This window comes from Amycolatopsis sp. NBRC 101858 (genome assembly GCF_030269325.1).
GTDB lineage: Bacteria > Actinomycetota > Actinomycetes > Mycobacteriales > Pseudonocardiaceae > Amycolatopsis > Amycolatopsis ponsaeliensis.
In genome coordinates, this window is the sequence record NZ_BSTD01000002.1 from 1,641,751 (window position 1) to 1,752,307 (window position 110,557).

The 110,557-nt window shown below is 72.5% G+C and carries 113 protein-coding genes and 5 pseudogenes (2 of these 118 running past the window's edge); 53 read left to right on the top strand and 65 right to left on the bottom strand.

Annotated features, from left to right (window positions below):
* The 3 genes in view from QSK39_RS20545 to QSK39_RS20555 are tightly spaced (at most 12 nt apart) and all read left to right on the top strand, a layout consistent with a single transcriptional unit that may run on beyond the window.
* Positions 1-757 carry the 3' portion of a non-ribosomal peptide synthetase gene (locus tag QSK39_RS20545; RefSeq protein ID WP_285479373.1) on the top strand. Its footprint begins 6,392 nt before the window's first position, so the window shows 757 of its 7,149 coding nt (coding positions 6,393-7,149); the start codon falls outside the window, past its left edge; the stop codon is at positions 755-757.
* Entirely contained in the window at positions 754-1,977 is a 1,224-nt protein-coding gene (locus QSK39_RS20550; protein WP_285479374.1) for a cytochrome P450, read from the top strand. Before QSK39_RS20545 ends, QSK39_RS20550 begins: the two co-directional genes overlap by 4 nt.
* 12 nt (positions 1,978-1,989) lie before the next feature.
* Positions 1,990-3,228, top strand: a complete 1,239-nt coding sequence (locus tag QSK39_RS20555) for an MFS transporter (protein WP_285479375.1) — start codon at positions 1,990-1,992, stop codon at positions 3,226-3,228.
* Positions 3,229-3,267: 39 nt separating this feature from the next.
* Here QSK39_RS20555 and QSK39_RS20560 read toward each other — a convergent pair whose 3' ends face one another.
* Together QSK39_RS20560 and QSK39_RS20565 are read right to left on the bottom strand one after the other, a co-directional pair.
* Positions 3,268-4,374 (bottom strand): methyltransferase domain-containing protein, encoded by a 1,107-nt coding sequence (locus QSK39_RS20560; protein ID WP_285479376.1) that lies wholly within the window; start codon positions 4,372-4,374, stop codon positions 3,268-3,270.
* Positions 4,375-4,378: 4 nt separating this feature from the next.
* Positions 4,379-4,609, bottom strand: coding sequence for an MbtH family protein (locus QSK39_RS20565; protein ID WP_285479377.1), 231 nt, complete (start codon positions 4,607-4,609; stop codon positions 4,379-4,381).
* Between the two features lie 168 nt (positions 4,610-4,777).
* Between QSK39_RS20565 and QSK39_RS20570 the strand changes: the two genes are divergently transcribed.
* From QSK39_RS20570 to QSK39_RS20590, 5 genes are read left to right on the top strand one after another with little or no spacing between them, the layout of a single operon-like run.
* A complete protein-coding gene (locus QSK39_RS20570; RefSeq protein ID WP_285479378.1) occupies positions 4,778-7,072 on the top strand; it encodes a lantibiotic dehydratase in 2,295 nt (764 codons plus the stop codon).
* Complete coding sequence (locus QSK39_RS20575; RefSeq protein ID WP_285479379.1) at positions 7,069-8,526, top strand: amino acid adenylation domain-containing protein; 1,458 nt, start codon at positions 7,069-7,071, stop codon at positions 8,524-8,526. Before QSK39_RS20570 ends, QSK39_RS20575 begins: the two co-directional genes overlap by 4 nt.
* Entirely contained in the window at positions 8,523-9,434 is a 912-nt protein-coding gene (locus tag QSK39_RS20580; RefSeq protein WP_285479380.1) for a threonine ammonia-lyase, read from the top strand. The genes QSK39_RS20575 and QSK39_RS20580 overlap by 4 nt, the downstream gene beginning before the upstream one ends.
* Positions 9,431-9,667, top strand: a complete 237-nt coding sequence (locus QSK39_RS20585) for an acyl carrier protein (RefSeq protein WP_285479381.1) — start codon at positions 9,431-9,433, stop codon at positions 9,665-9,667. The genes QSK39_RS20580 and QSK39_RS20585 overlap by 4 nt, the downstream gene beginning before the upstream one ends.
* Positions 9,664-11,925, top strand: coding sequence for a lantibiotic dehydratase (locus tag QSK39_RS20590; RefSeq protein WP_285479382.1), 2,262 nt, complete (start codon positions 9,664-9,666; stop codon positions 11,923-11,925). The genes QSK39_RS20585 and QSK39_RS20590 overlap by 4 nt, the downstream gene beginning before the upstream one ends.
* A gap of 399 nt (positions 11,926-12,324) precedes the next feature.
* On the opposite strand, the gene QSK39_RS20595 is transcribed toward QSK39_RS20590, so the two are convergent.
* Positions 12,325-12,936, bottom strand: a complete 612-nt coding sequence (locus QSK39_RS20595) for a DUF3159 domain-containing protein (RefSeq protein WP_285479383.1) — start codon at positions 12,934-12,936, stop codon at positions 12,325-12,327.
* A 64-nt stretch (positions 12,937-13,000) separates the two neighbouring features.
* Here QSK39_RS20595 and QSK39_RS20600 point away from each other — a divergent pair, with 64 nt between their 5' ends.
* The 3 genes and pseudogenes from QSK39_RS20600 to QSK39_RS53010 all read left to right on the top strand — a co-directional run.
* On the top strand, positions 13,001-13,462 hold the full coding sequence (locus QSK39_RS20600) for a MarR family winged helix-turn-helix transcriptional regulator (protein ID WP_285479384.1): 462 nt from the start codon (positions 13,001-13,003) through the stop codon (positions 13,460-13,462).
* Between the two features lie 37 nt (positions 13,463-13,499).
* Positions 13,500-14,681, top strand: a complete 1,182-nt coding sequence (locus QSK39_RS20605; protein ID WP_285479385.1) for an FAD-dependent oxidoreductase — start codon at positions 13,500-13,502, stop codon at positions 14,679-14,681.
* A gap of 18 nt (positions 14,682-14,699) precedes the next feature.
* A pseudogene (locus QSK39_RS53010) lies at positions 14,700-14,855 on the top strand (antibiotic biosynthesis monooxygenase family protein); the annotation flags it as partial.
* 81 nt (positions 14,856-14,936) lie between these two features.
* Here QSK39_RS53010 and QSK39_RS20610 read toward each other — a convergent pair.
* Together QSK39_RS20610 and QSK39_RS20615 are read right to left on the bottom strand one after the other, a co-directional pair.
* Entirely contained in the window at positions 14,937-15,326 is a 390-nt protein-coding gene (locus tag QSK39_RS20610; RefSeq protein ID WP_285479386.1) for a RidA family protein, read from the bottom strand.
* A 7-nt stretch (positions 15,327-15,333) separates the two neighbouring features.
* Positions 15,334-16,140, bottom strand: a complete 807-nt coding sequence (locus tag QSK39_RS20615) for an SAM-dependent methyltransferase (RefSeq protein WP_285479387.1) — start codon at positions 16,138-16,140, stop codon at positions 15,334-15,336.
* Between the two features lie 106 nt (positions 16,141-16,246).
* Between QSK39_RS20615 and wrbA the strand changes: the two genes are divergently transcribed.
* On the top strand, positions 16,247-16,873 hold the full coding sequence (gene wrbA / locus QSK39_RS20620; RefSeq protein WP_285479388.1) for an NAD(P)H:quinone oxidoreductase: 627 nt from the start codon (positions 16,247-16,249) through the stop codon (positions 16,871-16,873).
* 5 nt (positions 16,874-16,878) lie between these two features.
* On the opposite strand, the gene QSK39_RS20625 is transcribed toward wrbA, so the two are convergent.
* Complete coding sequence (locus QSK39_RS20625; protein WP_285479389.1) at positions 16,879-17,349, bottom strand: MarR family winged helix-turn-helix transcriptional regulator; 471 nt, start codon at positions 17,347-17,349, stop codon at positions 16,879-16,881.
* A gap of 68 nt (positions 17,350-17,417) precedes the next feature.
* Between QSK39_RS20625 and QSK39_RS20630 the strand changes: the two genes are divergently transcribed.
* Both QSK39_RS20630 and QSK39_RS20635 read left to right on the top strand, forming a co-directional pair.
* A complete protein-coding gene (locus tag QSK39_RS20630) occupies positions 17,418-17,957 on the top strand; it encodes a hypothetical protein (RefSeq protein ID WP_285479390.1) in 540 nt (179 codons plus the stop codon).
* Between the two features lie 120 nt (positions 17,958-18,077).
* Positions 18,078-18,590 carry a VOC family protein gene (locus QSK39_RS20635; protein WP_285479391.1) on the top strand — a complete coding sequence of 171 codons (513 nt, stop codon included), beginning with the start codon at positions 18,078-18,080 and terminating at the stop codon, positions 18,588-18,590.
* A gap of 112 nt (positions 18,591-18,702) precedes the next feature.
* On the opposite strand, the gene QSK39_RS20640 is transcribed toward QSK39_RS20635, so the two are convergent.
* Positions 18,703-19,308, bottom strand: a complete 606-nt coding sequence (locus QSK39_RS20640; protein ID WP_285479392.1) for a response regulator transcription factor — start codon at positions 19,306-19,308, stop codon at positions 18,703-18,705.
* A complete protein-coding gene (locus tag QSK39_RS20645; RefSeq protein WP_285479393.1) occupies positions 19,305-20,447 on the bottom strand; it encodes a sensor histidine kinase in 1,143 nt (380 codons plus the stop codon). Before QSK39_RS20645 ends, QSK39_RS20640 begins: the two co-directional genes overlap by 4 nt.
* Before the next feature lie 94 nt (positions 20,448-20,541).
* Between QSK39_RS20645 and QSK39_RS20650 the strand changes: the two genes are divergently transcribed.
* Positions 20,542-21,978, top strand: a complete 1,437-nt coding sequence (locus QSK39_RS20650; RefSeq protein WP_285479394.1) for an alpha/beta hydrolase — start codon at positions 20,542-20,544, stop codon at positions 21,976-21,978.
* Positions 21,979-22,090: 112 nt separating this feature from the next.
* Here the strand turns inward: QSK39_RS20650 and QSK39_RS20655 are convergent, their stop codons facing one another.
* The 5 genes and pseudogenes from QSK39_RS20655 to QSK39_RS20670 all read right to left on the bottom strand — a co-directional run bounded on the left by QSK39_RS20655 (position 22,091) and on the right by QSK39_RS20670 (position 25,102).
* Positions 22,091-22,486 (bottom strand): Imm7 family immunity protein, encoded by a 396-nt coding sequence (locus QSK39_RS20655; protein WP_285479395.1) that lies wholly within the window; start codon positions 22,484-22,486, stop codon positions 22,091-22,093.
* A gap of 209 nt (positions 22,487-22,695) precedes the next feature.
* A pseudogene (locus QSK39_RS53015) lies at positions 22,696-23,046 on the bottom strand (alpha/beta hydrolase); the annotation flags it as partial.
* A gap of 158 nt (positions 23,047-23,204) precedes the next feature.
* Positions 23,205-23,744, bottom strand: a pseudogene (locus QSK39_RS53020) (alpha/beta hydrolase); the annotation flags it as partial.
* 178 nt (positions 23,745-23,922) lie between these two features.
* Positions 23,923-24,711, bottom strand: a complete 789-nt coding sequence (locus tag QSK39_RS20665; RefSeq protein ID WP_285479396.1) for an SDR family oxidoreductase — start codon at positions 24,709-24,711, stop codon at positions 23,923-23,925.
* 28 nt (positions 24,712-24,739) lie between these two features.
* Positions 24,740-25,102: a nuclear transport factor 2 family protein gene (locus tag QSK39_RS20670; protein WP_285479397.1), complete on the bottom strand. Its 363-nt coding sequence runs from the start codon at positions 25,100-25,102 to the stop codon at positions 24,740-24,742.
* Between the two features lie 78 nt (positions 25,103-25,180).
* Between QSK39_RS20670 and QSK39_RS20675 the strand changes: the two genes are divergently transcribed.
* Positions 25,181-26,074 (top strand): MerR family transcriptional regulator, encoded by an 894-nt coding sequence (locus QSK39_RS20675; RefSeq protein ID WP_285479398.1) that lies wholly within the window; start codon positions 25,181-25,183, stop codon positions 26,072-26,074.
* 477 nt (positions 26,075-26,551) lie between these two features.
* Positions 26,552-26,710: a hypothetical protein gene (locus QSK39_RS20680; RefSeq protein WP_285479399.1), complete on the top strand. Its 159-nt coding sequence runs from the start codon at positions 26,552-26,554 to the stop codon at positions 26,708-26,710.
* Positions 26,711-26,750: 40 nt separating this feature from the next.
* On the opposite strand, the gene QSK39_RS20685 is transcribed toward QSK39_RS20680, so the two are convergent.
* A complete protein-coding gene (locus tag QSK39_RS20685; protein WP_285479400.1) occupies positions 26,751-27,308 on the bottom strand; it encodes a hypothetical protein in 558 nt (185 codons plus the stop codon).
* Positions 27,309-27,330: 22 nt separating this feature from the next.
* Positions 27,331-27,483, bottom strand: coding sequence for a hypothetical protein (locus QSK39_RS20690; RefSeq protein WP_285479401.1), 153 nt, complete (start codon positions 27,481-27,483; stop codon positions 27,331-27,333).
* 27 nt (positions 27,484-27,510) lie between these two features.
* Between QSK39_RS20690 and QSK39_RS20695 the strand changes: the two genes are divergently transcribed.
* Positions 27,511-27,984 (top strand): efflux permease Rv1217c-related protein, encoded by a 474-nt coding sequence (locus QSK39_RS20695; protein WP_502873299.1) that lies wholly within the window; start codon positions 27,511-27,513, stop codon positions 27,982-27,984.
* A 15-nt stretch (positions 27,985-27,999) separates the two neighbouring features.
* Here QSK39_RS20695 and QSK39_RS20700 read toward each other — a convergent pair whose 3' ends face one another.
* Entirely contained in the window at positions 28,000-28,626 is a 627-nt protein-coding gene (locus QSK39_RS20700) for a TetR/AcrR family transcriptional regulator (protein WP_285479403.1), read from the bottom strand.
* A gap of 89 nt (positions 28,627-28,715) precedes the next feature.
* Here QSK39_RS20700 and QSK39_RS20705 point away from each other — a divergent pair, with 89 nt between their 5' ends.
* The 3 genes from QSK39_RS20705 to QSK39_RS20715 are packed head-to-tail and all read left to right on the top strand — an operon-like array spanning position 28,716 to position 31,281.
* Positions 28,716-29,453, top strand: a complete 738-nt coding sequence (locus tag QSK39_RS20705) for an SDR family NAD(P)-dependent oxidoreductase (RefSeq protein WP_285479404.1) — start codon at positions 28,716-28,718, stop codon at positions 29,451-29,453.
* Positions 29,454-29,473: 20 nt separating this feature from the next.
* Positions 29,474-30,382, top strand: a complete 909-nt coding sequence (locus QSK39_RS20710) for an alpha/beta fold hydrolase (RefSeq protein ID WP_285479405.1) — start codon at positions 29,474-29,476, stop codon at positions 30,380-30,382.
* Positions 30,379-31,281 carry an NAD-dependent epimerase/dehydratase family protein gene (locus QSK39_RS20715; protein ID WP_285479406.1) on the top strand — a complete coding sequence of 301 codons (903 nt, stop codon included), beginning with the start codon at positions 30,379-30,381 and terminating at the stop codon, positions 31,279-31,281. The genes QSK39_RS20710 and QSK39_RS20715 overlap by 4 nt, the downstream gene beginning before the upstream one ends.
* On the opposite strand, the gene QSK39_RS20720 is transcribed toward QSK39_RS20715, so the two are convergent.
* The 4 genes from QSK39_RS20720 to QSK39_RS20735 all read right to left on the bottom strand — a co-directional run bounded on the left by QSK39_RS20720 (position 31,235) and on the right by QSK39_RS20735 (position 33,680).
* Positions 31,235-31,447, bottom strand: a complete 213-nt coding sequence (locus QSK39_RS20720) for a hypothetical protein (RefSeq protein WP_285479407.1) — start codon at positions 31,445-31,447, stop codon at positions 31,235-31,237. The two genes, QSK39_RS20715 and QSK39_RS20720, sit on opposite strands and share 47 nt — an antisense overlap.
* Before the next feature lie 33 nt (positions 31,448-31,480).
* Positions 31,481-31,696 (bottom strand): hypothetical protein, encoded by a 216-nt coding sequence (locus QSK39_RS20725; protein ID WP_285479408.1) that lies wholly within the window; start codon positions 31,694-31,696, stop codon positions 31,481-31,483.
* 293 nt (positions 31,697-31,989) lie between these two features.
* The gene (adhP, locus tag QSK39_RS20730; RefSeq protein ID WP_285479409.1) at positions 31,990-33,000 is read right to left on the bottom strand and encodes an alcohol dehydrogenase AdhP; all 1,011 of its coding nucleotides are present in this window, start codon (positions 32,998-33,000) and stop codon (positions 31,990-31,992) included.
* Between the two features lie 68 nt (positions 33,001-33,068).
* Positions 33,069-33,680 (bottom strand): Rv1733c family protein, encoded by a 612-nt coding sequence (locus QSK39_RS20735; protein ID WP_285479410.1) that lies wholly within the window; start codon positions 33,678-33,680, stop codon positions 33,069-33,071.
* Positions 33,681-33,804: 124 nt separating this feature from the next.
* Here QSK39_RS20735 and QSK39_RS20740 point away from each other — a divergent pair, with 124 nt between their 5' ends.
* Genes QSK39_RS20740 through QSK39_RS20760 form a run of 5 tightly spaced genes read left to right on the top strand, consistent with a single transcriptional unit; the run spans position 33,805 to position 38,683 of the window.
* Positions 33,805-35,355, top strand: coding sequence for a bifunctional aminoglycoside phosphotransferase/ATP-binding protein (locus tag QSK39_RS20740; RefSeq protein ID WP_285479411.1), 1,551 nt, complete (start codon positions 33,805-33,807; stop codon positions 35,353-35,355).
* Entirely contained in the window at positions 35,355-36,365 is a 1,011-nt protein-coding gene (locus tag QSK39_RS20745) for an Acg family FMN-binding oxidoreductase (RefSeq protein WP_285479412.1), read from the top strand. The genes QSK39_RS20740 and QSK39_RS20745 overlap by 1 nt, the downstream gene beginning before the upstream one ends.
* Before the next feature lie 14 nt (positions 36,366-36,379).
* On the top strand, positions 36,380-36,628 hold the full coding sequence (locus QSK39_RS20750; RefSeq protein ID WP_285479413.1) for an SHOCT domain-containing protein: 249 nt from the start codon (positions 36,380-36,382) through the stop codon (positions 36,626-36,628).
* Between the two features lie 2 nt (positions 36,629-36,630).
* Complete coding sequence (locus tag QSK39_RS20755) at positions 36,631-37,269, top strand: AMIN-like domain-containing (lipo)protein (RefSeq protein ID WP_285479414.1); 639 nt, start codon at positions 36,631-36,633, stop codon at positions 37,267-37,269.
* A 52-nt stretch (positions 37,270-37,321) separates the two neighbouring features.
* Positions 37,322-38,683, top strand: coding sequence for a wax ester/triacylglycerol synthase family O-acyltransferase (locus tag QSK39_RS20760; protein ID WP_285479415.1), 1,362 nt, complete (start codon positions 37,322-37,324; stop codon positions 38,681-38,683).
* Here QSK39_RS20760 and QSK39_RS20765 read toward each other — a convergent pair whose 3' ends face one another.
* Positions 38,684-40,159, bottom strand: a complete 1,476-nt coding sequence (locus QSK39_RS20765; protein WP_285479416.1) for a WS/DGAT domain-containing protein — start codon at positions 40,157-40,159, stop codon at positions 38,684-38,686.
* Between the two features lie 195 nt (positions 40,160-40,354).
* Here QSK39_RS20765 and gap point away from each other — a divergent pair, with 195 nt between their 5' ends.
* On the top strand, positions 40,355-41,368 hold the full coding sequence (gene gap, locus QSK39_RS20770; protein WP_285479417.1) for a type I glyceraldehyde-3-phosphate dehydrogenase: 1,014 nt from the start codon (positions 40,355-40,357) through the stop codon (positions 41,366-41,368).
* Between the two features lie 92 nt (positions 41,369-41,460).
* Complete coding sequence (locus QSK39_RS20775; protein ID WP_285479418.1) at positions 41,461-41,697, top strand: PLD nuclease N-terminal domain-containing protein; 237 nt, start codon at positions 41,461-41,463, stop codon at positions 41,695-41,697.
* Here QSK39_RS20775 and QSK39_RS53025 read toward each other — a convergent pair.
* Together QSK39_RS53025 and QSK39_RS53030 are read right to left on the bottom strand one after the other, a co-directional pair.
* A complete protein-coding gene (locus QSK39_RS53025) occupies positions 41,652-41,849 on the bottom strand; it encodes a universal stress protein (RefSeq protein WP_353051061.1) in 198 nt (65 codons plus the stop codon). The two genes, QSK39_RS20775 and QSK39_RS53025, sit on opposite strands and share 46 nt — an antisense overlap.
* Before the next feature lie 112 nt (positions 41,850-41,961).
* Positions 41,962-42,492, bottom strand: a pseudogene (locus tag QSK39_RS53030) (universal stress protein); the annotation flags it as partial.
* Positions 42,493-42,701: 209 nt separating this feature from the next.
* On the opposite strand from QSK39_RS53030, the gene QSK39_RS20785 reads away from it, so the two are divergent.
* Positions 42,702-43,298 (top strand): DoxX family membrane protein, encoded by a 597-nt coding sequence (locus tag QSK39_RS20785; protein ID WP_285479419.1) that lies wholly within the window; start codon positions 42,702-42,704, stop codon positions 43,296-43,298.
* Positions 43,299-43,371: 73 nt separating this feature from the next.
* Positions 43,372-44,409, top strand: a complete 1,038-nt coding sequence (locus tag QSK39_RS20790; RefSeq protein WP_285479420.1) for a zinc-dependent alcohol dehydrogenase family protein — start codon at positions 43,372-43,374, stop codon at positions 44,407-44,409.
* Positions 44,410-44,466: 57 nt separating this feature from the next.
* Here QSK39_RS20790 and QSK39_RS20795 read toward each other — a convergent pair whose 3' ends face one another.
* Genes QSK39_RS20795 through QSK39_RS20805 form a run of 3 tightly spaced genes read right to left on the bottom strand, consistent with a single transcriptional unit; the run spans position 44,467 to position 46,312 of the window.
* Positions 44,467-45,165 carry a CBS domain-containing protein gene (locus tag QSK39_RS20795; RefSeq protein WP_285479421.1) on the bottom strand — a complete coding sequence of 233 codons (699 nt, stop codon included), beginning with the start codon at positions 45,163-45,165 and terminating at the stop codon, positions 44,467-44,469.
* A gap of 11 nt (positions 45,166-45,176) precedes the next feature.
* Positions 45,177-45,689, bottom strand: a complete 513-nt coding sequence (locus QSK39_RS20800; protein ID WP_285479422.1) for a universal stress protein — start codon at positions 45,687-45,689, stop codon at positions 45,177-45,179.
* 23 nt (positions 45,690-45,712) lie between these two features.
* A complete protein-coding gene (locus tag QSK39_RS20805) occupies positions 45,713-46,312 on the bottom strand; it encodes an Rv1733c family protein (RefSeq protein WP_285479423.1) in 600 nt (199 codons plus the stop codon).
* Between the two features lie 184 nt (positions 46,313-46,496).
* On the opposite strand from QSK39_RS20805, the gene QSK39_RS20810 reads away from it, so the two are divergent.
* Positions 46,497-46,892, top strand: a complete 396-nt coding sequence (locus QSK39_RS20810) for a CBS domain-containing protein (RefSeq protein WP_285479424.1) — start codon at positions 46,497-46,499, stop codon at positions 46,890-46,892.
* Between the two features lie 4 nt (positions 46,893-46,896).
* Here QSK39_RS20810 and QSK39_RS20815 read toward each other — a convergent pair whose 3' ends face one another.
* A complete protein-coding gene (locus QSK39_RS20815) occupies positions 46,897-47,883 on the bottom strand; it encodes an Acg family FMN-binding oxidoreductase (protein WP_285479425.1) in 987 nt (328 codons plus the stop codon).
* A gap of 176 nt (positions 47,884-48,059) precedes the next feature.
* Between QSK39_RS20815 and QSK39_RS20820 the strand changes: the two genes are divergently transcribed.
* A complete protein-coding gene (locus QSK39_RS20820; RefSeq protein WP_285479426.1) occupies positions 48,060-48,572 on the top strand; it encodes a DinB family protein in 513 nt (170 codons plus the stop codon).
* 4 nt (positions 48,573-48,576) lie between these two features.
* Here QSK39_RS20820 and QSK39_RS20825 read toward each other — a convergent pair whose 3' ends face one another.
* Genes QSK39_RS20825 through QSK39_RS20845 form a run of 5 tightly spaced genes read right to left on the bottom strand, consistent with a single transcriptional unit; the run spans position 48,577 to position 55,695 of the window.
* Positions 48,577-49,977, bottom strand: coding sequence for an MBL fold metallo-hydrolase (locus QSK39_RS20825; RefSeq protein ID WP_285479427.1), 1,401 nt, complete (start codon positions 49,975-49,977; stop codon positions 48,577-48,579).
* An 18-nt stretch (positions 49,978-49,995) separates the two neighbouring features.
* Positions 49,996-51,588 carry an ABC transporter permease gene (locus tag QSK39_RS20830; RefSeq protein WP_285479428.1) on the bottom strand — a complete coding sequence of 531 codons (1,593 nt, stop codon included), beginning with the start codon at positions 51,586-51,588 and terminating at the stop codon, positions 49,996-49,998.
* The gene (locus QSK39_RS20835) at positions 51,585-52,493 is read right to left on the bottom strand and encodes an ABC transporter ATP-binding protein (protein WP_285479429.1); all 909 of its coding nucleotides are present in this window, start codon (positions 52,491-52,493) and stop codon (positions 51,585-51,587) included. The genes QSK39_RS20830 and QSK39_RS20835 overlap by 4 nt, the downstream gene beginning before the upstream one ends.
* Positions 52,490-54,736, bottom strand: a complete 2,247-nt coding sequence (gene ppsA / locus QSK39_RS20840) for a phosphoenolpyruvate synthase (RefSeq protein ID WP_285479430.1) — start codon at positions 54,734-54,736, stop codon at positions 52,490-52,492. Before ppsA ends, QSK39_RS20835 begins: the two co-directional genes overlap by 4 nt.
* Complete coding sequence (locus QSK39_RS20845) at positions 54,733-55,695, bottom strand: Acg family FMN-binding oxidoreductase (protein ID WP_285479431.1); 963 nt, start codon at positions 55,693-55,695, stop codon at positions 54,733-54,735. Before QSK39_RS20845 ends, ppsA begins: the two co-directional genes overlap by 4 nt.
* Before the next feature lie 173 nt (positions 55,696-55,868).
* Here QSK39_RS20845 and QSK39_RS20850 point away from each other — a divergent pair, with 173 nt between their 5' ends.
* On the top strand, positions 55,869-56,318 hold the full coding sequence (locus QSK39_RS20850; protein WP_285479432.1) for a universal stress protein: 450 nt from the start codon (positions 55,869-55,871) through the stop codon (positions 56,316-56,318).
* Positions 56,319-56,345: 27 nt separating this feature from the next.
* Here QSK39_RS20850 and QSK39_RS20855 read toward each other — a convergent pair whose 3' ends face one another.
* From QSK39_RS20855 to QSK39_RS20885, 7 genes are all read right to left on the bottom strand, one after another.
* Entirely contained in the window at positions 56,346-57,167 is an 822-nt protein-coding gene (locus tag QSK39_RS20855; RefSeq protein WP_285479433.1) for a DUF3800 domain-containing protein, read from the bottom strand.
* Between the two features lie 91 nt (positions 57,168-57,258).
* Positions 57,259-59,871, bottom strand: coding sequence for a cation-translocating P-type ATPase (locus tag QSK39_RS20860; RefSeq protein ID WP_285479434.1), 2,613 nt, complete (start codon positions 59,869-59,871; stop codon positions 57,259-57,261).
* A gap of 5 nt (positions 59,872-59,876) precedes the next feature.
* On the bottom strand, positions 59,877-60,599 hold the full coding sequence (locus QSK39_RS20865; protein ID WP_285479435.1) for a hypothetical protein: 723 nt from the start codon (positions 60,597-60,599) through the stop codon (positions 59,877-59,879).
* On the bottom strand, positions 60,596-60,991 hold the full coding sequence (locus tag QSK39_RS20870) for a hypothetical protein (RefSeq protein ID WP_285479436.1): 396 nt from the start codon (positions 60,989-60,991) through the stop codon (positions 60,596-60,598). The genes QSK39_RS20865 and QSK39_RS20870 overlap by 4 nt, the downstream gene beginning before the upstream one ends.
* Before the next feature lie 3 nt (positions 60,992-60,994).
* Positions 60,995-62,080 carry an acetate/propionate family kinase gene (locus QSK39_RS20875; RefSeq protein WP_285479437.1) on the bottom strand — a complete coding sequence of 362 codons (1,086 nt, stop codon included), beginning with the start codon at positions 62,078-62,080 and terminating at the stop codon, positions 60,995-60,997.
* Positions 62,081-62,095: 15 nt separating this feature from the next.
* Positions 62,096-64,726, bottom strand: coding sequence for a bifunctional acetate--CoA ligase family protein/GNAT family N-acetyltransferase (locus tag QSK39_RS20880; protein WP_285479438.1), 2,631 nt, complete (start codon positions 64,724-64,726; stop codon positions 62,096-62,098).
* A 68-nt stretch (positions 64,727-64,794) separates the two neighbouring features.
* Positions 64,795-65,202 carry an Hsp20/alpha crystallin family protein gene (locus tag QSK39_RS20885; RefSeq protein ID WP_285479439.1) on the bottom strand — a complete coding sequence of 136 codons (408 nt, stop codon included), beginning with the start codon at positions 65,200-65,202 and terminating at the stop codon, positions 64,795-64,797.
* A 190-nt stretch (positions 65,203-65,392) separates the two neighbouring features.
* Here QSK39_RS20885 and QSK39_RS20890 point away from each other — a divergent pair, with 190 nt between their 5' ends.
* Entirely contained in the window at positions 65,393-65,647 is a 255-nt protein-coding gene (locus tag QSK39_RS20890) for a dsRBD fold-containing protein (RefSeq protein ID WP_285479440.1), read from the top strand.
* Positions 65,648-65,651: 4 nt separating this feature from the next.
* Here QSK39_RS20890 and QSK39_RS20895 read toward each other — a convergent pair whose 3' ends face one another.
* Positions 65,652-67,346 (bottom strand): GAF domain-containing sensor histidine kinase, encoded by a 1,695-nt coding sequence (locus QSK39_RS20895; protein ID WP_285479441.1) that lies wholly within the window; start codon positions 67,344-67,346, stop codon positions 65,652-65,654.
* Between the two features lie 146 nt (positions 67,347-67,492).
* On the opposite strand from QSK39_RS20895, the gene QSK39_RS20900 reads away from it, so the two are divergent.
* Entirely contained in the window at positions 67,493-68,482 is a 990-nt protein-coding gene (locus QSK39_RS20900; protein ID WP_285479442.1) for an Acg family FMN-binding oxidoreductase, read from the top strand.
* A 1-nt stretch (position 68,483) separates the two neighbouring features.
* Here QSK39_RS20900 and QSK39_RS20905 read toward each other — a convergent pair whose 3' ends face one another.
* On the bottom strand, positions 68,484-69,122 hold the full coding sequence (locus QSK39_RS20905) for a response regulator transcription factor (RefSeq protein ID WP_285479443.1): 639 nt from the start codon (positions 69,120-69,122) through the stop codon (positions 68,484-68,486).
* Positions 69,123-69,287: 165 nt separating this feature from the next.
* Between QSK39_RS20905 and QSK39_RS20910 the strand changes: the two genes are divergently transcribed.
* Genes QSK39_RS20910 through cydD form a run of 3 tightly spaced genes read left to right on the top strand, consistent with a single transcriptional unit; the run spans position 69,288 to position 75,094 of the window.
* On the top strand, positions 69,288-70,688 hold the full coding sequence (locus QSK39_RS20910) for a cytochrome ubiquinol oxidase subunit I (protein WP_285479444.1): 1,401 nt from the start codon (positions 69,288-69,290) through the stop codon (positions 70,686-70,688).
* A gap of 15 nt (positions 70,689-70,703) precedes the next feature.
* On the top strand, positions 70,704-71,723 hold the full coding sequence (gene cydB / locus QSK39_RS20915; RefSeq protein ID WP_285479445.1) for a cytochrome d ubiquinol oxidase subunit II: 1,020 nt from the start codon (positions 70,704-70,706) through the stop codon (positions 71,721-71,723).
* The gene (cydD, locus tag QSK39_RS20920; protein WP_285479446.1) at positions 71,720-75,094 is read left to right on the top strand and encodes a thiol reductant ABC exporter subunit CydD; all 3,375 of its coding nucleotides are present in this window, start codon (positions 71,720-71,722) and stop codon (positions 75,092-75,094) included. The genes cydB and cydD overlap by 4 nt, the downstream gene beginning before the upstream one ends.
* Positions 75,095-75,104: 10 nt before the next feature.
* Here cydD and QSK39_RS20925 read toward each other — a convergent pair whose 3' ends face one another.
* Positions 75,105-76,034 carry an SDR family NAD(P)-dependent oxidoreductase gene (locus tag QSK39_RS20925; protein ID WP_285479447.1) on the bottom strand — a complete coding sequence of 310 codons (930 nt, stop codon included), beginning with the start codon at positions 76,032-76,034 and terminating at the stop codon, positions 75,105-75,107.
* Positions 76,035-76,122: 88 nt separating this feature from the next.
* Between QSK39_RS20925 and QSK39_RS20930 the strand changes: the two genes are divergently transcribed.
* Positions 76,123-76,320 (top strand): ATP-binding protein, encoded by a 198-nt coding sequence (locus tag QSK39_RS20930; RefSeq protein ID WP_285479448.1) that lies wholly within the window; start codon positions 76,123-76,125, stop codon positions 76,318-76,320.
* Positions 76,321-76,404: 84 nt separating this feature from the next.
* On the opposite strand, the gene QSK39_RS20935 is transcribed toward QSK39_RS20930, so the two are convergent.
* The 13 genes from QSK39_RS20935 to QSK39_RS20995 form a co-directional block, all read right to left on the bottom strand.
* On the bottom strand, positions 76,405-78,093 hold the full coding sequence (locus QSK39_RS20935) for a sensor histidine kinase (RefSeq protein ID WP_285479449.1): 1,689 nt from the start codon (positions 78,091-78,093) through the stop codon (positions 76,405-76,407).
* 80 nt (positions 78,094-78,173) lie between these two features.
* A complete protein-coding gene (locus tag QSK39_RS20940) occupies positions 78,174-78,758 on the bottom strand; it encodes an inorganic phosphate transporter (RefSeq protein ID WP_353051070.1) in 585 nt (194 codons plus the stop codon).
* Between the two features lie 151 nt (positions 78,759-78,909).
* Positions 78,910-81,255 carry a phosphoketolase family protein gene (locus QSK39_RS20945; protein WP_285479450.1) on the bottom strand — a complete coding sequence of 782 codons (2,346 nt, stop codon included), beginning with the start codon at positions 81,253-81,255 and terminating at the stop codon, positions 78,910-78,912.
* On the bottom strand, positions 81,252-82,157 hold the full coding sequence (locus QSK39_RS20950) for a universal stress protein (RefSeq protein ID WP_285479451.1): 906 nt from the start codon (positions 82,155-82,157) through the stop codon (positions 81,252-81,254). Before QSK39_RS20950 ends, QSK39_RS20945 begins: the two co-directional genes overlap by 4 nt.
* Complete coding sequence (locus QSK39_RS20955) at positions 82,154-82,762, bottom strand: CBS domain-containing protein (protein ID WP_285479452.1); 609 nt, start codon at positions 82,760-82,762, stop codon at positions 82,154-82,156. Before QSK39_RS20955 ends, QSK39_RS20950 begins: the two co-directional genes overlap by 4 nt.
* Positions 82,763-82,861: 99 nt before the next feature.
* On the bottom strand, positions 82,862-83,959 hold the full coding sequence (locus QSK39_RS20960) for a CHAD domain-containing protein (protein WP_285479453.1): 1,098 nt from the start codon (positions 83,957-83,959) through the stop codon (positions 82,862-82,864).
* Positions 83,956-84,360, bottom strand: a complete 405-nt coding sequence (locus tag QSK39_RS20965) for a hypothetical protein (RefSeq protein ID WP_285479454.1) — start codon at positions 84,358-84,360, stop codon at positions 83,956-83,958. Before QSK39_RS20965 ends, QSK39_RS20960 begins: the two co-directional genes overlap by 4 nt.
* Positions 84,357-85,262 (bottom strand): universal stress protein, encoded by a 906-nt coding sequence (locus tag QSK39_RS20970; RefSeq protein ID WP_285479455.1) that lies wholly within the window; start codon positions 85,260-85,262, stop codon positions 84,357-84,359. The genes QSK39_RS20965 and QSK39_RS20970 overlap by 4 nt, the downstream gene beginning before the upstream one ends.
* On the bottom strand, positions 85,246-85,524 hold the full coding sequence (locus tag QSK39_RS20975; RefSeq protein ID WP_285479456.1) for a DUF1918 domain-containing protein: 279 nt from the start codon (positions 85,522-85,524) through the stop codon (positions 85,246-85,248). Before QSK39_RS20975 ends, QSK39_RS20970 begins: the two co-directional genes overlap by 17 nt.
* Positions 85,525-85,537: 13 nt before the next feature.
* Positions 85,538-86,917: a DUF4389 domain-containing protein gene (locus QSK39_RS20980; RefSeq protein WP_285479457.1), complete on the bottom strand. Its 1,380-nt coding sequence runs from the start codon at positions 86,915-86,917 to the stop codon at positions 85,538-85,540.
* Positions 86,914-87,438 carry a flavodoxin domain-containing protein gene (locus QSK39_RS20985; protein ID WP_285479458.1) on the bottom strand — a complete coding sequence of 175 codons (525 nt, stop codon included), beginning with the start codon at positions 87,436-87,438 and terminating at the stop codon, positions 86,914-86,916. Before QSK39_RS20985 ends, QSK39_RS20980 begins: the two co-directional genes overlap by 4 nt.
* Positions 87,435-88,022 (bottom strand): CBS domain-containing protein, encoded by a 588-nt coding sequence (locus tag QSK39_RS20990; protein WP_285479459.1) that lies wholly within the window; start codon positions 88,020-88,022, stop codon positions 87,435-87,437. The genes QSK39_RS20985 and QSK39_RS20990 overlap by 4 nt, the downstream gene beginning before the upstream one ends.
* Positions 88,023-88,033: 11 nt before the next feature.
* A complete protein-coding gene (locus tag QSK39_RS20995) occupies positions 88,034-88,840 on the bottom strand; it encodes a universal stress protein (protein ID WP_285479460.1) in 807 nt (268 codons plus the stop codon).
* 126 nt (positions 88,841-88,966) lie between these two features.
* Here QSK39_RS20995 and QSK39_RS21000 point away from each other — a divergent pair, with 126 nt between their 5' ends.
* Complete coding sequence (locus tag QSK39_RS21000) at positions 88,967-89,584, top strand: hypothetical protein (RefSeq protein ID WP_285479461.1); 618 nt, start codon at positions 88,967-88,969, stop codon at positions 89,582-89,584.
* Here the strand turns inward: QSK39_RS21000 and QSK39_RS21005 are convergent.
* Together QSK39_RS21005 and ppk2 are read right to left on the bottom strand one after the other, a co-directional pair.
* Positions 89,575-89,766, bottom strand: a complete 192-nt coding sequence (locus tag QSK39_RS21005) for a hypothetical protein (protein ID WP_285479462.1) — start codon at positions 89,764-89,766, stop codon at positions 89,575-89,577. The genes QSK39_RS21000 and QSK39_RS21005 overlap by 10 nt on opposite strands.
* Before the next feature lie 17 nt (positions 89,767-89,783).
* The gene (gene ppk2 / locus QSK39_RS21010; protein ID WP_285479463.1) at positions 89,784-90,596 is read right to left on the bottom strand and encodes a polyphosphate kinase 2; all 813 of its coding nucleotides are present in this window, start codon (positions 90,594-90,596) and stop codon (positions 89,784-89,786) included.
* 149 nt (positions 90,597-90,745) lie between these two features.
* Here ppk2 and QSK39_RS21015 point away from each other — a divergent pair, with 149 nt between their 5' ends.
* Together QSK39_RS21015 and QSK39_RS21020 are read left to right on the top strand one after the other, a co-directional pair.
* Positions 90,746-91,762: an Acg family FMN-binding oxidoreductase gene (locus QSK39_RS21015; protein WP_285479464.1), complete on the top strand. Its 1,017-nt coding sequence runs from the start codon at positions 90,746-90,748 to the stop codon at positions 91,760-91,762.
* Between the two features lie 46 nt (positions 91,763-91,808).
* Positions 91,809-91,967 (top strand): annotated as a pseudogene (locus tag QSK39_RS21020) (DUF2188 domain-containing protein); the annotation flags it as partial.
* Between the two features lie 90 nt (positions 91,968-92,057).
* Here QSK39_RS21020 and QSK39_RS21025 read toward each other — a convergent pair.
* From QSK39_RS21025 to QSK39_RS21040, 4 genes are all read right to left on the bottom strand, one after another.
* Positions 92,058-92,687: a CBS domain-containing protein gene (locus tag QSK39_RS21025; protein ID WP_285479465.1), complete on the bottom strand. Its 630-nt coding sequence runs from the start codon at positions 92,685-92,687 to the stop codon at positions 92,058-92,060.
* Positions 92,688-92,699: 12 nt separating this feature from the next.
* On the bottom strand, positions 92,700-93,581 hold the full coding sequence (locus QSK39_RS21030) for a universal stress protein (protein ID WP_285479466.1): 882 nt from the start codon (positions 93,579-93,581) through the stop codon (positions 92,700-92,702).
* Between the two features lie 233 nt (positions 93,582-93,814).
* Positions 93,815-94,465: a response regulator transcription factor gene (locus QSK39_RS21035; RefSeq protein ID WP_285479467.1), complete on the bottom strand. Its 651-nt coding sequence runs from the start codon at positions 94,463-94,465 to the stop codon at positions 93,815-93,817.
* Positions 94,453-95,694 carry a sensor histidine kinase gene (locus tag QSK39_RS21040; RefSeq protein WP_285479468.1) on the bottom strand — a complete coding sequence of 414 codons (1,242 nt, stop codon included), beginning with the start codon at positions 95,692-95,694 and terminating at the stop codon, positions 94,453-94,455. The genes QSK39_RS21035 and QSK39_RS21040 overlap by 13 nt, the downstream gene beginning before the upstream one ends.
* A 321-nt stretch (positions 95,695-96,015) precedes the next feature.
* Between QSK39_RS21040 and QSK39_RS21045 the strand changes: the two genes are divergently transcribed.
* Complete coding sequence (locus QSK39_RS21045) at positions 96,016-96,438, top strand: hypothetical protein (protein ID WP_285479469.1); 423 nt, start codon at positions 96,016-96,018, stop codon at positions 96,436-96,438.
* A gap of 253 nt (positions 96,439-96,691) precedes the next feature.
* Complete coding sequence (locus QSK39_RS21050) at positions 96,692-97,333, top strand: hypothetical protein (RefSeq protein WP_285479470.1); 642 nt, start codon at positions 96,692-96,694, stop codon at positions 97,331-97,333.
* A gap of 303 nt (positions 97,334-97,636) precedes the next feature.
* Here QSK39_RS21050 and QSK39_RS21055 read toward each other — a convergent pair whose 3' ends face one another.
* On the bottom strand, positions 97,637-98,815 hold the full coding sequence (locus QSK39_RS21055; protein WP_353051062.1) for a serine hydrolase domain-containing protein: 1,179 nt from the start codon (positions 98,813-98,815) through the stop codon (positions 97,637-97,639).
* Between the two features lie 253 nt (positions 98,816-99,068).
* Between QSK39_RS21055 and QSK39_RS21060 the strand changes: the two genes are divergently transcribed.
* The 4 genes from QSK39_RS21060 (at position 99,069) to QSK39_RS21075 (ending at position 102,584) form a co-directional block, all read left to right on the top strand.
* Positions 99,069-99,944 carry a universal stress protein gene (locus QSK39_RS21060; protein WP_285479472.1) on the top strand — a complete coding sequence of 292 codons (876 nt, stop codon included), beginning with the start codon at positions 99,069-99,071 and terminating at the stop codon, positions 99,942-99,944.
* 140 nt (positions 99,945-100,084) lie between these two features.
* A complete protein-coding gene (locus QSK39_RS21065; RefSeq protein WP_285479473.1) occupies positions 100,085-100,525 on the top strand; it encodes a hypothetical protein in 441 nt (146 codons plus the stop codon).
* Between the two features lie 4 nt (positions 100,526-100,529).
* Positions 100,530-101,483: a magnesium transporter CorA family protein gene (locus QSK39_RS21070; protein ID WP_285479474.1), complete on the top strand. Its 954-nt coding sequence runs from the start codon at positions 100,530-100,532 to the stop codon at positions 101,481-101,483.
* Positions 101,484-101,549: 66 nt separating this feature from the next.
* On the top strand, positions 101,550-102,584 hold the full coding sequence (locus QSK39_RS21075) for a hypothetical protein (RefSeq protein ID WP_285479475.1): 1,035 nt from the start codon (positions 101,550-101,552) through the stop codon (positions 102,582-102,584).
* On the opposite strand, the gene QSK39_RS21080 is transcribed toward QSK39_RS21075, so the two are convergent.
* From QSK39_RS21080 to QSK39_RS21090, 3 genes are all read right to left on the bottom strand, one after another.
* Positions 102,544-105,129: a cation-translocating P-type ATPase gene (locus tag QSK39_RS21080; protein ID WP_285479476.1), complete on the bottom strand. Its 2,586-nt coding sequence runs from the start codon at positions 105,127-105,129 to the stop codon at positions 102,544-102,546. The two genes, QSK39_RS21075 and QSK39_RS21080, sit on opposite strands and share 41 nt — an antisense overlap.
* 67 nt (positions 105,130-105,196) lie before the next feature.
* Positions 105,197-105,352 carry a hypothetical protein gene (locus QSK39_RS21085; protein WP_285479477.1) on the bottom strand — a complete coding sequence of 52 codons (156 nt, stop codon included), beginning with the start codon at positions 105,350-105,352 and terminating at the stop codon, positions 105,197-105,199.
* Between the two features lie 46 nt (positions 105,353-105,398).
* Positions 105,399-105,908 (bottom strand): flavodoxin family protein, encoded by a 510-nt coding sequence (locus tag QSK39_RS21090; RefSeq protein ID WP_285479478.1) that lies wholly within the window; start codon positions 105,906-105,908, stop codon positions 105,399-105,401.
* A gap of 152 nt (positions 105,909-106,060) precedes the next feature.
* On the opposite strand from QSK39_RS21090, the gene QSK39_RS21095 reads away from it, so the two are divergent.
* The 5 genes in view from QSK39_RS21095 to QSK39_RS21115 are tightly spaced (at most 48 nt apart) and all read left to right on the top strand, a layout consistent with a single transcriptional unit that may run on beyond the window.
* Positions 106,061-106,753, top strand: a complete 693-nt coding sequence (locus QSK39_RS21095) for a response regulator transcription factor (RefSeq protein WP_285479939.1) — start codon at positions 106,061-106,063, stop codon at positions 106,751-106,753.
* A complete protein-coding gene (locus QSK39_RS21100; RefSeq protein WP_285479479.1) occupies positions 106,750-108,129 on the top strand; it encodes a HAMP domain-containing sensor histidine kinase in 1,380 nt (459 codons plus the stop codon). Before QSK39_RS21095 ends, QSK39_RS21100 begins: the two co-directional genes overlap by 4 nt.
* A 48-nt stretch (positions 108,130-108,177) precedes the next feature.
* Positions 108,178-109,560: a ferredoxin reductase family protein gene (locus tag QSK39_RS21105; protein ID WP_285479480.1), complete on the top strand. Its 1,383-nt coding sequence runs from the start codon at positions 108,178-108,180 to the stop codon at positions 109,558-109,560.
* Positions 109,561-109,573: 13 nt separating this feature from the next.
* Positions 109,574-110,017: an FMN-binding protein gene (locus QSK39_RS21110; RefSeq protein WP_285479481.1), complete on the top strand. Its 444-nt coding sequence runs from the start codon at positions 109,574-109,576 to the stop codon at positions 110,015-110,017.
* On the top strand, positions 110,014-110,557 hold the 5' portion of the coding sequence (locus QSK39_RS21115) for an FAD:protein FMN transferase (protein WP_285479482.1). The gene runs 191 nt beyond the window's last position; only the first 544 of its 735 coding nucleotides appear in the window; its start codon is at positions 110,014-110,016; its stop codon lies beyond the right edge, outside the window. Before QSK39_RS21110 ends, QSK39_RS21115 begins: the two co-directional genes overlap by 4 nt.

Below are 110,557 nucleotides of genomic sequence, written 5' to 3' on the forward strand. Positions count from 1 at the left end.
CCCCTCGGGCGGCAGCGCCACGTGGTACGTGCCGCTGGCCCGGGCGCTGGACCGCGGCCCGGTGCGCGGGTTCCAGGCCCGGGGCCTGCTCGGCGGGGTCGACCCGGTCACCGTGCCCGGCATCGCCGCGAACTACGTCGCCGAGATCCTCGAGCACGACGAACCCGGCCCGCACGCCGTGCTGGGCTGGTCGCTCGGCGGCAACCTGGTGCTGGAGATGGCTTCCCAGCTGCGGGCGCAGGGCCGGGACGTCGACCCGCTGATCCTGATCGAGCCCTACCTGCCCAACCCGGAAGCCGCGCGCCGGCTGGCCCGGCTGGGCCGGGACATGCTCGACGCGCTGCCGCTGCGCGACCAGGTGCGGGCGATGGCGCCGTCGCCGCGGCGAGACGCCCTGCGAGCCGAGCTGACCGCGTTGCTGCTGGGCGCCGGCATGCGGGCCGACGAGGCCGAACTGGTCGAGAACGCGCCCATCGAGGTCTGGCACTCGCTGCTGACGGCGATGGCCGACTACCGCGTCCAGCCGTACCCGGGGGCGATCCACCTGGTCGTCGGCCAGGACGCCGCCGACGCCCCGGACGGCGAGCCCATGCCCGGCCTGGACATGGACTACCGCAGCTACCTCGGCCGCTGGCGCGAGCTGGCCGGCGGCGGCCTGACCGTGCACGTCGTGCCGGGCAGCCACATGTCGATGCTCACCGAGCCGAACGTCCACGAAGTGGCCTCGCTGCTCGACAAGCTCCGGGAGACACGATGACCAGCACGCTCACCTTCACCGAGCGGTACCTCCTGGAACCCGGGATCAACGCCGACCCCTACGGCTACCTCGCCGCGCTGCGCGAGCACGACCCGGTGCACTGGAGCCCGATGCACCGTGCGTGGCTGATCACCGGGCACGCGCCGCTGACCCGCTGCCTGCGCGAACCCGCGATCACCGCCGACCGGGTGCGGCCGCTGATGGACGCCGTCCCGGCCGGTGCGCGCGACGACGCCGAACGCGCGTTCGCGATCCTGTCCCGCTGGATGGTGTTCACCGACCCGCCCGCGCACCGGCGGCTGCGCAAGGTGTTCCAGGAGCAGTTCTCCGCCCGCGTGGTCGGCCGGTACGGGGACATGGTGGCCCGCGCGACCCGGGCGCTGCTGGCCCGCCGCGCCGAGCCCGGCCGGGTCGGCGACCTCCTGGCCGACGTCGCGAAACCGTTGCCCGCCTTGGTGTTCGCCCGCTGGCTGGGCGTGCCGCAGCGGGACGGCGCGTCGTTCTGGTATTGGAACGCCCGGGTCGGCGACCTCGTCCTCGGGGCGGCGCAGGAGGAGCGCGAGTACCGGACGTCGTTGCAGTCGCTGGTCAACCTGGACGACTACCTGGCCGAGCTGGTCCGGGCCCGGCGCGCCGAGCCCGCGGACGACCTGATCAGCTCGGTGCTCGCGGGGGGCGAGATCGGGAAGTCGGTCAGCGAGGAGGAGTTCGTCGGGATGCTCACCCAGCTGGCCTTCGCCGGCGGGGAAACGACGAGCAACCTGATCGCCAACGGCGTCCGCGCGTTGCTGCAGCACCCCGGGGAACTGGCCGCGGTGCGCTCGGAGCCGGACCTGCTGCCGGCGAGCGTCGAGGAGGCGCTGCGGTTCGACGGACCGTCCAAGATGTCCATCCGGGCCGCCGCCCGCGACTTCGACCTCGACGGCCACGACGTCCACGCGGGCGACCGGATCTTCCTGGTCACCGCGGCGGCCAACCGCGACCCGGCCCGGTTCCCCGAACCCGAGCGGTTTTCGGTGCACCGCGCGGATTCGACGCACCTGGGCTTCGGGCACGGCGCGCACTTCTGCATCGGGGCCGCCCTCGCCCGGCTGGTGGCCCGAGCCGTGCTGGAGGTGCTCGTGCACGACTACCCCGGGCTGGCACTGGCCGGGGAAGACCACGAATGGCAGCTGTCACTGCTCAACCGCAGCCTGACGGCGTTGCCGGTGCGGTACTGAAAGGAGGCCGCCGTGCCGAAGACGGTGAGCCGGGCGGGGACGCGGCTGTGGGCTCCGGCCCGGCTGCCCTCGTTCCGGCTGCTCTGGCTGGGCCAGTCGCTGTCGTTGCTGGGCGACGGGTTCAGCTACGTCGCGTTCTCCTGGATCACGTTGAGCCTGACCGGCTCGACGCTCGCACTCGGGTGGGTGCTGGCGCTGCAGGCCATCCCCCGCGCCCTGCTGACGCTGGTCGGCGGCTCGCTGGCGGACAAGTGGTCGCCACGCCGGATCATGGTCCTCTCCAGCTGGGCCCGGACCGCGGTGATGGCGTCGGTCGGCGTGACCGGGCTGACCGGCACGCTGAGCATCGGGCTGCTCTGCGTCGCGGCGGCGGCGTTCGGCGCGGTGGACGCGTTCTTCCAGCCGGCCCGCATGACCATCCTGCCCTCGGTGGTGGACAAGGAAACCCTGGCGCCCGCCAACGCCCTGCTCGGCACGGGCGCGCGGATCGCCGCCATGGTCGGCCCGGCCCTGGGCGGCGTGGTCGTGGCCGTGTCCGACGCCGACGTCGCCTTCCTCGTCGACGCGGTCTGTTTCGCCCTGTGCGGGCTGTGCGTCGTGGGCGTGCGCATCCGCCACGACCACACCCCGGCGAAGACCGCCGAACCCGACGGCATGCTCGTCCGCATCCGCGCCGGGCTGCGGTACGCGTGGGCCGACCCGCGCCTGCGCACGATCCTCGCCATCGACGCGGCCGTGACGTTCTGCTACGCGGGCGCGTTCACCGTCGGTTTCGCCGACCTGGCCCGTTTCGAACTGGACGGCGGCCCGGCCACGCTGGGCTTCCTCAACGGCGCCTTGGCCGCCGGGGCCGTCCTGGGTGGCCTGACCGGCGGCCTGGTCGACGGCCGGCCCCGGATCGGGCTGTTGATCGCCGGGCTGGCGGGCTGGCTGGCCGTGGGCACGGCGGTGCTCGGCGTGCTGCACAACACCGTGGCCGCGGTCGCGACGGTGCTCGCGATGGGCTTTGCCATCGGGTTCCAAGGCGTCTTCGGCCTCAGCTGGATCCAGCGCACCATCGACGAATCGGTGCTGAGCCGCGTGCTCTCGCTCGACATGGTGGTGGGCTACGCCGTCGCGCCGGTCTCGCTCGTCCTCTGCGGCGCGCTGGCCCGCGTCCACACCGCGCTGATGTTCGGCGGCACGGCGGTGGTCCTCGCCGTCACCGCGCTCGGTGTCCTCGCTTCGGCGCGGGTACGCGCGGCGCGCTGAAAGGGGCCGGTGTTTCCCACCGGCCCCTTTACCGTCTGTTCAGGACAGTCCGAACGTGACGGCCTCCTGGAGCACCGGGTGGGCGGCGGTGCGCCGGAACTGCACGAGCTGGTTGTAGAAGCCGTCCACCGCCACGGTGTCGCTCTCGAGCAGCGCCCGCAACTCGGCCAGCCGCGGCTCCGCGTCGTCGCCGCCGACCTCCTGGCGCAGCAGGTCGAGCACGCCGTCCACGCTGTCGAACACCGGATCGACGTACGCGCCCACCGCGCACCCGTGCTCGGCCAGCCGGGCCGCGATCGCGTCCAGCTGGTAGGTCCGGCCCGCGTGCCCGGCCGAGCGCCAGGTCGCCACGACCCCGCGCGCGGCGTCGGCCAAGTGCGGCGGCAGGTCGGCCAGCAGCGGCCACAGCAGGCAGTTGCCGATCTCGGCCACGGTGGACGGACGACGCGCCGGGTCGAGCGCGGGCGCGTAGGGCAGGTTGGCCACCACGAAGTCGAACCGCTCCCCGGGCTCCAGCGCGGCGAGCAGGTCGGAGCGGCGGAACCGGACCCGGTCGGTGAGCCCGTTGAGCACGGCGTTGGCGCGCGCGATCGTGACGGCGGACTCGGTCAGCTCCAGGCCGACGACCTCCCGCGCACCGCGCGCGGCGCACAGCAGGGCCTGGACCCCGGTGCCCGAGCAGACGTCGAGCACCCGGCAGCCGGCCAGCGACGCGGGCAGCGCGGCGGCCACGAACGACGTCGAGAAGTCGAACACGGCCTTCGGCGACCGCACGGCGGTCGGGTACCCGGCGGGAACGCCGGTGATCAGCAGCATCCGCTGGGCGGGCACCACGAGCAGGTCGGCGGAGCGCCAGCCATCCGGTACCCGCTCGACCAGCTCACCGGTGTGCAGCGCCTCGGCCACCTCGGCCGGGAACGCCTGCCGGAACGCCGGGTCGTCGACGGTCTCGCCGAGCCGGAACAGCCGGAACAGCGTGCGCTGCGCCGGGGCCAGCCGGCCCACGATCCGGCGCAGCGCCTCGAACTTCGGGAACCCGGTCGCGCTCGGCCGCAGCTCCAGGGACATCCGGTGGTCCAGCAGCGGGTACATCGACCGGTCGAAGTGATCGCGGACGACGGCCAGGGCCGCGGTGTCGATCCGCATCGGCTCAGCCGGCCGTGTCCATTGCCCGGCCGCGGCCGGCCGTGTCCATCGCCCGGCGCAGGCTCAGCGGACGCATGTCCACCCACACCTCGTCGATGTGCGCGAGGCACTCCGGCCGGGTCCCGGTGAACCCCTCGGCGTGCCAGCCGCGGGGTACGACCTGTTCGGCGGCCCAGATCGAGTACTGCTCCTCGTCGTTGCGCACGACGCGGTAGGTGCGATCGGTGTCCTCCACGGCGGTCCCTTTCGTCGTCGGTCACACGGACCTCCGACGCTGCCCGCCGCGCCCGGGTGCGGACCAGGGACAAACCTGCAACGGCGGCCGCGATCCGGCACTGCCGCCGATTCCCTGGAGCCGGCTCCCCGGCGGCGGCACCGTGAGGAGGGAACGAGGAGGTGCCTGATGGCGGAAGACCTGCTGCTGCCCGGCGGCGAATGGCGGTTGTGGCCCCAGTTCGCCCTGCGCGGCCCGGGATTCCCCGCCGCCGGGGTGCTCGCGCTGGCCCCGCCCGGCCTCGCGGAGGAGGCGGACAAGTTCGACGACGGCGCCGCGTTGTCCGGTCCGGAGTGGACGGAGTTCACCGGCCGGTTCGCCACCGCCGCCGCCGAGTCGACCCGCGCGCTGCAGGGGTTCGCCGCGAGCCCGGCGTTCCGCACGGCCGTCGCCTGGCAGAACCCGGCCGTCCTGGGCCGCGGGGTCGGCCTGTTCCTCGGCTGGGACGTGGCCGCCGAGGGCCGCACCAGCAAACGCCGGGAGCGTGAGGAACTGGTCGCGCACTACTGGCAGCGGTTCTGCGTCAAGAACGACACCATCGGCTTCTTCGGCCCGGTCGGCTGGGGCCGGTGGGACCCCGCCCGGAAAGGGCTGGCCGTCGACCCCGGTACGGGTCTGGTCTGCGCCACCGAAGTCTTCTTCGCCAGCTGGGCGATCGACGCCCTCGCCCGGACCGTCGACGCGGATCCCGCGGTGCGACCGTGGGTCCCGCCGCGCCGCGTGCCGTTCGTCCGCCCGGACGGCGAGTTCGTCCGGGTGCCCGGGCGGCCACCGCAGGAAGCCACCGCGCGGGAGCGCGAGCTGCTGCGGCTGTGCGACGGAACCCGGGACCTGGCCGCCCTCACCGCGGCGGTGTCCGCCCCCGCCGCGGAAGTACGGGCCACGCTGGAGACGATGGTGACCCGGCGCTGGCTCGTCTGGCGCCTCGAAGTCCCGCTCGACGCCCACCCGGAGCGGTACCTGCGCACGGCGCTGGCCCGGATCGGCGACGAACCCGCCCGCGATCGCGCGCTGACCATGCTCGGCTCGTTGGAACGGGCCCGGGACCGCGTCGCCGCGGCCGGGCTGGACGCCGACGAGCTGTCCGCGGCCATGACGGCCCTCGAAACCGAGTTCGCGGCGCTGACCCAGGTCGCGGCGCAGCGCGCCAAGAGTGCCCGCACGGCGCCGGGCCGGGCGCTCGTCTACGCCGACTGCCGGCGGTCGGCCACAGCCGATGTCGGCACCGCGGTCCTGGACGAACTGGCCCCGCTGAGCCTGTGCCTGACCGCGGCGCGCTGGATGACCGGGCAGTTCGCCGAAGCGGCCGACGCCCGGCTCCACCAGGCGTACGAACGGATCCGGGCCCGGCAGGGCTCGGCCGACCTGGGCTCGCTGTGGCTGGAGTGCCTGCCCGCCCCCTACGGCGAGTCGGTCGCCGACATCACCGGGATCCAGGCCGAGCTGCGCCGTCGCTGGGCCGGCGTCCTCGACCTGCCCGGCGACGCCCGCCGCGTCCACCGCACCAGCGCCGAGCTCGCCGAGCGCGTGCGCACGGCGTTCCCCCGCGGCGAGAAGAGCTGGTCACTGTCCCGCTACGCGAGCCCCGATCTGCTCGTCGTCGCCGACGACGCGGACGCGGTCGAGCGCGGCGAGTTCGACCTGGTGCTCGGCGAGCTGCACGTGGCCATGAACACCGTGGGCCACTCGCTGTTCGTCCGGCAGCACCCCGACCCGGCGCGGCTGCACGCCGAGAACGCCCGCGACTACCCCGGGCCACGGCTGATCCCGATGCTGCCCAAGGCCGCCCCGCCGCGGATCTCCGCCCGCGGCCAGCACGCCCTGGTCCGGCCGGAGGACTACCACGTCGCCCTGGTCGACTACACCGGCGACCCGCACCGGCCGCGCACGGTGGCGGGCGCCGACGTCGCCGTCGAGGACCGCGACGGCCGGCTGGTGGCCGTCGTGCCCGACGGCACCGAGTTCGACGCCCTCGACGGCTTCTGCAGCGCCCTGACCAACCGCGTGATCGACCGCTTCGCCCTCGTCCCGGACGGCCCGCACACCCCGCGCATCACGATCGACCGGCTGATCGTCGCCCGCGAGACGTGGCGTCGCCCGGCCGCCGACCTGGAGTTCGCCACCGACACCGACGAGGCCCGCCGCTTCGTCCGCGCCCGCCAGTGGCGCAACGAACTCGAACTCCCCCGGTTCGTGTTCGTGGTGTCCCCCACCGAACCCCGGCCGTTCTACGTCGACTTCGACAGCCCGGTCTACGTCAACATCCTCGCCAAAGCAGTCCGCCGCCTGGCCCGCAAGGACCCCTCGGGACGCCTGACCATCACGGAGATGCTGCCCACCCCGGACCGCACCTGGCTCACCGACGACCAGGGCGCGACCTACACCGCCGAGCTGCGGCTCATCGTCGTGGACGGTGCGCGGTGAGCGGCTGGTTCCTCGACGAGATCCGCGCCCACGCCCCGGACGCGCCCGCGGTGCAGACGCCGGAAACCGTGCTCTCGTACGGGGAGCTCGCCACCCGCGTCGATCGGCTGGCCGGCGCGCTGGCGGAGGCGGGCGTCGGTCCCGAGCGGGTGTGCGCGATCGGCGTCGAGTCCACAGTGGACGCCGTGGTCGCCATGGCGGCGGTTTTGCACGCGGGCGGCGCGTTCCTCACGCTGGACCTGGCGCAGCCGGCCGCGCGGCTGGCCCGGATGGTCGACAGCGCGGGTGCCACTTTCCTGGTCGGCGCCGGGGTGTCCGTGCCGGGGCCGGCGATCCGGCCGGACGCACGTCCCGCGTCGCCGTTCGCCGCCGAGCCGCCCGGTCCCCGCGCACTGGCGTACGTGAGCCACACGTCGGGCTCGACCGGCACCCCGAACCCGGTGCTGATCGAGCGCGGCCACCTGGACGCGTACCTGCGGTTCGTGGTGCACGACGGTGCGCTGGACGCCACCACCGTCACCTTGCAGCTGGCGCCGCTGGGCTACGACGCGTCGATCCGGGACGTGTTCGCCACGCTGCTGGCGGGTGGCCGGCTGGTCCTGGCGCCCCGGGCGACGCTGCTGCGCGCGGACGGGTTCGCCACGGCCGTCGCCGCCTACGGCGTCAACACCGTCCTCAGCATCACCCCGTCCCTGCTGACGTTCCTGAGCCGGCACGACGGCGCGGCCCGCGCGCTGCGGTCGTTGCGGCTGACGCTGTCCAGCGGCGAGTCGCTGCGCCCGTTCCTCGCCGCGGGCGGCCGCGGCCTCCTGGACGGCCGGTTGCTAAACCACTACGGCCCGACCGAAGCCACGATGACGTCGACCCGGCTGGACGTCCCCGGCGAGCCCGACCCCGCGGCGGACGTCATCGGCACGCCGCGCACCGGGGTGTCGGTCCGGCTGCTGGACGCCGACCTGCGCCCGGTGCCCGAGGGCGAGATCCACCTCGGTGGGGCGGGCGTGGCCCGCGGTTACCGCGGCCGGCCGGGCCTGACCGCCGACCGGTTCCGCCCCGACCCCGCCGGGCCACCCGGCGCCCGGGCCTACCGCACCGGCGACCTGGCCCGCAGCCGCCCGGACGGCACCCTGGAGTACCTCGGCCGCCTCGACCGCCAGCTGAAGATCCGCGGCTACCGCGTGGACCCCGCGGAGATCGAGGGCCACCTGCTGACGCATTCGGCGGTCCACGGCGCGGTGGTCACGGCCGCCACCGACGACCGCGGCCGTCCCCACCTGGTGGCCCACGTCGCGGGCCCGACCGCCGCGGTCACCGACGCGGCCCTGCGCCGGCACCTGGCCGAGGCGCTGCCCCCGCACCTGCTGCCCCGCCGGTTCCGGAGGGTGGACCGGCTGCCGAGCACCCGCACGGGCAAGACCGATCGTGGCCGCCTGAGCCGGGGAGAGCGCCCATGAGCCCCACGACGACCGGCACCGACCTGCGCGCCGTGGCGGCCCGGATCGCCGGATACGTCCGGCCCACCCCCCTCCTGCGGATCGACGGACTGCCCGGCATCGTCTTCAAAGCCGAGCACCTGCAACGCGGCGGCTCGTTCAAGAGCCGCGGCGCGGCCAACGCCCTCCTCGGCCTCGGCGGCGGGGACGTCGTCGCCGGCTCGTCGGGCAACCACGGCATCGCCGTCGCCCTGCTCGGCCGCGCCCTCGGCGTCGGCGTCACCGTCGTGATGGCCGAAGGAGCCAGCTCGGCCAAGGAAGCCGCCATCCGCGGCCTCGGTGCCCACGTCCGCCACGCCGCCGGCGGCGTGGCGGAGCGCGACCGCCTGGCCCGCGAACACGCGCGGCGCACCGGTGGCCGGGTCGTGCCCTCCTCCGACCACGAACTGGTGGTGGCGGGGCAGGCCACGGTCACCCTGGAAGTCCTCGACGACGCTCCCGACACCGACGTCGTGTACGTCCCCACCGGCGGTGGCGGGCTGCTGGCCGGGGCGTGCCTGGCCGCCGAGCAGCACGACCGGCCGGTGCGGGTGGTCGGGGTCGAGCCCGCGGCCGCCCGGCGGTACGCCCGGTCACTGGCCGCGGACCGGCCGGTGCGGATCCCGCCCCCGGACACGATCGCCGACGGCCTGCGCGCCCAGCACCCGGGCGAAGTGCCGTTCCCCATCATCCGCCGGCGCGTCGACGACCTGGTCGGCGTCACCGACGAAGAGATCACCCACGCCATGCGGCTGTTGCACGGCGCGGGCATCGAGGCCGAGCCCAGCGGCAGCGTCGCACTGGCCGGAGCGCTGCGCCACGGCTTCCCCGGCCGCGCCGCCGTCGTCGTCTCCGGCGGCAACAACCACACCAGGAAGGCAACCCCATGACCACGACCCAGCTCGACCTCCCGGAACTGATCGCGGCGGGGTACCGCGAGGCCCTCGACGACACCACCCTGGACACCGAAAGCGACTTCTTCGAGGCGGGCGGCGACTCGCTGGCCGCGTTCCAGATCGCCGCGAAGATCCAGGACGCCCTCGAGACGGACGTCCCCGTGGCGCTGGTCTTCGCCTACCCGACTCCCGCCGAGCTGGCCGTCGTCGTCGGAGGCCTGGCATGACCGAGGTACGGCTGGGCGAGCGCTGGCGGCTCTGGTCCCAGTTCGCCCTGCGCGGCCCGGGGTTCCCGGCCGCCGGGGTCCTGGCCCTGGCCCCCACCGGACTGGCCCGGATCGCCGACAAGTTCCCCGAAGGCACCGCCCTGTCCGGGCCGGACTGGGACGCGTTCGCGGCCGAGTTCGCCGACACCGCGCTGGACACCTCGGCCGAGCTCCAGCGCATCGCGGCCCAGCCGGCGTTCCGGGCCGCCGTCGCGTGGCAGAACCGGCCGGTCCTCGACACCGGCGTGGACCCGTTCATCGCGTGGACCCCGGCCGACGGCCGGACGAGCCGGCACCGCGACCGGGAGGGCCTGGTCGCCCACTACTGGGAACGCTTCTGCGTCAAGAACGACAGCATCGGCTTCTTCGGCCCGGTCGGCTGGGGCGCCTGGGACCCGGCGGCGCACGGGATCGAGGTCGATCCCGGCACCGGGCTGATCACCACGGCCAACCTGTACTTCTCGAGCTGGGCCGTCGACACCCTGGCCAAGACGCTGGCCGAGGACGACGCGCTGCGGGCGTGGACAGCGCCCCGGCGAGTCCCGTTCGTGCGCGTCGAAGGCGACACCGTGCTGGTCCCCGGCCGCCCGCCACAGCCGCTTTCCCCGGCCGCGCGCCGGGTCCTGGAGAGGTGCGACGGCGTTCGCCCGGCCCGGGAGTTCGGCCCCGAAGCCCAGGCCGAGCTGGCGGAACTGGCCCGCCGGCGGTGGATCGTCTGGCGCCTGGAGGTCCCCGCCGACGCCCGCCCCGAGCGGTACCTGCGGGCCTGGCTGGACCAGGTCGGCGACCCCGCGGCGCGAGAGCGCGGCCTGGCCGGTCTGGACCTGCTCGAACGCGGCCGGGAGCGGATCCGCGCCGCGGGAGCCGACGCCGACGCGTTGTCCGCCGCGATGTCGGCCCTGGAACAAGACTTCACCGCGCTGACCGACACCGCCGGGACGCGGGCGAAGGCCTCGAAGACGGCGCCCTGCCGCGCGCTGGTCTACTCCGACTGCGTGCGCTCCGCGCGGGCGCGCCTCGGCCCGGACGTGCTCGACGCGTTCGCCCCGCTGGAGCAGCTGCTGACGAGCGCGGCCTGGATGACGTCGGCCCTCGGCCGCCGGGTGCTGGACCGGGTCCGCCCCGTGTTCGACCGCCTGGCCGAGGCGGGCCCGGTGGACCTGGCCGCGCTCTGGTTCGCCTGCATGCCCATCCTGCACGGCGACGCGGTCACCGACGCGAAATCGATCCAGCACGAGTTCCAGCGCCGCTGGCACGAAATCCTCGCCGTCCCACCGGGCACGAGCCGGATCCGCCGGCGCAGCGAGGACGTCGCAAACGCGCTCGAGAAGGCGTTCGCCGCCCCGCGCACGGGGTGGGGCACGGCCCGCTACCTGAGCCCGGACCTGCTCATCGCGGGCGACGCGGAAGCCTTGTCCCGCAACGACTTCGACGTCGTCCTCGGCGAGCTGCACCTGGCGGCCAACACGATCAGCTTCTCGGTGTTCGTCAACCAGCACCCCGCCCCGGCCGAGCTCGTCGCCGAAACGGACCGCGACCACCCGGGACCGCGGCTGCTGCCGCTGCTGGCCAAGGAGCACAAGGCCCGCCTGTCCGCCCGGATCCGCCAGGCGCTCGTGCGCGACCAGGACTACTACGTAGGCCTGGTGGACCACACGGTCGACCCGGCGCGCCCCCGCACGGTGCTGGGCGCGGACGTGGCGGTGGAGGACCACGGGGGCCGGCTGGAGGTCGTCCTGCCCGACGGAGCGCGGTTCCCGCTCATCGAGGTCTTCGCGCACGTGCTGACAACGCTGGCGATGGACCTGTTCCGCCTGCTGCCGGAGGAGGCCGAGCACTCCCCCCGGGTGACGATCGACCGCATGGTCGTGTCCCGCGAGACCTGGCGCCGCCCGGCATCCGACCTGACGTTCGCGACCGACAAGGACGAGGCCCGCCGTTTCGTCCGCGCCCGCCAGTGGCGCGACGAACTCGAACTCCCCCGGTTCGTGTTCGTGGTCTCCCCCACCGAACCCCGGCCGTTCTACGTCGACTTCGACAGCCCGGTCTACGTCAACATCCTCGCCAAGGCAGTCCGCCGCCTGGCCCGCAAGGACCCCTCGGGACGCCTAATCATCACGGAAATGCTGCCAACACCGGACCAGACGTGGCTGACCGACGACGCAGGCCGGAGGTACACGGCCGAACTCCGGCTCGTGGCGGTCGACCAGGCCCGGTAACCGAAAACGGAGACCACCTGACCGGAAACGAGCGCCGGACGCCGACGACGCATCCCCCTGGCCGCAGAGCAACCCTTGCCTTACGTCGGTTCCGGGCCAGCGGGCGACTTCGCGGAGCCAGTTCTGCTTCGCCTCCGCCAAGGTGTGCTGTCGACCGCGCCTCCGCGCACCTCACCGGCCGGGGCCGGCCCCGGAGCCGCACGTGCGCCCGCGACGCGTCGAGGTGCGCCCCTGTCAAAGCGTTCAGCTCGATCCCCGTACGTCCCCGTTGGATACGAGACCGCCGGAGGGCAGCACTGGCGGGCGTGGCCGCGATCGAAATCCTGCACTTCCGTGCTGCCGCCGTGGCGAGCTGTCGGCCGGTCATAACGACTTCCGCCCGCCATCCTGGATGACAGGTCAGGGACGCCGGGCGCGGCGGACGCAGGCGATCGTCACCGCAACGATGACAGCGAAAACCGGGCCCGTCGCGATGTGCACCGCGCCCAGGACCAGGGGCTGGTTGCCCCGGTAGTAGATCACCTGGAGCGCGCCGTTGACGACGTTGACCGCCGCGCAGGTGAGCGTCGAGACCGTGTAGATCCGCCGCAGCCGGGGCACCGAGCGCCAGTTGGCGGGTCCGCCGGCTACGCGATTGAGGATGAGACCGGTCAGCGGGCGTCCGATGAGGACGGTCGTCACGCAGACGGCGATGACCGCGAACGGGATCAGCGCGGGGATGAGGAAGAACCCGCGTGCCTCACCGGTGACGGCGGCCACCACCGCGCACGCCGCGACCAGCAGCAGGCCCAGCACGGCCTGGCGCAGCGGCTGACGTCGGTACAGCCGCCAGCCGAACGCGGCGACCGCGGTCACGGCGGCAGTCACGAGACCGGCGGTGAGATCACCGACGGCGTTGGCGGCCACGAAAGCCACCGTCGGCGCGGCGGTCACGACGGCGGTCTCCCAGCGGTTCTTGCGCAGCGGGGTCGCGGGTTCGGACAGGACGCGGACTTCCTGGTTCGTGTTCACACCAGAGAACGTCTCACATGAAACTTTCTTGCGCAAGTCTGTATCGCCTGATACGTTCTCGGTCATGACGATGCAGCTGAGCACGGCGCGAGCGACGGACGGACCGGGCGACGAATCCCCGTTCGCCCTCGGCCTGCTGCTGCGGCGCGCCCACGACCGCGTCGCCGCGGAACTGCTGGGCGTCCTGCGGCCGCTGGGGCTGGAGTTCCGGCACTTCATCGTGCTCGTCGCGCTCCACCGCAGCGGGCCGATGAGCCAGCGGGCGCTCGTCGGCGCCGTCGGCAGCGACAAGGCCACGATGGTCCGCGTCGTCGATGACCTCGAACGCGCCGGGCTCGTCACCCGCGACCCTCGACCCGGCGACCGGCGCGTGCACACGATCACCCCGACGCCTGCCGGTACGGCCGTGTTCGACACCGCCCACCGGCACGCCGAACCCGTCGCCGCACACCTGCGTGAAGGCCTCGGCGACGTCCGGCTCCTGCTGGACCTGCTCACCCGGCTCGCCTTTCCCGGCGAAGCCTGATCCACCGATCCCTGATTCACCGACGAGGAGAACCTTCATGCGAGTCGTCATCGCCGGCGCCGGGCTCGGCGGCCTGTGCCTGGCCCACGGACTGCGCCGCGACGGCGTGGACGTCGTCGTGCTCGAACGCCACCCGACCCCGGACGCCCGGCCCGCCGGCTACGGCATCCACCTCAACGCCGACGGCCTGCGCGCCCTGCACGCCTGTCTCCCCGGGGAGAACCGGGCGCAGCTGGTCGCAACGTCGACCCTGGCGCCGGACATCGTCCGCTTCCACGACCAGGACCTGCGGGTGCTCGCCGAACGCGACCACACCGGCACCCCGGCCAACACCGATCCCGTCACGCGCCGGCGGGCGGTGAACCGCGACGCGCTGCGTGACGCCCTGCTCCTCGGCTGCGACGACGTGGTCCGCTGGGGCACCGCGTTCGACCGCTTCGAGTACACCGGCGACGGCGTCCGCGTGCACAGCGCCGACGGCCGCGCGATCGAAGCGGACCTGCTCGTCGGGGCCGACGGCGCGAACTCTCGCGTCCGCGAGCAACGGCTGCCCGACCTCCGACGTCAGGACCTGGGCATCGTCAACGTCGCCGGCCGCGTCCGGCTCACCCCCGAGCTCGTGAGTGCGCTGCCGGCGTCGCTGATCGACGGCGCCGTCAACAACATCGTCCCCGCCCGGCCCGGCTGGATGTTCCTGTCCACCTGGGACGCCGGCGCCGAGGCGCGGTACGTGGTGTGGGCGTGGGCCGCGGACCGCTCGACCTACCCGGGCGACCTCGGCACCACCGACCTGCTCGAGCTGGTCCTGGACCGGACCGCGACCTGGGCATCCCCGCTCCGGCGGGTCATCGCCGAGACCGAGCCGGCGACCGTCGCGGCGATCCCGCTCAAGACCATGCCGGAACTGCCGCACTGGGCGCCCACGGCCGTCACCCTGCTGGGCGACGCGATCCACAACATGACCCCGATGGCCGGGATCGGCGCCAACACCGCGTTGCGCGACGCTGACACGCTGCGCCGACACTTGGCCGGCGACGGCGGCGTGCTGGGCTACGAAGACGAAATGCGGGCCTACGCCAACGCGGCGCTGGCGCTGTCGACCCGCAACGCCCGCGGCGCGGCGACGACGTCCCGGCTGCCGCGGCACGCCTTCCGGACGGTGCTGCGCCTCGCCGAAGCGCTGCCGCCGGTCAAGCAGCGCATGTTCCCGGTCAGCTGAGGAGTAGACGTGCTCGTGGTGATCTCGACTTTCACGGTCCCGCCCGGAAAGCAGCGGGAACTCCTGGATCTGTTGCACGCCAACGCGGAGGAGGTGCTGAGGCATCAGCCCGGCTTCGTGACGGCGAACCTGCTGGCGACCCCCGATGGCACCACGGTCCTCAACCACGCCCGGTGGTGCAGCAGTTCACGGTGTCGTCGAGCCACCGGCCAGCGGGATGAGCGGTGCCGGGGCACCTCCCCCGGCACCGCCCTCTCAGCGCGGCAGCACCGCGACCGCGTCCACCTCGAACAGCAGTCCCGGCATGGCGAACGCCTTCACCGCGTGCAGGGTGCTCGCCGGGCGGTGGGCGAGGTACTTCGCCGCGATCGGGAGGTACTTGCGGACGTCGGCGGTCTCGGCCACCAGGACGTTCACCTTCACCACGTCGGCCAGCCCGGCGCCGCACGCGCCGAGCACCACCTTCAGGTTCTCGAACGCCTGCTTCGCCTGGCCTTCGAAGCCGTCCAGCAGCAGGCCGTCCGGGCTCATGCCGACCTGGCCCGAGGTGTGCACCAGGCCGCCGGCGACGACCGCGTGCGAGAACGCGTTGCCCGGCGGCTGGTGCACGCCGTCGGGGTGGGTGACGAACTTCGTGGTGCTCATGGGCCGATCACCTTTCTTGTCCGAGTAACACGGCCTGACCCAGCCACGCCCGTGCCGTGCCACCGGCCGCCGGGTCGTAGGCCGGGTGGATCCGCCGCCCGTACTTCGCGGCGATGTCGGCGAGTTCGCTCACGTCCGGCTCCCAGCCGTGCCGGGTCAGCCACCGCGCCGGCTCGACCGGCCCCGGCCGCCACAGCCGGGCGAGGTCCGGGCCGATCGCCGCGTACAGGGCGGCACTGGCCTCGACGTGGTCGAACGCGAGCGTGCTGCCCGCCGCACTGAGCCCGGTGATCGTCGCCAGCAGCCCGTCCGCGGCGGCCTCGTCCAGTGCGTAGAGCAGGCCCTCGGTCAGCCACGCCGTGGGCCGGCCGGGCCGGAACCCGGCCGCCCGCAACGACCCGGTCCAGTCCGAACGCAGGTCGGCGACCACGGGACGCCGGACGCACCGAGCCGTCAAGGAGGACGCGGCGGTGTCCTTGAACCGCAACACCGGGGCCTGGTCGATCTCGAAGACCTCGGTGCCGTAAGGCCAGTCGAGCCGCCACGGCCGTCCGTCCATTCCGGACGCCACGAGCACGACCTGCCGAACTCCGCCGGACAGCAGGGCGTCGTCGAGGAACCGCGTCCGCACGGCGACCTGCGGTCCCATCAGCGCGGTGAAGTCGGGCTTCTCTTCGGTGATCCCGGCGGCCTCCAGGAACAGCCGCGCGCACGGATCGGCGAACAGCCGGTCCGGGCGTCGGTCCTCGGCCGCGCGCAACAGCGCCACCTCGAACGCGGTCCGCCCGATCGCGTCGATCCCGTCCAGGTCCATACGCCTCCTCTCGACACAGTCATTTGGTTGCGTTCGCGACGGTATCATGTGATACGTTCAGTCGTGAAGGATTCACCGAGTGATGAATCACCGAGGAGATACGGTCATGTCCGAGCCGACCTGTCACGTCGCCGTCGTCTACTACTCCGCGACCGGCACGATCTTCACCCTCGCCGACGCCGTGCGCGCCGGCGCCGCCGACGCCGGGGCGGAGGTGCGGCTACGGCGGGTCGAGGAGATCGCACCCGTCCAGGCGATCGCCCGCAACGGCGCCTGGGTCGAGCACCTGGCCGGCACCGGGCACATCCCGGTGGCCACCCACGACGACCTGCTCTGGGCCGACGCGATCGTGTTCGGCACCCCGGCGCGGTTCGGGAACGTCGCGAGCCAGCTCAAGCAGTTCCTGGACACCCTGTCCGGGCTCTGGATGCGGGATCTGCTCGCAGACAAGGTCTACAGTGGATTCACTTCGACGGCGTCCGCGCACGGCGGCCAGGAATCGACACTGCTGGCGCTCTACAACTCCGTTTACCACTTCGGCGGCGTCATCGTCCCACCCGGGTACAAGGGCCACCACGACGACTCCGGCGGAAACCCCTATGGGGCAAGCCATGTCACCGGCGACGATGGATCGATCGCCATTGACGACACGGCATCGACGGCGGCACGCTCGCAAGGTCACCGGGTCGCGACGATGGCCGCCGCCCTCAAGCACGGACTCGCCGCGGCATGACCGGCCTACGCCTCGTCGACGGGCGGATAGGTGAACCTGGTCAGCAGGTCCATCAGCTTCGCCGGCTCGCCGGCGCCCAGATGCGACACCAATTCCCGGGCCGGGGCGAGCGCCTCCTCGTGCGCGGCGTCGAACGCCTTCAGGCCGGCCGGAGTGATCTCGATCTCGCGCACCCGCCGGTCTCCCGGCACGGCATTGCGGACCGCGAACCCCTTCGCCTCCAGATCGTCGACGACCCGCATGACCCCGGCCTTGTCCGAACCCGTCGCCTCGACCAAGTCCCGCTGCATCGTCGGCCCGCGGTCGGCGAGGACGATCAACACGGCGAAGTGCCGCAGCTCCAGGCCGTGCGGGCGCATCGCGGCGGCCATCGCGCCGGCCGCGCGTGCGTGCGCCCGGCGCAGCAGCAAGCCCAGCGCGAACGGGGACACGTCCCCCGGGCGGTCGGTGGCACGAGTCCTGGGCTTGGCGGTCATGCGAGCACCCTACCCCAAAGGGCGTCAGGTGATACGGTTTCATCCGATACGGACTGGTGGTGGTCATGATGCCCGGCCTCGGAACAGCACCCCGCGCGGACGAGATCACCGCTCCCCTGCCCGGCGACGACCTCGTCCCCCGCCCGGACGTCGTGTTGGACCGCGGGTTCACGCTGGACGCGTCGCCCGGGCAGGTCTGGCCGTGGTTCGCCCAGCTCGGCAAGAACCGCGCGGGCTGGTACCTGCCCAGGTGGATCGAAGCGCTCCTCCCCCGGCCCCGCCGCGCCTTGCGCCGGCTCGACCCCGCGCTGCAGCACCTCGAGCCGGGCGACGTCATCGACGACTGGGGCGGCCGCGACGCGACCTTCGAGATCGTCACCCACGACCCGCCGCACGCCCTGGTCCACCGCTCCACCCGCGGCCACCTCGAAATCAGCTGGGCGATCCACCTCACGGACGACGGCGACGGCACCACCCGGGTCCACCTCCGCTTCCGGCTCGGCGGCGCACGCCGGCCGCGGCTGGTCGAGCACGGCGGCGGGCTGGTCGATCTGCTGACCGTCGCCGGGCTCGCAGCCGGTCTGCGCGACCGGCTGCGCCGCGCCTGACCCGGTACCCGCCGTGAAAGTGCCGCCAGTCACATCGGGCGACGACCGATAACGGTCACTACCTGACCGCTATCTCGGACAAAGTCGGGTCAACTGCTCGCACGAACCGCAGGAGGACCCGTGGCAGTCAGCACACTCACCCACCTCAACTTCACCGGCAACGCCCGGGCGGCACTGGAGTTCTACCAATCCGTGTTCGGCGGCCACCTCATGATCATGGAGCACGGCACCCAGCTCGAAAGCCAGACCGAAGGTCGCGACACCGGCTACGTACCGATGGCCGCGGACCACCCCGACGCCGACCGCGTCGCCTTCGGCATGGTGGTAGCCGAAAACGGGTTCCGCATCGCCGCCTACGACGTCCTCGGCACCACCGGCACCACCCAAGCCGGAGGCATCGCCGCACCGCCGGGCCCGGCCGCGCCGCGCGCTCGCGGGGTCACCCACACCGAGCCGTTCTTCGTGCTGCTCAACGGCGACTCCCTCGACGAGCTGACCCCGCCGTGGAACGGCCTGTCCCAGGACGGCACCGTGATCGCCGACCTCGGCCCCGCACCGTTCGCGCCGATCTACGGCATGGTCACCGACCGGTTCGGCATCACCTGGGTCTTCGGCCTCACCCAGGGTGGCTGATCCGGGTCCGGCACGGTCCCGCGGCACCGTCCCGGCCGACGCGCCGAGCTGCGGTTCGCCCGGCTGAACGGGGAGTACCGGCGACTCGCGCCGGAGAGGTCGCGGTGAAGGCTCAGAGCCACCCGTTGGTTTCGGCGAGGCGGGCGGCTTCGGCACGAGTGCGGGCCTCGGTCTTGCCAATGGCCGAAGACAAGTGGTTGCGAACCGTTCCCGGGGTGAGGCCGAGCGCCCGCGCGATATCGGCGACCGTGCCGCCCTCGGCGGTCGCACGGAGCACGTCCGCTTCGCGGTCGGTCAGCGGGCTGGCGGCGGTGGCGAGGGACTCGGCCGCCAGGGCCGGGTCGATGAACCGCAGGCCCGCATGGACCCGGCGGATCGCGTTGAGCAGCTGCTCGGGCCGGGAGTCCTTGACCACGAACCCGGCCGCGCCCGCGGACATCGCGCGGGCGAGGTAACCGGGACGGCTGAACGTCGTGCAGATCAGCACGCGGCAGGCCGGCATCGCGTGCCGCAGCTCAGCGGTGACCGCGAGCCCGTCGCGGCCGGGCATCTGCACGTCGAGCAGCGCCACGTCGGGACTCGTCCGCCGGGCCGCCGGACCGACGTCGAGACCTGAACCGACCTCGGCCACGACGTCGATGTCGGGTTCGAGACGCAGCATCGACGCCAACGCGCCGCGCACGAGGGCCTGGTCGTCGGCCAGCAGCACGCGGATCACGCCGGGACCGCCTCGGCGCGCGCGAACACGCGGTAGCCGCCGCGCGGGCCGCGGCCGTGCTCGAGCAGGCCGCGGACCTCGGCGAGGCGTTCGGCCAGGCCGCTGAGACCGTGCCCGGCCGCCGGATCGGAGGTGACCGTGCCGTCGTCGGTCACCTCGACCCAGCCGGGACCGACGCGGATCCGGCACTGGCCCGCGTCGGAGTGCCGGAGCACGTTGGTCACCGCTTCCCGGACCACGTACCCGAATACCCCGCGCAGCTCCGGTTCGACCTCGTCCACCGAAGCCGGGAGCTCGGCCTGCACCCCCGCGGCGCGAAGCGCCAGCCGGGCCCCCGAAAGCTCGGTGGCCAGCGACACCTCCCGGTACCCCGAGACGGTGGCGCGGACGTCGGCAAGAGACTGGTGGCAGAGGGTTTCCAGGTCGCGGACCTCGGTGAGGGCGGGGCCGGTGTCCGCGGCCGACTCCAGGATGCGCCGGGCGAGCCCGAGCTTGACGGCCATCGTGGAGAGGTTGTGGCCGAGGATGTCGTGCAGCTCACGGGCGACCCGTTCGCGTTCGGAGTCCACGGCCATCCGCCGGATCTGCTCGCGAGCGGCCTTCAGGTGCCCGGTCGTGAAGGTCAGCGCGAAGACGGTCCCCACTGCCGCCGTGACCCCGCCGAGCGTGGCGACCTGGGACCAGCTCACCTGCCCGGACACGGCCAGCATCCACGCGAGCTGGGCGGCCGCCGTGGCGAACCCGAGCGGAACGGAGTAGCACAGCGGCAGCAGCATCAAGCCGATCGCGATGGCGAAGGTCAGGTCGGTCAGGTAGCCCGGTGAGCCGAAGACCAGCGCCGGCGTGACACCGAAGGCGAACAGCGCCGCCACGATGACCGCCCGCTGCCGCCGGGGCGCCGACGGCGCGAACCACAACGCGAAGAGGTAGCCGGCGACGTAGAGGCCGATGGCCACGAGCGCGACGGCTGTCCGTGGCACGCCGTGGCCACCGTCGCTGACCATGGTGACCCGCGGCAGCAGCACCAGCAGCGCGAGGCCGTTGACGACCACGGACCCCACCCGGCGCCGCCGGTCCGCCCAGAAGCTCCAGTCCGGCCATTGCCGGGCGGAGAACCGGCCGGGATCGCGCTCGCTCACCGGCCCACCCTAAGCACCGGGTCCGCGAGCCGCCCCATGACAGATGGCACGGGGCGGCCCGGCCGGGCAGTGGTGCGGTGAAGCCATGGAACCGATGAAGAGGATCTTGCCGGCGGCGCTCGCCGCGGTCGCGGTGGTGTCGGGGGTGTCCGCGGCGGGCGCGGCCGAAGGGACGTCGATCGCCTGGGGGCCGTGCCCGGCCGACGTCGCCAAGCCCGGCTTGCAGTGCTCGACGCTCGAGGTGCCGCTCGACTACCGCCACCCGGACGGGCGGAAGATCGAGGTCGCGCTGTCGCGGCTGGCGAGTGCGAAGCCGGCGCAACGCCGCGGCGTCCTGCTGGTCAACCAGGGCGGCCCAGGCCTGACCGGCCTGGACTTCCCGGCGTCGCTGGTCGACGCGGGGCTGCCGCAGCGGGTGCGGGACACCTACGACGTGATCGGTTTCGACCCGCGCGGGGTCGGCCACAGCACGCCGGTGACCTGCGACATGACGCCGGAGCAGACCGTGGAGAGCGTGAACCCGCCCTTCCCGTACCGCGCGGCGGACGTGACGAAGGCGGCCGAGGCCGCGAAGACCGTCGCGCAGCAGTGCCTGACGTCGAAGACGGCGTCGATGCTGCCGTTCGTCACCACCGCGAACACCGCACGCGACATGGACCGGATCCGGACGGCGCTGGGCGAGCCGAAGCTGTCGTACTACGGCGACTCCTACGGGACCTACCTGGGCGCGGTGTACACGTCGCTGTACCCGCAGCGCAGCGACCGGGTCGTCCTGGACAGCAGCCTCGGGCCGGAGGGCTACGACGCCGAAGCGCTGCGAAGCCAAGGGCTGGGGTTCGAAACCCGGTTCCCCGACTTCGCGAAGCTCGTTGCGGCCGATCCGGCGCAGTACGGCCTGGGCGCGACTCCCGCGGCGGTGCGCGCGAAGTACTTCGAACTGGCCGAGCGCCTGGACCGGACACCGGCGCAGGGCTACGACGGCACGACGTTCCGCACGATCACCGCGGCCCTTCTCCGCGCGGACGCCGCCTTGCCGGCTCTGGCGAAGCTGTGGCACCAGCTTGACGTGAACGAGCCAGCGCACTCAGCCATGGGCGGCAGCGTGGGTACCGACAACTTCGCGGCGAGCTACCTCGCCGTGGTCTGCGGCGATTCGCGGTGGCCGGAAGCGGTGGGGACCTACCAGCGCAACGTCGCGATCGACCGCGTCCGCCACCCGATGTACGGCCCTTATGCGGCCAACATCCGGCCGTGCGCGTTCTGGCCGGCTCCCGCTGAGCCGCGGGTGCCCATCACCGACGATGGCCCGGAAAACGTGCTGATGCTGCAGAACCTCCGCGACCCGGCCACCCCGATGCCCGGAGCCCTCCGGCTACGCGCGGCATTCGGCGCCCGCGCCCGGCTGGTGACGGCCGATCAGGGTGGTCACGTGGCTTACCTCAACGGTGGGAACGAGTGCGGGAACAACGCCGTGAGCGACTACTTGACGATGGGAAAGCGGCCGCCACTCGACGCTGTCTGCCGGGCTTGAGCGACCCGCATCGCCATTCGACCACGGCCGGCCGCCTTCGTCGCACCGAGGGACGGCCCGCCTTACCGCGGCATCCGCTCATGCCGACGAGCGGACGCGTGATTCTCAACGGTCAGCTCGTCTCCGCGTCTTCCAACGTGGGGATCACAGGTGACAAGAGGTCGTCGGTGTGCTCGGTGACTCTCCCTCTAGCCAGTCGAAAGACACGGAAGCTCAGCCTGTGCTCGGGATGTTCGTCGTCGTGGACGTAGAGCAGCCCGTATGACCCCGGAGCGAGCTGGCCGACCTTGGCAAACAAGTCGATCACCTCTGCCCCGTGCTGCCCGCGGCGATTCGGGCTGCCGCCCAGGTGGATGTAGTCCGTGCCATTCATCGGCTGCAGATCCATCAACGCGTAGTCAGCGAGCCCGTCGACCAGGGCTCGGATTTCGTCGAGGCGAAGGGGTGATTCGTCGTCGAGCGCTTCGGCGGTTGCACGAAGCGTTATCCAGCCGTGGTACTCGAACATGACGAGAGTCTAGGAGGTCAGTCAGCCGGGTCGCCGCACATCCGCACATGCCGCAGGTCGTGCGTTCGAGTCCGCTCAGGCACCCGGACTGGGTCGGCGTCAATCCAGGAGAACGGCTGGTCGCGAGGCGCAGCCGCCGAGCCGAGAATCTGGCGCTTCGATCCTTAGCCCGATGAAGAGACCGGGTTCAGGGAGGCCGCTCGCGTCCGTCAGATCGCCCTGGGTACTGGCCAGCGACCCACACCGCTGCTCGGATCCTCGACTCCCTTGCCGCCTACTGGCGACGAATCAACGACTCTGGACACCAGCTGACGGCGCAGCCATGCCACTCGAGCAGCGATAGCGCCCTGCGAGAGCACCGCATGAGGGACCACGACGTCAAACCCGTGGAACCCGCCGGGCCAGACGTGCAGCTCGACGTGGCAGCCCGCCTGCCACATGCGGCTTGCGTAGGCAACGTCCTCGTCCCGGAACGTTTCTGCCGACCCGACGTCGATGAACACGGACGGCAGGCCAGAAAGGTCCTCGGCGCGGGAAGGCGCAGCGTACGGAGACACGTCCGGTCCGCCGCGAACGTCATCGCCGAGGAGCGCGTTCCACCCGGTCTCGTTCGAGGAGCTGTCCCCCGGATACCGAGGCCGCGCATCTGCCGGGCGGAGAGCGAGTCGTTGCGGTCGCGTGCCATCAGGGTGACACCTGCCGCGAGGCCGCCGCCGGCGCTCGCACCGCCGATGACGATGCGCTCAGGGTCGATGTTGAGCTCGTGGGCGTGATCCCACACCCACACCAGGCCCGCGTAGCAATCTTCGACGGGACCTGGGTGGGGTGTCTCGGGTGCGAGCCGGTACTCGACCGAGACCACGGCCATACCCATCGGTTCGGCCAGGTCCACCATCTCGGCCAAGCCGAACCGGTTGTCTCCGACGATCATGCCGCCTCCGTGGATGTGGTAGATCGCCGGTGTCCGGCCCGCCGCGTGCTTCGGGAGACAGATCAGCAGCGACACATCCGGTTCCCCGTCCGACCCTGGCACCGTCCGCTCCTCCACGCTGTAGGCGCCACCGCGCGAGAGGACCTCGTCGGTCGGGGTCTCCACCCCGGGGACGGGCTTGCGCATCTCACCGATGTTGTCCGAACGGTACGCATCGGGAGGGCGCAGGCTGGTCAGCATCTCGACGACGGGAGCGAGCTCTGGATCGAAGGGGGGCGGCGGTCCGACCGGCTGGGCGGAGGACCGATCCGTGACGTGCGTAGTCATGCACGAACTGGTGCGCGTCGGTCGAAATACGCGCGACGCGCACCCGATCACCAGGGAAGCGCGCCGACGACGTCGTCGACGCGCTTCCCGGCGTTGCCGAGCAGCAGCTGGAAATTCTGCTTGCGCAGGAGGAGTTCGGTAGCCGGATCGCGGGTGGCCGCGAGGAACCACTCCTGACTCAGACGGTCGGAACAGTCCCGCCGTCGATCACGTACTCGGCGCCCACGATCGCCGAGGCGCGGTCCGAGACCAGAAACCCGGCCAAGTCCGCGATCTCCCCGGTGTTCGCGAACCGTCCCAGCGGTACTCCGCCCAGGGAGTCGTAGATGGTCTGCTTGGCTGCTTCACGGGTGAGTCCGTTGCCCTCGGCGATCCGGTCGACGAATCGTTCGTAGGCTTCGGTCTCGATCCCGCCGGGGCTGATCGCGTTGACCCGTACGCCGCGCGGCGCGAGCTCGTTGGCCAGCCCCTTGCTGTACGTGCGCAGAGCGGCCTTCGCGGCCGCGTACGCCAGGGACGCGTCGTACTGGGGTAGTTCACGCTGGATCGAGGTGAAGTGCAGCACCACGCCCGCCCCGGACTCGATCATCGCCGGGAGAAGAGCCCGATCGAGCCGCACCGCACCCAGGAAGTTGAGGTTCAGCTCGGTGAGCCACTGATCATCGGTGATGACCGCGAACCCACCAGCCGGCGTCGACGCACCTCCGACGACGTGCACCAGGATGTCGAGTGCGCCGCCGGCCTCGGCGATGCGAGCGGCCACCGCGCTGGTGCCCTCGACCGTCGTCACGTCCGCTTCGATGAATCGGTCGGGGTGCTCGTACCCGTCGGGCATCGTTCGCGCCGTCACATACACGTCGGCGCCCATCTCTCGGAGCCTCTCCGCGACGGCCTTGCCCGAGCCCTTCGAGCCGCCGGTGACCAGCGCCCGGCGGCCGTCGAGACGATCGCGATCCGAACTGGACATTTCCTTCTCCACTGAAAATCGACGCAATTCAGGCTGCGTGGTTGGCGATGACGAGTTCGGCGATGAGGTCGTCCCGCACCGCGAACCGGTAGTCGAGCTCGGCGACGCCACCCGGGAAGGTGCCCTCGAGCCGCACGGTCACCACCCAGTGGGCGTCATCGACGCGGCGAGCGCCGATCTGCTCGGTCGTGTACTCGAACTCGGCCCCGGCGTCCCGCAGGAACGCGTGGGCCTTCTCCCGGCCGCGGAAGGTTTCGCCCTGGTCGACGAGCACCGCGTCCTCGGTGAGGAACGACGCGGCGGTGTCGGCGTCGTTGACGACATGGGCGGCGAAGAACTCGCGCACGGTGGTCGGGAGCAGATCGGACGGGAGATCGGTGTGCTGTGTCATGAGCCCATCGTGTGACCTCGTGGTGTGGGAGGGTCAAGCCGTGGACTCTCCCCCGGGGAGAGAGTCCAGAATGGAGCCATGCTGAGCATCGGGGAGTTTTCGCGGCTGACCCACTTGAGCGTGCGGACCCTGCGTCGGTATCACGAGGCGGCCCTGCTGGAACCCGCCGTGGTGGACGAGACCACCGGTTACCGCTACTACGGACTCGACCAGATCCCGATCGCGCAGGTCATCCACCGGCTCCGCGAACTCGACGTCCCCCTGAGCGACGTGCAGCGCATCCTGCGGACCCCCGACCCCGGTGTCCGGGCGGCCCTGGTCGCGGACCACCTGCAACGCCTCGAGGCCGTGCTCGACCGCACCCGGGCCGCGGTCGTGTCCCTGCGACGCTTGCTCCAGCCGGACCCCGCGCCGATCGACGTCGCATTGCGTGCGGAGCCCGCACGGACGGTCGCGGCGGTGGAGGCCGTAGTCGGGCATGGCGACGTCGAGAGCTGGTTCGCCGGCGCGATGGCCGAATTGGAGGCGGCCGTCGGCGACGCCGTGACCGGACCGCCGGGCGGCTGCTACGACAACGCCCTTTTCGAACAGGAGCGCGGTCGGGCGCTCGTCTACCTGCCGACCGCCGCGCCACCTCGCACCGGACGCGTGCACCCCGCAGTTCTTCCGGCCGTCGAACTCGCCGTCACCACCCACGTCGGCGAGCACGACGGCATCGAGGTCACGTACGGCGAACTCGGGACCTGGGTGGTGGAGAACGCGATGTCGGTGGCCGGGCCGGTGCGGGAGGTCTACGCTGTCGGCCCTCGTGACGCAAGCGATCCCGCTGCGTGGCGCACCGAGATCGGCTGGCCGGTCTTTCGCGTCACCTTAAACGGTCAGTGCGGAACGAAGTCTTGGAACAGCGAGGCTGCCGGGGGTCCGGCGTGTATCCGTTCGGCTCACACCCTTGATCGGATCTGCCAGTCGTAATCACCGTCGATTGTCCACCGTGGATCCGCCCCGATAGTGCCCGCGATCAGCAACGCGAAGTCGTCCCCGTCGCGTTTCAGTACTACTTGCAACCGCACTGCAACGCCTCGATTCTTCCCCCGGGACCGCCGGTCTCCTCCGCAAGGGTGGTCTGGCTACCCGCCTGGGTAGATCGCGATGATCCGCCCGCTCCGCGAACCGCGACGGCGTGGCAAGGCAACGAAAGTGGCGGACCAGCCCGCCTCGCGCCAGGTATACCGCCTCCTCCGGCTTCGTGTAGTGCTCGATGGTGTGCGCGGCGACGACGGGCACCTCGGCAGATCGCCGAAGTCCATCTGTCGGCGCACTGGCGGGCGGGCTGGTGTCTAGGGCGTCGATCAAAGACCCTGGCTCGCCGATGACGCGCAGTCGGGCACACGGCGGCGTCCGTGTCTTAGCCCAGGCCTACGCCGACGCCGCGTAGCCCGAAGACCTTCGATGACCAGCCGAACGAAAGGCACGGGCAACGCCAGGACCACCACGCTGCCGTCCTCGGCCGACGAGCCGACCATGCCGCTGTCCCGCGCATTTGCGACGGCGGGGGTGGCGACCGAACGCGTGCACGGCGTCGAGCGCGGCCCCACGGCTGCCGGCTGATCGACATCAGGCCGCACGTCGACCCCGACGCAACCGCGCCCTAACGGACCAGCGCCGTCAAGGCTTGGCGGAGGTCCGCCGGATGGCGGATCCAGAAGTCCACCGCAGTGCCCTCGTGGCAGGTAAGCGTCAGGCAGCCCTGGTCTCCCGGGCCCCAGAGCGGGATGACCTCCGCTGTCCACGACCGGTCGAACGTCAGCGAGCCAACGCCACGGTTGCGGTCTGCTTTTCCCAGCTCCCAGCACAGTTCGCCGTCTCGGAGGGACAGGCGGCCCAGCAGCTCGCCCACCTCGTCGGCACGGCGGGCGTGGCGGCCGGGTGCCTTGGCGCCGAGGAGCTGGGCGACATGCACTGGCAGCTGAGCCGACCATGACGGCCGCTGCCCCGCGGCGCGTCGTCGGCGCTCCGCGCGGGTGTCCCGCCACGCGATCAGCGAGAACACCACGTACACCAGCGCGAGGAGGCCGAGCAGGCTGGCCACCGCCGGGACCCAGCCTGTCTTGAGGCCCAGCAGAGCCGTCAACGCCGTGAGGTAGCCGACGCCGAGCAACGTGCGGGTGCGCCGCCTGCGTTCCCGGTCCCGGCCGTATCCGGTCATGCACACGTCCGATCGGTTCGTGTCAGCAGACGATCGCCCGCCCGCCATAGGGAGAATACGTCCGCGGCGCGGGCGCGGCGGTGCCGCCACCGCCGCTACCGCCGCCGGCGGTCTCGTTCAATCCCCAGACCGTGCCCCCGATGCCCGAGGTGAGCGAGTTCAGGTTGGCGAACATGCCCCACGAACCGGGCGCGAAGCCCCGATCAGCGGTCCGACCGACCACGTTCTCGCCGCGGGAACCCGCCGCTGGATTCCCTTGGCGGCGCAATCGACGGTGACCGCGGGTGGCAGCCTGCTCATCTTCGCCGCCACCGGCGCACTTGGCGCGCTCGTCGCACCGGCGGTCATCGACGGCCCCGACGTCGCTGTGCACGCCTTCACCTACATGATCGGCCAATGGCCGGCGACGCTGGCGGTGACCGGGTGGACAGCGCTCTTGGTCGGCCTCCGGCTGCGCCTCGGCTGGCTCGCCTGGGTGCCGCTCTTCGTCGGCGCGACGTTCGCGCTGCTCGGCATCCCCCAGCACGGCCGGGACTTCGGCGTCTTCCAGCACATGCCCGACGTCGTCGCCCCGAACCCGGACTTCCGCGCACAGCTCGTGCTCATCGCCTTCGCGGGAGGCGCCCTCCTGATCGACCTGGCAGGGGCCTCCCGGCGTGACGCCACCGCCGGTTGACGCCCCTGGTCCTCATCAACCAGGATCCGCCGCGTACGAGTGCACGTAGGCCAGTGCGGCGTTCATGGCGGCTTCCAGCGGCTGGACGTGCCGGATCGTCCGGGACAACAGCACCCCACCCTGCAGCGCGGCGAGCAGCGCGAACGCGAGCTCGTCGAGGTCGGCGTCCGCGCGCAGCTCCTGCCGGTCGCGCATCGCGCGAAGCCCGTTGAGGAGCAGGTCGCGCCAGCGCATGAAGCCGTTGGCGAGGTCCTCGCGGGATTCTTCGTCGTTGGTAGCGCTGAGTTCACCCGCCAGTGAGCCCAGGTCGCACTCCCGGTAGTCGTTCTCGCGCTGCCGTTCGATCGCGGCGTCGGCCCAGGCTCGCAGGGCTTCGAATCCGTCGAGCGCCTCGATGCGGGGACTGCCGGGCTCGAGCACGGAGTCGGCCTGCCGGGTGATGACGGCCCGGATCAGCGCTTGCTTGCTGTCGAAGTAGTGGTAGAGCTGGGATCCGCTCACCCCGGCCGCCGCCCGGACGTCCTCGATGCCGGTGCCGGCCACGCCGTGCCGGGCGATGAGGCCGGTCGCGGCGTCGATGATCCGGTTCCGGGTGGCCTGCCCCTTCGGAGTCAGGCGTCGCGTCTTCGTCGGCTCGGTCATGATCCCCACTCTACGCCGGACTGGGTTGCGCAATCCATTTTTCGAGTCTAGCTTTTTGGACAGAACAACCCAGAAAGTGAGGTCGACCCATGACACACCCCCGAACCGCCCTGGTCACCGGCGCGACCGCTGGGATCGGGCGGGCCGTCGCCCGTCAGCTCGCCGCCGACGGCATCGAAGTGATCGCCCACGGCCGGGACGCCGAGCGCGGCGCCCAGCTCGTCAAGGAGATCGAGGCCGAAGGCGGTGCCGCCCGGTTCCTGACCGCCGACCTGACCGACTCCGCGGACGTCCTGGCCCTCGCCGAGGCGGCGGGCGAGGTGGACGTCCTGGTGAACAACGCCGGGATCTACGCCTTCACCGGCACCCCGGACACCACGCCGGCGGACTTCGACCGGCAGTTCGCGATCAACACCCGCGCCCCGTTCCTGCTCGTCGGCGCGCTCGCCCCCGCCATGGCCGGGCGCGGGCACGGCGTCGTCGTCAACATCACCTCGACCGCGGCCACCTCACCGGCGCCCATCGGGGCCGCCTACGGCGCTTCGAAAGCCGCCGTCGAACTGCTGACCCGCTCCTGGGCCACGGAGTTCGGGCCCCACGGCGTTCGCGTCGTCGGCGTCTCCCCCGGCCCGGTCCGCACCGCGGGCACCACGGCCATGCTCGGCGACAACGTCGAAATGCTCGGCCGGGCCAACCTCCGGGAACGCATCGGCGAACCCGAGGAGATCGCCCACGTCGTCCGGTTCCTCGTCGACTCCGCCAGCGGCTACATCAACGGCACCGTCATCGTCGTCAACGGCGGCGAGCCCAGCTCCCTGTCCGCCTGACCACGAAACCGGAGAAACCCATGTCCGAACCCACCACCTCGACTCCCGCCTGGCTGCCCGACGGCTTCGAGATCCGGACCGCCGACACCAACGGCGTCCGGCTTTCCGCCGCCCTGGGCGGCCACGGCCCCCTCCTGGTCCTGCTGCACGGCTGGCCGCAGACCGGCCGCGCCTGGGCCAAGGTCATGCCGGCCCTCGCCGAGCACCACACCGTGCTCGTCCCCGACCTGCGCGGCACCGGGGCCAGCGACCGCCCCGAAGACGGCTACACGAAACGCAACCAGGTCGACGACCTGCGCGGCCTGATCGACGCACTCGGCCTGACCGGACCGGCGATCGTGGCCGGGCACGACATCGGCAGCATGATCGCCTTCTCCTGGGCCGTCCACCACCCCGAGGACCTGGCCGCCGCCGTGCTCGTCGACGCCTTCCAGCCCGGTGTCGACCTCGAAGAATCGATGAACGTCGTCACCGGCGGCAGCTGGCACTTCGGGTTCTTCATGTCACCCCACTTCCCCGAAATGCTCTTCGACGGCCACGAGTTCGAGTTCTTCAAGGCGACGTTCACGGCCTTGAGCGCGGAACCGGTCTTCACCGACGAGCAACTGGCGTTCTACGCGGAGTCCTACGGAGGTCGCGACCGCCTTCGGGGCGGTTTCGGTCATTACCGGACCCTCCTGGAGGACGGCCGGGAGAACCGGGCGGCCCTCGCCACCGGGCCGGTCACCGTCCCCGTGCTGTCCATCGGCGGCCGGGAGTCGGTGGGCGCCCAAACCACGGAAGCCTTGAAGCCAGACGTCGAGCGGCTCACCGGTCTGGTCGCCCCCACCGGCCACTTCGTCGCCGAGGAAGCGCCGGACTGGTTCGTCCGGAACCTGCGCGAGTTCCTCGCCGCCACGACGGAACCCGCCGGCGCGGGTCGCTCGTGAAACTCTTGGTGATCGGCGCCACCGGCTTCGTCGGCGGCGCCGTCGCCCGCCACTTCCGCGGAGCGGGGCACGACGTCACCGGCCTGGCCCGCTCCGACCGCGCGGCCACCCGGCTCACCACGCAGGACATCACGCCGCTGCGCGCCGATCCGGACTCCGGCCTCGCACCGATCGTCACCGCGGCGGCCTCGGCCGAAGTCGTCGTGGTCGCAGCACAACTGACGCCCGAGACGGAGACGACCATGGTCTCCGCCTTGCTGGACGCGCTCACCGGCAGCGGGAAGACCTTCGTGTTCACCTCCGGCAGCGGCGTCCTCATGCAGCGCACCGCCGGCGCCTGGAGCGAAGACGTCTTCACCGAAGATGATCCGTTCACCGTCGAACCGCTTGCCACCGAACGACTCGCGGTGGAGCGGCTGGTGCGCACCGCGGCCGGCCGCGAGATCCGCGGCATGGTCGTCCGGCCCGGACTGATCTGGGGGCCGGAGGACCACGGCCACGTACCGATGATCTACCGGTCGGTGGCGCGCACCGGCGCCGCCTGCTACATCGGCGAAGGACTCAACACCTACAGCCACGTGCACATCGACGACGTCGCCAGGCTGTTCGAGCTCGTCATCGCCCGGGGCACCGGTGGCGCGCTCTACCACGCCGTCGCCGGCGAGACGCCCAACCGCTGGATCGCCGAGGCCGTCGGCCGCGACCTCGGCCGTCCCGTCCGCAGCCTCTCCCCCGCCGAAGCGGCGGAAGTCTGGGGCGAGTTCGGCGCGCTCATCATGGGTGCCTCCAGCCGGATCCGCGCCCCGCGCGCCCGCACGGACCTCGGCTGGGTTCCCCGTGAGACCGACATGCTCACGATGCTCGGAGAGCCCCGGCTTCGTGCCCTCGCCCGGGAATGACGCGGCGGCCGACGAACGCGAGCACGAGGTTCGATCCCACCTCCGCGCCGAGGATCGCGAAGGCCGGCAGCACCAAACAAGTTTCGGCCAGCGAAGCGAGCCAGCCGCTGGCCATCACACCGGCGACCGTCATCCGGTGACAACCAAGATCGACGAATTCGCTCAACGCCTCACTGCCGGTCGGCGGATGCAAGCAGCGTCACCAGCTGATCGCGTCGTCCAGGGCGGTGACGATGCCGCGGTCCTGGATCCGGCCGGAGGCGTCCAGCAGGGCGGTGGAGAATCGCCGCTGCCCGTCGGTGGCTAGGTCCGGCAGCGCCGGTATCGGCAGCGGGGCGAAGGCTCCGGCTCGTACAGGAGCGGGTTCGGGGCCGCCGGTGCGAGGTGGGAGCGCGAGCGGCGCGATGCCGGTCATGACGCACCTCCCCGACAACGGTCGCGCAGGGAGGGCACGGTCAAGATCAGCGTAGCCGAGACGGTCTGGGGCTGAACGCCAGAAAGACCCGCCGTAGCGGGCCTGTTACTCTGCGGTGCGGGAGATATCCCGTGTTTTTGTGTCCGAGGACCGAGTTGATCTATAACCCCACTCTCAAGTTCGCCACCGACCTGCAGCTTCCTTAAACGGCTATCGCATAACTCGCGGGCTCCCGGTCGAACCTCATCCGGCCGCCGCGGGATCGTGCCCGTGGCGGCCGGATGGCGGGGTGGCTAGAACTCGATCACCAGACGGGCCGGGACGCGGTTGCCCAGGACCTCCTCGAACGCCTCATTGACGTCTTCCAGCTTGCGCGCCTCGACGGTCACCGTCGTGCGGCCGGCCGCGTGCAGGGCGAACACCTCCGCCAGGTCCTTGCGGGTGCCCACGATCGAGCCGATCACCGAGATGCCCTTGATCACCGCTTCGAAGATCGGCACCGGCAGGACCCCGCCCGCCGGGATGCCGACGCACACCAGGCGGCCGCCGCGGCGCAGGGAGTGCAGGGCCTGCTCGAACGCGCTCGGGGCCGCGGCCAGCACGATTGCCACGTCGGCGCCGCCCTGGGCCTGGATCGCTTCCGCCGGGTCGCCGGTACTCGCGTCGACGACGGAGTCCGCCCCGAGCTCGCGGGCCAAGGCCAGCTTCTCCGGCTCGATGTCGACCGCCGTGACGAAGCCGCCCGCGATGCGCGCGTACTGGATCGCCAGGTGGCCCAGGCCGCCGACACCGAACACCGCGACCCGGTCCGCCGACCGCACGTTGCCGACCTTGACCGCCTTGTACGTCGTGACCCCGGCGCACGTCAGGGGTGACGCCTCGATCGACGGGACGCCGTCCGGGACGGGCACCGCGTAGCGAGCGTCCGCGACGGCGTACTCGGCGTAGCCGCCGTCGATCGAGTAGCCGGTGTTCTGCTGCGACTCGCAGAGCGTTTCCCAGCCGGAGACGCAGAAACCGCACTCGCCGCAGGCCGAGCCGAGCCACGGCAGCGCGACCCGCTGTCCGATCCGGTTCTCCGGAACGCCCTCTCCGACGCGCTCGACGATGCCGACGCCTTCGTGGCCGGGGATCAGGGGCAGCGCCGGCTTGACCGGCCAGTCCCCGTGGGCGGCGTGGATGTCGGTGTGGCAGATCCCGCACGTCTCCAGCCGGACCAGCAGCTGCCGCGGTCCCGGTTCGGGGACCGGCACCTCACGCAGCTCGAGCGGGGACGAGAAATCCGTGACGACGGCAGCCTTCATGTTCACTCCTCAGTGGACGGTGGGTTCGACGATCGCCGACCCACCGGGCCGGCGGCTGTGGCCGTCGGTCACGAACCGGCGGGACTTTGGTCGTCGCGCCGGGTCTGCAGGGCGAACCACTCTCGCTGCCACGCGGCGAAGCGGAACCGGTCCAGCACGTAGGCGAACCCGCGGTAGGCCAAGGCGAGCACGCACGCGACGGCCGTCCACAGAACGGTGGCAGCGAGCGGTGCGCCGATGATCGCCGCCGCCGGAGTCAGCGGCCGGCCGACCGGGGTTCCGGTCTCGTCGAGCCAGGCCGTCGCTTCTTGCCCGGCGACGGCTCCCGCCGCGACCTCGACGTCTCCGACGCGCTGTTCCCCTTCCCTCGTCCACCACGTCGCGCGGGCGGGGCCGGTCGTGAAGGGCGTCCCGCCGCGCCCCGCCTCGGCGGGTCGTGGACCGTCGGCCAGCAGAACCGCGGTCACGGTGTACCTGGTTGCCGTCTGTTCACGGGACTTCGCCAGTTCGGCCGCGTAGACGCCGATGCCCAGCAGCACGGCCCCGACCGCGGCCACGAAGGAAAGCAGGAGAACGCACGCCAAGACCTTCGCCTGCAGCCGGTCCGACGGCCGGGCCGGCGATTCATGCCCGGGCCGGAGGCTGTGCCATAGCCGCGTCAACCGGATCCTCGTGTACATCGGTCCGCCTTTCCTCGTCTCGCAGTGTGTCGACGGCGGCCGGACGGGACAGGTGGCCGGGGTCCCCGGCACCGGTGACTTTCGTCCCCGGTGCGCGGCCCCCGCCGGGGCTGATGCTCGGGGCATGAACGGATCCTGGGCCGATGTGCACGAGACACACATCGGCGTGGTCTTCCTCGTCGGAGACCTCGCCTACAAGCTCAAGAAGCCGGTCGACCTCGGCTTCCTCGACTTTTCCGCGCGGGAGACCCGCGAGCGGGTGTGCCACCGGGAGGTGGAGCTGAACCGGCGGCTGGCGCCGGACGTCTACCTCGGCGTCGCCGACGTCACCGGCCCGGACGGCGCGGTCCGCGACCACCTGGTCGTGATGCGCCGGATGCCCGAAGACCGGCGACTGTCCACTTTGGTCCGCGAGCGGGCTCCCCTGCACCTGGCGACCCGGCGGCTGGCCCGGCAGCTCGCCGCCTTCCACGCACGGGCCGAACGCGGGCCGGAGATCGACGCCGACGAGACCCGCGACGCCGTCCGCGGCCGGTGGCGGGACAGCTTCGAGCAGGTCCGGCCGTTCCACGACGACGTCCTCGACGCGGCCACCGCACTCGAGATCGAAGCCCTCGCCGAGGAGTTCCTGGCCGGCCGCAAGCCGCTGTTCGACCGCCGGATCGCCGAAGGACACGTCGTCGACGGGCACGGCGACCTGCTCGCCGACGACGTCTTCTGCCTCGACGACGGTCCCCGCGTGCTGGACTGCCTGGAGTTCGACGACCACCTCCGGCACGTCGACGTCCTCGACGACATCGCCTTTCTCGCCATGGATCTCGAGCGGCTCGACGCTCCCGAGCTGGGCGAGCAGCTCCTGCTCGACTACCGCGAGTTCTCCGGCGATCCCACTCCCCCGACGCTGGTGCACCACTACCTGGCCTACCGCGCGTTCGTCCGGGTCAAGGTGGCCTGCCTGCGCCACGCCCAGGGCGATACCGGCGCCGCCCCGCTGGCGCGCGAGTACGCCGATCTCGCGCTGTGGCACCTGCGGCTGGGCCGGGTGCGCCTGGTCCTCGTCGGCGGGGAGCCCGGCACGGGCAAGTCGACGATCGCCGGCGGGCTCGCCGACCGGCTCGGTGCCACGCTGCTGCAGTCGGACCGGATACGCAAGGAGCTGGCCGGGCTCACGCCGGCCCGGCGGCCTCCAGAGGGCTATCGGCAGGGCCTCTACGACGCCCGCCACACCGACGCGACCTACGCGGAGCTCGTGCGCCGCGCCGGGGAGCTGCTGGCCCTCGGCGAGAGCGTGGTGCTGGACGCGTCGTGGACCGCCGCCCGGCACCGCGCGCCGGCCGCCGAAGTGGCCGAACGGACGGACAGCCCGCTCGTCGCCGTGCGGTGCCACGCGCCGGAGGAGACCGCCGCACGCCGGATCACGACCCGGACCGGTGCCTTGTCCGACGCCACCCCGGAGATCGCGCACCGGATGGCCGCGGACGCCGATCCGTGGCCCGAAGCGCACCCGCTGCCGACAAGCGGGTCGCCGGCCGAGTCGCTCGCGCGGGCGGTCGCGGCCCTGGTGCCGGAGCACCGAAAGTCCCCCGTGCTGAGGCATTCCGGCCCTCCCGGTGCCGGGAACCGCGGTGCGAGGGTCGAAGCCGACGACATCCCCGATCCCGAGGCAGGCCGATGATGGAGCGAGGACTTCCGGACGAGTTCACCGTCAGGACCGCGGTCGCCATGGCGGTCCGCGCGCCGTCGGTGCACAACTCCCAGCCGTGGTACTGGCGGGTCGGGCAGAGCTCGCTGCACCTGTACGCCGATCAGGACCGGCTGCTGCGGGAAACCGACCCGGACGGCCGCGACCTGATCCTCAGCTGCGGCGCGGCCCTGCACCACATCCGGGTCGGCTTCGCCGCCCTCGGCTGGGGTGCCGAGGTCCACCGGCTGCCGAACCCGGACGAACCCGACCACCTCGCGGCGATCACCCTGCACCAGCACGACCCTTCCCAGGACGAGGTCGCGATGGCGGCGGCGATCCCGCGGCGGCGCACCGACCGGCGCCGGCACAGCTCGTGGAGTGTGCCTCGCGGGCACGTCGAAGCGATGGCCCGGGCCGCGTCGCTCGAGGGCACCGTGCTGCAGGTCGCCGAAGGCTCGCCGCGCTACCACCTGGCCACGGCGATCGAAGAGGCTTCGCGGCGGCATGCCGGGGATCCCGCCTACCGCACCGAACTGGCCGCCTGGAGCGGCCGCCACGTCGCACCCGACGGTGTCCCGTCCCGCAACACGCCGGCGCCCGACGACACCCCGGGTGCGCTGCGGACCCGCGCGTTCGCCGACCCGCTCCTCGCCCAGCCACCCGACGCCAAGGCCGAAGACGACGAGACCGTGCTGCTGGTGCTGAGCACCGCGTCCGACGACCGGATGTCCCGGCTGCGGGCCGGTGAGGCGACGAGCGCGGTGCTGCTGATGGCGAACGCCTTCGGCCTGTCGTCGTGCCCGCTCACCGAGCCGCTGGAGCTGGCCGACGTCCGCGAGAGCGTGACCGAGCGAGTCACCGGCGGGTCGTTCCCGCAGATGGTGCTGCGCGTCGGCTGGGCGCCCGCCAACGCCGACCCGCTGCCCGCGACGCCGCGCCGTGACCTCGCCGACGTGTTGCAGCCACTCGAAGCTCCCCCGAAGCACTTCCAGGCCCACTAGGAAAGGAGCCGGTCATGCCGTACTGGCACAACCCCGGAACCATGGGCTGGGCCGGCTGGGCAGGTGGCATCGGCATGCTCGTGCTGATGGCGCTGGTCCTGGCCGCGGTCGTCAGCCTCGCCGTCGTCCTCGCCCGGCGGGGGCCGCAACCCCCGAGCGCGGACGGCACCGCCCGGCGGATCCTCGACGAGCGGTTCGCCCGCGGCGAGATCGACCAGGAGGAGTACGAACGCCGCCGCGACGCCCTCACCCGGGCCGACTGACCATGCGCGGGCGGACGATCTTCCTCGCGCTGGTGTGCGGGCTGGCGGTCGCCGGGTGCGGGAGCGACCAGAGCGCCTCACCGGCGACGAGCACGCTTCCCACGGCATCGGTCCCGCCCGCGCCGGCCACCACCGCGGCCACAGCGACACCCAAGCCCACGCCGACTCCCACGAAGCCGGCGCCGGCGACCACGCCCCGGGTCCCGGCACCTTCCTGCCCCGACCCGGCGCGGTGGGGCACCGACCAGCGCAGCGGCGGCCCGATGAGCCGCGACGCGGTCTACCTCGTCCGGACTGGGCGGCACGAGTGCTACGACCGCGTCGTCTTCTCCGTCAACGGTTCCGCGGACGTCGGCTTCGCAGCCCGCTACCTGCCGGTCGTGACCTCCGATCCGAAGGGCGACCCACTGCCGGTTCCCGGCGGCGCCGCGCTGGAGTTCGCGATCCGGGCGCCCGCGCTCGGCAGTGACGACGCCGGCCACCAGCCCGGCCGGGTCCTGGCCTCGGTCGGTGACACCCTGGTGAGCACGCCGGGCTGGCCATCCCTGCGGGCCGTGCGCTTCGCCGGTTCCTTCGAAGGGCGGTGCGTGTTCGCCATCGGCGTGCGCGCGAAGCTGCCATTCGCGTCTTCACCCAGGTAGGACCGACCGGATCCGCCGGGTGGTCCTGGACATCGCCCGCTGAGAGGACGTCATGGACCGGCTCAGCCCGCTCGACGCCGCGTTCCTCGAGATCGAGGACGAAGACCCCAGCTCGTCCCTGGCCATCGCCTCGGTGGCGATCGCCGAAGGACCCGCGCCCGCCCAGGACGAGTTCGAGACGGCCGTGCTGGCGCAGCTGGCCGGGATCCCGCGCTACCACCAGAAGGTGCGCACGGTGCCGTTCGACCTCGGCCCCCCGGCCTGGGTCGACGATCCGGCGTTCGATCCGCCCGCGCACTTCGGCCGGGTCGCGCTCCCGGAGCCGCACGACCGCGCCGCGCTCGGCGAGCTGGTCGCCCTGCTGATGGGCGAACGGCTCGAGCGCGACCGGCCGCTGTGGGAGTTCTGGGTGATCGAGGACCTGCCGGACGGGCGCTGGGCCATCCTGTCGAAGGTGCACCACGCACTGGCCGACGGGCTCGCGGCGACCCGGCTCCAGACGATCCTGTTCGGCAGCACCGAGCCGCCCGCACCACGCGACGCGGACTCCCCCGACCCCGGCTCGGCAAGGCTGCTGGACGAGGCGATCGGCACCCTGCTGCGCACTCCCTGGGACCAAGCCCGGCTCCTTGCCCGCGAGGTGCTGCACCCGAACCGCCTGGCCCGGCACGTCAGCGACGCCGCCCGCGGCCTCACGGCGATGACCTCGGCGCTGCTGCCGGCGTCACCGACCCCGCTGACCGGGCCGCTCGGCCGCGACCGGCACTACTCGACCGCGTCGGTGCCGCTGGCCGAGATCAAGGCCGTGGCGCGGGCGTTCGACGTGACCGTGAACGACGTCCTGCTGGCCGCCGTCACGGCCGGCTTCCGCGAACTGCTGCTGCAACGCGGGGAAACGCCGGCTGCCGACAGTGTGCGGTCCCTGGTGCCGGTGTCCGCGCGGAACGGGACGTCGCTGGACAACGAGGTCTCGCTCCTGCTGCCGCTGCTCCCGGTCGACCTCACCGATCCGGCGCAACGCCTGATCCGGGTGCACCGCCGTCTGGAGACGCTGAAGGCGGGCAAGGAGGCCACCGCCGGCGCGCTGCTCACCGCGACGGCCGCGCATGAGCCGTTCGCCCCGGTGGCCTGGGCGATCCGGGCGGCCGCGCACCTGCCGCAGCGCAACATCGTCACGGTGACGACCAACGTGCGCGGCCCGGCCGAACCGTTGTCCGCGCTGGGCCGGCCGATCGTCGAGATCTATCCGTACGTCCCGATCGCGCTGCGGGTGCGGATCGGCGTGGCGATGCTCAGCTACGCCGGGCAGGTGACGTTCGGGATCACCTCCGACGCCGGCGCGGTGCCGGAGACCGAGGTGCTGGTCAAGGCGATCGAGCGGGAAGTCCAGGCCCTGCGCGAGGTGGCCCGCTGATCAGCGGGCCACCTCCGCGAACTCCGCCGCCAGCGCGTCGACCAGTGCTTCCGGGTCCGGGATCAGCTTCCGGTCGGTCCCGAAGCCGAAGCGGACCTCGCCGGCGTAGCTGAAGATGCAGATCGTGATCGCTTGGCGGCCGCTGCACGGGGCCCAGCCGACGATGCCTTCGACCGGGGCCCCCGCCAGGGTCATCGGCGCGCGCGGGCCCGGCACGTTCGTGAGCACCCCGACCGCCTTGCCCGCGAAGAACCTGCTGGCCGGCAGTCCCAGCACCGCTGGGCTCTGCGCGATCGCGTACTGCATCCCGAACGTCAGCACCGGCTCGTACGAGTCGCGGATGCGGGCCACCCGCCGGTGTACCTCGGCGAGGCGCTCGGCGAACGTCCGGCGGCCCAGCGGCAACTGCGCTAGAACGAGCGAGAAGTGGTTGCCCAGGTCCGCCGGCAGCTCGTCGTCGAAGGACGACAAGCTCACCGGGATCAGCCAGCCGAGGTCGGACGGATCGGGGCGGGCGGTGCCGTGCGCGGCGAAGTACCGGTCGAGCGCGCCCGCGACGAGCGCCGTGCAGACGTCGTTGAGGGTCGTCCCGGTGTCGTGACCGACGCGGGCGAGGGCGTGCAGCGGGATCGGTTCGCCCCAGACCGCGGTCTTCTCGACCCCTGGTTCGCCGTCCCACAGGCCGGTGGCGGTCGACGGGCCGAGCAGTTCGCCGGTGCCGGTGGCGCTGTGCCAGAGCGTCGTCGCCGCGCCCGCGACCAGGTCGGCCGCGCGGCGGGGCCCGCCGCTCAGCGCCGAGGTCAGGAACCCGGCGGCCGCGCCGGTCGCACCGGCCGCTGCCGTCGCACCGAGCACCGGCAGCGCCACCGCCGTCTCCAGGACGGGGTGCACCCGGGCGGCCTGCCGCTGCACCTTCGCGCCCGTGTCGCCGAGAGCCCGCAGCATCGCCGCACCGAACCGGACGACCGGTTGTGCTACGGCCTCCCGGTTCGGCCCGGCGCCGCCGACCTTCGCGTGCGGCGCGGTCTCGCCTTCGGCCCGGTCGAGGAGGCTGAACAGCACCTGCGTCAGCCGGATCCCATCGGCCATCGAGTGGTGTGTGCGGCACACCAGCGCGCTGCCGCCGCGGTAGCCCTGCAGCAGATCGATGGTCCACAGTGGACTTTTCGGGTCGAGCGGCTCGCTCCGCCGGGCGGCCACGAACTCCTGGAGTGCGGCCTGGTCCGCCGGCTCCGGGAGGTCGCGCACGACGAGGTGCTTGCCGAGGTCGAAGCCCGGATCGGTTTCCCAGGCGAGGCGGCGGCCGCGACGCACGGCCCGCTGGAAGTACACCGGGTACCGGGCGAGCAGGCGGTCGGAGACGACCGACCGCAGCCGGGCCGGATCCACCGGCGTTCGCGTCCAGAGGACCGAGGTGACGACCATGAGGTTCTCCGGGCGGTCCAGGTGCAGCCACAGGCTGTCCTGCGCGGGCATCCGGCGATGCGGCCCGGCTGTCTTCCGCGTGTTTCGCACCACCATCACCATTCCCCTTTCCGCCTGCCAGCCAACGCCTTCCGGCCGGCGGGCGAAGCTGCCGTTCTGCCCGACCTGCGAGGACCAAGGGCCCTACGAGCAGGAACCGCGCGTGCCGAACCATCGGGAAGACGCGAAGCAGACAGGGAGAAGCAGATGACGGTACGGCTCGGGATCAACGGCTTCGGCAGGATCGGGCGCGACATCCTGCGGTGCGTGCTGGAAACGCCCGACAGCCCGATCGAAGTGGTCGCGGTCAACGACATCACGTCGCCGGAGATGCTGGCGCACCTGCTCGCCTACGACTCCACCTACGGGCGCTTGCGCCTGCCGGTCGAGGTCGTCGACGGCGAGGCGCTGCGCGTCGGTGACCACCTCATCCAGGTGACCTCCACCGCAGACCCCGCGCAGCTGCCGTGGGGCGAGTACGGCGCCGATGTCGTCGTGGAGTCCACCGGCAAGTTCCGCACCCGCGAAGCCGCCGGGGTGCACCTGGCCGCGGGCGCCAGGAAGGTCGTCATCTCCGCGCCCGGCAAAGACGTCGACGCGACCATCGTGCTCGGGGTCAACGACGGCGACTACGACCCCGCGAAGCACCACATCGTCTCGAACGCCTCGTGCACCACCAACTGCGTCGCGCCGATGGTCAAGGTGCTGCACTCCGCGTTCGGCATCCGGCGCGGGCTGCTCACCACGATCCACAGCTACACCGGCGATCAGGCGCTGCTGGACCGCCCGCACAAGGACCCGCGTCGCGCCCGCTCGGCGGCGGTGAACGTGGTCCCGACCAGCACCGGTGCGGCGAAGGCGATCGGCCTGGTGCTCCCGGCGCTGGCCGGCAAGCTCGACGGCGTCGCCGTGCGCGTGCCGGTCGAGGACGGGTCGCTGACCGACCTGACCGTCGAGCTCGAGCGCCCGGTGACCGCGGAGCAGGTCAACCACGCGTTCGCCGAGGCGTCCGACGGCGACCTCAAGGGCATCCTGCGCTACACCGAGGCCCCGGTGGTGTCCCGCGACATCATCGGCGACCCGGCGTCGTGCGTGTTCGACGCGCAGCTGACGAAGGCCGATTCGCACCTGGCGAAGGTGTTCGGCTGGTACGACAACGAGTGGGGCTACGCGACCCGCACGGTCGAGCTGGTGGAGCTGATCGGACGGTCGCTCGGCTGAGCGCGGCCTCGGGTGCCCGCCGGTGAGGCAGCCCGGCGGGCACTCGTCCCCAGCACGCCGACGAGGAGACGTCCGGACGGAAGAAGAACGCCATGGGACAACGGAAGCGGTGGCGCGACGTGACCACCGGGCAACGGCGGCGGATCCGCGCCGCGGCGGGCGTGCAGTTCCTGCTCGCCGCGGCGGCGTGGGGCGACCTCGCCCACCGACCGTCCGCGCAGGTTCGCGGCCCGAAATGGGCGTGGGCACTGGTGATCGCCGTGAACTTCGTCGGACCGGTGGCCTACTTCGCCTGGGGCCGCGCGACCAGCACCGGGCAGAGCGCGTAGGACATCAGCGCCCGGCTAGTCGACCCGAGGGCCAGGCCGCTGAACCCACCCCGGCCGCGGCTGCCCGCGACCAGCAGCTGTGCCCGGTCGGCGAAGTCGAGCAGCCGCTCGGCCGGCCGCCCCGCGACCACCTCCCCGGTCGACGCCGACATCCGGGAACTTCTCCTGCCAGCCGGCCAGCCGCTGGGCGAGCAGCTCGTGCCCGTACTGCTCGCCCTCACCCCACCAACCGTCGCTGCGGCAGTGCACCGCGATCAGCCTCGCATCCCGCCAGGACGCCTCCTCGAACGCGGTCGCGATGGCCTCCTCGCTCGCCGGGCTGCCGTCCACGCCGACCACCACCGGTCCTTCGGTGGGCGGTTCGTCCTCACCGGCGTGCGGGCGGACCAGGACCACCGGACAGTGCGCGTGCGCGGCGAGCGCCACCGTGACCGACCCGAGCAGGATCCGGCCCAGCGGCCGCAGCCCCGGCGTGCCCAGCACGAGCATCGCCGCGTCACCGGATTCGGCGACCAGGGCGTCCGCCGGCTGTTCGGACCGCAGCACCATCTTCACGCGGACATCCGGTACGGCGGCTCGGGCCTCGGCCAGCAAGGTCCGGCTCTGCCCCGTGGCCGCTTCCAGCAGCTGCGCGTACATCGGATCGGCCCGCGGGTAGGGCGCGGGCAGTCCCGGCAGGGCGCGGACCAGCCGCAGGCCGAAGTTCCGTTCCCGTGCGATGCGCGCGGCCCAGCGGACCACCGTGAGTGCTCCGGCCGAGCCGTCGACGCCGACCACGAGTTCCGTGCCGCTCATCCGATTCCCCTTTCACCACCGGGAAGTCAACCGGCCGAAGCCGCCGAGGGCGCGAGGCTTCGGCCCTCGCCCGGGAGGACTTCGGTCCCTTCCGGGTGGTCCCCGGCAACCGGCACCCAATGGCCTCCCGGCCGGTGACCTTCGGCCCCAGAAACCCCCGGGGCACCGGAAGAAACTGACCGCAGCACCGAAAGAACGGAGGTTTCCCCATGTCCATCCGACCGGATGAGAAGAACACCACCTCGGGTCACCGGGTCACCGAACCCAAGCCGGTCCCCGACTTCGTCGCCGGCCCCACGCTCGCCGGGAAGTCCCTGGCCGTCCTGCGGGTCGTCACCGGGTTCGTCTTCCTGTGGGCGTTCCTGGACAAGCTGTTCGGCCTGGGTTACGCGACCCCGGCGAAGGGCGCCTGGATCAGCGGCGGATCGCCGACCAAGGGCTTCCTGAGCAGCGTGCACGTCGGCCCGTTCGAGTCGATGTTCCACTCCTGGGCCGGCACCTGGTGGGCCGACTGGCTGTTCATGCTCGGCCTGGGCGCCATCGGCATCGCCGTGATCGCCGGGATCGGGCTGCGGCTGAGTGCGGTCGCCGGCTCGCTGATGATGCTCATGATGTGGGCCGCCGAATGGCCGTTCGCGCAGAGCATGAGCACCGGTGAGGCGACGCACTCCACCAACCCGATCATCGACTACCACATCATCTACGCGCTGATCCTCATCGTGCTGGCCGCCGCGGCCGCCGGCAACACGTGGGGACTCGGCCGCCGCTGGGCGGACGCCGTCGGCGACCGCAAGTGGCTGCGCTGAACGCGATCCGCTCCAAGGGCGCCCGCCGACCGGCGGGCGCCCTTTCGGCTGTCCCGGCAACGAAGGAGAAGAAATGAAGGCACTCGTGTACGACGGCCCCGGCCGGCGCAGCTGGACCGACCACGCCGAGCCCGAGCTCGCCGCCCCGACCGACGCGATCGTCCGGGTCGACGCGGTCACCATCTGCGGCACCGACCTGCACATCCTCAAGGGCGACGTCCCCGAGGTCGAGCGCGGCCGGATCCTCGGCCACGAAGCGGTCGGCACGATCGTCGAGACCGGGTCCGCGGTGACCGCTGTCAAAGCGGGCGACAAGGTGCTGGTGTCCTGCATCTCCGCCTGCGGGCGGTGCGAGTACTGCCGGACCGCGGCCTACGGGCAGTGCCTCGGCGGCGGGGGCTGGATCCTCGGCCACACCACCGACGGCGTCCAGGCTGAGTACGCGCGCGTCCCGTTCGCCGACACTTCGACGTACGTGCTGCCGTCCGGCGTGAGCGACGAGTCCGCGCTGATGCTGGCCGACATCGTGCCGACGTCCTACGAGGTCGGTGTCCGCAACGGCGGCGTCAAGCCGGGCGACACCGTGGTGATCGTCGGAGCCGGGCCGATCGGGCTGGCCGCGATCACCAACGCCCAGCTGTTCTCCCCCAGCACGATCGTCGTGGTCGACAAGGAGCCCGCGCGGCTCGACGCGTCGAAGGCGTTCGGCGCGGACCTGATGGTGTCGCCGGAGGACGCCGTGGCCGCGGTGACCGAGCTGAGCGGCGGGCTCGGCGCGGACGTCGCGATCGAGGCGGTCGGTGTGCCGGAGACCTTCGAGCTGTGCGCGAAGCTGGTCCGCCCGGGTGGGCACGTCGCGAACGTCGGCGTCCACGGTGCTCCGGCGACGCTGCACCTCGAGGACCTGTGGATCAAGAACGTCACGATCACGACCGGGCTGGTCGACACGTCCAGCACGCCGATGCTGCTGCGGATGCTCGCGGCCGGCCGCCTGGACACGAGCCGGTTCGTCACGCACCGGTTCGGGCTCGACGAGATGGACGAGGCGTACGACGTCTTCGCCCACCCGCAGGACAGCAACGCCTTGAAGGTCGCCCTGTTCCGCAGCTGAGCCCACGACGAAGGGGCCACCGTCCGGTTCGGACGGTGGCCCTTTCGAGGTGGCGCGTCAGTTGTGCGGCTTGTGCGAACTCAGCACGCCGACCTCGCCCGGCGGCATCGGCGACACACCGCGGTCGTCGAAGTGGGCCCGCAGGGTCTGCCGCACCTCGACCACCCCGTCGACCCGGCGGACCAGCGCCACGATGACCGGGATCATGCTCTCCCGCTCGACTGTCCCGTTGAGCGTGACGATGCCGTTGTGCACCGCGACGTACAGGGCGGAGGGATCCAGGGCCATGTCGCGCAGCAGCACCTCGTCCCGGACCTCGTCGCGGATTTCGCGGTCCGTGCGCAGGAACACCCTTAGCAGGTCCGAACGGGACACGACGCCGGCGAGCTTGCCCTCGTCGTCCACCACCGGCAGGCGGTGGAAGTGGTGCTGCTCCAGCAGCTTCGCGGCGACAGCGACGTCGTCGCCGGTCCGGACCGTGATCGCGGGCTTGGTCATCAGGTCGGCGGTGAACGCGGCACCGGCCTTCCGCTTGGCCTGCCTCGAACCGGGCGTGAGCAGGCCGTGCGGGGCCTCGTGTTCGAGCAGGTCGCCCTGCGACACGACCCCGAGCACGTGGCCGTCCTCGTCCACCACCGGCGCCCCGCTGATGTTCCACGAGGCCAGCAGGACCGCGACGGCCTTGAACGGCGTGTCCGGCCCGACGGTGGCGACGTCGGTCGTCATGACCGAACCCACTTTCCGGCGACTGGGCATCTTGATCTCCTTCACAGCAGCGGTCCCGGGTAGTAGGTGCCCGCGGGCTCCGGCGTCGCCGCCGTCTCCTTCTCGGGCTCGGGAACCGTGCGCGCCGGGATGACCACCACGGGGCAGCTCGCCTCCCGCAGGCAGTGCTCGGCGACCGAGCCGACGAGCAGCTTCAGCAGCCGGCCGCGCCCGTGGCTGCCGAGTACGAGCATCGCCGCGGTCTTCGACGCCTCTTCCAGCGCCACCGTGGCCGAGTGCTCGGCCAGCTCGGCCCGGATGGCGACACCCGGGTGCTCGGCCCGCACTTCGCCGACGACCTCGTCGAGCTGCCGCCGTTCCCGGTCCGCGACCGTCTCCGGGGTACCGGCGACCGCCGCGCCGAGGTCGTAGACCGGTTCGAACGTCCACGCGCGCAGCGCGACGACGCGACGACCGCTTTCCGCGGCTTCCGCCGCCGCCCAGCGCAGGGCGGCCACGCTGACCGCCGAATGGTCGACACCGACGACGATGTCTCCCTGGTTTGCCGTGGTCATTTCGGTTTCACCTTCTCCTTGTCTCAAGAGTGGGTTTTGCGATCAAGTTCGTGGAACCACTCGTGCTGCCACCGCGCGTAACGGAAGCGGTCGAGGGAGAACACGGTGAGCCGGTAGCCGGCCGCCAGCAACGCCAGCGTGGCGAGCCACAGGCCGAGCCCGACGCCGACCGCGTCGATGACGACGGCGGCACCGCTGAGCGGCGGCTCCACCACGGAGCCGTCCCGGTCCACCCAGACGGCCAGTGTTTCCCCCTTGACGGTGCCCTGGTCGGCGACGACCTTGCCGACCCGGCGGGTTCCGTCCGGGAGCGTCCAGGTCGCGTCGGTGGGCTCGCCGCTGCCGGCGACGCCGGCACGGGAGTTCACCGTGATGGCCGGCCCGTCGACGAGCAGGGTCGCGATCACCCGCGTGCGCTCCCCCAGCTGCTGCGCGGACGTGACTTGCTGCCGCACATACGTTTCCGACCCGAAGCTGGCGGCGACCGGCAGCGCGGCGAGCGCGAACAGCACGAAGAAGGCCAGCAGACCGCCTTGGAGGCGATCCGACGGCCGCGCCACCGAACCGCGGCGCGGGAGGATCGTGCGCCACTTCCGCGCGATCGGGTTCGACGACGTGCTCATGGTTCCTGCCCTCTCCGGTCGGCAATCCTTTCCCCTCAAGGATCATCGGAACCACCGCCCGGGCGAAGAGGCCTTGGACCCCGGCCTCGGGCCCGTCGTCGGACAGCCCGGGGACTTAGGACCCTGTGCCGGCCGGGACAAGCCCGGGATCGTCGGAGATCCCGACGGAAACGGAGCCCCGGCCATGCGCGCACGCGACATCATGACCACCCCGACGTTCGCCCTGACCCCGTCGGCAACGCTCGACGAAGCCGCGAAGGTGATGACCGAGCGCGGGTTCACGACGATGCCGGTGGTCGACGCGGACGGGCGGCTGCTCGGCCTCCTGTCCGAAGTGGACATCCTCCGCGCGCCGGAGCCGACCGGCGACCCGGACACCGGCGTGATGCTGGACAGCCGGCCTCGCACCGCGGGGGCGGTCATGCGCACGTCCGGCCTGGCTGTCGCGGCGGACACCGCTGTGCACGAGCTGGCGCGGCGGATGACCGACGCCGGGGTGCGCTCGGCGCCGGTCGTCGAAGACGGGCACGTGGTCGGCATGGTCACCTTCCAGGACGTGCTGCGCGCGCAGCACGCCTGAGGCGTCAGCTCGCCGGGACGTCCCGCGCGGTCCGGTGGGTGAGCACGTCCTTCACCGGACGGCGGGCGGTGAGCCGGGTCGGGTAGCCGTACCCGATGCGCAGCAGGGTGTGCGGCTGCCCGAGTCCGGCGAAGAGCCGGTCGAGCGACTCCCGCGTCCGCGGGGTTTCGAACGGCTGGGACAGGAACGACGTCGCCAGGCCTTCGGCGGTCGCGGTGAGCAGCACGCGCTGCATCGCCATGCCCGCCCGGACTTCGGCGTGCGGTCCGCGGTCGCGGGTCAGCACGGCGCCGAGCAGCGGCTCCCGCTCGTATTCCCGTTCCGGTAGTTCACGGTTCTCGTGCGACCCGCGCAACGACACGATGCCGGGGCTGTGCGGTGGCGGTCCGGACGCGATCTTCGGGACGCCGTCGGGGCTGTCGGAGTCGCGGTGGGTCCAGAACGCGGCCTCCGCTTTGAAGGCGTGGTCGTCGGCCTGCAGGGCTTCGGCCTGCCGGACCAGCGACGCGACCGGCGTGTAGCGGCCCGACGCGTCGAGGTACTCGACCTGCCCGCCCTCGCGCAGCGCCGCGGACTTCAGCGCGGTCCGCGCGACGACCGGCACTTCCTTGTCCAGCAGCGGACGGCGGTTGGTGTGCCGGCGGAACACGGCGTCGGCCAGCTTGCGTTCGGCCGCGGAGGCCTTCTCGTTGCCGTCGAGCCGGATCACCGCGACCAGGTCCGGCTCGTCCGGATCCGGCAGCAGCCGCACGACCGCGGCGAGCCCGTTGGCGCGCAGGCAGATCTGCAGGTTGAAGGCGGCCGCGCCGCAGGCGAGCCGCGCCTCCCGCCCGTGCGGGTCGGCGACGGCGAGCACGCGCTCGCGGTCCAGCCACACCTCGATCACCTCGTGCTCGACGACGAACCGCCACGGCTGGGTGTTGTGCGGCGAAGGCGCGCGCACGGCCGAAGCGAGGGCCTGGTCGAACACGCTGGGCAGGGGACGGCTCATCGTCGGGCTCCGCTTCCTGGGGTGACGGACCCGTCCAGCATCATCGCGACCGGCCCACCGCGACGACGGCCGCGCGTCACGTCTCGCAGGGACCAAAGGCCCTCCGGGAGTCCCACGCTGAGACTGGCTTCAGACACTCCGTGGGATGCTGAGACCGGCGTGAGCGGGAGTGGGCCATGGACCGGCAGGCAGTGCACGACCAGTGGGAGCGCGACCGCGCCACCCTCCACGAGCTCGCGGCCTCGGCCACGCCCGCGGACCTGCACCGGCGGTCACGGGGAACCCGATGGACCAACGGGCAGCTGCTCTTCCACCTCGTGTTCGGCTACCAGATCGTGCGCGCGCTGCTGGTGCTGGTGCGCCTCTTCGGCCGCCTGCCGGACCCGGTGAGCCGTGCGTTCGCCGCCGTTCTCGACGCCGCCACCCGCCCCTTCCACGTCGTCAACTACCTCGGGTCGTGCGGCGGCGGCCTGCTCGGCCCGCGCCGCGCGGCCGCGTGGCTGGACCGCATCATCGCGTCGCTGCACCGCAGCCTCGACCGGGCCACCGAAGCCGACCTCGGACGCCGGATGCACTACCCGGTCCGGTGGGACCCGTTCTTCGCCCCCTCGATGACGACGGCCGACATCTACCGCTACCCGGCCCGGCACTTCGAGCACCACCTGCGGCAGCTCACCCTCGACCGGTAGCGGTTCAGCACAGCACCTGCTCACCGTCCTCCGGAACCACCGCGCACCAGCCGTTCTCCGCGTGCAGCGCCTTCGCCAGCGCGGGTGCGCCCGCTCCGGCCACGACGAACGCCGTCTCCGGAGCCGGTGTCGCGTTCGCCCATTCGAGGGTCTCTGCCGGACCGGCGAACTCGCCGGTCTCGCCCAGCGCCGTCACCTCCGCCCGGACCGGGACGTACCGCCCGTGGATCTTCAGCTGCCGGGTCCCTTCGGCGAGCCGGGCCGCGCGCGTTCCCGGCGCGGGGTGTCCCAGCAGGACGACGCCGGCGCGCGGATCCGGTAGCAGGGCTTCCAGGTGCCGCAGCACCCGGCCGGAGTCCGCGGTCTCGAGCCCGGCCACGATGATCGACGGCCGGTCCGGAACCCGCTCGGCGAGGCTGTCGGGCACGCCCACCCGGCCGTCGCGGCGCAGTTCCGGCCACCGCTCGGCGGCCGCCTGACGGTGGACGTCGAGCGCCGCCGAGCCGGCCGGGCTGTCCAGCACGACCGGCAGCCGGGGGATCTCGCCGGCGGCCACGAGGTCACGCACCATCGTCAGCAACACCGCGACGCCGCCGGACGCAGGGACGACGACATCCCCGCCTCGCCGGACCGCGCGGTGCACCGCCGCGGCGAACCGGCCGGTCAGGTGGCCCTCGCCGGCCGGGCGCGGTGCCGCGAGCACGAGGACGTCGGAGCGCGGCCGCGGGTCCGGCGAGCGCAGCAACGGATGACCGGCGGCGCCGAGCGGGCCCGCGAAGACGACCGAACGGCCACCGCTACGAACCCGCACCCAGGCCGCCCCGAGCCGCCCGCCCGCGCGGCCGAACTCGAACTCGGCGCCCTCCAGCCGCCGGAGACTGCCGAACTCGACCGGTCGCACGAGTGCGACGGCCGGGGCGACGTCGTCCGGCCGGAACGGTGGCAGGGCAGGGCCGAACGGGCTCCGATCGGCGTCCTCCGCGAACTGCTCCGCGGCGTCGGCCAACGTGATCGGGAGCAGCGCGGCAGTGCCCGGCGTCGCGAACACCGGCCCGTGCCAGCCTTCGGCGACCAGCTGCGGCAGGAACCCCGCGTCGCCGAGCCCGGCGCCCGCCAGGATCACCGCGTCGGCCGCGTGCAGCTCGCCGGGGCACGGCGAGAAGTTGCGGCGCCACAACGCATCCGGCCCGGCGAACAATCCGCAGCCGACCACGACCCTGGTGCCTGGCGTCTCGAGGAGGAACCGGGCACAGCCGTCCCCGCCGAGGAAAGTCAGCACCGGGTCGGGGTGCACCGCCGTCCGGTGGCCGGTCACGTGGAGCCCGCCCGGCCACGAGCTGGTGCGGTAGCGCGCGGACGCTCGGCGGGCGGCGCTGAGCGAAGCGGCGCGAGTGCCTTCGGGCATCGGTTCGTCCCTTCCAGATCAGCCGGCGATGTCCCGCCGGCGGAACCCCACAACGCCGGCCACGACCAGCACCGCCCCGAGCGCGGTGAGCCAAAGCAACGGCGTCGCGTGCACCGCCACGCCCGGGAGCTTCGGCGAGTGCGTGAACGGCGACAGGTCGAGCACCCACTGGTCGAGCTTCAGCAGCGCGCCGAACTCCCCGAGCAGCAGGAACGTCACCAAGGCGGCCCAGGCCGCGGTCAGCGCGCGGCCGAACAGCCCGAACACGACGGTCGCGATCCCGGTCAGCACCCAGACCGCGGGCAGCTGCGCCGAAGCCGCGCCGACCAGCCGGGCCACTTCGGGTCCGACCCGGCCGAGGTGCGCGCCGTTGGTCAGCCCGGCCGCCAGGCCGAGCGCGGTCAACAAGACCGCCGGCGCCGCGACCGCGAAGACGAGATAGCCGCCCAGCAGCCGGCGCCGGTCCACCGCGCCGGCCAGCAGCGGCTCGATCCGCAGCGCCCGCTCTTCGGCGCGCAGCCGGGCCAGCACCGCGATCACGTAGGCCGAGGTGATCACGCCGCCCATCGCCAGCTCCGCCGCGAGGAACGCGTCGGAGATCCCCTTCTCACCGCCCAGAGCAGTGATCATGGCCTGCGCCTGGGAGTTCGTCAGCATGGAGCCGACGTTGCCGGCGAGGCTGCCGCACACCAGCCCGAGCAGCACGTACGCACTCGTCCAGACGGTCAGGCTCCCGCGGTTCAGCCGCCAAGCCAGGCCCCATGCGCTCCGCAGCGACCGCCCCGCCCCGGCCGGGCCCGGACGGTCGGGCAGCAGACCCGCGTCGAGATCGCGGACGCGGGCCAGCGTGACCGCGACCCAGCCGAGCACCACAGCCGTGCCGAGCGGGAGCCCGAGCACCCACCAGACGTCTCCCGCGAACGGCCGGACTTCCTCGCTCCAGCCGATCGGCGACGCCCAAGAGAGCCACCCCGGACCGGACGAGTCGCCGACCGCGCGCAGGAAGTACGCGATGACCAGGGCGAGCACAGCCAGTCCCGAAGCCGACCGCGTGCTCTTCGTCAGCTGAGCCGTCACCGCGGCGACGGCACCGAAGACCAGCCCCGCTCCCGACCAGCAGAGCCCGAAGGCCAGCGAGCCGGGAGCCGGCAGCCCGGTCGCGAGCAGCGCCGCGGCGGTGGCCAGGCCGAGCACGACGCTCGCTCCCGCCGTCACGGCCAGCGCCGCGGCCAGCCCGGCGTACCGGCCCACCACCGCGGAACCAAGCAGCTCACGGCGCCCGGCCTCCTCCTCGGCCCGGGTGTGCCGGACGGCGGTGAAGATCATCACCAGGCCGACCAGCGCGGCCCCGAACGCGGTCAGCTTGAACACCGACGTCGCGCCGAGGGTCGGCTCGGGCACCGGACCGTACAGCGCCCGCAGCGACGGGACGGCGTTGATGCTGTCCGCCGCCGCGTGCAGATCGGCCGCGGTCGGGTAGACCGCCATCGTCGCGGCCGCCGCGGACGCAGCCGTCGCCGCGAACACGACGATCCAGACCGGCAGCCGGATCCGGTCGCGCCGCAGCGCGAACCGGATCAGCTCGCCGGTGCCGGTCAGAGTGCCGCTCATGCCGGCACCGCCTCCGGGGCGGCTTCGGCACGGTAGTGCCGGAGGAACAGCTCTTCGAGTGTCGGCGGCCGGCTGACCAGGCTGTGCACGCCACCGCGACCGAGTGCGGCGAGCACCGGCGACAGCGCGGCCGTGTCGACGGTCAGCCGGACCTCGGCGCCGTCCACGGCGACGTCGTGCACCCCGGGCAGCTCCGCGAGGCCGTCCGGCGAGCCGGACAGCCGGGCGGTGATCGTCGTGCGGGTGAGGTGACGCAGGTCGTCGAGGCTCCCGGAGTCCACCAGCCGGCCACCGCGGATGATGCTCACCCGGTCGCACAGGGCCTCCGCCTCGGACAGGATGTGGCTGGACAGCAGGATTGTGCGGCCGCGCTCGCGTTCCTCGCGGACGCACTCGCGGAAGACCTCCTCCATCAGCGGGTCGAGCCCGCTGGTCGGCTCGTCGAGCAGCAGCAGTTCGACGTCCGACGCGAGCGCCGCGACGACGGCGACCTTCTGCCGGTTGCCCTTCGAGTACGCGCGGCCCTTGACCCGCGGGTCGAGCTCGAAGCGGTCCAGGTACCGCCGGCGACGAGCCGGGTCCAGCCCGCCGCGCAGCCGGCCGAGCAGGTCGATGACCTCGCCACCGGTCAGGTTCGGCCACAGCGAGACCTCGCCCGGCACGTACGCGAGCCGCCGGTGCAGCGCGACGGCGTCGTGCCAGGGATCGCCGCCGAGCAACCGCATCTCTCCGGCGTCGGCGCGCAGCAGGCCCAGCAACAGCCGCAGCGTGGTGGTCTTCCCGGCCCCGTTCGGGCCGAGGAAACCGTGCACCTCACCGGTTGCCACGGTCAGGTCCAGGCCGTCGAGGGCGCGCGTGTGCCCGAAGGACTTCCGCAGGCCGCGGATCTCGATCGCCGGGCTCATCGGGTGGCCTCCAGCAGGATGCGGCGCTCGGCCGACGCGATCGCCGCGCGGGCGGTGCCGATGACGTCCGGGTTGACCGAGATCGAGGTGATCCCGAAGCGCACCAGGTGCTCGGCGAAGCCGGGTTTGGTGGACGGCGCCTGGCCACACAGCGACGAAGTGATGTTGCGGTGCCGGGCGATGCGGACGATCTTCTCGATGGCGTCGAGCACCGCCGGGTCGGCTTCATCGAACAGCTCGGCGCACACTCCGGAGTCGCGGTCGACGCCCAGCATCAGCTGGGTGAGGTCGTTGCTGCCGATCGAGACGCCGTCGATGCCCATCCCGGCGTACTCGCCCAGCCAGTGCACGACCGAGGGCACCTCGGCCATGACCCAGCGGTGCAGCCCGCGCTGGCGGCCCAGCGGGCTCGCGTCGACCAGTTCGAGGCACTCCTCCAGCTCCCACTTGGTGCGGACGAACGGGATCATCAGGTGCAGGTTCGGGGTCTGCTCGCGCACGCGGGCGAGGGTCTCCAGCTCGAGGGCGAACAGGTCGCGCTCGCGCACGTACCGGTAGCAGCCGCGGTACCCGATCATGGGGTTGCTCTCGACCGGCTCGAACTGCTCGCCGCCGGCCAGGCCGCGGAACTCGTTGGTCCGCAGGTCGGTCGCCCGGTAGACGACCGGCCGGGTGCCGAACGGCTTGGTGATCTTCAGCAGCGACTCGGCCATCTTGTCCACGAACGACCGTTCTTCGCCCTTGGCGAGCAGGTCGCGCGGGTGGCGGCCGCCGAGTGCCTCGGTCAGGAGGAACTCCGCCCGCAGCAGGCCGACGCCGTCGACCGCCTGCGCGGCGACCTCGTCGGCGTGTTCGGGCATGGCGAGGTTGACGTACAGCTTGGTGCCGATGGCTTCCGGCGCCACCGGGGCGGCGACGGGTGCGGTGCGGGCGGCCTCGTGCTTCGTCGCGCCGGCCCGGACCTCGCCCTGGGTGCCGTCGACGGTGACCAGGCTGCGGTCGACCAGGACGCGGGTGGCGCCGCCGGTGCCGACCACGCACGGGACGCCCAGCTCGCGCGCGACGACGGCCGCGTGGCAGGTCATCCCGCCGCCGTCGGTGACCACCGCGGCCGCCCGGCGGATGGCGGGCACCCAGTCCGGGTTGGTCATCGGCGCGACCAGGATCTCGCCGTCGCGCAGGTGTTTCGCCTCGACCGGGTCGTGCAGCACGCGCACCGCGCCGCTGCCCTCGCCGGGCGACGCGCCGAGCCCGGTCACCAGCGCCGCCGAGGCGCTCGCCGGGGCGAGCGGGGGCAGCGTGGTGATCGGCCGGGACTGGACGAGGAAGATCTCGTGGTCGGCAATCGCGAACTCGATGTCCTGCGGGACGCCGTAGTGCTCCTCGACGCGCGTGGCCATGCGGGCCAGTTCGAGCACGGCGGTCTCGCTGAGCACACGGCGGCCGCCCGCGGGCTCGGGCAGCTGGATGGTGACGTCGCCGCCGGACTCGTCGGCGACGATCTTGTGCGTCTGCCTGCCGATCCGCACCGACAGGATCAGCAGGTCCTGCTTCCCGACGACGTAGGTGTCGGGCTCGACCGCGCCGCTGACGATCGCTTCGCCCTGGCCGAAGACGCCTTCGATCACCACGCGGTCCCGGTCGCCGGTGCGCGGGTCGGCGGTGAAGATGACCCCCGATCGCTCCGAGCGGATCATGCGCTGGACGACGACGGCGATCGCCGGCTCGCCGGTGAACCCGCGGCTGGCCCGGTAGCTGACGACGCGCGGGCTGAACAACGACGTCCAGCAGTCGACGACGTGCTCGGCGACGGCGTGGTCGCCCCAGATGTTGGTGTAGGTGGCGTTCATCCCGGCGAAGGACGCTTCGGCGCCGTCTTCCCCGGTGGCCGAGGACCGGATGGCGACCGGCGTCGACGCGCCGAGCTGGTGGTAGGCCTGGGCGATCTCCTCCTGCAGGTCACCGGTCAGCCCGGCTTCCCTCACGAGGTCGCGGATGCGGTCGCACTGCGCGGCCAGGAACGTCGCGTCGTCCACATTGGCCAGCGCCTTGGCGTGCAGGTCGGCCACCTCAGCGCGCACGCCCGCCTTCTCGAGCGCGGCCCAGTAGCCGTCACGGGAGATGACGAAGCCGCCCGGTACGGGGAAGCCCGCCGCGATGAGCTCGCCGAGGTTGGCGCCCTTGCCGCCGACGGACTCGTCGTCGGTGAGCCGGATCTCGGCCAGGGTGCGTACGTAGGTCATCGGGGTCCTCCTGGGGGTGGGAACAGCTCGCCGAGCGGAAGCCGTGGTGAGGGTGCCGCCGGGACGGCGGGGTAGCCGAAGCGCAGGATCGCCTGGGGGCAGCCGGGGAGCGCCAGCTCCGAGACGAGCCGCGCCCGGAAGCCGGTGAGGTGCAGCGGTTGCGTGAGCACCGAGCCGGCCAGCGCCTTCGCCGTCGCGGTGAGCCAGGCTCGCTGCAGTGCCGCGCCGGCGGCGAGGCGGTCGGCGCGGGTGTCGCCGTCCGTGCAGACGACCAGCAGGTGCTCCGCGGCCAGCCGGTCGGCGAGCACGACGTCGTCCGGTACCGGGGTCTCCTCGCGGACGAGCCCCGCCACCGGCAGGGCGTCGCGGGTCAGCGCGTCCTCGGGGACGCCGTCGCCGATCGCGCTCCAGCCGTGGGTGTGCGCGGTCCAGACTTCGAGCTCGCGCTGGTAGCCGCGGTCTTCGCGGAGCACGCGCGTGGCGAAGCCGAGCAGCTCGGCCAGCCGGTCGAGGTGCCCGGGCGTGACGACGTGCACGCCGGTCGCCTCCCCCGCGACCGCCACGGCGGCGCGGACCGCCGGGGGAACCGGGCTGGGGTAGAAGGGGTGCCGATAGCTGCGGCGACGCGGGATGGCTTTGTACAGCGCGAATTCCCGGGCCGGCGTGGCGTGCGGGCGGCCGATCGTGACGGTGGCCGCGACGTCGTCGCCGTATTCGACGTGGCAGTCCCGGCCCAGTGCCCGGACCGCCAGCTCGAGATTGGTCACCGCGGCACCGCAGGAGAGCAGCCGATCCCGGCCGAACGGGTCGTGCCGGCGCAGCTCGACGTCGCGGCGCTCGAGGAGGTCCACCTCGGTCCCGCGGACGAGCAGCTGCCAGGGCTGGCTGTTGTGCACCGAAGGCGCCCGGCTCACGGCCCGGGCGAGGACGCCGATCTGGCCGGACGTCAGTGCGGTCATCGCGGTCACTCCTCTTCGCGGAGGCCGGACGCTCCGCCGCTCGTCATGGTCGCCGCGCTCGTGGTCCGGGCACCGGAGCACAAAGTCCCTCGGTCCGGCGGAATTCGTCCCCTACCGAAGACTCCGGCTCCCGCCGCACGATCGGCGTAACCCCGAGGAGAAAGAAGGAAGCCATGACCATCGGACGTGCGATCGTCGTCGGCACAGACGGCTCTCCCCGCGGTGACGCGGCACTGAGGTGGGCCTTCGAGATCGGCGCGCACGCCGGCGACACGGTCCGCGCGATCCTGGTCCGCCCCCGCGACACCCTGCTGCCGGGCACGTCGTTCACGATCCAGCCGCACGGGCGGGTGCCGGAGGTGGGCTATTCGCTCGACGAGCACATCGCGGGCCTGGGCATCGAAACGGCGGCTTCGGTGGAAACCCGGACGGTGCACGGAGACCCGGCGACCGAGCTGGTGACGGCGTCGGCGGACGCGGACCTGCTGGTGCTCGGAACCCACCGGGGAGGCGCGATGGCGGACCTGGTGCTGGGCAGCGTGGGACGCGAGTGCGTGCGGTTTTCGCGGTGCCCGGTCGTGGTCATCACCCCGGAAGCGGTGCACCGCCTGGCTCCGGCTTGATCTTTGAGGCTCGATCGCCGGGGTTTCTCACGCCGCAGGAATCCCGGCGTTCGCGTGGTAGTCCCAACCCGGGTGCGGAAGGTTGTACTCACAGCCCTGGTTCCAGCGGGTCGTGTCTCCGCACAAATGCCAGTACAGGTTCGCCAGGTCCGGCGGCCACAAGGTGATCCCCGTTCCGCCCACCCGCCCGTACTTGTCGCGCGATGCGATGTGCAGGAGCCGGGGCAGGAGGCTCGTGGCATAGGGGCTTCCGGCGACGGCGCCAACCGTGACACCCGCGACCAGGTCGGCGAGCTGCAGCTGGGGAACGTGGTGCGACGGCGCCATGAGAATCGGCATCACAACCTGAGTGGGCGCGTTGTACTTGGTTCCCTGAGTCGTGAGCGGAAGCGTCTCGGCAAGCCAGGCATGCTGCTCCGCGGAGTTTCCTCCAGGCTCGTCGGCGACGACGATTCCACGCCCTGGTGGGTCCTGGCTCTTCAGGAAATTGGACACCTTGTCATAGAGAAATCCCAGCACCGTGGCGCGCACCTGCGGGACCTCCCACTCCACCCGGCCACGGTCCCAAACGACCGAAACCGAGCGTGCTCCCGCCTCGACCGCCGCGTCGATCATCCTGCGTTGCAGCTCTGCGCGAATCGCGCGCCCTTCGTCGGTCTTGAACCAGCTGCCGCCTTTGGGGCTCCACTTGATCTCGGCTGTCGGAGGCACCTTGAGCTCCTCCCGGGCGGCCTTGATCCGGTTGCTGTAGAGCGCCACGGTGTCCTCGGGAAACAGCACCGCACCGAGGCCGATCAGGTGACCGAGTCCTGGTCGGCTGGGATTCAGTTGTTCGGAGTCGTCCGTCAAGACCAACCACATCGGACACCACCACCTCATGGGAATCAGTCGTGTCACCTGTGAGTCGCTTGCGGGCGTGATTTTGCAACAAATCGGGCATTCACTTGCGCGTGGCCCACCGGAACAGCTCGTCCGCACCCCAGACCAGCACGGGCATCGGCAGCAGCATCGCCACCACCCAAGCCGGCAACGCCGCCGTCCCGAACAGGTGCTGCAATGGCGGCAGATAGATCAACGCCGCCGCGAACACCAACTCGAACGCGATCCCACCCAGCAGCAACCGGTTCGTCGTCAAGCCCACCGACTTCAACGACACCCGCTCCGTCCGGGCCGCGAACGCCGTGCCCACCTGGCAGAACACGATCGCCGCGAAGCTCGCCGTCGTCGCCTGCAGGTACGCCGTGTGCAACGCTCCCGTCGACACGTCCGCTCCCGGGTGCCAGCCCGCCGCGTACAGCACCGCGAAGTACGCCCCCAGCACCAGCACGCCCGACAGCAGGCCCATGATCCCCCATGCCCGCAACAACATCCGGCCGGTGACCACGCCCTCCGAACGCCGGCGTGGACGACGCGACATCAGGCCCGGCTCGGCGGGCTCACGGCCCAGCGCCAATGCCGGCAGCGTCTCCGTGCCCAGGTCGATCGCCAGGATCTGCAGCACCGTCAGCGGCAGCGGGATCATCCCGCCCGACACCGCGAACAGCAGGAACGGCAGCACCTCCGGCACCGCGTGCGCGAAGATGTAGAGCACGAACTTCCGGACGTTGTCGAAGACCCGGCGGCCCTCCCGCACCCCGGCGACGATCGTCGCGAAGTTGTCGTCCGTCAGCACGACCGTCGCCGCTTCCTTCGCGACGTCCGTGCCGCCCACGCCCATCGCCACGCCGATGTCGGCCCGGCGCAACGCCGGCGCGTCGTTGACGCCGTCGCCGGTCATCGCCACCACTTCGCCGCAGTCGCGCAACGCGTCCGCGATGCGCAGCTTGTCCTCCGGCGCGGCGCGGGAGAACACCACCTCGCCGTCGGCGGTCAGCGCGTCGTCGAGCGCCGGCTCCGGCATGCGGGCCAGGTCCTCGCCGCTGATCACCCGGTCGGCGCCGATCCCGACGCGGCGGGCGATCTCGGCCGCGGTCAGGCCGTTGTCGCCGGTCACCACGTGGACCTTGATCCCCGCCGAGTGGCAGTCCGCCACGGCCGCGGCGACCTCGGGGCGGGGCGGGTCGACCAGGCCCACCAAACCGAGCAGGCGCAGGTCCGTCTCCGCTTCCTCCCGGTCCGCCGGCACCGACGGCACCGGACGGCCGGCGACGGCCAGCACGCGCAACGCCCGGCCGGCCATCTCGTCGACGAGCGCCATGAGCCGCGCCCGCTCTTCGACCGGCAGCGCACACCGCGGCAAGACCTGCTCCGGCGCGCCCTTCGTCGAGACGTACAGCTCGTCCCCGGCGATATCCACAGTGGACATTCTCTTCAAGCGGGGATCGAACGGGTACAGCGCCTTCCGGTGAGCGTCCCGAGTGGACAGATCGACACCGTGGGATTCCGCGTAGCGCAGCAACGCCAGCTCCGTCGGATCGCCGCTCGCCCCACCGAGGTCCGCGGTGCTGCACCGGGCCAGCGCCGCGACCAGCGGTTCCGGCTCGCCGACCGGCTGGATTTCTTCGACGCGCATCTCGTTCCGGGTCAGCGTCCCGGTCTTGTCGGTGCAGATCACCGTCGTGGACCCCAGGGTCTCGACCGCCGACAGCCGCTTGACCAGCGCGCCCTCCTTCGCCATCGACCGCACTCCCGCGGCCAGGGCGAGCGTGATCGTCGGCAGCAGCCCCTCGGGGACGTTCGCCACCAGCAGGCCGATCGCGAACACGAACGCCGCCGACCACGACAGCCCGGCCAGCCACCCCAGCGGAAGGAACCCGATCCCCACGACGACCGCGACGAGCGCGATCAGCCACGCGACCCGCCGCACCTGCCGTTCGAGCGGGCTCTCTTCACGCCCGACCCGCGCCGAGAGCGACGCGATCCGGCCGATCTCGGTGTGCCGCCCGGTCGCGTGGACGACCGCGTGCGCGGCTCCGGCGACGCACACCGTGCCGCTGAACACGAGCACCGGCGAGTCGAGGGCGCGCGTCGCGTCGTCGTGGGCGTCGGCCATCCGCGTGACCGGCACCGACTCCCCCGTCAGCATCGACGCGTCGACGTCGACCGTGCCGTCGATCAGGCGGGCGTCGGCCGGGACGCGGTTGCCTTCCTCCAGCAGGAGCACGTCGCCGGGCACCAGCTCGGTGGCGGGCACGTGCCACACCTGGCCGTCGCGCAGCACCGGCGCCCGGTCGGGCAGGTACTTCCCCAGTGCCTCGACGGCCTTTTCCGCCTGCTGCTCCTGGACGAACGCGAGCAGGCCGTTGAGCAGGATGACCGCGGCGATGGCGATCGCCAGGTTCGTCGTCCCGGCCACCCAGGCCAGCCCACCCGCGACCCACAGCAGCAGCGCGAGGGGGTGGACCAGCTGCCGCAGCAGGGCGAGTGGCCACCGGTGGCCACCGCGCGACGGCAGTGCGTTCGGGCCGCTCACCTCAAGCCGGCGAGCGGCTTCCCGGGCTGTCAGGCCGGCCGGGGCGGTGCGCAGGTCCCGCAGCAGCCGCGCGACCGGCTCGCGGGCGTCGACCGTCGGTTCCTCCGCGGCGACGGGTTTCGTCCTCAGATGGGTGGTCATCATGCCTACCTTCGCTTCGGGGTGGCGAGGCCGACCAGCAGCAGCGCCTGGGGAATGCCGGGCAGCACTTCGGCGTGCCGGGCCCCCTCGGCCGTGGTCAACAGGGACAGGACGACGCGCTCGGAGGCGAACCCGCGCATGGCCGCGGCCAGCCGGGTCGAGTGGAGTGCAGCACCCGCGAGAACGTGGTGGCGACGACTGTCACCAGGGGTCGTGACGAGCAGCGACGACTGGCCGGTGAGGTCGGCGCCGAGCCGCTTCACCGCCGCGGCCCAGTCGGGCCGGACGATCCGGACGTCGGTGTCCGGCCAGAAGTCCTCGCCCGCGACCGCACCGAGCACGGCAAGGCTCACCGGCCGCAGCGCGGTGCCACGCCCCGGCTCGTCGAGCTTGCGCAGGGCGGCGTACCGCGCCCACTCTCCGCTCGACGGGGCGCGCGAGGCACCGATCCGGACGACTGCGGAGACATCGGGCCGGTCGGGGTCCTGGGGGAAAGCCACGACCGGGTCATGCCCCAGCACCCGCAGCACGGCCCAGACCGTCGACAACGCGGCGCCGCACTCCAGCAGGGCAGCCGTGCCGGCCCGATCGCGCCGGGTGAGCAGCTCGGTCAGCACGACCTCGTCCGGCCGGACCTCGGCGACGCACCGGTTCGGGCCGAGCCGTGCCAGTGCGTCCCCCAGCACCGCCCGGGCCGAGGCGTCCCACCGGAACGCGGGCCGGGTCATCCGCCCGTGGGGACGCCGAGATGCCGCGTGGCGGCCCGGCAGGTGGCCAGCAGGCCGTCGGCGTCGATCACGGTGACCCGGTTCTCCAGGCCCGGGGGCACCTCGGCGCGGACGTCCGGGTCCGGCGAGACCAGCGCGACAGGCACGTGGTCGCGGACCGCGCAGACGACGCCGAACTCGCGCGCGGTCAGCTCGGCTTCCTGGCCGCGGACGTCGACGACCAGGTCGGGCTGGGCGAACGGTTCGTCGAGCGGACACCGGCCCCCGACCGCGAGGGCCCGGCAGAGCCCGGCGCGGCTGTGGCAGCGGCTGACCAGGCAGCCGGCGTCCCGCAGGGGCTGGACGAGGAAGTCGGCGGCACCGAAGGACGCTTCGGTCAGCAGGACGTGCATGGGTCACCTCACGGACACTCGGGCGAGCGCCTCTTCGGCGCCGCGGGCCAGCTCCAGGTCTTCCCGGGGCAGGACGATCAGGGCGGGCACGGGCGAGTCCGCCCCGGTGATGATCCGGTCGACGTCGGTGTGCGGCACGGTCCCGGCCCGCAGGCCGAGCACACCCAGCCCGTCGAGGACGGACGTGATCAGCTCGGGCTGGTGCTCGGCGACGCCGCCGGTGAAGACCACGGCGTCCAGCTGGGACAAGCTCGTCGCCGCCGCACCGATCTCGCGGCGGAGCCGGTGCCGGTAGACGTCGAGCGCGACCCCCGCGTCCTGCTCACCGCGCGCGGCCGCGGCCAGCACCCGGCGCAGGTCGCCGTCGGTGCCGGTCATCCCGGCCAGCCCGGAGCGGTGGAACAGCGCGTCGGCCATCTCCGCCGCGCTCATCGGCGCGGTCTGCATCACGTGCAGCAGCAGGCCGGGATCGACCGAGCCCGATCGCGTCGCCATCATGGCGCCTTCCAGCGGGGTGAACCCCATGCTGGTGTCGACGCCGTGGCCGTCACGGATCGCGGTCACCGACACCCCGGCGCCGACGTGGGCGCACACGATCTGCAGGTCTTCCGGCCGCCGGCCCAGCAGCTCGCCGGTGCGCCGCAGGGCGTACTGGCACGACAGACCGTGGAAACCGTAGCGGCGCAAGCGGTTCTGCGCGGTCCACGCCCGCGGCAGCGGGTAGCGGGCCGCGGCTTCGGGCATCCGGGCGTGGAACGCCGTGTCGAAGCACGCGACCAGCGGAACGTCCGGCAGCAGCCGGCGGACCTCGCGCGTCACCCGCAGCGACAGCGGCTGGTGGTTCGGTGCCAGCGAGGTGAGCCGTTCGAGGTTCGCGAGCAGCGCGTCGTCCACGAGCGCCGGCGTCTTCTGCGAACCGCCGTGGACGAACCGGACCGCGACCGCGCCGACCTCGGACCAGCGGGTGATCGCCCGGGACACCGCGGTGGGATCGGCCAGGTCCCACGCGACCCAGCCGACGCCGGTCCCGGCGTCGACCAGGGACACCTTCATGCTCGACGAGCCCGGGTTCAGGGTCAGCACACGCACGGCTCTCTCCTCGGCTCAGTCGCGCAACGCGCGCAGGAACGGGTCGGTGGCCGGTGCCGGTTCCAGCCGGGCGCGGACGTCGAGGGCCAGGCAGCCTTCGGAGACCACGCGCACCGGGTTCAGGTCCAGCTCGGCCAGCTCCGGCACCAGCTCGGCCAGCCGGCTGACCTTCAGCAGCAGCTCGCGCACGGCGGCGCGGTCGAGCTGCCCGGAGGCCCACAGCGTCTTCGACGCGCGCAGGCCGTCGAGCAGCAGGTCGGCGTCGGCGCCGGTGAGCGGGGCGAGGCGGGCGGCGTGGTCGGCGATCAGGTCGGTGTCGACGCCGCCGAGGCCGAACACGACCAGCGGCCCGAACACCGGGTCCGAGCGCACGCCGACGAGCAGCTCGCGGCCGGGTTCGGCCATCGGCTGAACGGTCACGCCGCGCAGGGCCGAGCCGAACCGGGACCGCAGCGTGCGGAACGCTTCGAGGATCCGGTCGGCGCCGTGGACGTTCAGCAGCACACCGCCGCCGGCGGTCTTGTGCAGCAAGCCGTCGGCGTCGGCCTTCAGCACTACCGGCGAGCCGAGATCGGCGGCCACGGCGTCCATCGAATCGCCGGCTTCGACGTAGTGCGTCTCCACCATCGGGATCTCGGCCAGGTGCAGCAGTTCGACGGAGTCGGCGGGTGGGAGCCAGCCTTCGCGCTCGGCGGCGAACGCCCGCAGGGCGTCCGGATCTGCCAGGGGGGCAAGGGTTTCCGCCGCTTCGGGCCGGTTGAGCCACTGCTCGTAGCGCACGAGCCGGGCCAGCACGGCGGCGGCCGCGGCGGGGTCGTCGTAGCAGGCCGTGACTCCGGTGCCGGGGACCAGCGGGGCGACCCGGGCGCGTTGCCCGGGGCGCACGGCGAAGACGGTCTTGTACTCGGGCGGAAGCACCTCGGCGAGCGCGGAACCCGGGTCGCCGACCGCGGTCGGCACGGTCGCGGCGATCACCGCGTCGACCCCGTCGTCGTCGAGAACCGCGCGCAGGGCGTCGGCGAACACCCGGGGCGCGACGGCCGCGGTCGTGTCGACCGGGTTCCGCACGGCCGCCTCCGCGGGCAGCAGCTTGGCGAGGCGTGCCCGGGTGTCGTCGGACAGGTCCGCCATGACCAGGCCTTCGCGCTCGCAGGCGTCGGCGGCCAGCACCCCGGCCCCGCCGGCGTTGCTGACCACAGCCACCCGTGGGCCGCCGGGCAGGAGCTGCCAGGACAGCCCGGCGATGACGTCGACCAGCTCGGCGACGGTGTCGACGGCGATGACCCCCGCCTGCTCGAACAGTGCGTCCCGGGTGACGGCGGGGGTCGCGGCCGCGGCGGTGTGCGAAGCGGCCGCGCGCTGGGCGGTGTCGCCGCTGCCGGAGCGGACGGCCAGCACCGGCCGGGTGCGCGCCAGCTGCCGCGCGAGCCGGCTGAACTTGCGGGGGTTGCCGAACGATTCGAGGTAGAGCACGGCCAGTTCGGTGCGTGGGTCGGCGGTCCACCACATCAGCAGGTCGTTGCCGCTGACGTCGTACTTGTCGCCGGTGGAGACCAGAGTCGACATGCCGAGACCGAGATCTCCGAGAGACTCCGCGAGCGCGATGCCGACGCCGCCGGACTGGGTGACCACGCCGATGGTGCCGGGTTGCACGGTCGTGCCGAGGAAAGTGAGGTCGTACGGGCACGCCGGGTCGGTCGAGAGAACACCGAGGCAGTTCGGGCCCACCAGCCGCATCCCGTACTCGCGCACCGCCGCGCGAACACGGTCGCCGTGCTCGGTGCCGGTCAGCCCCGAGGAGATGACAACGACCGCCCGGACGCCCCGTTTCCCGCATTCTTCGACCGCCTCGGCCGCGGCCGGTGCGGGCAGGCAGACCACCGCGAGCTCGGGCGTGCGGCTCAGCTTCGCGACGGACGGCACGCTCGGCACGCCGAGGATCACGCGGGCGTGCGGGTTCACCACCTCGACCGGGCCCCGGTAGCCGGAGGCGGCCAGGTTGGCTAGCACCGCGTGCCCCACCGAGCCGGGACGCCGGCCGGCGCCGAGCACGGCGATCGAGGACGGCTTGAGCAGGTGCGCCAGGCTGGCCGCGTCGGCGACCGAGTCACGCTTCAGCACGGCGTCCAGGTAAGCGGGGTCCTCGTCGAGGGTCATCACGACGTCGCGTTCGGGACCGCCGATACTGGCTTCGAAGCCGAGCCCGAGGTCCTTGAAGACGTGGATCACCTTGGCGTTCTCGGCGAGCACCTCGGCGAGGAACCGCTTCAGGCCGGTCTTGCGGGCGTGGGAGACGAGGTGCTCCATCAGCAGGGTCGCGACGCCCTGGGTACGTACCGACGCGTCCACGACGAGCGCGACTTCGGCGTCGGTGGAGTTCTTCAGCACTTCGTAGTTCGCGACGCCGACGAGCTCACCGCGCCGGTAGCAGCCCACGGCGTAGTGGCCGAGGTCGGCTTCGGCGGTCATCCCGGCGGCCAGTCTGTCCAATCCGGACGGTGCGCCGAAGAAGCGGAAGTAGGTGTCCTGCTGGGTGAGCCGGGTGTGCAGGGCGAGCACCTCGGCGGTGTCGGCCGGGTGCAACGGGCGCACGAGCACCACGTCGCCGTCGGTGAGCAGGGCCCGGGAGCCCGCCTCCACACTCATTCGTTCTCCTCGGGACGCGAGGGTGGGCGCGGCCGACCAAGGGACCGCGCCCACCGCGGAGGGGTCACTCAGTCCTTCGTGACCTGGATCTTGACGTGCTTGTCGCGCGGGTGCTCCGAAACCGGCATCGAGATCTCGAGGATGCCGTCGGTGTACGTCGCCTTGACCTTGGCCGGGTCGGCCCCGGCCGGCAGGCTGACCGTGCGGCTGAAGGTGCCGTAGTAGAACTCGCTGCGGCCTTCGGCCTGCTCCTTCGCCGCACGTTCGGCGGAGATGGTCAGCAGCCCGTTGTGCGTGGTCACGGAGATGTGCTTCTCCGGGTCGAAGCCGGGCAGTTCGGCCCGCACGAGGTACTTCCCGTCCTCTGTGGACTCCTCGATCCGGACCGGGTTGTGCTCGGCGAACGGCCAGGGGTTCTCCAGCCACGCGGCGAGGCTCGGCATCGCCAGGCGTGAGCCCGGCACCAAGGCAGTCATCCGTTCCTCCTTCCGTGCGACATCGGGTGTCGCAGGACAAGGAGACCTCGGTCCCGGGGGGCGCCGACGCGGCCGGACTACCCGAACCGCGAGGACCTTCGTCACCGGTCGCCCGCCGGGGACCAATGGCCCTGTGCGGCCGGCGGGGCGGGTGTCAGTCTCGGGGCCCCGGGGGCCGAAGGGAGCGGTCATGCCGAACGGAAGCGAGGACTGGCGTCTCGACGTCACGATGGAGCACGAGCCGCGACGGACCCGGGCCCAGCTCGTCCTGCGGACCCCGGAAGGGCACGAGTTCTCCGGAGTGGGCCTGGCCCACCGTGCCGGTCCGGCCCGGGTGGCCGGCTACCTCGCGCTGGGCCGGGCGATGTCCGACCTGACCGAGGAGCTGCTGGAAGCCGCAATGGTCGAAGCGGAGGTGGAGACCGGCCGGGCGTGGAGCTCCTGACCGCTCAGCCGACCGGCGCCGACCACTCCAGCTGCACGCCGCCTTCCGGCCCGCTGCCGAGCGTGAACGTCCCACCGGCGGCCTCGGCCCGATCGCGCAGGTTGCCCAGCCCGCTCGGTGAGATGCCGTCCGCCAGCCCCTTGCCGTCGTCGACGACCAGGATCCGCAGCACCCCCTCCTGCACCGCGACCGACACCGTGACCGACGACGCGTCCGCGTGCCGCACCGCGTTGCTGACCGCCTCGCGCACGACCGCCTCGACCTGCTCGGCCAGCTGCGCCGGCACCGTGTCGATCGGCCCGGACATGCTGACCGTCGGCTGAAGCGGCGCGTCGTCGGTCAGCTCCGCGATCGCGTCGTGCAGGCGGTGCCGCAGCCGCAGTCCCGTCTCCCCCGCCGCGCCGCCGTGCAGGTCGAAGATCGCCGTGCGGATCTCCTGCACGATCTCGTGCATCTGCTCGATACTGTCCCCGAGCCGCTTCTGCAGCTCCGGCGACTTCGTCCGGCGTTGCGTGCTCTGCATCGACAGCCCGACGGCGAACAGCCGCTGGATCACGTGGTCGTGCAGGTCGCGGGCGATCCGGTCGCGATCGCCGAGGACGTCCAGCTCGCGCGCGGCCCGCTGCTGCGCCGCCAGCTGCAGGGCCAGTGCCGCCTGGTCGGCGAACGAGGCCACCACCGGCAGCTGGGCCGTTTCGAACGAGCCCGCCCCGGTCTCGCGGGCCGCGATCAGCACGCCGGTCGTCCGGTCACCCGCCCGCAGCGGGACCACCAGCGCGGGCCCGAAGCGGTGCTCGCCCAGCGCGAGCTCCGGCACGCTGCGCGGGGTCCGGTCCCGGTAGACCGCGCCGGGCACGCTGCCCCCGACGTCGATGCGCGTCCCCGACAGCTCCGCCGCCCGCGTCCCCGCGCACACCGTGACGGTCAGGTCGTCGACGTCGTCGCCCCAGTCGTCGTCGACGTCGAGCCGCCCGGAGTTGGGCAACGCGAGGATCGTGACGTCGGAGGCGGTGAGCTCCAGCGCCCGGCTGGCGATCAGGTTCAGCGCCTCGGCCGGGTCGGTGCCGCCCAGCAGCTCGGTCGTCACCTCGCTGGTCGCGGCCAGCCACTGCTGCCGGACCCGGGCCTGCTCGTAGAGGTGCGCGTTCTCGATCGCGATGCCGGCCGCGGCGGCCAGCGCCTGCACGACGACCTCGTCGTCGTCGGTGAACGGCTCACCGTTCTTCTTCTCGGTCAGGTAGAGGCGGCCGAAGACCTCGTCGCGGACGCGGACCGGTACTCCGAGGAAGGTGTGCATCGGCGGGTGGTGGGCGGGGAACCCGACCGAAGCGGGGTGCTCGGAGATCTGCTCCAGCCGCAGGGGCTTCGCCTCATCGATGACGACGCCCAGCACACCGTGCCCTTCCGGCAGGTCACCGATGAGCCGGCGCGTCTCGTCGTCGATTCCGATGTAGACGAACTCCGACAAGGACCCGTCCTCGGCGAGCACCCCGAGGGCACCGTACTTCGCTTCGCCGAGCTCGATCGCGGCCTGCACGATCCGCGTCAGCGTGGTGTCCAGCTCCAGTCCGGACGCGACCGCCAGCACGGCGTCGAGCAGGCCGTCCATCTTGTCGCGGGTGCCGATCAACAGCTCGATCCGGTCCTGCAGGTCGCGCAGCAGCTCGCGCAGCCGCAGGCCGGACAGCGTGCTAGCCATCCGCCGCGGCTCCTGCCGGGCTTCACTCACCAAGGCCTCCGCATCATCGGTGACTTTGTCCCCTTTCCGCGCCACCGCTGGGCGCGAGACCGTCACAAGAAGCTTCGGATCGCCAGTGTGCCGCTCTGCGGTACCGAGGGGAAACCATGACACTACCCATCACTTCGGTCGGGCTGCTGGACGCCGATCAGGTGAAGTCCGTGATCGGCGCCGCGGTGCTGGCACCGTCGACGCACAACACGCAGCCGTGGCGGTTCCGCTGCACGTCGGCGGGCATCGAGCTGCACGCCGATCCGGACCGCGCGCTGCCGGTGGCCGACGCCGACCAGCGGGAGCTGCTGCTCTCGTGCGGAGCCGCGCTGTTCAACCTGCGCACGGCCATCCACGCGCTGGGCGCCCACCCCGCCACCACGCTGCTCCCCCGGCGCGACGATCCGACGCTGCTCGCCCTGGTCCGGCCGTTCGCCGCCCGCCGACCGGATCCGCGGCTGGTCGAGCTGGCCGACGCGATCCCACGCCGGCACACGAACCGGACCCCGTTCGAGACGGAGGTCATCCCGGCGTCCACGGTGGCCGAGCTGCGGCACGCGGCCGAGGTCGAGCAGGCCTGGCTGCCCCGGTTGAGCGCGGACCAGCTGGAACAGCTGCGGGAACTCGTCCACAAGGGCCACCACGTGCAGACCGCCGATCCCGCGTTCCTCGCGGAGTGGCGGGAGTGGACGGCCCGTGGCCCGGAGAGTCGCGACGGCGTCCCCGAGTACGCGGCCGGCGCGACCCCCTCGAACAACGGGGGCTGGGTCCTGCGGGACTTCGGCTCGAGCGACCGCGGCCGGCCGGACGACTCCGAACCGTTGGTCGTGGTCATCGGCTCGTTCGACGACGCCCGGGCCGACCGGCTCCGGGCGGGCCAGGCGATGCAGCGCGTCCTGCTGACCGCAACGGCGGCCGGGTTCGACGCGTCGTTCATCTCCCAGCCGGTGGAGGTCCCGTCGGTGCGCAAGGAGCTGCGCTCCCTGCTCGGCGGCGGGCTGTGGCCCCAGATCGTGCTGCGGCTGGGCCGCGGGGAACCGGTGCCGTGGACGCCGCGTCGATCCCTGGAGGACGTCCTGCTGGACCCGGGGCGGCTGAGCGCCTGAGTCAGCTCTTCTGGTTGCGCAGCTCGGTGGCCAGCACGGCAGCCTGCGTCCGCCGCTCCATACCCAGCTTGGTCAGCAACCGCGACACGTAGTTCTTGACCGTCTTCTCGGCGAGGAACATGCGCTCGGAGATCTGCCGGTTGGTCAATCCTTCACCGATGAGCTCCAGCAGCTTCTTCTCCTGGTCCGAGAGGTCGGCCAGCGGTCCCTTCTTGGCCTGGCTGTCGCGCAGCTTGGCCATCAGGGCCGCCGCCGCGTGGGCGTCGAGCAGGGACTTGCCCGCGCCGACGTCCAGCACCGCGGAAACCAGGTCCATGCCCTTGATGTCCTTGATGACGAACCCGCTGGCCCCGGCCATCACCGCGTCGAGCATCGCCTGCTCGTCGGTGTAGGACGTCAGCATCAAGCATTTGAGCTCCGGCAGCTTGGAGCGCAGCTCGCGGGCCAGCTCGATGCCGTTGCCGTCGGGCAGCCGCACGTCCAGCACCGCGACGTCGGGGTTGAGCGCCGGGATGCGGGCCAGTGCCTGCGAGACGCTGCCGGCCTGCCCGACGACGGTGAGGTTCTCGTCCTCGTCCAGCAGATCGGCGACACCACGGCGGACGACCTCGTGGTCGTCGACGAGAAATACGCGGAGCATTCCGACCTCCCGGGAACGGTTCGACGGAGATCAGCCTACGACCACAGGACCCCGGATGGCAGGGACCGGCGTCCGTCGCGGAAGTGACCAAGGACCCTCTCGCCGGAGGGCCCCCGGATCGGATGCTGCCCGGGACAACATCGTCCGCGCGAGCAGGAGAACCGGATGAGCGCCCTGGACATCGCCCGATGGCAGTTCGGGATCACCACCGTCTACCACTTCATCTTCGTCCCGCTGACCATCGGCCTGTCCTTCCTGGTCGCCGGGATGCAGACGGCGTGGGTGCGCACCGGTGACGACAAGTACCGCCGGATGACGAAGTTCTGGGGGAAGCTGTTCCTCATCAACTTCGCCATGGGCGTGGCGACCGGCATCGTGCAGGAATTCCAGTTCGGGATGAACTGGTCGGACTACAGCACGTTCGTCGGCGACATCTTCGGCGCGCCGCTGGCCATCGAAGGCCTGCTGGCCTTCTTCCTCGAGTCGACGTTCCTCGGCCTGTGGATCTTCGGCTGGGACAAGCTGCCGAAGAAGCTGCACCTGGCGACCATCTGGATCGCCTCGATCGGCACCGTGCTCTCCGCGTACTTCATCCTCGCCGCCAACTCCTGGATGCAGCACCCGGTCGGCTCGGTCGTGAACCCGGCGACCGGCCGCGCGGAGCTGAAGGACTTCGGCGCCGTGCTCACCAACTCCACCGCCGTCGGCGCCTTCGCCCACACCATCACCGCGTGCTTCCTCACCGCCGGCATGTTCGTCGTCGGGATCAGCGCCTGGCAGCTGCGAAAAGGCAACAACGCCGACGTCTACCGCCCGTCGATGAAGCTCGCCCTGGTCACCGTCCTGATCGCCAGTCTCGGCGTCATCGTCACCGGTGACCTGCAGGCCCGGCTGATGACCGAGCAGCAGCCGATGAAGATGGCCGCCGCCGAAGCGCTCTACGACACCGTCGCGCCCGCGTCGTTCTCCCTGTTCACCATCGGCTCGCTCGACGGCTCGCAGGAGAAGTTCAGCATCCGCGTCCCCGGCGTGCTCTCCTTCATGGCCACCGGCAAGTTCGACGGCCGCGTCGAGGGCATCAACGACCTGCAGGCCGCCGAACAGCGGCAGTACGGGCCCGGCGAGTACCGGCCGGACATCCCGGTTGCCTACTGGACGTTCCGCCTGATGATCGGCTTCGGCTTCCTCTGCCTGCTCATCTCGCTCGTCGGCCTCTGGCTGTTGCGCCGCGGCCGCACCCCGCGCGCCCGCTGGTTCTTCCCGGTCGCCACCGCCGGGATCGCCCTGCCGTTCCTGGCGAACAGCGTCGGCTGGATCTTCACCGAGATGGGCCGCCAGCCGTGGTCGGTGTTCGGCGTGCTGAAGACCGCCGACTCGGTCTCGCCCACGGTGTCCGCGGGCACCGTGCTGACCTCGCTGATCGTGTTCACCGCGCTCTACGGCGTCCTCGCGGTCGTCGACGGCGTCCTGATGGTCCGCTACGCCAAGGCCGGTCCCCCGCCGCCCGAGGCACCGCGTGACGAAACCGATTCCGACGAGCCGCGGCCCGCGGCCTTCGCCTACTGACGCCGGAGACTCGTCATGGCTCTCACCGACATCTGGTTCCTGCTCATCGCGGTCCTCTGGACCGGCTACTTCGTCCTCGAAGGCTTCGACTTCGGCGTCGGCATGCTGCTGCGCGTCCTCGGCCACGACGACACCGACCGCCGCGTGCTGATCAACACCATCGGCCCGGTCTGGGACGGCAACGAGGTCTGGCTCCTCGTCGCCGGCGGCGCCACCTTCGCCGCGTTCCCGCTCTGGTACTCGAGCCTGTTCTCCGGCTTCTACCTGGCCCTGCTGCTGGTGCTGGTCGCGCTGATCCTGCGCGGCGTGGCGTTCGAATTCCGCGGCAAGATCGACAGTCCTCGCTGGCGGAACACCTGGGACTGGATCATCGTCTTCGCCTCGGCCGGCCCCGCGTTGCTGTGGGGGGTCGCCTTCGGCAACATCGTCCACGGCGTCCCGCTCGACGCGAAGCACCACTTCACCGGCACGTTCTTCACCCTGCTCAATCCGTACGCGCTGCTCGGCGGCCTGGCCACCTTGACGCTGTTCGCCTTCCACGGCGCGGTTTTCCTCACCTTGAAGACGACCGACGCCCTCCGCGACCGGGCCCGGACACTGAGCCGCGCGCTCGGCGGCGCCGCGATCGTGTTCGGCGGCGTGTTCCTCGGCTACACCGCGATCGAGCACGGCGGCTGGGCGTGGCTGACGTCGCTGATCGCCGCGGCACTGCTGGCCGCGGGCGTGCTGTTCGCCACCGGCGAGCGCGAGGGCTTCGCCTTCGCGAGCACGGCGGGCGCGATCATCGCCGTCACCGTCACGCTGTTCTGGTCGCTGTACCCGAACGTGCTGCCCTCGACGACCGACCCGGCGTTCAGCTTGACCACCACGAACGCTTCGTCCACGCACTACACGCTGCAGATCATGACCTGGGTCGCCGTCGCGTTCACCCCGATCGTGCTGGCCTACCAGGCGTGGACGTACTGGGTGTTCCGCAAGCGGATCGGCCGGGCGTCGATCCCGGCCGGCGGCGGCCTGCCGGCGGGCCGCCGGTGAAGCCCCTCGACCCGCGGCTGCTGCGCCACGCGAGTGCGGTCCGGCCGTTCGTCCTCGCCTGCGCCGCGCTGGGCGTGCTCACCGCGATGCTGGTGCTCGCCCAGGCGGAACTGCTGGCGAAGACGATCACCTGGGCCTTCCTCGACGGCCTGGCGCTGCGGTCGCTGCTGGTTCCGGTCGGCCTGCTCCTGCTGGTCGTCGTGGCCCGTGCGGGGCTCGCGTGGCTGTCCGAAACGACCGCACACCGCGCCGCCGCGCGGGCGCTCTCCCAGCTGCGGGAGACGGTGATCGGCGCGGCGCTGCGGATCGGCCCCCGGCAGGCGGACCGCTCCCCCGCCGAAGTCGCCTCCTTGGCGACGCACGGCGTCGACCGGCTCGAAGGCTACTTCGCCCGCTACCTGCCGCAGCTGCTGATCGCGTCGGTCGTGCCGCTGGTGGTCGGCGTGCGGATCCTGGCCGCCGACTGGGTCGCCGCGGTGATCGTGGGCTTCACCGTGCCGCTGATCCCGCTCTTCATGATCCTCATCGGGCTCTACACCCAGCGCGACGTCCGGCGGCAGTGGAAGACGCTTTCGGTGCTGGGCAACCACTTCCTCGACCTCGTCGCCGGGCTGGCCGAGCTGACCGCGTTCGGCCGGGCCCGCGCGCAGATCCGGTCGCTGCGGGAGATCACCGAGAAGTACCGGACGCAGACCCTGCGGACCCTGCGCGTCGCGTTCCTGTCCGCGTTGGCGCTGGAACTGCTGGCGACGCTGTCGGTCGCAGTCGTCGCCGTGTCGATCGGGCTCCGGCTGCTGGCCGGCGAGCTGGACCTGCGGACCGCGCTGGTCGTGCTGATCCTCGCGCCCGAGGTCTACCTGCCGCTGCGGGCGGTGGGCGCCCGCTTCCACGACAGCGCGGAGGGCCTCGCCGCGGCCGAGGAGATCATCGCACTCGCCGACACCCCTGCCGGGGACACCGGCACCCACACCGTTCCCGACCTCACCCGGGTGGCGCTGCGCTGCGAAGACGTCACGGTCAACGGCCGGTCCGGTCCGATCCTCGACGGGTTCTCGCTGCGGATCCCGCCCGGCGAGGTCATCGGCGTGACCGGGCCGAGCGGAGCCGGCAAATCGACGCTGCTCGACGTCCTGCTGGGCTGGCGACGACCTGAGGCCGGCCGGGTCCTGCTGGGCGAGGTGGACCTCGCCGACATCGGCCGCGCCACCTGGCACCGACACCTCGCCTGGGTGCCCCAGCAACCCCACCTGGTCGCCGGGACGGTCGCGGAGAACATCCGGCTGGGCTCCCCGGACGCGAACGACGACGCCGTGCGCGCCGCCGCCGACACCGCTGCGCTGGACGTTCCGCTGTCGACCGTGGTCGGCGAGCTGGGTGCCGGGCTGTCCACGGGGCAACGCCGTCGCGTCGCGCTCGCCCGCGCCGTGCTGCTCGAGCGGCCGCTGATCCTGCTCGACGAGCCGACCGAAGGCGTCGACGCCGAGACCGAGGCCGCCATCCTGGACCGGCTGCCGAAGGTGCTCGCGGGACGGACCGCCGTCATCGTCAGCCACCACCCCGCCGTGCTGGCCCGGTGCGACCGGGTCGTCACGCTCGGCGGCACGGTTCCGGCTGCCACCGCGACTCCCGCTGCCGGCGTTCCATCCACCACAGCGGCCCGTCCCGCGCCCGTGCCGACAGCTCCCTCCACAGCGGACGACTCCGGCTCGAAGTGGCGGCCGCTGCTCGACGCCGTGCGCCCGCACCGGTGGCGCCTCGCGCTGGGCTGCCTGGCCGCCACGGCCGCGCTGGGCTGCGGGGTCGCGCTGACCGCGACGTCGTCGTGGCTCATCGCGAGCGCCGCGCTGCACCCGCCGGTGCTGAGCCTGATGGTCGCGATCGTCGCGGTGCGCACGTTCGGCCTGTCGAAGGGGATCCTGCGGTACCTCGAGCGGCTGCTGTCCCACGACGTCGCGTTGCGGGCGCTGACCGAGCTGCGCGTGCGGGTGTGGGACCGGATGGTCCGGCTCGGCCCGGCGCGCACGGCCCGGCTGCGCCGCGGCGACCTGCTGCACCGGCTGGTGTCCGATGTGGACAGCCAGCAGGACGTCCTGGTGCGTGGCCTGGTGCCGGGGATCTCGGTGTTCGCGGTGCTCACCGGGACCGCGGTCACGCTGGGCGTGATCCTTCCGGGCGCCGGGTTCGCGGCCACCGCCGGGCTGTTCGCCGCCGGGGTGCTGGCTCCGCTCGTAGCCGCGTTGACAGCCCTCCGTGCCCAGCGGGAGACCGCCCGGCTGCGCACGGACCTGACCGCGAGCACCGTGGAGCTGCTGCAGGCGTCGGCGGACCTGATCGTGCACGACGCGGCGGTGCGCCGGCATTCGCGGCTGCGCGCGCTGGACGCCGGCCTGACCGCACTGGCCCGCCGGTCCGCGGTCCGGCGCGGGCTGGGCAGCGGGATCGCCACCCTCGGCGTCGGCCTGACGTCCGTGGCCTGCCTGGCCCTGGGCATCCTGGCCGTGCGGGCGGGGACCATCCCCGGTCCCGCGCTGGCCGTGCTGGCGCTGACCCCGCTGGCGACCGCCGAGCTGGTGGCGGGCCTGCCGGAGGCGGCGCAGCGGCTCCTCGGTGCCGGCCACTCCGCGCGCCGGCTCGCCGAGCTGGACGCCGTCCCGGTCACGCGGACCGAACCGGCCACACTCGCGCCGGACGCCACCCGGCTGGCCGCCGAACACTTGGCCGTCCGCTGGCCCGACGCGCCCGCCGACGCGGTCCGAGGGGTCGATCTGACCATCGGTCCCGGCCACCGGCTGGCGCTGACCGGTCGTTCCGGCGCGGGCAAGAGCACGGTGATCGCGGCGCTGATGCGCTACCTGGGTCCATCCTCGGGCCGCGTCCTCCTCGACGGCGCGGACACCCTCGCCTTCGACGGCGATTCGGTGCGGGACCAGATCGCCTGGTGCGGCCCGGAAACGCACCTGTTCGACAGCACGCTGCGCGAAAACCTCCGCCTGGCCCGGCCGTCCGCTCCCGACTCCGAGCTGGTCGCCGCGCTCGACCTGGCCCAGCTGGGCGGCTGGCTCTCGCAGCTGCCCGACGGCCTCGACACGGCATTGGGAACGCACGGCACCGCGGTCGCGGGCGGCGAGCGCCAGCGCATCGGCGTGGCCCGGGCGTTGCTGTCGGACCGCCCGATCCTGCTGCTCGACGAACCGACGGCCCATCTGGACGCCCCGACGGCTTCGGCCTTGGCGGCCGACGTCCTGGCAGCGACCGAGGGGCGGTCGGCGCTGGTCGTCACCCATCGTCCGATGGAGTTCGCCGCGTTGCCCGCGGTGCGGCTGCCCCACACCCCCAGGGGTCGCTTCACCGCCGAGCCGGCCCGGCGGTGAAAGTGACCGCTCACCGCCCGATGGCGTCCAGGCAATACCGCAGCAGGGTCTCCACCTCGGCCGTCGTCGCGCGGGTGTGCGGGAGCAGGTGCCGGGGGCGTTCGCGCCGGTCGTGCCAGAACCGGCCAGCCTGCGGGGCCGGCTGGGTCGCCGCCAGCCACACGGCGGTGTCGGCACCTTCCCCGGGCGTGCGCAGCAGCGGCCCGACGAGCCGCCGGAACGCCGGCAGCGACGTGGCCAGCCCGGGAGTGTCGGCCCAGCCGGGGTGCAGGCTGTGCACGCCGATGCCGTCCGCGCGCCAGCGCTCGGCGAGCAGCGGCGTCAACTCCACCTGCATCCGCTTGGTGCGCGCGTAGGCGGTCGCACCCCGATAGCGGCCGGCGAGGTACTCCGGGTCGTCGACGGCGAGGGACTGCGTATACATCCCGCCCGAGGACATCAGGATCACCCGTGCGTCCGCGGACGCACGCAACGCGGGGCGGAGCAGCTCGGTCAGCAGCAGCGGCCCGAGCACGTGCGTGGCCAGCGTGATCTCGTGCCCGTCCACGCTTTCGCCGCGCTCGGGTGGCAGCACGCCGGCGTTGTGCACGACGATGTCCACGCGCGGCTCTTGGGCGGCGAATTCGCGCACCGACGCGAAGTCGGCCATGTCGCACCGGGCCGTGCGGACCTTTGCCTCCGGTGCCGCCGCGCGGACGCGGGCGAGCGCGTTTGCACCGCGTCCGAGGTCGCGGACGACCAGGACGACCTCGGCGCCCAGCCGGGCCAGTCCTATCGCGACAGCTTCGCCGAGGCCTGAGCTCGCCCCGGTCACCAAGGCGACCCGGCCGTGCAGCGCGTCCGGCGCCGGGTCGGCGTCCGGCCAGCTCCGCCGGCGCAGCAGGTAGCCCGCGCGCGAGTAGCCGAGGACCACGGAACGGTCGAGGAGGGTGTCGATCACGGCAGTCCGATCAGTTGAGCACGACGATCGCGGCGTTGAGCGACGTCGCGAAGAGGGTCCAGACAAGGTAAGGCAGCCGCTGCTGGCAGTGACCGACGGCGCGCCACGGAAGACGCACACCATCGCCGCGATCCGCGACGGCGCCCGGAGCGAGCGCACCGGGCTCGCGGTGATCACCCAGCTCGCACTGGCGTGGGGAGTGGACCGCGACGCCACCGAAAAGACCGTGTGGGCGCTCATGCCCGTCCGGCTCGGGACGCCACGCGAGCGGCGAGAGCAGACCTGACCGAGGTCGAAGCACCGGCCGGCGAATCGCGGGGCGCTCGCGCCCCTCAAACCCCAGCGGTCCGGCCCGACGGCCGGTGGGCCGCTACGACACCGGCACCCACCAGATCAGCTCCCGCTCGCGCATCTCCGAAATTCCGCCTCGCCGCTGCGCCAGGTCGGCGATCCGGGCCAGCTCCACCTCCGGTGCCGCGCTCACCGGGGAGCCGTCGTGCGCCAGCACCACGCTCAGCCTCTCCGTCCCCGAACGGACCGCCACCCGCACAGACCCGGCACCAGTGCTGCGGGCGATCAGCGCCAGGCCCTCCCGCAACGCCGTGACCAGCTCGTCGGCCAGCTCCGGAGGCGAGATCGCGTCCAGCTTGCCGGCGAACTCCGTCGACGCCGTGAGCCCCAGCTCGGCGCCGACCTCGGCCAGGATTTCCAGCACCCGGTCGTGGACGCTGACCGAAGCACGGGGCAGCACGTCGTCGAGCTGGAAGACCGTGTCGCGGATCTGCGCGATGACCGCGTCGAGATCGGCGATCGCCGTCCGCACCCGGCGGGCCACCGCCTCCGAGCGGACCACGCCGGCCGTCGTCTGCAAGGACAGCCCGATGGCGTACAGCCGTTGCACCACCTGGCTGTGCAGCTCGGCCGCGATCCGGTCGCGCTCGTCGTAGAGCTCGCTGCGCTGCTGCTCGGCGCGAGCGTCGGCCAGCTCGATCGCCACCGACGCCTGCCCGGCGAAGCCGGCCGCCATCTCCAGGTCGTCTGCGGTGAATCCCGGCCTCCCGATCTTGCGCGCTGCGGTCAGAACGCCGTTCACCTGGCCGGCCCCGGTCAACGGCACCACCAGCACCGCGTCCAGGTCCGTCCGCAGCGGCGCCGGCCCGTCCATCCGGCTCTGCCGGTCGATCCACGAGGCCACGACCGGCCCACCGCTGGTGAAGACCTGCCCGGCCATCGTGCCGTCGATGTCGACCAGCCGGCCCACCAGCTCGGCGGCGTCCCCGACCGCGACTTCGATGCGCAGCCGCTCACCGTCCGGGCGCAGCACCGTGACCAGGTCGGCGTCCGCGAGGTCGAGCGTGTGCGCCGCGATCAGCTCGAGCGGGCGGCCGGACCGGCTTGCGAGCAGCTCGCTCATGATCGCCGCCGACGCGCGCAGCCACTCCTGCTGCTTGCGCGCGGTCTCGTACAACCGTGCGTTGTCGATCGCCTGCCCGGCGGTGGCGGCCAGCGCGAGCGCGAGCTGCTCGTCTTCCGCGGTGAACTCGCCGTGCCGGCACTCGGTGAGGTACAGGTTCCCGAACACCGCCCCGCGCACCCGGATCGGGACGCCGAGGAAGGAGCGCATCGGCGGGTGCTCGTCGGGGAACCCGGACGAGCGCGGGTCGTCGGCGATGTTCGCGAGCCGGATCGGACGCGGGTCCTCCACCACCGCCCCGAGCAGTCCCTTGCCCTCAGGGAGCTGCCCGACCCGGGCGACCGTCTCGTCGTCCATCCCGGCGTGGACGAACTCGGCGAGCTGCCCGTCCGGGCCGATCACGCCGAGCGCCGCGTACCGCGCACCCAGCAGCTCCCCGGCCGCCTCGACGATCCGGCGCAGCAGCGTGGGCAGCGCGAGGTCGCCGGTCACCATCTGGCTCGCGTGCAGCAGTCCGCGCAGGCGGCCCTGCGTACCCATGACCTCCTGGGCTCGCTCAACGAGCTGACCCAGCAACTGGTCCAGTTCCATCCGCGGCAGGTCCGGGAACGTCAGCCGGTCCTGCTCCTCACCCGTCCCGGTCACGCGAACAAGTTTGCCGCCCCGAGCCGGGTGCCGGTCAAGTCGCGCTGTGGGTCATTCCGGTGAATCGTCCACCGAACTTTTCACGAGATTTTGCAGACGGCGTACCACGTGCGGCGCCCTAATCGTTGCACAGCCGATGCGAGGTGTTCGGCTCGGCGGTAAAGCTCCCGGAGCCGCATTTCCCGGCGCGGGTCCGGCTCGGTCTCCAGCGCGGCGATCGCCCGCCGGTAGGCGTGTTCCGCCGCATCCAAAGAGGACAGTGCCGCGTCGGCCTCCCCTGCCGCGCCCGCGGCGGGTAAAGCGTTGAGAGCTTCGTGAAGCATGTCGAACGCCGTGACCGAGGTCAGGACCATCGCCAGTAGATGAGTATCCGGCGGAGTGCGGGACAAATCGGATTCGCGCACCAGCATGTAGGCCGCTTCCGCGATTTCGCCGAGTCGTTCCGCTAGTTCGAAGACGTCCTCGGCCTCGAGCGGGGTGCTGAAAATCACGTCGCCGACCATCGGCCACCGGGCTTGGCGGGCACGACGGCCGGCGCCGGCGCCCACGACCGACGCGGCGACGACGTGGGTCGTGCTGACGGGAGCCCCGGCGGCCGCGGCGGCGAGGATCACCGCGGCCGAGCCGCCTTGACTCGCCAGTCGTCGATGGGGCGCATCCGGCAGATGCCGGCGGCGGAAGCGCCGCGCCCGGCGTGGCCGCGCGGGTCGCGACCAGCGCGGCCACCGAGTTCGCCGAGTCGTGGAACCCGTTGGTGAAGTCGAAGACCAGGGTGATCGTGACCGCCACGGCCGGCGCGACCGCGGCGGTCACGGCTCAGCCCGCCCAGGTCCAGTCGCGGATCTCGGGCAGGTCCTCACCGTGCGCCCGGATCCAGCGGCGGTGCCGGCCCTGGGCCTCGGTCATCCGCTGCCGCAGCACGCCCGCCGTTGCCACCAGGCCCGGCACGCGGTCGATCACGTCGATCACCAGCTGGAACCGGTCCATGTGGTTGAGCACCAGCATGTCGAACGGCGTCGTCGTGGTGCCGTGCTCGATGTAGCCGCGCACGTGCATATCGTGGTGGTTGGTGCGGCGGTAGGCCAGCCGGTGGATGAGCCACGGGTAGCCGTGGTAGGCGAAGATCACCGGGCGGTCCGGGGTGAACAGCGCGTCGAACTCGCGGTCACCGAGACCGTGCGGGTGCTCGACCTCCGGCTGCAGGCGCATCAGGTCGACGACGTTCACCACGCGCACCGCCAGGTCCGGCAGCTCCTGCCGCAGGATCTGGGCCGCCGCCAGCACTTCCAGCGTCGGCGCGTCGCCCGCGCACCCGAGAACGACGTCGGGCTCGCGGTCGGTGTGCGTGCTCGCCCATTCCCAGATGCTCACCCCGCGCGCGCAGTGCAGCGCGGCCTGCTCGGCGTCGAGCCAGTTCGGGCTGTCGTTCTTGCCCGCGACGACGACGTTCACGTAGTCCCGGCTGCGCAGGCAGTGCGCCGCGACCTCGAGCAGCGTGTTGGTGTCCGGCGGGAAGTAGATCCGCACGACCTCGGAGCTCTTGTTGGCGATGTGGTCGACGAACCCCGGGTCCTGGTGGGAGAAGCCGTTGTGGTCCTGCCGCCACACGTGCGAGGTCAGCAGGTAGTTGAGCGACGCGACCGGCCGCCGCCACGGGATCTGCCGGTGCACCCGCAGCCACTTGATGTGCTGGTTCACCATCGAGTCGACGATGTGCACGAACGCTTCGTAGCAGGAGAACAACCCGTGCCGGCCGGACAGCAGGTAGCCCTCGAGCCAGCCCTGGCACAGGTGCTCCGAGAGCACCTCCAGGACGCGCCCGTCCGCAGACAGGTGCTCGTCCACCGGTTCGATCGCGGCCTGCCACTGCTTGCCGGTGACGTCGTAGACCGCGTCGAGCCGGTTGGACGCCGTCTCGTCGGGGCCGAAGAGGCGGAAGTTCGCCCGGTCGGCGTTGAACGCGAAGACGTCCCGCAGGAACCGGCCCAGCACCCGGGTCGGCTCGGCCACCGTCGCGCCCGGAGCCGGGACCGCGACCGCGTGGGCCGCGACGTCCGGCAGGGTGAGCGGACGCAGGAGGACACCGCCGTTGGCGTGCGGGTTGGCGCCCATCCGCCGCTCCCCCGCCGGGATCATCGCCGTGACGTCCTCGACCGGGCGGCCGCGGTCATCGAACAGCTCCTCCGGACGGTAGGAGCGCAGCCACTCCTCCAGCTGCCGCAGGTGCTCCGGGTTGCGCCGGACCTCGGACAGCGGCACCTGGTGCGCACGCCAGGTGCCCTCGACCGGCTTTCCGTCCACTACGGACGGACCGGTCCAGCCCTTGGGGCTGCGCAGCACGATCATCGGCCACACGCCCCGCCGCTCGGCCAGGGTCGCGACGGCCGAGTCGAGCGCGGCGGCCATGGCCTGGTGCATCGTCTCCGGGTCGCTGCCCTCGACGTGGATCGGTTCGTAGCCGTATCCGCGCAGCAGCGCGTCCAGCTCGGCCGGGGCGATGCGGGAGAGCACGGTCGGGTTGGCGATCTTGTAGCCGTTGAGGTGCAGGATCGGCAGGACCGCACCGTCGCGGACGGGGTCGAGGAACTTGTTGGCGTGCCAGGACGTCGCGAGCGGGCCGGTCTCGGCCTCGCCGTCCCCCACCACGCAGGCGACCACGAGACCGGGGTTGTCGAACGCCGCGCCGAAGGCGTGGGCGAGCGAATAGCCCAGCTCGCCGCCCTCGTGGATCGAGCCGGGCACCTGCGGGGCGACGTGGCTGGGCACGCCACCGGGGAACGAGAACTGCTTGAACAGCTCCCGCATGCCCCCGGCGTCCTGGGTGACCTCGGGCCACGCCTCGGTGTAGCTCCCTTCGAGCCAGGTGTTGGCCAGCAGCGCCGGACCGCCGTGGCCCGGGCCGGTGACGAGCATGGCGTCCAGGTCGTGGGTCAGGATGGCCCGGTTCAGGTGCGCGTAGACGAAGTTCAGGCCGGGTGAGGTCCCCCAATGCCCGAGCAGCCTCGGCTTGACGTGCTCGGGGCGCAGCGGGTCGCGCAGCAGCGGGTTCGCCATGAGGTAGATCTGGCCGGCCGCGAGGTAGTTCGCGGCCCGCCAGAGAGCGTCCACCTGGGCCAGCTCGATGCTCCCGAGCACCGCGGGCCGGGCGTCGAGCGCGGTCACGCCTTCTTCTCCGGGCGGACCACGAGCACCGGGCACTGGGCGTGCTGCACGAGCGCCTGGCTGGTCGAGCCGAGCAGCATCCCGGTGAAGCCGCCGCGGCCACGGCTGCCGACGACCACCAGCTGCGCGGTCTCGCTCGCGTCGAGCAGGAGGTGCCGGGGCCGGTCGCGCACGACCTGACGGCGGACCTCGACGTCGGGGTACTTCTCCTGCCAGCCGGCGAGCCGCTGGCCGAGCAGCCGCTCCTCGTCGGCTTCGAGGGTCTCCGGCTGGGTGCGGATCCGGGCGGTGCCGCGAGTGTCTTCGTAGGTGACGTCGCTCCAGGCGTGCACGGCCACCAGCGGCACACCGCGCAGCGAAGCTTCCTCGAACGCGATCGCCAGTGCCTGTTCGCTGTTCGGGCTGCCGTCGGCACCGACCACGACCGGCCCGGAATCGGCGAAGGCGGCGGAGTCCGCGCGGCCGCGAACGACCGCGACCGGGCAGTGGGCGTGGGCGGCGACCGTGCCAGCCGTGCCACCGATCAGCATCCCGGTGAACCCGCCGGTGCCGGTGCGGCCCACGACGAGCAGCCGCGCGTGCCGGGACTCCTCGATCAGCAGCGGCACGGGGGGATCGTTGGGCATCGCGGTCGTGATGACCAGGTTCTCGTCGATCGATGCGGCGAGGGCGCGTGCGTCGGCGAGGTGCCGTTCCGCGTCGGCCCGGATCGCGTCGACCAGCGTGGTGGCGCCGATGCCGGACAAACCGCCGCCGTAGTAGAGGCCGGCGATCTGCAGGCCGTGGACGATCCTCAGCTCGAGGTGGCGCAGGGACGCGAGCTTCGCCGCCCACGTGACGGCTGCGGTGGACCCCGTCGAGCCGTCCACGCCCACGGTGATCCTCGGGTCGATGGCACTCATCGTGCCTGCTCCTCACCCGCATACGCGGTGTCGGCGGCGACAACGCCCGGCACGGCGAGCGCCAGCAGCTGGGCGACGTGCCGGTCGGTGTCGTCGTCGAACTGGTCGGTGATGTGCACGGACCCGTCGCGGACCTCGACCTGCCAGCGGCCGCTGCCGCCGTAGATCTCCAAGCGGTGCTTGACATCCCGTGCGATCTCGACGTCGTCCCGGGCAAGCACGCGGACTACGTCTCGGCGGGTCACGATGCCGACGACGGTCGAGCCGTCGACGATGGGCATCGCCCGGATCCGGGCGTCCACCAGGGCCTGGCACAGGTCGGCGACGTCGGTGCCGGTGCTCATGGCGGTCACGGGACTGGTCATCAGGTCGCCGGCCGTCTTGCCGGCGACGGTTTCGCGGGGCTCGTGGGTGGAGCGGGGGTCGGCCGGGATGCGGCCGCGGATCAGGTCGGCCTCGGTGACGATGCCGATCAGGGCATCGTCGTCGTCGACCACGGGGAGAGCGGTGAAGCCGTGCGTGGACAGCAGCTCGGCCGCCTCCTTGGCGGACGTCCACGGGTGCACGGTGATCACCGGTGCGGTCATCAGGTCGCGTGCGCGCATCGGGGTTCCTTTCGTGTCACCTCCCAACGTAGGAAGGCCGGACCACGGTGACCGCTGGCGTCGGTCACCGGTCGCAGGGACTTATGTCCCTTCGCACACTCACGTCCACAAAGGACGAAGATCCTTCCGCAGGTCGTGCCACGCTCCGGGCAGGGCCGCGACGCAATGTTCGGCCGCAGCGACCTCGCCGTCGCGGATCGGGCCTTCGCGGACGCCCAGCGCAAGCAGGTGCTCCCGCGCGACGACGGCGTCCTGGAACTCCCCGAGCAGGTCTTGGAACTCGTGCAGGGAGGATTTCGCACCGGCGGCCTCGAGGGCGTACCGCAGCCGTTTGGCGGCTTTCCGGACGTCGTGGACGGCGCAGTCGCGCTCCGGCCCGGCGGGCAGCGCGGCCACCCGGGCCACCCGCCCGTCGACGTCGTCGGCCACGCCGCGGACCAGGCGGGGCAGCACTTTCGCGGCGCGACGGCGGGCGGCCTTCGGCCACTTGCGCCGCGGCTCTTCGGCCAGCACCACTCCGAGCACGTCCAGCGCGTTCAGCAACTGGACGTACCGACGGCTGTCCAGGGCGCGGCGCACCCGGTCGTGCGCCTCCTCCGCGAGAGCCGCGAAGTAGGCGTCCGAGTGCGCCCCGGCCCAAGGGCGCGAGCGCGCCCACTGAACCTCGGTGTCGCGCGCGGGCGCGAGCTCTCCGCCCAGCCAGCGCAGGGCGCCGCTGACCTCGCGCAGCAGCTTCCGCCCACCCAGTGCCGGGGCGTAGGCCGAGAACACGCCCCGCAGCCGCCGCGCGGCCACGCGCATCCGGTGCACGGCGTCCGGCGCGTCCTGACGGACGGCCAGGTCCGCGGCGGCCAGCGCGGCGAGCTGCGCGCGCACGTACCGAAGAACAACGCCACGGGCGGAATCGTCCGGCGGCCGATCGGGCGGCACGAGCCCGCTGCCCACCGCCGCCCGCAGGTCGGCGAGGCCGCCTCCGGGGAGATGCGCGACCGGCACCAGCGCGTCGTCGCGGGTGTAGGCCCGCAGCAGCCGGGACAGCGTTGGTGGGACAGCGAAGTCCGAGCCGGCGAACCCGACCGAGCCGTCCGGGGTGTCGAGGCGCCAGTCACCGGCGTGCACGCTCAGCGCCAGGCCGCCGCGCAGCAAGCGCAGGGAACCGGTGTCGAAGAACGCGGTGGTCCCGACCATGGTGGTCATGACCGCACCAGCCGGTGGCGGGCCAGCAGCGCCAGCCCGAGCAGGACCACCAAGAGCCCGACGGTCACCCATTGGACCGGGGCACGCACGCCGATCACGCCGAACTGGATCGCCAGCCAGCCGGTGAGCACCGCGCCGGCGGCCAGCGCCGCGATCGGGGCCCGGAAGTCGAGGCGCCACGCGAACACCGACGCCCCGGCGAGCGCCCCGCCGACGGCCAGCGCGAGCGCGATCCCCGGCAGCACCCAGCTGGTCAGCCCGAGCGGCTCCAGCCATTCGACCGGCATCGCGAACCCTGGCGCCCCGGCGATCAGCGAGATCCCGCCGTACACCGCGCTCGCGGCGAACAGCGTCTCGAAGGCCGCCAGCACCCGCATGGTCGCCCGGGTCCGCGCGGTCACGCCCGGCTCCCGGGCGGGCGGACGACGGCGACCGGGCACGGCGCGTGCGCGATCAGCGCCTGGCTCGTCGAGCCGAGCAGCATGCCGGTGAACCCGCCGCGGCCGCGGCAGCCGACCACGATCAGCTGCGCGTGCTCGCCGCGTTCCAGCAGCGTGCGGACCGGCCGCCCGCGCGTCACATCGAACCCGATCGCCACGTCCGGGTACTTCGCCTGCCAGCCCTCCACCTGCTGAGCGAGCTTCTCCCGCTCGGCCTGCTGGATCGCCGCCGGATCCTCGTCCAGCGGATGCGCGCGGAGCATGCCGTCGGCCAGGACGTCGCTCCAAGTGTGCACCGCGACCAGGCCGGTGCCCCGCAGCCGGGCTTCCTCGCACGCGAACGCCAGCGCGGCCTCGCTGTCCGGCGAGCCGTCGGCACCGACCACCACGGGTCCGGTGGCCGGCGGCGGGTCGTGCGGGGTGCGGCCGCGGACGACGACGATCGGGCAGTGCGCGTGCGCCACGATCGAAACGGCGGTGGACCCGACCAGCAGGCCGGTGAACCCGCCCAGCCCGCGCGAGCCCAGCACGACCAGTTCGGCGTGCTGCGACTCCTGGACCAGGGCGGTCACCGGGCTCCACTCCCGGGCAGCGGTGCCGGCTTCGACGTCCGGGAACGCCGCGAGCACCGTGGCCTTCGCTTCGGTGAGCCACTCCTCGGCCCGCTCCGCCAGGCCGGCCCGGATCTGCTCGTGGGTGCCGAACGCGACCGGCGCGTTCACCCGCGGCAGCGTGTACACCTGCACCAGCCGCAGCGGACGGCCGCGCCGGACGGCTTCCCCGGCCGCCCAGACGGCGGCCTGGACCGCCGAGGACGAGCCGTCGATCCCGGCCACGACCGCGCCGTCAACGAACGCCGACATGGCCGGCCTCCTCGTGGATGTACCGCTGCACCCGGTCGAAGCGGGTGCGCGCGCGGTCTTCGGCCGCCTTCTCTTCCTCGGCGGTCCGCACGATCGCGTCCGGACCGGGGAAGACGGTCGACACGTGGTCGTCCGCGGTCCAGCGGACGACGTACGGCGGTGTCCCGTCGGCGGAGCGCACCTCCAGGATCCGGCCGCGCTGTTCGGGCGCGTCGACCTGCGGGCCCTTGACGACGAGCCAGTCGCCCGGCTGTGCGTGCATGGTCTTTCCTTTCTCAGGTGTCCACAGTGGACGGCTGGGGTGGGGCGGGCGCCGCGGGGCGCCGCGAGGCGCCGCGCGCGGCCACGCCGATCAGGACGACGCCGCCGGCGAGCACGATGGCCCCGGAAACCAGCAGGGCCAGGGCGATCCAGCCGAGGGCGGGTGCGGTCGCGCCGGCGTCGGCGCGCACGGAGACCCCGCGCGAGGCGTCCGCGTTCATCACGACGGCGGTCCACTGCCCGTCGAGCACCGGCCAGCCGACGGTCTGCGTGCCCGCCCCCGACGCGCTCGCGACCCACACCCCGGCGGCACCGGGCGGGACGGCCGGCGCGCTACCCGGGTGTGTCCGGTTCCCCGCGGTCGTGTACTCGGTGGCGGCCAGGTACCGCTCGACGTCGGCAGTGCGGCCGATGCCCACGAAGACCGGACGGCCGCCGGTGTCGGTGACCCGGATCCGGACGTCACCCACGAAGGTCGTGAGCTTCGGCGCGGAGACGCCCTGCAGCCGCACCGGGTCGGTGGCGACCGCGTACCCGCTCGAGACGAAGGTGCTCGACGCGGTCAGGTAGCCGTCGTCGTCGCGCTGGGTGCGATCCGCCCACAGCACCGCCCCGCCGCCGGTGAGCAGGCCCATCGACCCGAGCACCAGCACGGCGCCGGTCACCGCGGCGGCGATCCGGCCGCCGGTCCAGCCGCCCGCGTGCGGGTGGGCCGGGTGGGGGTGCGGGGGTTCGTGGCCGGACTCGGCGCCGCCCATGTCGAGCCGGAACGGCGGGTACTCGTCGGTCATCAGCGACACGTAGGCCGCGACGCGCAGCACCCAGCGGTCCATGCCGAGGACGAAGTCGAAGATCGGCCGCGGGTAGCGGCCGGTGCACAGCAGCACGATGCCGGCCACGACGACCAGCACACCCACGAGCCCGCCGGCGGCCCAGTCGAAGCCGTCGCCACCGGCGCGGAACGCCAGCCAGCTGCCGCCGCCGACGAACAGGCCGACGACGAGGAAGTGCGGGACGGCCAGCAGCCACCACTTCACGAGCACCAGTCCGCGGGAAAGCTTTTCGGGATAGGCGATTTCGAGCCGGGCCGGGTAGTCCGGGACGTCGGCGAAGGTGAACGGCGGGTACCGGTCGGTGCCGAGCGCGGCGTAGGAGTAGTACTGCACCCGCCAGCTCCAGCGCAGCACGCCGGAGGCGAACTCGAACAGCGGCCGCGGATAGCGCCCGGTCACCAAGATCGCGAAGAACGCAGCGATCGTGACGAACGGGTAGGCGAACCACAGGAACGCCAGGACGACGTAGTGCGGGACGGCCAGCAGCCACTTCACCAGCCAGAGCCCGCGCGAGAGCGGCTCGTCCAGGGTCGCCTCGACCCGGACCGGGTAGCCGGTCATGACACGCTCCTTTCCAGGTGGGCCAGGCTCATCCCGATCTCGCGGCCCCAGGCGCGGATCGAGGGCCAGTCCCGGTTGTCGGCGTCGCCGACGCGCAGCGCCGAAACGACGGCGCGTTCGGGGAACTTCAGGGTGTGGCGGTCGATCTTGCCGCCGAACAGCCGGTGATCGCGGACGTCGAGCCGGTGGACGAGGTCCTCGACCACGACCGGCTCCTCGGCCGGGTGCTTCTGCTCACCGACCGGGCCGCTGGAGAAGAGCCACACCGGCACCCGGCGGAGCTCGTCCGGAAAGGACTCCGCGAGCTTCCTGGCCGGATCGAGCCAGTGTCCCAGGTAGACGGCGCTGCCGAGGACCACGGCGTCGAAGCCGTCGACCGAGTGCACCAGGCCCGCGTCGCGGACCTCGACCTGCGACCCCACCCCGGCGTCGGTCAGCGCCGAGCCGAGCGCGGTGGCCAGGCTTTCGGCGATTTCTCTGGTGGCCCCGTGCCGGGTCGCCACCGCGACGAGGATCTTCATGGTCGCACCGTCGCCTCTTCCCACAGCTCGACGCCGACGACGCCGTAGACCGTCTTCGCCAGCGCGGCCACCACGCGGCGCTCGGCCTCGTCGGTGAACACGCCCCGGATCGTCACCATGCCGCCGGTGACGGACACGGCCCACCGGTCGCGGTGGCCCGAGTAGTCGGTCAGCAGCGCGTTGAGGTGGGAGGCGACCGAGTCGTCCTGGCGCACCAGCGGCGTGAGCATGTCGCGGCGGCTGACGATGCCCACGAGCACGCCGTCGTCGTCGACCACCGGGATGCTGCGCCGCCGGTCGCCCAGCATGTGCCGGGCGATCTCGGTGACGTCGGTGTCGAGGCCGACCGTCTCGGCCGGGGCGGTCATCGTCGTGGCCACCGGCACCTCGGGCGCCAGTCCTTTCCCGGCGACGCCGCTGCGGAGTGCGTCGGCCTCGGTGAACACGCCGAGCACCGCGTCGTCCTCCCCGACCACCGGCAGCGCGGCCACGCAGTGTTCGGTGAGCAGCACGATGGCTTCGCGGACCGGCGTGGCCGGGCCGACCCGCACCACGGGCCTCGTCATGATGTCGCGTGCCTTCACTTCGGCTCCTTTCAGTGCACGACCGCGACCGGGCAGGCCGCGTGCGCGAGCAGGGTGTTGCCGGTCGAACCCAGGACCCCGCCGGCGACCGGTCCACGGCCCCGGGTGCCGATGACGATCAAGCGGGCGTTCGGCGCCACCTGCTGCAGGGCGTGCGCCGGCGCCCGGTCCCGCACGACCTGGCCGGTCACTTCGAGGTCCGGGTACTTGCCCTGCCAGGCCGCGACCCGCGTTTCCAGCTCCTGCTGCTCGGCGACGCCGTTTCCGGTGTGCCAGGCGTGGACGACCAGCACCGGCGCCCGCAGCGCGGCAGCCGCCTCGAAGGCGAACCGCAGCGCGTGCTCGCTGGACTCGGTCCGGTCGATCCCCACCGCGACGGGACCCGTCGGGACCGGCCGGTTACCCGGCACCACGACGACCGGACACGGCGCTTCCGCCGCCACACGCAGGGCCACCGAACCGATCAGCGCACCGCGCAGGCCGCCGAGGCCGTGGGAGCCGAGGACCACGAGCGCCGCGTCGGCCGCCTCGGCAAGCAGGATCTCCACGGCCAGGCCGAGCTGGACCGCCGTCTCGACCCGGACCTCCGGCGCCTCTTCGCGGGCGATCTCGGCCGCGCGGCGCAGGTGGCGGTGGATGTGTTCCAGCAGGAGTTCGTCGTGCCCCCGCGGCGGCGTGTCGTCGAAGACGCAGGCGTGCACCAGCCGCAGCGTCGTACCGCGGCGCCGCGCTTCCTTCGCCGCCCAGCGGACCGCGCCGAACGACGGTGCCGAGGCGTCCACCCCGGCGAGCACCGGGCGGTGCGTGGTTGCGGTCATCGAGTCCTCCTGCGAGTCGGAGATCAGCATGGGCGGGGCGGGTACTCGCCGGTCAGGGCACGAAGTCCCTTTCGCCGGGGACCAAATCCGCCTGTCCCCGCGGCCGTGTTCGCCGACGCTGGGACGATGACCTCACCCGATCTGCTCATCGACCATTTCCTGCCGCACCCGCACTTCGAGGTGGTGCGCACCACGATCGTGGACGCGCCGGTGAAGGAGACCTACGCGGCGGCCCGCGAACTCGACTTCACCGACGTCCGGGGCGGCGTCGTCTCGGCCGCGGGGTGGCTGCGCATGCTGCCTGAACGCTGGCACCACCGCCGGCACGGCCCGCCCCGGCGGCCGACCCGGCTGACCCCGGACGACCTCGACGCGGGCTCCGAGTGGGCCCTGCTCGGCGACCGGCCGGGCGGCGAGTTCGCCCTCGGCGTCGCCGGCAAGTTCTGGCAGCCGGTGATCACCTGGCGGCGTGTGGAGGCCGACGACTTCGCGGCCTTCGACGAAGCCGGCTACGGCAAGCTGGTGCTGGCGGTGTCGGTCTTCCCCTACGGCCCGCACCGCACGCTGCTGACAGCGCACACGCGGGTCCGGATGAGCGACCCGGAGAGCTGGCTGAAGTTCCGCCGCTCCTGGCGGCTCTCCCGGCCCGCCATCGGGTCCGTCCACACGGCGCTCGTCCGCACGGTGGCCGCGAACGCCCGGCAGCGGGCGCTCGCGGCTTACACGCGGACCGTTCAGCCCTGATGCCCGGCCGTCGGCTGCCGAGGCGCGTCCTCGGCGGCCGGCACAACGTCCTCTTCGTTCTCCTTGATCGCGTGGTGCTCGACCGCGTGCAGGTAGCGGCCCACCGCCGGACCGTGCCGGCCGCGCTCGGCGACGTCGCGGCGCGCCTCGGCTTCGATGGCCGCCTTTTCCTTGTCGTCCATGACTTCCTCCGATCGGTTCAGCGCGGCAGCAGGGTGGCCGCGTGGTCGGGAACGTAGGTCTGCAGTCGCCGGTCGGGGCGGAAGTAGCCGGCCGGCTCGGGCCGAGGTGGCAGCGAGACCGCCTGCCGCGGCACCTCGAAGTAGGGAACGCTCGAGAGCAGGTGGGCGATCATGTTCAGCCGGCCGCGCCGCTTCTCCTCGCTTTCCACCACGTGCCAGGGGGATTCGACGGTGTCGGTGTGCACGAACATGTCGTCCTTCGCCCGCGAGTAGTCCTCCCAGTGCGTCACGGACTGCAGGTCGATGGGCGAGAGCTTCCAGCGGCGCATCGGGTCGTCGATGCGCGCGGCGAAGCGGCGTTCCTGTTCGTCGAGGCTGACCGAGAACCAGTACTTGCGGAGCAGGATGCCGTCGCCGATGAGCAGGCGCTCGAAGATCGGGCACTGCTGCAGGAACCGCTGGTGCTCTTCGGGGGTGCAGAAGCCCATCACCCGCTCGACGCCGGCGCGGTTGTACCAGCTGCGGTCGAACAGCACGATCTCGCCGGCAGCGGGCAGGTGCTCGATGTAGCGCTGGAAGTACCACTGCGTGCGTTCACGCTCGGTCGGGCTCGGCAGCGCGGCGATCCGCACGACCCGCGGGTTCAGGTGCTCGGTGACGCGCTTGATCGTGCTGCCCTTGCCGGCGGCGTCCCGGCCCTCGAACACCACGACCAGGCGGGCCCCTTCGGCACGCACCCACTCCTGCAGTTTCACCAGCTCGGCCTGCAGGCGCAGCAGTTCGCGCTCGTAGAGCTCGCGCGGGATCCGCGCCTTCTTCCGTCCGGCCATACCCCGACGCTACGAACCGCACCCGCGCTCCCACAGCGGCCGGACGTCGGCGGAGCAGGGGTCTTTGGTCCCTCGCCCCAAGGCGGTGCGGCTCTCGTCCGCCCGCACCGCCCCGACGAGCATCGAGACGACCGATCCGAGGAGGAGCGATGGACCACAGGATGCCCGACGCGTACACCGTGAGGGCGGCCGTCGCGCTCGCGGTGCGCGCCCCTTCGGTGCACAACTCCCAGCCGTGGCAATGGCACTTCGACGGCCGCACGGTCGAGCTGCGGGCCGACCCACGCCGCAGGCTGCGGCGCACCGACCCCGACGGCCGGGACCTGCTTGTCAGCTGCGGCTGCGCCCTGCACCACTTCACGGTCGCCGCCGCGGCGATGGGCTGGGCCGCGCAGATCCACCGGCTGCCCGAGCCGGGCCTGCTCGCCCGGATCGTCCTGGTGCCGCACGACACCCGCGACGGCGACATCGCCCTCGCCGCGGCCATTCCCCGGCGGCGTTCCGATCGCCGGCGGTTCGCCGAGCGCCCCCTGCCGGTGCGGGACGAGGTGTTCCTGCAGAAGAGCGCGGCCGACCAGGGTGCGGTGCTGCGGATCGTCACCGAAGCACCCCAGCGGTCGGCGCTCACGGGCGCGGCCGCCGAAGCCGGCGGTCTGCACCGGGACGACCCGGACTACGAGATCGAGCTCGCGGCGTGGAGTGGGCACGACTACGCGCCGGACGGCGTGCCCGCCCGGAACACGGTCCTCGCGTCGGCTTCTCCGCACGAACTGCGGGTCCGCGAGTTCGCCGGGGCACGGCTTCCCGACACGGCAGGCCCGGACGGCGCGCTCCTGACGGTGCTGGCGACCAAGGGCGACTCCGCGCTGGACCGCCTTCGCGCCGGAGAGGCCGCCAGCGCGGTCCTGCTCACCGCGACCCGGCTGAACCTGGCGTCATGCGTGAACACCGAGCCGATCGAGCTGACCAGTACCCGCGGCCTGATCCGGGACTGCGTCCTGGACGGGCGGCTCGAACCCCAGCTGGTCGTGCGAGTCGGCTCGCTGCCGGAGGACGCGACCCCGCTGCCGGCGACACCGCGGCGCCCCATCGGCGAAGTCCTGCGGCCGCACCCGCATCCGTACGGAGCGGGACTGCCGATCCCGGAGCAGCTGCGCGGCCGGTGACGACACGAAACACCAAACGTTCTAAATCGGTTGTGATCGGCACGTCGTGCCGAACCGCTCGGGCGGCTGGGACGTCAAGAAGCCCGGAGCGAGCCGCGCGAGCGCGCACACCGAAACTCAGGCGCAGGCGACGAGTCGAGCTCGCGGCATCACCGCGAACACGGGCGGCGAGACCGTGGTGCACGGCCGCGACGGTCAGATCAGGCAGAAGGACACTTCCCCGAAGGGTCACGAAGCAGCAGCAACGAAGAAGGCCTCCGCTCGGACCACAGGCGGAGGCCTTCTTCGCTGCTGCTCAAGCCACGTCGTTCCAGACGTAGTCCAGGCGGTTGCGCACCTCCACCACGCCGGACAGCTCCTGGATCAGCCGCGTCACCGGGTCGATGTCACTGCGCCGCTCCACGCGGCCCACGACCGTCACGATCCCGGCGCGCACCTCGACGCGCACGCGGTCCGGGCCGAGGTTCAGCCGCTCGCGCAGGACCCGGTCGGTCACCTCGCGCTCGAGGTCCGCGTCGCCGCGGGTGAAGACGCGCACCAGGTCGCGGCGGGACAGCACGCCCACCAGCTTCCCGTTGCGCAGCACGAACAACCGGCGGACATCGGTGCGCGCGAACGTCGCCGCCGCGACCGCGAGCGTGTCTTCGGACTCGATCGTGACGACCGGGCTGGTCATCAGATCCTTGGCGGTGCACGCCGTCGCCTTGCGCGCCAGCCGGCGGTCGCGCCGGCGCGGCTTGCGGGCCTCCCACAGGTGCGGCAGCAGGTCCGCCTCCGAAACGACGCCGACGAGCGCGCCCGTCTTGTCGAGGACGCCGACCGCGCTGATCCCGTTGCCGTTGAGCAGCACGGCGATGTCCTTGAACGGCGCCTGCGTGGAAACGGTGATCGGGTCGGCGGTCATCACCGCGGAAACCGTGGTCATGGCAATGCTCCTTCAGACGTTTTCGGCACGGACGACCATCACCGGGCAGGCCGCGTGGTGCAGCAGCGCCTGGCTCGTCGAACCCAGGACAAGACCGGTGAAACCACCGCGGCCGCGGCTGCCGACGACGACCAGCTGCGCCTCCCGGCTCAGCTCGAGGAGACGGGCCCGGGACTTGTCGTGCTCGACCCGGCGCTCGACGGTGACGTCCGGGTACTTCTCCTGCCACCCGGCGAGCCGCTGCGCGAGCAACCGCTGCCCGGAGTCCTGCAGGGATTCGCCCTGGAACGCGACGTTGCCGTCGCTGAACAGGCCGGCGCTGTCGCCGTCGTGCCACGTGTAGAGCGCGACGAGCGGGGCGCTGCGGATCGAGGCCTCCTCGAAGGCCCACGCGATCGCGGCCTCGCTGAGCGGGCTGCCGTCCGCACCGACGACGACCGGGCCGTCGACGCGGTCGTCCCCGCGTACGACGACGACCGGGCAGTGCGCCTTGGCGGCGAGGTCCACGTCGGGCGAGCCGCTGAACAGCCCCGCGATCGAGCCGACCGGCTCCCCGGTGACGAGCAGCCGGGCCCGGCCCGACACCTCCAGCAGCGCCGGAACGGGCCCGCGGTCACTGGTCTCGGTGCCGACCTCCAGCCCGGGAACAGCCGCTTCGAGGGTCGCGCGCGTCTGCCTGACCAGCTGGTCGGCTTCCGCCTCCTTGACCGCGAGCCAGTCCGAGGGCGGGTAGACCTTGCCGCCGAACGCGGTGTCTTCGTAGCCGTACGCGGTGAAGACGAGCAGCGAAGCATGCCGGCGGCCCGCTTCCCCGGCCGCCCACAGCGCAGCCGCGGCAGCCGTTTCCGAGCCGTCCACGGCCACCACGATCGGCGGGTTTCCGGTTGTGCTCATGACGTTTCCCTCCGGGAGTCAAGTTCGTGAACCCGACGGTAGGTCGCGCGCGGAGGGAGTCGCTGCGGTCGTTCGTCCTCGCGCCAGGTGACCTTCGGCCGCTCCTGGTGCCCAGATCAGCCGGCCCGCAGCACCGTGCTGACCTCAAGACGGTGCTGCCCGTGACACTGCGCACCTGCTGGCGCTGCGCGTCATGACGTGGTATCCCAGCCGTGGATCAACGGATGCGAAGGTCAGTCCCGGGACGCTCCGAGGAACCGCAGCACGGCCAGGACACGGCGGTGGTCCACGTCGGCCACAGGCAGGTTTAGCTTGGCGAAAATACTGTTGATGTGCTTCGCCACCGCGCTCTCGCTGACCACCAGCGCCTGCGCGATGCCGGCATTGGAACGCCCCTCGGCCATCAGGACGAGCACCTCCCGTTCCCGGGGGGTCAGCCGCGCGAACGGGTCGCTGTCGCGCCGCAGCAGCAACTGAGCGACCACCTGCGGGTCCAAGGCCGTACCCCCGTCCGCCACCCGCCGGACCGCCGCCACGAAGTCGGCGACGTCGGCAACCCGCTGCTTGAGCAGGTAGCCCACCCCGCTGGTGTTCGCGGACAGCAGGTCAGCCGCGTACCGCTCCTCCACGTACTGCGAAAGCAGCACCACCGGTGTCCCCGGCCAGCGCCGACGGATCTCCACCGCCGCCCGCACACCCTCGTCGGTGAAGCCGGGCGGCATCCGGACGTCGATCAAGGCAAGTCCGGGCCGGTGCTCCGCCACCGCCGCCAGCAGCCCCTCCGCGTCGCCGGCTTCCGCGGCGACCTGGAACCCGGCCATCTCCAGCACCTTGGTCAGGCCGACCCGCAACAACACCGAATCCTCGGCGATCACCGCGCGCACGGCAGCTCCGCAGTGATCGTGGTGGGCCCGCCGACGGGGCTGCTGACGTGGAACGCCCCGTCGAGGGAGCCGACCCGCTTGGCCAGCCCGGTCAGCCCCGTGCCGCCGGCGGCGTCGGCACCGCCCAGCCCGTCGTCGGTGACGCGCACTCGCAGCACCTCGCCGACCTGACGGACCATCACCTCCGCACGCACCGCGTTGGCGTGCTTCGTCGCATTGCTCAGCGCCTCGGAGATCACGAAATACGCGACCGACTCCACAATCGGCGTCACCCGCTCCTCCAGATCGACCCGCAGTCGCACCGGCAGGGGCGTGCGGGCAGCCAGCCCGGACAACGCCGCGTCCAGACCCCGGTCTTCGAGCACGGCCGGATGCAACCCCCGCACCAGGTCGCCGAGTTCGGCGATCGCCTCCTTCGCCTCCAGGTGCGCTCTCACGATCACCTCGCGGGCATCACCCGGCAGGTCCGGGCGGGTGGCGATGGCCAGACCCAGGTTGACCGCGAGGGACACCAACCGCTGCTGGGTGCCGTCGTGCAGGTCGCGCTCGATCCGGCGGCGCTCCGCGTCGACGGCCTCGATCAAGTCGGTCCGGCTCACGGCCAGCTGATCGACCCGCTCCTGGAGCCGCTGCGCCCGGCTGGGCCCGAGCAGGCCCGACGCCAGTCGCGCCTCGGCCCGGGCCACCGCCCGCGCGGTCCAGGGCAGGGCGCACAGGAGGAGGAGTCCAGCCGCTGTGTAAGCCGGCAGCTGGGTCAGGTAGCCGAACCAGTCCTGGCGGATTCCGGGCGGCAGCGCCCATGACCAGGCGTAGGCGGTGACGCCTGCCAGGCACGCCGCTGCCACCGCGAGCACCAGCAGTTCCAGCAGCGCGAGCGGCAAGCCCAGCAGAAGGTGGTAGCCGATTTTGCGCCAAGGCCGCGTCGCCGCGAGCCACCGGGCGGTCGAGGCCCACGTCCATCGTCCCGGCGCTGTGGGCCGGGGGACGTCCACGCCGATGAGCACCCGGTAGCGAGCCCGCTGGACGGCCGTCAGCAGTGGGGTGGCGAGCAGGACCAGAGCGGTCGAGACGGAACCCGTGAGGAGCCAGTTCCCTGTCCTGTCGGTGGTCGTCGCCGCCCAGGCCCCCACGGGCACCAGCGCCAGGTGCGGCAGCACACCGGCGGCAAGAAAGCCGGTGTCCCGCCGCGCCCGGAGGACCGTGCGCCTCAGTCCGGCTGGAATCGTCATGGCACGACGCTAGGGCACCGCGGGAGGACGGTGCCATGAAGCCTGCACCCGATCTCATGGTGAACCTAGGTTCAGCTGAACCGCGGTCAGCACCGGCGCCGCGGGTTCGCCCGCGGGTGCCGTGTCCATGACACGTCGGTAATCGAGCCGGGACCGGCACCACCATCCCGCAGCCACCCGGACCGGTGCAGTAACAGGCACCACCACGAAGTCGGAAACACGGGCTACTGATTTCGGCCGGTCCCGGCGGCAAAGTTCTGCCGCAGGGCTGCTCCGCACCGGTGTCGGCAGCATCAGCACGACGTTCCGTGGAGGAATTTCATGACCGTTCAGCCGATGCCCTGGCCGCCATGCACGTCGACGTCGCCGGGTGGCCGGCCCAGGTGGGTGCCTGGCGTGCTGGGCGCGGTGGCGGCGGGCCTGGTGCCGTGGATGTTCGTGCTGGGCCGGACCCTGCCCGAGACCACCCAGGTGCGGCACTGGCCGGCCGCGTGGATCGGACTCGACCTGGCCATGGCGCTCGGCTGCGCGACCACCGCGCGGTGGTACCACCGGGGCGATGCCCGCGCCCGCCTGTCAGCCTCGGCGGTCGCGGCACTCGTGGGGATGGACGCCTGGTTCGACGTCCTCACCGCCCTGCCCGGCACCGAATTCACCCAGGCCCTCCTCTGCGCGGTCCCGGAACTGACCCTGGCCGGACTCTGCACCTGGCTCGCCCTGCGCGATACAGCAGGGCTGTCATGAATATCCGCGACAGCGGCGGTACGACCCGAACCGGTCCACGGGTGGTGTGGATCCACGATGCCTGGCATGTCGCGATCAACGCACCACCGCCCCATGCCCGTTGAATGCGCCGGCGCCCGGCCGCGGGACAGCTGCCCGACACCACGGAACGCACTCTTCTGCCGACGAGCGTGCTTGTCATGGCACTGCCTGGTGCTGGACGGCTGGACGAAAAGCAGGTGCGTTGGGGTTGTGGACCGGCAAAGATCGAGTCGTGATCGAGCGGGTTGTGGAAGGTCTCAACGAAGCCCTGAACGAGGCTACGGTGACTGGACTTCGCCTGAGCCCGGACGGAAGCGTCGTGATACTGCTTTACGTGCTCGCTTTGCCCGAGCACGGTCCAGTCGATCCGGATACGCGAAGGGCCCTGATCCTCTCTGGGGCGTCAACGGTCCGCGTGCTCTTGCGCCGCGAGCGACCGGCCGAAAGTCCCCGGTACGGACCCGCGATCCCACTGGGTGACTTCTCTGCGGTCGAGGAGTTCTTTGCCTCGATCGCGGTGTCGGGCTCGATGTACGGCTGGGAGTTTCTCGACAACCCCGACCTGACCAACGACTGGCCCTCGGTCATCAGTTTGGAGCACACCCAGAAGCCGGCTGCGGCAGCGCACCGGCTGCACTGGTTCAACGAGTGCGGCCTTCCCACACCCGACGGCTACTTGCCGCACTGCATCGAAGGTGTCATCGACTTCACGGAGCTGGCTGTCGAACGCTTCGACGGCAGCCCGATCCCCGTGGACGCGTTCATCGCGGCAGGGACACGGTGGTGGAGAGCACTCTTCCACGATGACCCGAGGGTCTCCGTCGAAGCCCAACGCGCGCAAGATCCCCCGCTATCATGGCGGCCATTCCCATAACGCCACGCCGGCCATCAAACCTCCCGCCGGGTCAACGCACTCTTCTGCCGCTGACCAGTCGTCCACCGGGGCGCGCGCTCATGCCGAATAGCGACCTTGTTGTCAGTCCGTGGTGGCTTCGTCGCCTTAGCCTCAGCCGGCTTCGGCAATGGTATCGGTGGCGGGTGGGCGCACGAGGTGCCAGCTCGCCGGTCGCTGAGTTGGCGGCCGGGCCGCGCGGCCGCCGTGGTGGCGGCCCAGCGTCATCGGCTCTGTGGCGGTAGCCCAGCGCTCGGCGTGCCGCGTCGCGAAGGCCTTGCGCCGTCAGCGGATCGCCGCCTGGATACCGGCGGCGCTCGCCCGGGCGCCGGGGACGTTCGGCGTGCAGAACTCCGTCACCATCGCCAGGAGCCGCCCTGAGGCCGCGTCCGGCGAAGCTGTCACGTCGGGGCTGGACCCGACCGTGATCCGGCGGGTGCCGGTCTCGTCGCTCATGCTCCACGTGTTGTACCCGGGCACGTCGCCGGCGTGCCCCCAGACATCGGGAGCGCCGGGACCGCAGGGCCCCACCAGGGAGATCCGCATCAGCCCCAGCCCGTAGCCGATCCGCCCGTCCGTGTCCGGCCACGGGACCGTGGTCTTCATCTGCGTAAGCAGGCCGGCCGGCAGCAGCTCGCCGCCGAGCAGTGCGTGGAAGAAGCGGTTCAGGTCGGACGCGCTCGAAATGATGTCCCCGGCGCCGAAGTAGCGGCTGAGGTTGTAGGCGGTCACGTCGGTGAGCCCATGCGGGGCCGGGTAGAGCTGCTCGTAGCCGTGCATGGCCGCCTCCGGCACCAGCGGGAAGTCCCTCGGCAGGAAGGTGTCGGCCAGGCGCAGCGGACCGGTGATCCAGTCGGCGAGCACCTGCTCGAACCGGCGGCCGGTGAGCTTTTCGACCAGCAGGGCCAGCACGTTGTAGCCGGTGTTGGAGTACGACCAACCCGTGCCCGGCGGGAACAGCAGCGGCTGCACGGTGCTGTCGTGGATCGCCTCGACCTCGTCGAAGTGCACGAAGCGTTCGGTGTCCAGCTCCGGCAGCGTCGTCCAGGTGTACTGCGGGGCCAGGTCCCGGGGCAGGCCACTGGTGTGCTGCAGCAGCTGCCGGACGGTGATCGGCTCCGGGTAGGGCAGCAGGCCGGGCAGGTACTCCGAGATCGGCTCGTCCAGCCCCAGCCGGCCCTTCGCGGCGAGCTTCAGCACGAGGGTCGCCGTGAACGTCTTGGACACGCTGCCGATGCGGAACCGCCCGCCGATGTCCGGCTTCGCCCCGGTGGTGATGTCACCGGCTCCGGCCCGCCCTCGCCAGCGGCCGGCCGGATCCGCCGCGACCGCGATGATCCCCACGTTCCCGGCCTGCACGGCCGCGTCCAGTGCGGCCTGACGTGGATCGGTTCCCGCGGCGGCGGTACCGGTTCCGGCGAGCAGAAGCACTGCGCACGCAGCGGATACGATCGATCGACGCATTGTTCCCCCCGGAGTTGTGCGGTCCGCAAGACCGTAGCGCAGGCCGGCCGATGCCGTAAGGGATCTGTTCTGCGGATTCGTCTTTTCCTTGCGCAGTAAGGAGTTCTCCCGCCGCCGCAACCGGCAGACCTGCCGCGGGGCGCCCGCCGGGCTGCGGCCGGAAGTCCCACCACCGGAGGACTTCCGGCCGCAGCAGCGCCGCGCGGAGCGGCCCTACCGTCCGGCTCACGACACCCCGTAGTCAGGAGCCGCCATGACCACGACGGACCAGCCGATCGTCACCGGAATCGACGGGTCGGGTGAAGCGCTGGACGCCGCTCGCTGGGCCGGCCGGGCCGCCCACCTGCGCGACGCCCCGCTCGAGATCGTGCACGCCCTCGACTTCCCGGCGCTGCTCGCCGGCGGCGTCGTCCCCCCGCCGGACGAGATGAAAGACGTCCTGCGCGCGCACGGGAACCGCTACCTGCGCGCGGCGCGGGAGATCGCCGAAGCACAGGGCGCGCCCGAGGTGACCACCCGGCTCGACCCCGACCGGGCCGCGCAGGCCCTCATCGACGCGTCGCGGAAGGCCGCGCTCATCGTGGTCGGTTCGGGCGGGCACGGCCGGCTCACCGGCCTCCTCGCCGGCTCCGTCGCCTCCGCCGTGGGCGCGCACGCCTGCTCCGACGTGGTGGTGGTCCGCGGGGACACCTGGGACGAGCCGGAGGCGGGCGACCGTCCGGTCGTCGCGGGCATCGACGGCAGCGAACCGAGCGGCCGGATCCTCGCGACGGCCGTCGCCGAAGCGGAGGCCCGGCACACCCGCCTGGTCGTGGTGCACGCGTCGGCGGACGACCCGCCCCGCCCGGAAGTCGAACCGCACCGGGACGAAGAGAGCCTCACCGAGGCCGGGCACCGGCTGCTCACCGGCCTGACCGGCGAGCACGACGCCGGCGACGTCCGCATCGAGCGGGTCGTGGTCCGCGGCCATCCTCGGCGCGAGCTGATCGACCGGAGCGCGGCCGCGCAGCTCGTCGTGCTCGGCGACCGCGGCCGCGGCGGGTTCCCCGGCCTGCTGCTGGGCTCCACCGGCCAGGCGCTGCTGCACAACGCGTCGTGCCCGGTGTACCTCGTGCGCACCGCTGTCTGAAGCGACCGAAGTCCTCACGCGGATGGGCCTTCGCCCCACCGGAACCGGGGCCTGGGGGGCCCCGGGAACCGGGGCGGTCCGGCCCTCGTCGCCCGGCCCCGCCCGGCGGAGTCTGGATCTCGACGAAAGTGAGGCACACCATGGACAGCCAGCCCGGATCCGCCCCGGCGACCACCGCCGAGCCGACGTCCTCCCGCCGCAACCGCCGCGACCGCCTGGCCCTGCACCCCGCCGACTTCGTCGACGCCCGCTACACCGACGTCGTCGACCGCCGCCTGGCGCGCACGCTGACCGCCGAAGACCGGTCCGAAGAGGACGGTCTGGACCCGCTGGAGCGCGTCACCTGCCGCACCCACCGGCGCTGGCTGCACGACTGCGTCGCGTCCCCGCTGCACGTCGTCATCGTCACCGGCACCCGCTGGTGCCGCGCCTGCGAATGCGCGCTGAACGTCGCGATCGACCAGCTGGCCGGCGACGTCGCGGTGCGCTGCCCGTCCTGCGGCGGCACCCCCGCCACCCGCGCCACCCGCCAGCTGGTCCGCGCCTGCCGCGCCAGCCTGGCCACCGCCTCGGACCACTGAACCGATGACGCGCAGCCGGTTGTACCGCAGCGGTGTCCTCGAGCGAGAGGACTTCCCCGCCGCCGAGGCCGCCCGCCACCTCATCGACCCGTCGGTGACCCTGTGGCTCGACCTCGACGCACCGACCGCGCAGGACCTGGCGACCCTCGCCGCCGAGTTCGGGCTGCACCCGCTGGCCGTCGCCTCCGTCCTCGACGACGAGCACCAGCGCCCCAAGCTCGTGCACTACGACCGGCACTCGTTCCTCGCCGCATACACCGTGCGCGTGACCGACGGCACGCTGACGGCCTCCGAACTCGACGCGTTCCTGGTCGACCGGGTGCTGATCACCGTGCACCGCAACAACACCACCGACATCGATGCGCTCGTCGACCGTTGGGACAGCACGCCCGAACTGGCCAAGAGCGGCACCGCGTTCCTGCTGCACGGTCTGCTCGACTACCTCGTCGACGCACACCTCGACGCCGTCCAGGTGCTGGACGAGCAGGTCGAGGCGCTCGAGGATCTCGTCTTCGCCGACCGGGTCGACCACACCGACCTGCAGCGCCGGTCCCTGCGCCTGCGCCGGAGCCTGTCCCGGCTGCGGCACCTGGCCGTGCCGATGCGGGAGATCGTGGCCTCGCTGATGCGCCGCGACGACACGCTGCTGCCGTACTTCCAGGACGTCTACGACCACGTCCTGCGCGTGACGGAGTGGACGGAGTCCCTGCGCGACCTGATCGCGACGATCCGCGAGACCCAGCTGAGCATCCAGGGCAACCGGCTCAACACGATCATGAAGAAGGTGACGAGCTGGGCGGCGATCATCGCGGTCCCGACGGCGATCACCGGCTTCTACGGCCAGAACATCCCGTACCCGGGCTTCGGCCAGGCATCGGGGGTGTGGGTCTCGACGGCGGCGATCCTGGTCATCTCGGCGACGCTGTACGCGCTGTTCAAGCGCCGCGACTGGCTCTGACGCCACGCAGGGCGAAAGTCCTCCGGGCCGGGGGCGTCCGGCCCTGCGATCCGGATCCCGCCGAGCGTGCACTGGCGTTATGACGAACGTCGAGCGGAAACCGCACACCGGCCCCGCCACACCGGACCGGCTGCTCCTGCGGCTGCTGGCCTCGGCTCTCTTCCCCTGGCCGGCTCGAAGCTCGCCGCTCTGCGGTACCGGCCGGCCGGTGCGGCCGCGCCGATCGCGTTCCCGGTCCAGTACGCGCGCTCGGGCGACCAGGTCTTCGTCGCCGCCGGGCACCCGGAACGGAAACGCTGGTGGCGGCACTTCCGCCCCGGCTCGCGGGCGGAGCTCCTGGTCGGTGGCCGGTGGACCGCGACCGAAGGGCAGCTGCTCACCGGCGAGGCCCGGGTCACGGCGGCCGGCGCGTACCGCCGGCGATTCCCCCGCGCGGTCCTGACGCCGGAGACGCCGATCGTCGCCTTCCCCGCCGCGCCGGTCAGCCCCCTGCGGGGCACGGCGCTGGCCCGCACCTGGTTTCTCGTGGTGACGCTCGCCGAGTTCTTCGGCTTCGCCATTCCGGCGGTGGCCGGCGCGCTGACCGCGAACGGCCCCGCGGCCGTTTCGGTCCCCGCGCTGCTGCTGGCCGGGGCCGCCGAAGGCGCCGCACTCGGCGGTGGCCAGGCGCTGGTCCTGCGGTACGCCGTTCCCGCGCTGACCGCCCGGCGCTGGGTGGCCGCCACCGCGGCCGCCGCGTCCTTCGCCTACCTGGTCGGCTTGGCCCCGAGCACGTGGGCCTCGGCTCTGCCGACCTGGCCGCCCCTCGTGCTCTGGCCGGTGGCTGCCGTCCTGGCGAGCGCCCTGCTGCTGTCGATCGGCTTGGCCCAATGGCTCGTCCTGCGCCGCCACCTCGCCCACTCGGCCCGGTGGATCGGCACCACCGCGGCCGCGTGGCTGCTCGGGCTGGCGGCCTTCCTCGGCGTCACGATGCCGCTGTGGCAGCCCGGGCAGTCGCTCGGCACCACCGTCCTCATCGGCGTCCTCGGCGGGCTGCTGATGGCGGCGACCACCTCGGCGGTCACCGGTGCCGCTCTCGCGCGCCTGCCCGGACTGCGGTGAACCGCTGCCACAGCAGCTTGTCCGCCTCCACCACCGCGAACGCCGCCACCGAAGCACCCAGCACCCACAGCCACGACGAAATCCCGACCGGTGCGGTGTGGAACCACGAGTTCATGACCGGCACGTAGGTCAGCAGAAGCTGGAGCCCGGCCGTCAACCCGAGGCCCAGCGCGAACATCCGGCTGTGCCCGGGCCACGCGCGCACCACCGGACGGTCCAGCGACCGGCAGCTGAGCAGGTACGCGGCCTGGACTCCGACGAACACGTTGATCGCGGTCGTCCGGGCCTCCTCGATCACCACCCCGGACGCGAGCTGCAGCCGGTAGGCGCCGAACGCTGCGACCACGAGCAGCAGCGAGACCAGCACCACCCGGCGCAGCAGCGCCGCGGTGAACAGCGGACGCGAAGGGGGCCGCGGCGGACGGCGCATGACGCCGGGCTCGGTCGGCTCGAACGCCATCGTCAAGCCCAAGAACACCGCCGTGGTCATGTTGATCCACAGGATCTGCACCGGCACGATCGGCAGCGTCGCGCCGAGCAGGATCGCCACCAGCACGACCATGCCCTCGCCGATGTTGGCCGGAAGCGTCCAGGCGATGAACTTGCGCAGGTTGTCGAACACCCCGCGGCCCACCCGAACGGCCGCCTCGATCGACGCGAAGTCGTCACCGGTCAGCACCATGTCCGCGGCCTGGCGGGCAGCGTCGGTCCCGCCCTTGCCCATCGCGACGCCGATGTCCGCGCGGCGCAACGCCGGTGCGTCGTTCACCCCGTCGCCGGTCATCGCGACGACGTGCCCGCGCCGCTGCAACGCCTGCACCAGCTCGAGCTTCTGGCCCGGGGACACCCGCGCGAACACCTGCGTGCCGGCCACCGCGTCGTCTACCTCGGACGCGGGCAGCTCCGTCAGCTCTGCCCCGGTGAGGACGCGCGGGGAATCGGCCAGTCCGACGGCTTCGGCGACCGCGAGCGCCGTTCCGGCATGGTCACCGGTGATCATCTTGACGTCGACGCCGGCGCTCCGGCAGGCCTCGACCGCGGTGATCGCCTCGGGTCGCGGTGGGTCCTGCATCGCCTGCAGGCCCAGCAGAACGGGCTCCGGCGTGAGGCGGGCGAACGCGAGCACCCGCAGGCCCTGCGCGGTCAGCGTCCGGTGCAGCCGATCGAGTGCCTCCCGGTCGAGGGGACGCTCGCCGCCGCCGGGCCGCAGCTCGGTCTCGCACCGGGCCGCGACCTCTTCGACGGCGCCCTTGAGGTAGCCGACCGAGCCGTGCACCGTCGTCATCGTCCGCGTCTCGGACTCGAACGGGACGGTCTCCGTGCGCGGCGAGGCGGCCCGGATCGCCGCAGGGTCCAGCCCGGCCCCGATGGCGGAGCCGAGCAGCGCGATCTCCGTCGGGTCGCCCTCGTCGAGCTCCGCGTCGTTGCACAACACCCCGGCGACCAGGCATTCCTGAAGCTCGCCGGCGGTGATGGGCACGAGCTCGCCCGCCGCCGCGAGGGTGGTCACGGTCATCCGGTTGCGGGTCAGGGTGCCGGTCTTGTCCGTGCAGATCACCGTCGTGCCGCCGAGGGTCTCGACCGCGGGCAGGTGCCGGACGATCGCGCCGCGCCGGGACATCCGCACCACGCCGATGGCCAGCACGATCGCGACCGCGGCCGGCAGGCCCTCGGGGATCGCGCCGACCGCGAGGGCGACCACGGCGGTGAACATCTCCGGCGCCGGCTTGCCTCGCACGACACCGAGCGCGAACGCGCCGGCCGAGACCGCGACGATCACGACGCTCAGCTGCCGCGAGAACCGGGCCAGCTTGCGCGTCAATGGCGTGGTGACGACTTCGGCGGTGGCCACCAGGTGCTGGATGTCGCCCAGCTGCGTGCCGCCGCCGGTCGCGGTGACCACGCCGCGGGCCTGGCCGCGCGTCACCAGCGTCCCCGAGTACGCCGAGCCGGTGCGGTCGGCGACCGGAGCCGACGCCGCCACCGAATCGACCGACTTCACCACCGGCACCGACTCCCCGGTCAGCGCGGACTCGTCGATCTCGGCGCGGTGCGCCTCGAAGAGCCGCACGTCGGCGGGGACGCGATCGCCCGCGGCCAGCTCTACGACGTCCCCCGGCACCAACCGGGCGGCCGGGACGCGCTGCGGGACACCGTCGCGGACGACGGTCGCCTCCAGCGGGACCATGGTGGACAGGGCCTCCAGCGCCCGCTGTGCCCGCGACTCCTGCACGAACCCGACGACGGCGTTCAGCAGCACGACCCCGCCGATCACCCCGGCGTCGACGTGGCCGCCGAACACCCACGTCACCGCGCCCGCGAGCAGCAGGACGTAGATGAGCGGGTTGTGGAACTGGACGAGGAACCGCCGCAGCGGCCCCGGTCCGGCGGGCACGCTGACGGTGTTGGGGCCGAAGCGGCTCAGCCGCGCTTCGACCTCGTCACCGTGCAGCCCGCACCGTGGATCGACGCCGAGCCGCTCGGCGACCGCGGTCGCGGGGAGGGCGTGGAACTCGCCCGTGCCGGTCACTGTTCCGGAGTTCACTGTGCCGCCTCCAGGCCTTCGTCGTCTTCTGATCCCCGGGTCGCCGCGGCCAGCCGGGCAGCGGACGTCACTGGGTCTCCAATGCCGCCCGCCGCACCTCGTCGAGGTCGCCGGTGACCCGCAGCGCCGGCCGGACGTACGCGAGCGGATCCGCGACGAGCTTCTCGGCCGGGGCCGGTGATCCGGAGGTGACGGCCACCCCGGTCCGCGCGTCCAGCAGCACGAACTTCCTCCTCCACCCCGACCGTCGGCACGCCCCCCGACGGCGGTCAGGCCACGATGCGGCCCAGGGCCGCACCCCACGCCTCGGCCCGCTCGGCCTCACCGGACTTCAGGCCGGCGTCCGCCGGGCTCGTTTCGACGAAGAAGCTCTCCGCGGGCACCACGAGCCGGCATCCGAGCCGGCGCAGCCGCTTGGCCTCGCCGAGCGACGCGGCGCCGGTGAGCACACGCGCCTTCTCCACCCGGGTGTCGAAGGTCGCGACGGGCAGCCCGCCCGGCGCGGACTCGAGCGAGTCCAGCCATTCGCGCATGCCGGTCCGCGACCGGACCGGGCCGGACGTCTGGTCCGCGGCCGACTTCCGGGTCGCGGCCCGGCTCATGCCGTGCACGTGGGTCGGGCCGCCGATGACGAGCAGGTCGACGCCGGTCAGGTCCCGTGGCGCTTTGTCGACGTTGACCACCTCGGCCGGGGCGGACACGGCCAGCCCCTTGCCGACGGCCTCGGCCACCTCCTCGGTGGCGCCGAGCATCGACTCGAAGACGACGAGGATCCGCATGGCCGTTCCTTTCAGCGGTCGAGCCGGTGCCACTGATTTGTGGTGTGTTCAGGAAATCGCGCCGCGGCCGGCGGCGCCGTGGTCCTCGGTCACCAGTGCCCGGGACCAACGGCTCTGCGCTCGGCACGACGCGGTGACCACGCGCGGGCATGATGGCGGGCATGCCGCACCGTGTCCTGCTCGCCGACGACGACCGCGCGATCCGCGAATCGCTCGTGCGCGCGCTCGAGCTCGAAAGCTACGACGTCACCGAGGTGACCGACGGTGTGAACGCGCTGGCCACGGCCCGGCGCGAAGAGTTCGACGTGCTGATCCTCGACGTCATGATGCCCGGCGTCGACGGGCTCGGCGTCTGCCGCGTCCTGCGCGCCGAAGGCGACCCCACCCCGATCCTCATGCTGACCGCGCGGGTCGAAACCCCCGATCGCGTGGCCGGCCTGGACGCCGGCGCCGACGACTACCTACCCAAGCCCTTCGAGCTCGACGAGCTCCTCGCCCGGCTACGAGCCCTGCTGCGCCGCACATCAGCTGAACCGGAGGCACGGCGCACGCTGCGGCTGGACGAGCTGGCCGTCGACCCCGCCGCCCGCCGCGTGTGGTGGCACGGCACCGAGATCACCCTGTCCAAGACCGAGTTCGACCTCCTGGAACTGCTGGTCCGCAACGCCGGGATCGTGCTCGACCGCACCACCATCTACCAGCGGATCTGGGGCTACGAATTCGGCTCGGACTCGAAGAACCTCGCCGTCTACATCGGCTACCTCCGGCGCAAGCTCGAGCAGGTCGGTGCCGCGGACCTGATCCACACCGTGCGCGGCGTGGGCTATTCGGTGCGCCCGTCGTGAACCTGCGCAGCAAGCTCGCGATCGCGTTCGCCGGAGTCGGCGCCGCCGCGGCGATCCTGGTCGGGGTGTTCAGCTACCAAGCCGCTTCCCAGCGCATCGACGCCGAGCTGGACCGCTCGCTGCTCACGACCTCGGCGGAAGTCGCGGCCGGCGCGACGCAGGTCCTCGCCCCCAGCCCGGTCACCCGCGGCCCCGATGACGACGACCACGACGAAGCCCAGCCCATGGTCGCCCAGTCGATCACCCCGGACGGGACCGCCCGCTCGCTCGGCGGCCGCCCGGTGCACCTGCCCGTCGACGACGCCGACCGCGCGCTGGCCGCCACCGGCTCCCTCGGCGACCACCGCTACTGGAACCTCACCGCCGGCCGCGACGACTACCGCGTGATCACCGTCGCCCTCGGGCCGGGCCGGGGAGCCGTCCAGCTCGGCATCGACGTGGACGAGTCCCGGCACGTGCTGAGCGCGCTCGCCGCTCGCATCACCGGCGTCAGCGCCCTGGTCCTGGTCGTCGCAGCGCTGGCCGGCTGGCTGCTGGCCCGCCAGATCACCCGGCGGCTGGTCCGCCTGACCGACGTGACCGAGCAGGTCAGCGACGGCCGCCTCGACGACGTCACCGTCCCGACCGGTGGCGGGGACGAGGTCGGGCGGCTCGCGACGTCCTTCGACCGCATGCTCGGCCGCCTCGCCGACGCCCGCGACGACCAGGAACGCCTGGTCCAGGACGCCGCCCACGAGCTGCGGACCCCGCTCACCAGCCTGCGCACCAACGCCAGCGTCCTGCGCCGGTTCGCCGAGCTGAGCCCGCAGGCACGCGAGCGGCTCCTCGACGACGTCGACGGCGAGGCCCGCGAGCTGACCCACCTGATCGACGAGCTCGTCGAGCTCGCCACCCACCGCTACGAAGCCGAGGAGCCCACGACAGTCGCGTTGCGTGAGATCGTCGAGCGGGCCGCCGATCGCGTCCGGCGTCGCTCCGGCCGCGCCATCACCGTCGCCGCCGACGCCACCACGCTGTCCGGCCAGGCGAAAGCACTCGAACGCGCGGTGGCGAACCTGCTGGAAAACGCCGTGAAGTTCGCCCCGGACGGCCCGATCGAGGCCGAGGTGCGAGACGGGCGGGTCCAGGTCCTCGATCGTGGCCCCGGCATCGGCGAAGCGGACACGGCCCGCGTGTTCGACCGGTTCCACCGGGCCGACGGGGCCCGCGGCCTGCCCGGATCGGGCCTCGGGCTGGCCATCGTCCGCGAGATCGCCCTCGCCCACGGCGGCGCGGTGTTCGCCGAGCCGCGGCCGGGCGGCGGCTCGGCGGTCGGCTTCACCGTCGGTGCCGACGTTCTCTTACCGAGTTCTCACCCTGATCACGTCGGCGGCTAACCGCGCTCGGGAAGGGTGGATCTCGAAGCGATCACCCCGAGGAGCCCGATGTCCGCCACTCTCGTCGCCCGTCGCGCCGCGCGGCCCGCCGTTCGCGTGTGGTGGCGCGACGCCGCCGGGCTGACCGCCTGGTCGAGCGCCCTGTTCGTGGTCGCGCTCTGGGTGTCCGGGCGTGGCCTGCAGGACCTCGGCACCGACTTCTTCACCTCGGCGGGACGGCTCACCGGGCTGGTGTCGGCGGACCTCCTGCTGCTGCAGGTGCTGCTGATGGCCCGCATCCCGTGGGTGGAGCGCAGCTACGGCCAGGACGAGCTGGCCCGCCGCCACCGGCTCACCGGGTTCACGTCGATCATGCTGCTGGCCGCGCACCTCGTGCTCATCACCCTCGGGTACGCGACGACCGACCGTTCCGGCGTGGTCTCCGAGGCGTGGACGCTGGTCACCACCTACCCCGGCATGCTCCTGGCGACAGCCGGGACGGCCGCGCTGGTCATGGTCGCCGTGACATCGGTGCGCGCCGCCCGCCGTCGCCTGCGGTACGAGTCCTGGCACCTGCTGCACCTCTACGCCTACCTGGGCGCCGGCCTGGCGTTGCCGCACCAGCTGTGGACCGGCGCCGACTTCACCGCCTCCCCGGTGGCGACGGCGTTCTGGTGGACCGCCTACGCGGCGGCAGCGGGTGCCGTGCTCGTGTTCCGTCTCGGGCTGCCGGTGTGGCTCAACGCCCGGCATCGGCTGGTCGTGGAGCAGGTGGTGCCGGAAGGCCGCGGTGTCGTCTCGGTGTACCTGACCGGCCGCGACCTCGACCGGCTTCCCGTAGCCGCGGGCCAGTTCTTCGTCTGGCGGTTCGGCTCCGGGCCGGGTTGGACGCGCGGCAAGCCGTTCTCCCTCTCGGCCGCCCCGGACGGGCACCGGCTGCGGATCACGGCGAAGGACCTCGGAGCGGGCAGCCGCCGGCTGGCCACGCTGCGCCCCGGCACGCCCGCGCTGTTCGAAGGCCCCTACGGCCGGCTGACCGGAACCGTCCGCAAAGGACGGAAGGTCGCCCTGTTCGCCTCCGGCATCGGGATCACGCCCTTGCGCGCGCTCCTGGACGAACTCCCGTACCGACCCGGGGAAGCCGTGCTGTTCCAGCGCGCCGGCCACCCGGCGGACCTGCTGTTCCGCCAGGAGCTGGAAGACCTGGCCGCCCGCCGTGGCGTCCGGATCCACTATTTGCTCGGGCGCCGGGCCCGCGACCGCGCGTCGTGGCTTCCGGCCGGCTACGCGCCGGTGCCCGACGAGCAGGTGTTGCGCCACCTGGTGCCCGACATCGCCGAGCACGACCTCTACGTCTGCGGCCCCGACGCCTGGACCGGCGCCGTGCTCGACACCGCGCGCCGGGCCGGCGTCCCCGCCGACCGCGTCCACGCCGAGCGGTTCGCCTGGTAGGAAAGGACTTCCGATGCGCCGGATCGCCATTGCTCTCGCCGCGACGGTTTCGATCGTCGTGCTGCTGTTCAGCTACCGCACCAGCACCGACTCGACGCCGGTCACCGCGGCGCGGCCGCTCGGCGGCGCACAGCCGTCCCACACCACGAGCCCGACCACGTCCGGCGGCACCTCGGGGGGCGACGGCACGTTCACCGGAAGTGCCGCCGACACCCGCTACGGGCCGGTGCAGGTGCAGATCACCGTCGCCGGCGGCAAGATCACCGACGCCGAGGCCATCCAGTACCCCCAGGAAAGCGGCCGCGACGTCCGGATCAACTCCGCCGCCGTGCCCGAGCTGAACCAGGAGACGCTGCAGGCCCAGAACGCGCAGATCGACACGGTCAGCGGCGCGACGTACACCTCGGAGGGTTACCAGCAGTCCCTGCAGTCCGCGATCGACCAGGCCCATCGGTGACCGATGCGCCCCGGCACCGCCGGTCCTGGGCCTGGCCCGTCATGGGTACGCAGGTCAGCCTCCACCTCCGGGGCCCGCGCGTGGACACCGACCCGGCCGTCGAACCGGCCGTGGCCGCGGTGTTCGGACACCTGCGGACCGCCGACGAGCTGTTCAGCACCTTTCGGCCCGACAGCCAGGTCACCGCTATCCGCCGCGGCGGGCTCCCCCGCGACCGGTGGCACCCGTGGGTCACCGAAGTCGTCGCGCTGTGCGAAGAGGCCAGAGAACGCACCGACGGCTACTTCGACCCGTGGTGCCTGCCCGGCGGCTTCGACCCGTCCGGTCTGGTGAAGGGCTGGGCCGCCGAAGGCGCCGCGGCTCACCTCACCCGGCTGCACGGGTACGACCACTACCTCAACGCCGGCGGCGACATCACGGCATCCACGCACACCGGGCCGTGGCGGGTCGGCATCGAGAACCCCCGCGACCCGCACGACTTCCTCGCCGTCGTCGACCTGCGCACCGGCGGCCTCGCGACCTCCGGTACGGCCGCCCGCG

Coding starts and splice junctions, on each gene's coding strand:
- QSK39_RS20550 (WP_285479374.1), top strand. CDS start 754: ATGACCAGCACGCTCACCTTCACCGAGCGGTACCTCCTGGAACCCGGG.
- QSK39_RS20560 (WP_285479376.1), bottom strand. CDS start 4,374: ATGCGGATCGACACCGCGGCCCTGGCCGTCGTCCGCGATCACTTCGAC.
- QSK39_RS20570 (WP_285479378.1), top strand. CDS start 4,778: ATGGCGGAAGACCTGCTGCTGCCCGGCGGCGAATGGCGGTTGTGGCCC.
- QSK39_RS20580 (WP_285479380.1), top strand. CDS start 8,523: ATGAGCCCCACGACGACCGGCACCGACCTGCGCGCCGTGGCGGCCCGG.
- QSK39_RS20585 (WP_285479381.1), top strand. CDS start 9,431: ATGACCACGACCCAGCTCGACCTCCCGGAACTGATCGCGGCGGGGTAC.
- QSK39_RS20590 (WP_285479382.1), top strand. CDS start 9,664: ATGACCGAGGTACGGCTGGGCGAGCGCTGGCGGCTCTGGTCCCAGTTC.
- QSK39_RS20600 (WP_285479384.1), top strand. CDS start 13,001: ATGACGATGCAGCTGAGCACGGCGCGAGCGACGGACGGACCGGGCGAC.
- QSK39_RS20605 (WP_285479385.1), top strand. CDS start 13,500: ATGCGAGTCGTCATCGCCGGCGCCGGGCTCGGCGGCCTGTGCCTGGCC.
- QSK39_RS20610 (WP_285479386.1), bottom strand. CDS start 15,326: ATGAGCACCACGAAGTTCGTCACCCACCCCGACGGCGTGCACCAGCCG.
- QSK39_RS20615 (WP_285479387.1), bottom strand. CDS start 16,140: ATGGACCTGGACGGGATCGACGCGATCGGGCGGACCGCGTTCGAGGTG.
- wrbA (WP_285479388.1), top strand. CDS start 16,247: ATGTCCGAGCCGACCTGTCACGTCGCCGTCGTCTACTACTCCGCGACC.
- QSK39_RS20625 (WP_285479389.1), bottom strand. CDS start 17,349: ATGACCGCCAAGCCCAGGACTCGTGCCACCGACCGCCCGGGGGACGTG.
- QSK39_RS20630 (WP_285479390.1), top strand. CDS start 17,418: ATGCCCGGCCTCGGAACAGCACCCCGCGCGGACGAGATCACCGCTCCC.
- QSK39_RS20650 (WP_285479394.1), top strand. CDS start 20,542: ATGAAGAGGATCTTGCCGGCGGCGCTCGCCGCGGTCGCGGTGGTGTCG.
- QSK39_RS20655 (WP_285479395.1), bottom strand. CDS start 22,486: ATGTTCGAGTACCACGGCTGGATAACGCTTCGTGCAACCGCCGAAGCG.
- QSK39_RS20665 (WP_285479396.1), bottom strand. CDS start 24,711: ATGTCCAGTTCGGATCGCGATCGTCTCGACGGCCGCCGGGCGCTGGTC.
- QSK39_RS20670 (WP_285479397.1), bottom strand. CDS start 25,102: ATGACACAGCACACCGATCTCCCGTCCGATCTGCTCCCGACCACCGTG.
- QSK39_RS20675 (WP_285479398.1), top strand. CDS start 25,181: ATGCTGAGCATCGGGGAGTTTTCGCGGCTGACCCACTTGAGCGTGCGG.
- QSK39_RS20680 (WP_285479399.1), top strand. CDS start 26,552: ATGACCAGCCGAACGAAAGGCACGGGCAACGCCAGGACCACCACGCTG.
- QSK39_RS20685 (WP_285479400.1), bottom strand. CDS start 27,308: ATGACCGGATACGGCCGGGACCGGGAACGCAGGCGGCGCACCCGCACG.
- QSK39_RS20690 (WP_285479401.1), bottom strand. CDS start 27,483: ATGTTCGCCAACCTGAACTCGCTCACCTCGGGCATCGGGGGCACGGTC.
- QSK39_RS20700 (WP_285479403.1), bottom strand. CDS start 28,626: ATGACCGAGCCGACGAAGACGCGACGCCTGACTCCGAAGGGGCAGGCC.
- QSK39_RS20705 (WP_285479404.1), top strand. CDS start 28,716: ATGACACACCCCCGAACCGCCCTGGTCACCGGCGCGACCGCTGGGATC.
- QSK39_RS20710 (WP_285479405.1), top strand. CDS start 29,474: ATGTCCGAACCCACCACCTCGACTCCCGCCTGGCTGCCCGACGGCTTC.
- QSK39_RS20725 (WP_285479408.1), bottom strand. CDS start 31,696: ATGACCGGCATCGCGCCGCTCGCGCTCCCACCTCGCACCGGCGGCCCC.
- adhP (WP_285479409.1), bottom strand. CDS start 33,000: ATGAAGGCTGCCGTCGTCACGGATTTCTCGTCCCCGCTCGAGCTGCGT.
- QSK39_RS20735 (WP_285479410.1), bottom strand. CDS start 33,680: ATGTACACGAGGATCCGGTTGACGCGGCTATGGCACAGCCTCCGGCCC.
- QSK39_RS20740 (WP_285479411.1), top strand. CDS start 33,805: ATGAACGGATCCTGGGCCGATGTGCACGAGACACACATCGGCGTGGTC.
- QSK39_RS20745 (WP_285479412.1), top strand. CDS start 35,355: ATGGAGCGAGGACTTCCGGACGAGTTCACCGTCAGGACCGCGGTCGCC.
- QSK39_RS20750 (WP_285479413.1), top strand. CDS start 36,380: ATGCCGTACTGGCACAACCCCGGAACCATGGGCTGGGCCGGCTGGGCA.
- QSK39_RS20755 (WP_285479414.1), top strand. CDS start 36,631: ATGCGCGGGCGGACGATCTTCCTCGCGCTGGTGTGCGGGCTGGCGGTC.
- QSK39_RS20760 (WP_285479415.1), top strand. CDS start 37,322: ATGGACCGGCTCAGCCCGCTCGACGCCGCGTTCCTCGAGATCGAGGAC.
- QSK39_RS20765 (WP_285479416.1), bottom strand. CDS start 40,159: ATGCCCGCGCAGGACAGCCTGTGGCTGCACCTGGACCGCCCGGAGAAC.
- gap (WP_285479417.1), top strand. CDS start 40,355: ATGACGGTACGGCTCGGGATCAACGGCTTCGGCAGGATCGGGCGCGAC.
- QSK39_RS20775 (WP_285479418.1), top strand. CDS start 41,461: ATGGGACAACGGAAGCGGTGGCGCGACGTGACCACCGGGCAACGGCGG.
- QSK39_RS53025 (WP_353051061.1), bottom strand. CDS start 41,849: ATGTCGGCGTCGACCGGGGAGGTGGTCGCGGGGCGGCCGGCCGAGCGG.
- QSK39_RS20785 (WP_285479419.1), top strand. CDS start 42,702: ATGTCCATCCGACCGGATGAGAAGAACACCACCTCGGGTCACCGGGTC.
- QSK39_RS20790 (WP_285479420.1), top strand. CDS start 43,372: ATGAAGGCACTCGTGTACGACGGCCCCGGCCGGCGCAGCTGGACCGAC.
- QSK39_RS20795 (WP_285479421.1), bottom strand. CDS start 45,165: ATGCCCAGTCGCCGGAAAGTGGGTTCGGTCATGACGACCGACGTCGCC.
- QSK39_RS20800 (WP_285479422.1), bottom strand. CDS start 45,689: ATGACCACGGCAAACCAGGGAGACATCGTCGTCGGTGTCGACCATTCG.
- QSK39_RS20805 (WP_285479423.1), bottom strand. CDS start 46,312: ATGAGCACGTCGTCGAACCCGATCGCGCGGAAGTGGCGCACGATCCTC.
- QSK39_RS20810 (WP_285479424.1), top strand. CDS start 46,497: ATGCGCGCACGCGACATCATGACCACCCCGACGTTCGCCCTGACCCCG.
- QSK39_RS20815 (WP_285479425.1), bottom strand. CDS start 47,883: ATGAGCCGTCCCCTGCCCAGCGTGTTCGACCAGGCCCTCGCTTCGGCC.
- QSK39_RS20820 (WP_285479426.1), top strand. CDS start 48,060: ATGGACCGGCAGGCAGTGCACGACCAGTGGGAGCGCGACCGCGCCACC.
- QSK39_RS20825 (WP_285479427.1), bottom strand. CDS start 49,977: ATGCCCGAAGGCACTCGCGCCGCTTCGCTCAGCGCCGCCCGCCGAGCG.
- QSK39_RS20830 (WP_285479428.1), bottom strand. CDS start 51,588: ATGAGCGGCACTCTGACCGGCACCGGCGAGCTGATCCGGTTCGCGCTG.
- QSK39_RS20835 (WP_285479429.1), bottom strand. CDS start 52,493: ATGAGCCCGGCGATCGAGATCCGCGGCCTGCGGAAGTCCTTCGGGCAC.
- ppsA (WP_285479430.1), bottom strand. CDS start 54,736: ATGACCTACGTACGCACCCTGGCCGAGATCCGGCTCACCGACGACGAG.
- QSK39_RS20845 (WP_285479431.1), bottom strand. CDS start 55,695: ATGACCGCACTGACGTCCGGCCAGATCGGCGTCCTCGCCCGGGCCGTG.
- QSK39_RS20850 (WP_285479432.1), top strand. CDS start 55,869: ATGACCATCGGACGTGCGATCGTCGTCGGCACAGACGGCTCTCCCCGC.
- QSK39_RS20860 (WP_285479434.1), bottom strand. CDS start 59,871: ATGACCACCCATCTGAGGACGAAACCCGTCGCCGCGGAGGAACCGACG.
- QSK39_RS20865 (WP_285479435.1), bottom strand. CDS start 60,599: ATGACCCGGCCCGCGTTCCGGTGGGACGCCTCGGCCCGGGCGGTGCTG.
- QSK39_RS20870 (WP_285479436.1), bottom strand. CDS start 60,991: ATGCACGTCCTGCTGACCGAAGCGTCCTTCGGTGCCGCCGACTTCCTC.
- QSK39_RS20880 (WP_285479438.1), bottom strand. CDS start 64,726: ATGAGTGTGGAGGCGGGCTCCCGGGCCCTGCTCACCGACGGCGACGTG.
- QSK39_RS20885 (WP_285479439.1), bottom strand. CDS start 65,202: ATGACTGCCTTGGTGCCGGGCTCACGCCTGGCGATGCCGAGCCTCGCC.
- QSK39_RS20890 (WP_285479440.1), top strand. CDS start 65,393: ATGCCGAACGGAAGCGAGGACTGGCGTCTCGACGTCACGATGGAGCAC.
- QSK39_RS20895 (WP_285479441.1), bottom strand. CDS start 67,346: ATGGCTAGCACGCTGTCCGGCCTGCGGCTGCGCGAGCTGCTGCGCGAC.
- QSK39_RS20900 (WP_285479442.1), top strand. CDS start 67,493: ATGACACTACCCATCACTTCGGTCGGGCTGCTGGACGCCGATCAGGTG.
- QSK39_RS20905 (WP_285479443.1), bottom strand. CDS start 69,122: ATGCTCCGCGTATTTCTCGTCGACGACCACGAGGTCGTCCGCCGTGGT.
- QSK39_RS20910 (WP_285479444.1), top strand. CDS start 69,288: ATGAGCGCCCTGGACATCGCCCGATGGCAGTTCGGGATCACCACCGTC.
- cydB (WP_285479445.1), top strand. CDS start 70,704: ATGGCTCTCACCGACATCTGGTTCCTGCTCATCGCGGTCCTCTGGACC.
- QSK39_RS20950 (WP_285479451.1), bottom strand. CDS start 82,157: ATGAGTGCCATCGACCCGAGGATCACCGTGGGCGTGGACGGCTCGACG.
- QSK39_RS20955 (WP_285479452.1), bottom strand. CDS start 82,762: ATGCGCGCACGCGACCTGATGACCGCACCGGTGATCACCGTGCACCCG.
- QSK39_RS20960 (WP_285479453.1), bottom strand. CDS start 83,959: ATGACCACCATGGTCGGGACCACCGCGTTCTTCGACACCGGTTCCCTG.
- QSK39_RS20970 (WP_285479455.1), bottom strand. CDS start 85,262: ATGTCGGCGTTCGTTGACGGCGCGGTCGTGGCCGGGATCGACGGCTCG.
- QSK39_RS20975 (WP_285479456.1), bottom strand. CDS start 85,524: ATGCACGCACAGCCGGGCGACTGGCTCGTCGTCAAGGGCCCGCAGGTC.
- QSK39_RS20980 (WP_285479457.1), bottom strand. CDS start 86,917: ATGACCGGCTACCCGGTCCGGGTCGAGGCGACCCTGGACGAGCCGCTC.
- QSK39_RS20985 (WP_285479458.1), bottom strand. CDS start 87,438: ATGAAGATCCTCGTCGCGGTGGCGACCCGGCACGGGGCCACCAGAGAA.
- QSK39_RS20995 (WP_285479460.1), bottom strand. CDS start 88,840: ATGACCGCAACCACGCACCGCCCGGTGCTCGCCGGGGTGGACGCCTCG.
- QSK39_RS21000 (WP_285479461.1), top strand. CDS start 88,967: ATGACCTCACCCGATCTGCTCATCGACCATTTCCTGCCGCACCCGCAC.
- QSK39_RS21005 (WP_285479462.1), bottom strand. CDS start 89,766: ATGGACGACAAGGAAAAGGCGGCCATCGAAGCCGAGGCGCGCCGCGAC.
- ppk2 (WP_285479463.1), bottom strand. CDS start 90,596: ATGGCCGGACGGAAGAAGGCGCGGATCCCGCGCGAGCTCTACGAGCGC.
- QSK39_RS21015 (WP_285479464.1), top strand. CDS start 90,746: ATGGACCACAGGATGCCCGACGCGTACACCGTGAGGGCGGCCGTCGCG.
- QSK39_RS21025 (WP_285479465.1), bottom strand. CDS start 92,687: ATGACCACGGTTTCCGCGGTGATGACCGCCGACCCGATCACCGTTTCC.
- QSK39_RS21030 (WP_285479466.1), bottom strand. CDS start 93,581: ATGAGCACAACCGGAAACCCGCCGATCGTGGTGGCCGTGGACGGCTCG.
- QSK39_RS21040 (WP_285479468.1), bottom strand. CDS start 95,694: ATGACGATTCCAGCCGGACTGAGGCGCACGGTCCTCCGGGCGCGGCGG.
- QSK39_RS21045 (WP_285479469.1), top strand. CDS start 96,016: ATGACCGTTCAGCCGATGCCCTGGCCGCCATGCACGTCGACGTCGCCG.
- QSK39_RS21055 (WP_353051062.1), bottom strand. CDS start 98,815: ATGCGTCGATCGATCGTATCCGCTGCGTGCGCAGTGCTTCTGCTCGCC.
- QSK39_RS21060 (WP_285479472.1), top strand. CDS start 99,069: ATGACCACGACGGACCAGCCGATCGTCACCGGAATCGACGGGTCGGGT.
- QSK39_RS21065 (WP_285479473.1), top strand. CDS start 100,085: ATGGACAGCCAGCCCGGATCCGCCCCGGCGACCACCGCCGAGCCGACG.
- QSK39_RS21070 (WP_285479474.1), top strand. CDS start 100,530: ATGACGCGCAGCCGGTTGTACCGCAGCGGTGTCCTCGAGCGAGAGGAC.
- QSK39_RS21090 (WP_285479478.1), bottom strand. CDS start 105,908: ATGCGGATCCTCGTCGTCTTCGAGTCGATGCTCGGCGCCACCGAGGAG.
- QSK39_RS21095 (WP_285479939.1), top strand. CDS start 106,061: ATGGCGGGCATGCCGCACCGTGTCCTGCTCGCCGACGACGACCGCGCG.
- QSK39_RS21105 (WP_285479480.1), top strand. CDS start 108,178: ATGTCCGCCACTCTCGTCGCCCGTCGCGCCGCGCGGCCCGCCGTTCGC.
- QSK39_RS21110 (WP_285479481.1), top strand. CDS start 109,574: ATGCGCCGGATCGCCATTGCTCTCGCCGCGACGGTTTCGATCGTCGTG.